The organism is Flavobacterium resistens (assembly GCF_900182645.1).
Lineage (GTDB): Bacteria > Bacteroidota > Bacteroidia > Flavobacteriales > Flavobacteriaceae > Flavobacterium > Flavobacterium resistens.
Genome location: NZ_FXTA01000004.1, coordinates 173,015 through 288,357, shown reverse-complemented (window position 1 = coordinate 288,357; position 115,343 = coordinate 173,015). Strand labels below are relative to the sequence as shown.

Here is a 115,343-nt window from a genome sequence, read left to right as displayed (position 1 = left end):
AAATCTTCAGCATCTTCGATACCAACGCTTAATCTCACTAAATCATCAGTTATACCAACCTCAGCTCTTTTATCTGCAGGAATCGATGCATGCGTCATTAAAGCCGGATGATTTGCCAAAGATTCCACTCCGCCTAAAGATTCTGCTAAAGTAAATACCTTTAGTTTCTCTAAAAATGCAATCGAATCTTCTTTTTTACCTGAAACAAAAGTAAACGAAACCATTCCGCCAAAAGCTTTCATTTGCTTTTTAGCAATTTCGTGAAAAGGATGATTTTTTAATCCTGGATAATAAACCGTTTTAATTTTAGGATGATTACTCAAAAATTCTACTACTTTTTCTCCATTTTCACAATGTCTTTGAACTCTTAACGAAAGTGTTTTAATTCCTCTTAAAACTAAAAAACTATCCATTGGTCCTAACGTTGCTCCAGTTGCAAATTGCTGAAAATGCAATTGATCTCCTAAAGCTTCATCTTTTACAATTAAAGCTCCGGCAATTACATCAGAATGTCCTCCTAAATATTTTGTCGCTGAGTGCATAACGATATCAGCTCCTAAATCTAGTGGTTTTTGTAAATAAGGTGTTGCAAAAGTATTATCTACTGCAAATAAAATTTTATGCGCTTTTGTGATTTTGGCAACTTCTTCGATATCAGCCAATTTCATCAATGGATTTGTTGGCGTTTCAACCCAAATCAGTTTTGTATTTTCATTGATTAACGATTTCAATTTCTCCAAATCAGTCATATCAACAAAATGGAATTTAATTCCAGAATCTTTATAAATTCTAGAAAACATTCTATATGTTCCTCCGTATAAATCATCCATTGCAATGATTTCATCACCGGCTTTAAATGATCTTAAAATACAATCTGTTGCTGCTAAACCAGACGAAAAAGCAAGTCCGCGAGTTCCATTCTCAATACTTGCTAAAGCGTTTTCTAAAGCTGTACGAGTTGGATTTGAAGCTCGGCTATATTCATAATCTGCCAAAGGTTTTCCTGGACTTGTTTGAATAAAAGTTGAAGTTTGATATACCGGAGGCATTACTGCACCTGTACTTGGATCATGATGTTGACCACCATGTATTACTTTAGTATTGAATTTCATATAGTTACAAATTTTAATTCTATAAATGCTGTACAAATTTACCGTTTAATTTATTCTAATCCTGAAACAAGTTCTTACCTTTGTATATAATTAACACTTTTTGACATAAAACCACTGTCTGTCAGACTTTTGTGAAATTAAAATTTCGTTTCCATAAAAAGTGTTACCTTTTATATCTGCTAACAAATAACTTTCACATATATGAAACATTCTACTTTTTTAGTCTTTTTGTTTTTGATATTTACAAGTTGTAACAAAGAGCTTTCATTTGAAAATGAGACGTTTGAAAAAAAATCTACTATTCCCTGCAAAAGCGATTGTCCTGTAATTACTATTGAAGTTCCAATTGCAAAAAATGTAAAAATTACTGCAGACAGTATCAATAAAAAAGTTTTCAAAGTCGTAAAAGAGATTGTTTATTTTGACGAAAATCCTTCAAAAGCAATCAATTACAATATCCTCACAGAATCATTTATTTCGTCTTATGAAGAAATGCATAAAAAATTTCCAACTGAGACTTTTGGCTGGGAAGGAAAAATTATAGGAAATGTCGAATTCCATTCTGAAGAAATTTTAAACATCAAAATTGATCACTATACTTTTACCGGCGGTGCACATGGCTATCAAGGTTTTAAATCCTTATTATTTGATCCAAAGACCGGAAAAACAATTTTTAACGATCAATTATTCAAAAACGAAAAAGAATTTAAGGCTTTCGCCGAAAAAAAATTCAGAGAGAAATATAAAATTCCTGCCAAAGCAAATATCAATGCAACAGGTTTAATGTTTGAAAACGACAAATTTCAATTGCCACAAAATATTTTTTATACTGAAGAAGGCCTTCTGTTATACTACAACTCTTATGAAGCCGCATCATACGCTGATGGTCCAAAAGAAATATTATTTCCGTATGATGAAGTAAATCAATATTTGAAATATCATTAAAAGGTTCTAAGTTTTCCCGAGCAAAAGTTATTGGACGTCATATTTCATTTTACGAAGAATTCTTAAAGCTTCTTTAAACGACAAATACACTTGAGGAAAGGGTTTTAATAACAATTTTGAATCGATCAGTTTTTGTTTGGCTTCATCAAAACCATTCAAATAACAAATCATAAAAGTAGAAGGAAGATTTTCCAGATCAATCAATTCTCGTTCAGACAAAACGATTCCTTTTTGCAATTTTTGAAGCAATGCCATATTTGAATTATAAATATGATAAAGCATTTTGCGATTGAATTCGGGAGGATGAAAAAGTATTTTTCGATCGATTTTATAATAACCATTATCAAAAAAACGAATGGTTTGTTCTTCTAGCGGATAGTAACTTGTTTTGTCATTTAATCCAAGCGGAACGTATTCTGTAATCGTAAAACTATCATCATCAAAAATTATCGTTACAACATCCTGAGCCGAGTAAAAAAGTTTAATTTGTTCGTTAATCAACTCAATATCTACTCTGGAAAGAAACGTTTTATCACGCGATTTTTTAGGAACTCCTGCCCAGCAAATCACAAATAATTCTTTAAAAACACGATATTTCGGTGACATATCTTTGTGCCTGAAATTCATAAAATCAATAACACCGTCAAGTGTATATTGAATACTGTTTCGGGAATTATTTTCGATACCAATAACGGTTTCAGTATTTTGATAATTCTTCTCTACTTCTTCATGATTTTCTAAAGGAATTGAATTACTTCCGCGCCTAATGAAAATACTATTTGCAACAATTGTATGAATACCTTTTTTAAAATAAGAGATTTTGTTTTTCGGCTTAATGGTAACCAATCCGATTACTTTATCTTTCGGAAGATTTGGAAATGGTACATTTTCATATTGAATCTTTGGCGGATTTTCCAAAAAAGCGTTTACGAGATTCTGAATTCGGCTGTCATCAAAAAAATCGTCGCCAACAATTTCATTATCCTGATCTTCAACACCAACAACAATATAAGAGTTGTTCGTTGGATTTGAATTTGACAATGCGCAAATGTGCTTCAGAAACTTTCCTTTTCCTTCACGCGTATGCAAATTCAGTTGCCTTTTTTTATCATAAAAACTGCTCTCGTCATTGTGAGCAAGTAAATTCTTTATCAAAAGGCGCTTATTAATCATTTACTTCAGATTATGGGACTTCTTAGAAATTTAGACTTCTTAGATTATGATTTTCAGATTCCTAAGATAATCTAAAGATCTAAATTTCTAAGAAGTCTAACGATCTAATTTTAAATATTTTTCTTGACAATGGTTGCAGAAGCCTGTGCCGTTGGAAACACAATCAAATCGGCAATATTAACATGATACTTTCTTGAAACTACAAAATGAATAATATCTGCAATATCTTCCGCCTGAAGCGCATCTAAACCTTTATATACATTTGAAGCTCTATCGGCATCACCTTTAAAACGAACTTCGCTGAATTCAGTTTCAACCATTCCCGGGTGAATTGCACCAACTCTAATTCCGTACGGATTCAAATCCATTCGCATTCCGTTGTTGATAGCATCTACAGCATGTTTTGAAGCGCAATAAACGTTCCCGTTTGGATAAACTTCTTTCCCTGCAATTGATCCGATATTGATAATATGTCCCGCTTTTCTCTCGATCATCTGCGGAATAATTGCCTTAGAAACATACAAAAGTCCTTTTACATTAATATCAATCATAGCATCCCAATCATCAATATCTCCATTTTGAATCGGATCTAAACCGTGTGCATTTCCAGCATTATTGATTAAAACATCAATTGTTGAAAAATCTTCTGGCAAAGAATTAATTTCTGAGAAAACGGCATCTTTATCCCGAACATCAAAAGATAAAGAATGTACTTCTGTAAAAGCAGAAAGCTCTTTTTCCAATTCTTCTAAACGATCTTTACGTCTGCCACAAAGAATAACTTTATAATTGTTTTTTGCCAGTATTTGTGCGGTTGCTTTTCCAATTCCGCTTGTTGCTCCAGTAATTAGGGCTGTTTTTTTCATTTTAAGTATTTGTTTTTGCCCACGGATTTTACAGATTAAACAGATTCACACTGTAATTTTTTAAACCTGTTTAATCCGTAAAATTCTGTGGGCCAATATTTTTATCTACGCAACATCGTCGCCCATACTTTCTGTCCAGATGGCAAACCAGTCTTCTTTGTCCATATCTAATTCAACTGCTTTTAATAAAGATTGAATTCTGGCAACGTTAACAGTTCCTGCAATTGGAATAACTCCTGCCGGATGTTTTAAAATCCAGGCCAACAAAAGTGTATCTGCACCTAAATGATATTTTTCCAAAAGCACTGAAAACAGTTTTTTCAAGCGGCGTGTTTTTTTGGTATCTTCTCTAAAAACAGTTCCAAGCGGATTCCATGACAACGGTCGAATTCCATGCGTTTGCATATAATCCAAACTTCCGTCAGTCATTGCTTCAAAATGTGTTGCAGAAAATTGTACCTGATTAAAACTTACTTCAGTTTTCTGGCGAATTAATTCGGTTTGAGAACTTGTAAAATTCGAAAGTCCAAAATCAATAATTTTTCCTTCCGATTTTAATTTTTCAACTGCTTCAGCAATTTCATCAGCCTGCATCAGCGGACTTGGTCTGTGCAATAAAAAAACGTCGATAAAATCTGTTTTGAGTTTCTTTAGTGATTCTTCAACAGACCAAATTATATAGTCTTTAGAATAATCATAATGTTTGATTTTTGTGTTGCGGTTTTCATTCACCAACTGAATACCGCATTTTGTAATTAATTGTACTTTTTCGCGGGAAATTTTACTTGCTTTAAATGCTTTTCCAAATTCAGCTTCGGTGGTATAGTCGCCGTAAATATCGGCATGATCAAAAGTGGTAATTTTGTTTTCGATACTAATTTGTATCAAGTTTTCCATTTCTTTAGCTGAAAGGTTTTTGTCCCAGATTCCCCAATTCATAGTGCCTGAAATAATAGGCGATAATGTTGTTTTGCTCATGGTTATATTGCGTTATTTTTGGTAATAAATATGCTTTTTAAAAACATATCCATCAAAGTTCTTAAAAATATAAAAATAGATTCACAATTCGTCCTTAAAATTAGGTGTTTGGTCGAAGTTTTAACCATTCTTTAACATCTTACTTCTCAAAAAATATTCAATTTGCACTCTCAAAAACCGGACGTAAAAATCAAGAGTTTAAAAAAGCTTTTAAAAACATTTATATGGAAGAAAATACAACGACTTTAGACATTAGAGCGATCAATGAAAAAATTGAAAGAGAAAGTGCTTTTATAGACCTTCTTACAATGGAAATGAACAAAGTTATTGTGGGCCAGAAACACATGGTCGAACGTTTATTAATTGGTCTTTTAGGACAGGGACATATTTTACTTGAAGGAGTTCCTGGTTTGGCCAAGACTTTAGCAATTAACACGCTATCTCAAGCGGTTCAAGGTTCTTTCAGCCGTATCCAGTTTACGCCCGATTTATTGCCTGCCGATGTTATCGGAACAATGATTTACAATATTAAAGCAAACGAATTCTCTATTAAAAAAGGACCAATCTTTGCTAATTTCGTACTTGCCGACGAGATCAACCGTGCTCCTGCAAAAGTACAATCTGCACTTCTTGAGGCAATGCAGGAAAAACAAGTAACTATTGGTGACACCACTTTCAAATTAGATCGTCCATTTTTGGTTCTTGCCACTCAAAACCCGGTTGAACAAGAAGGAACTTACCAACTTCCTGAAGCTCAGGTTGACCGTTTCATGTTGAAAACTGTTATCGATTATCCAAAAATTGACGAAGAGCGTTTTGTAATTCGCCAAAACTTAAAAGGATCTTACGAAAAAGTAAACCCGGTGGTTTCTGTAGATCAAATTTTACGTGCACAAGAAGCTGTTCGTGAAGTTTACATGGATGAAAAAATTGAGAAATATATCTTAGATATCATTTTTGCTACACGTTACCCAGAAAAATACAAATTAGCCGATTTAAAACCGCTTATCAGTTTTGGAGCTTCTCCTCGTGGAAGTATCAACTTGGCTAATGCTGCTAAATGTTATGCTTTCATTAAACGTCGTGGCTATGTAATTCCAGAAGATGTTCGTGCAGTTGTTCACGATGTTTTACGTCACAGAGTTGGAATCACTTACGAAGCAGAAGCAGAAAACATTACTTCTGTAGACATTATCAACAAAATCGTTAACGAGATTGAGGTACCATAAATAGTAATTAGTAAAGAGTGATTAGTAATTAGCTTTCTGCTTTTTTGCTATTCACTAACTACTATTCACTAATCACTACAGAAAATGGATACAAAAGAGCTTTTAAAAAAAGTACGGAAAATAGAAATCAAGACCAAAAGATTGAGTAATCATATCTTTTCGGGAGAATACCACTCTTCATTTAAAGGACGAGGAATGACGTTTAGCGAGGTGCGTCAATACCAATACGGAGATGATATTCGTAACATCGATTGGAACGTAACCGCACGCTACAACGAAGCTCACGTTAAAGTATTTGAAGAAGAACGCGAATTGACCATGGTTTTGATGGTTGATATTTCGGGTTCTGAAGGTTTTGGTTCAAAAACTCAGTTTAAAAAAGACATCGTAACCGAAATTGCGGCAACGATGGCTTTTTCGGCTACACAAAACAACGATAAAATTGGATTGATTTTATTTTCTGATAATGTTGAATTGTATATTCCACCAAAAAAAGGCCGTTCGCACGTTTTAAGAATCATTCGTGAATTAATCGAATTTGAACCAAAAAGCCACAAAACCGATATTTCTGAAGCTTTGAAATTTTTATCAGGAACTCAGAAAAAGAAAGCCATTGTTTTTATGATTTCAGATTTCATGTCTGAAAATTATGAGCAAACTTTAAAAATTGCTTCAAAAAAACATGACCTTACCGGAGTTCGCGTATATGATATCCGTGAGGAAAAAATTCCAAATTTAGGAATGGTAAACATGCTGGATGCAGAGACCGGAAAAACAATTTTGGTTGATACAGGTTCAAAAACAGTTCGAATGAACTATGAAAAACATTATCACGAAAGAGTAAATTATTTCAAGGAAACTTTCAGCAAATCTGGCGCTGGCGTGGTAAATACCAGAGTCGATGAAAATTATGTAACTAAATTATTAGGCTATTTCAAGTCTAGATAATTATCCCGAAACTTCGGGATTAGAAGGTTAGAATATTAGATTTTAAAATATCGTTTTTCAATTATAAAAAAATATAATCTGCTTAAATCTGTGTCATCCGTGTTCTATTTTTAAGCTTTCGTTTTAGACTAAAATCTGAAATCAAAAATCAAATGAAATTAAAATTTTACATATTTCTATTTTTGCTTACATCGGCGGTTTTTGCACAGCAAAAGCAAGTCGAAACTAGTATTGATACTACAAAAAACAAAATTGGAGCTGAATTCAAGCTTACGCTGAAAACAGTTGTAAGTTCAAAATCGAAAGTTGTTTTTCCTAAACAAAAAACTTTTGGACCTTTAGAAGTTATTCAGTCGTATCCAGTTGATACAGTAAAGAAAGACGGCAATTATGAACTGATCAAAAAATATGGACTAACACAATTTGATTCTGGAAAATATGTAATTCCGAGTGTTACGATTTTAATCGACAAAAAACCGTATTTCTCTGATTCAATCAAAGTTGAAGTTGCCAATGTAAAAGTCGATACTTTACAACAAAAAATGTACGATATCAAAGACATCAGCACTGCTGACGAAGGTCTTGGAAGTTGGTGGAAATATGTTTTAGCATTATTGATTATTCTTGGTATTGGAGCGTTTGTGTATTGGTATGTAAAAAAACGCCAACAAAAGAAAATCGAAGAAGAAGTTTATAAAACTCCTATCGAAAAAGCAACAAGCTTATTAAACAATCTAGAACAAAAAGAACTTGTTCAAAAAGGAGAAATCAAAGAATACTATAGCGAACTGACAGATATTGCCAGAAATTATATTGAAGAAGCCATTCACATTCCGGCAATGGAAAGCACGACTTCTGAATTAATTCAGGCAATAAGAACCGCTTCGACCAAAAAGAAAATGACTTTAACGCCAGAAACGGTTGAAAATTTAGAACGAGTTTTACGTCAGGCGGATTTGGTAAAATTTGCAAAATCAAAACCTTTGGATTTTGAAATTACTGAAGATAGAAATAAAATCCAAAAAGTAATTTTAACGTTGGATAATGCAATTCCGACAGAAATTCCATCAGAAGAAGATGAATTACTGAATGAAGCTCAAAGACAAAAACAGATTAAACTTCAATTAAAGAAACAAAGAAATAAACGAATTACGATTGCTGTCGCATCTGTTTTTGGTTTATTGATTGTAACGACAGCTGTTTTAATTGCTGTAAAAGGTTTCACTAATGTAAAAGACACCGTTTTAATGAACCCAACAAAACGCCTTTTGGAAAGCGAATGGGTAAAAAGTGAGTACGGAAATCCAGGAGTTTTACTTGAAACGCCTCAAGTTTTAAAACGAGTGGACCCATTAAAAGTTCTTCCGAAAGATGCTATGGCTTTAATTAAGGAAATGCAGCTTTTTGTTTATGGAGGCATGACGGACAATTTTTACATTGCGGTTTCAACGAGTAAATTCAAAACGCCAACAGAAATCGATTTGGCAAAAACATTAGAAGGTTCATTAAAAGTTATTGAAGCCCAAGGCGGACAAAATATAATTGTAAAACAAGAAGATTACCAAACAAACGAAGGTGTTCAGGGCTTAAAAGGATATGGAACGATGACAGTTATAAATCCCCTTACCAAAAGCAGTACAAAAGTGTATTACGAAATTCTTTTGTTTAAACAAGAACAAGGATTGCAGCAAATTATTATTTCGCACGAAGAAGGCGACAGCTACGGAAATACGATTACAGACCGAATTTTAAATTCTGTTGAACTTAGAAAAGCTAGTAACTAATGGGAAAGATCACTTTTTTAAATCCAGAATTCTTTTGGCTGTTTCTTTTGATTCCGATTGTGAGTGCTTGGTACTTCTGGAAACGAAACCAACAATCTGCAACTTTAAAAATGAGTTCAACTATCGGTTTTAAAAACAGCGAATCACTGTTGACAAAACTAAAACCATGCTTGTATGTTTTCAGGATTATTGCTTTATGTTCATTAATTATTGCTTTGGCAAGACCAAGAACAGTTGACATCAGCAATCAAACCAAAACAACTAAAGGAATTGATATTGTAATGGCAATCGACGTTTCCGGAAGTATGCTGGCAAAAGATTTGAAGCCAAACCGTATGGAAGCTTTAAAAAGAGTAGCCGCAGATTTTGTTGGCGAAAGACCTAATGACCGAATTGGTTTAGTTTTATATGCATCAGAAGCCTATACCAAAACACCTGTTACGAGCGATAAAGCCATTATTTTGGAAGCAATAAAGGAAATCAAATATGATACTGCTTTACAAGATGGAACTGGAATTGGAATGGGATTGGCAACTGCTGTAAACCGATTAAAAGACAGTAAAGCAAAAAGTCGCGTTATTATTTTATTGACAGACGGTGTAAATAATGCCGGATTTATTGAACCTGAAACTGCTGCAGACATTGCAAAACAATATGGCATCAAAGTTTACACTATTGGTCTGGGAACAAATGGAATGGCAGAATCTCCATATGCATATGGACCAAATGGCGGTTTCTTATTCAAAATGCAAAAAGTAGAAATTGATGAGCAATTAATGAAAAGCATTGCACGCAAAACTGATGGAACGTATTTTAGAGCAACCAGCAATGACAGATTAGCCCAAATTTATAATGCAATCAACAAATTAGAAACAACAGAAATACAGGAATTGAAGTTCTACGATTATGACGAAAAATACCGATTTTTTGTTTCATTGGCAGTCTTTTTATTATTGCTGGAAGTTGGTTTAAGAAATACGGTTTACAGAAGCTTCATTTAATTTTGGATTAAAAAAAATCTAAAATCTAAATTCAGAAATCTAAAATTTAAAATGGAATTAGACGAAAAAAAATATTTATACCTTTTATTTTTACTACCAATTTTGGTATGTATTTTTCTTTTCAATGTATATTGGAAACGAAAAAAACAACGCGAATTTGGTGATATAGAAATGGTCAAAAAACTGAGCCCTGAAAGTTCTGTTTTTAAACCAGTATTAAAATTATCGATTATCCTTTTGGCACTTGCCTGTTTGATTATTGGACTTGTAAATCCAAAAATAGGGACAAAAATGGAAACCGTTAAACGCGAAGGAATCGATATTGTTTTTGCTGTCGACGTTTCTAAAAGTATGCTGGCCGAAGATGTTGCGCCAAATCGTCTTGAAAAAAGTAAACAAATTGTTTCGCAAATTATCAATCAGTTAGGAAGTGACCGAATTGGAATTGTAGCTTACGCCGGAAGTGCTTTCCCAGTTTTACCGATTACTACTGATTATAGTGTTGCCAAAATGTTCCTGCAAAGTATGACTCCAGATATGGTTTCGTCTCAGGGAACTTCACTTGATGAGGCAATTCGTTTATCATCAACTTATTTTGATGAAAAAAGCAAAACAAGCAAGTTATTGATTTTGATTTCTGATGGAGAAGATCATTCTGAAGGCGCTTCTGCAGCTGCCGAAGAAGCCAATAAATTGGGAATGAAAATCATTACAATTGGAGTTGGAACTGAAAAAGGAGGAACAATTCCGTTAAAAGAAAATGGCATTGTTAGAAATCATCAGAAAGATCAAAACGGAGAAATTGTAATAACTAAATTAAATCAGGAAGGTTTAAAAACTATTGCAAAAGCAACAAAAGGCGGTTATGTTTATGGCGGCAATACCAAAGAAGTTTTGGATTACGTTAAAAATGCGCTGAACAATATTCAAAAAACAGAGTTTGAAGCAACGCAAATGGCCGAATTTCAATCGCAATTTCAATGGTTTCTTGGTTTCGCTTTTCTATTATTATTCTTAGATATTTTCCTTTTGGAAAGAAAAACAAACTGGATAAAAGAGCTGAATTTATTTAATGAAAAGAAATAATTGTTTCGCAAAATTCCCGAAACAAAAAAATAAAAAATTTAGAATGAAAAATTTACTTCTTTATATTTTACTAACGTTTTCCTTAGCAGTTTCTGCTCAGGAGAAAGACAAAACATTGCCAAACGGGAACGAAGAATATAAACAGAATAAATTTGTTGATGCCGAAGCGAATTATAGAATTTCACAGTCAAAATTTCCAAAAAAAGCAGCTGCTTCGTACAATTTAGGAAACACTATTTATAAGCAAAACCAAATTTCGGAAGCCAAATTCGCTTACGCGAAAGCGATAAAAAATGCTAAAACAAGACCTGAAAAACATACTGCTTATCATAATTTAGGAAATGTTTTCATGAAAGAGAAAGATTACACGCAGGCTGTTGAGGCATACAAACAAGCATTGCGAAATGATCCAACTGATGATGAAACTCGTTACAATTATGCTTTGGCCAAACAAAAACTAAAAGAAAATCCTCCTAAAAAAGATAAAGACAAAAATAAAGACAAAGACAAGGATAAGGATAAAAATAAAGACAAGGACAAAGACAAAGATAAAAACAAGGACAAGGATAAAGATAAAAAAGACGATAAAGGCGATAAAGACAAGGATAAAAAAGACGGCAAAAATGATCCGAAAAAAGATGATAAATCTGATAATAACGGACAGCCAAAACCACAACCTGGAGGAATATCAAAAGATCGTGTTCAAAATTTATTAGATGCGGTTAACAATGAAGAGAAGAAAGTTCAGGATAAAGTAAACGCCCAAAAAATAAAAGGAAGTCCTAAAAAAACAGAAAAAGACTGGTAGGATTTTTAGGCTAATCGTTTAACTGTTTATTTATTTAATCGAATAAACAGTTAAACGATTAAACAATATAAAAGCGATTAAACGGTTAAAACAAATAAACGATTAAACAATTTAATGAAAAGATTTTTAATATTATTTCTATTCACTTTTCAAGGGCTTTTAGCTCAAGTTCAGTTTGAAGCCAGAGTCAGCAAAAACACGCTTGGCCTCAACGAAAGACTTCGAATTGACTTCATCATGAATGTTGATGGAGACAACTTTGAACAGCCTAATTTTGATGGATTTAAAATCGTAGCCGGACCAAGTCAGCAAATAAGCCAGTCATGGGTTAATGGCCGAAGCTCTTTTCAAAAAATATATTCTTATATTTTACAACCTGATAGAAAAGGAAATGTAACAATTCGTCAGGCTGCAATTGAATTTAATGGACAGATTTACAAAACTTCGCCTATAAAAATTGTTGTTACAAATGCCGTTGCCCAAGAGAGAGATCCAAATGACAGACCGCAAGGACAAGGAAGTGAAACTCTTAATCTGGTTGCCGAAATTTCAAAAACAAATCCTTATCTGAACGAACCAATTACGGTTGTTTACAAATTGTATTTCAATAATATTGGGGTTACTGGTTTTAAAGAATTGGCAAAACCAAAATACAATGATTTTTGGAATCAAAACATTGATATTAAACAATTATCAATTGAAGAAGGAAGTTTTCAGGGTCAAAGATGCTATTTTGTGATTTTGAAAAAAACAATCCTGTATCCTCAAAAATCAGGCAAATTAACAATCGAACCGCTTTCATTGGATATTGGTGTACAATTGCCAACAAATCGTCGCGATATGTTTGGTCAAATGATTATTACCGATGACAATAAAGTAGTTTCGGCTGGAGCCAAAACAATAAACGTAAGACCGCTTCCTGAAACTGCAAAACCAGAAGGTTTCAGCGGTGCTGTTGGAAAATTCAACTTTATTGTTACACCATCTAAAACAAGTGTAAAAAGTGGCGAAGGTTTGGATTTAGTTGTAAGTGCTTCCGGAAGCGGAAACATGAAACTGTTTACTTTACCAAAACCAGTTGTTCCAAATGCGCTGGAAATGTATGATCCGGTTCATGATGAAAAAGTGACAACTTCTTTAACTGGTATGTCGGGAAGAATTTCAGATAAATATACTATTGTACCACAATACAAAGGAAAATATATTATTAAGCCAATGCAGTTTTCGTATTTTGATTTGAGTACAGGTTCATACAAAACAATCACTTCACAGGAAATTGCGATTGATGTTTTAGATGGCCCAATGCAGGCTGAAGCAAATAGTACAGCAAATGCGGCTAAAAATGTTATTTCAAAAACAGATCAGTTTAAATATATCAAATCAAGAACTTCTTTAGTTTCTATCGCTAAAAATGATTTTTATGGTTCTGATTTGTATTATGCCTTGTTGTTTGCACCTTTCATCATTTTGCCAATTATAATCATTGCTAAGAAGAAAAAAGAAGCAATTGATGGCGACGTTGCTGGAAACCGAATCAAAATGAATAATAAGCTGGCTAAGAAATATTTGTCTGAAGCTAAAAAACAGCTTAACAACAAAGAAGCATTTTATATCGCGCTGGAAAAAGCAATGCATAACTTCCTGAAAGCGAAACTGCATATTGAAACTTCAGAGATGAGTAAAGATAATATTCGTGAATTGTTGTTGTCAAGAAATGCAAACCCAGAATCTGTTCAAAGCTTTATTAATTTGACTGAAAACTGCGAATTTGCACGCTATGCTCCGGCATCTAGCGCTTCGATTCAACAAGATTTTGACAAAGCCGTTTTGATTATTTCAGAATTAGAAAAACAGATCGTTTAGTTTAAAGAAAATAAAATGAAAAATATAGTCTATCTCTTTTTATTCATCACACAGGTTTTCTTTGCTCAAAGCTTTGAAAAAGGAAATGCCATGTACCAAAGAGGCAATTATCAGGAAGCTATTCAGGCTTATGAAGGTGTTGTAAAAGAAAAAAAACAAGAATCGGCTGAGTTGTATTTCAATTTGGCTAATAGTTATTATAAGCTAAATAAAGTTGCTCCGGCGATATACAATTATGAAAAAGCTTTAGTTTTAAAACCTCATGATCCGGAAACACTAAACAATTTAAAATTTGCCAAAAAACTAACAATTGACGAAATTAAAGAAGTTCCGAAAGTTGGTTTCGCAAAACTAATACAGAATTTTACCGGTATTTTCGATTATAATACCTGGGCAAAAATTTCGGTTGGAATTGCATTTCTTTTCTTATTGAGTTTTATCGGCTATTACTTTTCACAACTGACGCTTACAAAAAGAATTTATTTTATTGGAATGTTTGTTCTTTTGGTTGCTTTAGGATTGAGTGTTTCAGCAGGAATGTCTGAAAAAAACCATTTTGATAATGATCGTCCAGCAATTGTTTTTGCTGAATTAAGCGAAGTACGAAGCGAACCTCAAAAAGGCGGCGCAGCAATTTTCCTATTACACGAAGGTGCAAAAGTTTATGTAACCGAAGTTTTAGGTCAATGGAAAAAAATCGAATTAACCGATGGAACTGAAGGCTGGATTGATGGTTCAACTATTAAAGAAGTAAAGTAAATTTTTAAAAATAATACAATAAAAAAATCCCAAATTCCAATTCTTAAACTGGAGTTTGGGATTTTTATTTTGTTCTTGAATTATTCAGCAAACATTAATGTGGCATAAAAAATTTAATAATAAAATAAGTTTTGCCATTAAAAATCTTATATGTATTCAAGTGTCAAATTTAAAAAGTATAGATTTTTAAAGGCGTAACACAATAATCCAATTTCACATCCGATTCAAAGACATCATCAATCTGATTTACGGCTTCAAAAAATGAAAGTCCAATTTTTATCGTTTCTGGTCGGCATTCTGCTAAGAATTTATCGTAAAAACCTTTTCCATAACCAATTCGGTTTCCATGAATATCAAAAGCTAAAAGCGGAACAAAAACAACATCAATATTTGAACTCTGAACCTGAAGACCGTTTACTGGTTCCGGAATATTGTATTCGTTTTTTTTAATTTTCGTATTATCGGTCAATAAAAAATGTGTCATTGCGCGCGTTTCAAAATCACTTTTTGAAATCACAATTTCTTTATCTTTTCCGGAAAGCAAATGCAAAACAAACTCTGTATCGACTTCTTTATGTTCGACAATTGGAAGAAAAACATGAAAGTATGTTTTATCCCAAATCGGTAGCGGGATTAAATTATTAGCAACAGCCAGACTTTTTTCTTCAATTTCTTCTTCAGAAAGTGCTGCACGCAGATTTTTGTAATGTAATCGAAGTTCTTTTTTATTCGTCGGCATTTTCAGGTTTTTTAGAGATATGGTAAATGGCATCACCTTCGTAAACAATTGGCGAATGATTGGCATTAATTATAAATCCGTCATGAGGTGCTTTTACCTTTTGCTCAAATTTCCCAAAAGGATCTGTAATAATCGCTAAAATAGTTCCTTTTGTCACAAACCTCCCGATTAAATTAAAATCATGAAGCAGACCAGAACATTTTGCACGAAGCCAAACTGAATTTTTAATATAAATTGAAGGCATCGGTGCAGCTTCAACAAGTTGTTTTGAATCAAGCATTCCAAGATAATTCAACAATCGTTTTGTTCCCAAAACACCTTCATTGGCAATATCATTATTAATGTCCAACGATTTTCCGCCTTCAAAAAGCAGCATTTTCACATTTGCTTTTTCAGAAGTATTTCTAAAAGAACCTCCAATATTTTTAGAGTACAAAGTAAATGGTGCATTAAAAACATCGGCCAAAACTTTCAATTCGGGATTATTCTCTGTAATTCTGATTTGCGGAGCATTAAATCGGCTTGCTCCTCCGGCATGAAAATCTACTGCATAATCTAAAATCGGCAAAATTTCTTCGACAATATGAAATGCGAATCGGCTAGCAAGAGAACCTTTTTTGCTTCCTGGAAAAACCCGATTTAAATCGCGTCCATCAGGAAACTCGCGCGACTTGTTTACAAAACCATACATATTGATAATTGGAATACAAATTATGGTTCCGCGCGCCGGTTTATTGATTTTTTTGCTGATAATCTGTCGTACAATTTCAACACCGTTTATTTCATCGCCGTGAATTCCTGCTGAAAACAAAACAACAGGGCCTTCAATTTTTGAACGGCGAACAATTACTGGAATATTAAGTTTTGTAGTCGTATGCAATCGTGCGATTTCAACATTAATCGTTCTGCTTTCTCCAGGCAAAATTGCTTCATCGAAGATAACTAAGGGCTTGCTATTTTTCATGTAGAATTATAAAAGCTAAATATAGAAATTATTCTTTTGATTTCGTAAATTTGAAACTAAATCGATAGTAAGCTTTTTTTGATAAATCGGAATGATTTTTGAAATTGCTTGTCATCTCTCTTCAGAAACAAAAAAGAATGCAAAAACCGTCCTTAGATCTTCAAATTCTAACCTTGCCAGACAATCCTGGCGTATATCAATATTATGATAAAGACGGAAAGATTTTATATGTTGGAAAAGCCAAAAACTTAAAAAAAAGAGTTTCCTCCTATTTCAATAAAATTCATGATACGGCTAAAACGAATGTTTTGGTCAAAAAAATTGTGACTATAAAACATATCGTCGTTCCAACAGAAACCGACGCGCTTTTACTGGAAAACAATTTAATCAAAACACTTCAGCCACGATATAATGTACTACTTCGCGATGACAAAAGTTATCCTTGGATTTGTATAAAAAAAGAACCTTTTTCGAGAATATTTTCTACAAGAAGAATGGTTAAAGACGGTTCTGAATATTTTGGACCATACACTAATTTCAAAACGGTCCATACGATTTTGGAATTAATCAAAGAATTATATCCGTTGCGAACCTGCAATTATGATTTAAGTAAATCCAATATTGATTCCGGAAAATTCAAAGTTTGTCTGGAATATCATATTGGCAATTGTAAAGGTCCATGCGAAGGTTTAGAACCTTTGGAAGAATATCAAAGACAAGTCGATGCGATTCGTGAAATTTTGAAAGGGAACTTCAAAGAAAGTTTAAAGGATTTCAAGAAATTGATGAATAGTTATGCCCAAAACTTACAATTTGAAGAAGCGCAAAAAATCAAAGAAAAAATCGAAGTTTTGGAGAACTATCAATCCAAATCTACTATCATAAATCCGAAGATTACAAATATTGACGTTTTCTCAATTGTTTCAGACGAAAGTGCTGCTTTTGTAAACTTTCTTCAGATTTCACATGGTTCTATTATTCGTTCGCATACTTTGGAAATGAAGAAAAAACTGGATGAAACCGACGAAGAATTATTAGAATTAGCAATCGTCGAACTTCGTGAACGTTTTCAATTGTTATCAAAAGAAATTATTGTTCCGTTTGAAATTGATTTGGGAGAAAACATCAAAACGACCGTTCCGCAACTTGGTGATAAAAAACAGATTTTGGATTTGTCGATTCGAAATGCTAAATTCTATCGAATCGAACAGTTGAAACAATTACAAATTGTAGATCCGGACAGACATACAAATCGAATTATGGCACAAATGCAAAAAGATTTGCGTCTTCCGGTTGAACCACGCCATATTGAATGTTTTGATAACTCGAATATTCAGGGAACAAATCCGGTTGCAGCTTGCGTTGTTTTTAAAGATGGGAAACCTAGCAAAAAAGATTACCGTCATTTTAATGTAAAAACCGTTGAAGGCCCTGATGATTTTGCTTCGATGACTGAAATTGTGGGCCGACGCTATAAAAGATTATTGGAAGAAAATGAACCTTTGCCTCAATTAATTATTATTGATGGTGGAAAAGGACAATTATCAGCTGCGTTAAAAAGTATTGATGAACTGGGCTTACGAGGAAAAATTGCCATTATTGGAATTGCAAAACGTCTTGAAGAACTTTTTTATCCCGGCGATTCGATTCCGTTATACCTGGACAAAAAATCGGAAACGTTGAAAGTGATCCAGCAATTGCGTAATGAGGCGCACCGATTTGGAATCACATTTCACCGCGACAAACGAAGCAAAGCAGCGCTGAATTCTTCGGTTGAAAGTATTCCGGGAATTGGCGAAAAAACCATGCTGACTTTGATTCAGCATTTTAAAAGTGTTAAAAGATTAAAATTAGCATCCGAAAAAGAAATTTCAGATGTAATTGGAGTTTCAAAAGCCAAAAAAATTGTCGACTTTTACAAAACCAACTAGCTGCTTTTTATGTACTTAAAAAAAGTGTTCATTTCACATACTCTGTCGAAAGGTTTTTTTTCCAATTCAATCTGGAACGTTGCAGTCGTACTTTTTATATTGTTACTTCTTCCAGAGAAATCATTTTCACAGGAGATAAAACAAGACAGCGTTAAAAGACCAAAAATTGGTTTAGTTTTAAGCGGCGGCGGCGCAAAAGGATTTGCACATATTGGTGTATTAAAGGTTTTGGAAGAAGCCGGCATCAAAATCGATTATATTGGTGGAACCAGCATGGGATCTGTAATTGGCGGACTTTATGCCACTGGTTATAATGCATCACAAATTGATTCGATTTTCAAGAAAACAAATTTTGACGAATTGATCAACGATTATATTCCGCGTTCTTCTAAAAATTTTTATGGCAAAAAAAATGACGAATTGTATGCCATTACTTTGCCTTTCAGTAATTTCAAAATTGGAATTCCAGAAGCACTTTCAAAAGGAATGTATAATTACAATCTTTTAAGCAGCTTGACCAGAAATGTTCGTCATGTTCGCGATTTCAATAAATTGCCAACTCCATTTTTGTGTATTGGAACAAATATTGAAACTGGCGAGGAAGTATTGCTTAACAAAGGTAATTTGGTGCAGGCTATGATGGCCAGTGCTGCTTTTCCTTCGTTATTTACACCGGTCGAAATTGACGGAAAACTTTTGGTCGATGGCGGCGTGGTCAACAATTATCCAATTCAGGAAGTGCGTAACCTTGGAGCCGACATCATTATTGGTGTCGATGTACAAGATGATTTACAGAATAGAAAAGGGCTAAAAAATGCAACCCGAATTTTAGTTCAGATCACCAATCTTCAGTCGATTGAGAAAATGAAAAGCAAAAGAAAAGAAACCGACGTTTACATAAAACCAGATATTCGTGATTTTGGCGTAATTTCATTTGACCGCGGCGAAGAAATAATCAGAAAAGGAGAAGAAGCTACTTTTGCTGTTTACGAAAAAATCAAAACATTAGTTACGGAAGAAACTTTTTATAAAAAACCAAAACTCAAAGTCAGCAGTGATACTTTAGAAATAGAAAAAATTAATGTCGATAAATTAGACAATTACACTAAAGAATATATTAACGGAAAACTGCGTTTTAAACCCGGAAGTACCATCACATATGATGATTTAAAAACCGGAATGAACAATTTAGATGCAACTCAAAACTTTAGTACAATTTCATATTGCCTGCAACCGGGAGATAAAAACGGTGACAATTTGGATCTTGTTTTGAAAGAAAACCCAACCCAAACGTATCTAAAACTTGGTTTACATTATGATGGACTTTACAAAAGTGCCATCTTATTAAATCTAACGCACAAAAAAACATTTCTAAAAAATGACGTTACTTCCTTAGATATTATTTTAGGAGATAATTTTAGATATGATTTTAATTATTATATCGAAAACGGATTTAATATCAGTTTTGGATTTCGCTCAAGATTAAATCAATTTAACCGAAATGTGACAACAAGCATAAGCCGACTTGAGCAATCAAATCCAAATGTAAACCTTATTAATGTTGATTTTTTTGATCTTACCAATCAGGCTTATTTTCAAACTATTTTTGTTCAGAAATTTTTGATGGGCGGTGGTTTAGAATATAAATATTTAAAAATCAATTCGCCAACACTGGCAAATGAAGGAAACATTATTGACAAAAGTAATTACATGAGTGTTTTTGGATACTTAAAATACGACTCTTTTGACAAAAAAACTTTTCCTCGTTCTGGTTTGTATTTCTCCAGCGACATACAAACTTATTTAGCTTCTTCTGATTACACCAATACTTTTAAACCGTTTTCTATGGCAAAAGCCGAAATCGCATTTGCCAAAACATTATTTAGAAGAGCAACTGTCAAAATTGGTGCCGATGCCGGATTTAATATCGGAAGCGATAGTGTTCCTTATTTCGATTATATTTTAGGAGGATATGGTTATAGCAAAATCAATAATTTTAACTACTTCTATGGTTATGATTTTCTGAGCATTGCTGGCAACAGCTACATAAAAACAGATATTACATTGGATTATGAACTTTTCAAGAAAAATCACGTAAACTTTTCTGCCAATTTTGCCAATCTGGGTGACGATATTTTCACGACAGTTGATTGGATTTCTATGCCAAAATATACTGGTTATGCTTTAGGTTATGGATTAGAAACTATTATTGGTCCAATTGAAATCAAACAATCGTGGTCGCCAGAAATGTCAAAAAGCTATACATGGTTTAGCATTGGATTTTTATTTTAAGAATTGAATCAGGAATTGTTCAATAAATTTGAGGTATTTTTTTGTTATCAAAAAATTATATCAAAAAAATCAAAATAATTAGTGTTATAAATAATATAATTTTTAATTTTACTCGTCAAAAATTACGACATTTGTTATAATGAAAACAAATTGGACAGGTTTATTAGAGTATCTTCAATTCCTTATCAAGAGAAATCCTGAATAATGGCTCTATCGAATTGAAATAATTGGTCAATTAAAAAATTGAACTAATTATTAACTCTGCAATTCACATTTTCTAATTATCTAATTCACAAATTATCTAATTGAAAAAGCCATGCCATTATATCATAAACTTGGAGATTTTCCTCAAAAGAGACACACCCAATTCGAAAAACCAAACGGGGGTTTTTATTACGAACAATTATTTGGAACAGAAGGTTTTCACGGACATTCGTCTTTGTCATACCATGTTCACAGACCAACTCAGGTAAAAGAAATTTTAAATTCTTATTCGGTTGAACCAAAAATTGCAATCGGAAAAAACATAAAATCACTTCTATTTAAAGGTTTTGAATTAAAACCTGAAAATGACTTTTTGGATAGCCGAAAAGCAATGTTAGTCAACAAAGACTGTATCATTGGTTTGGCAGCTCCAAAAAAATCGCTTCGAAATTATTTCTACAAAAATGCCGATGCCGATGAAATGCTTTTCATCCATAGAGGAAAAGGAAAATTAAGAACCATGTTAGGAAATATTCCTTTCGAATATGGTGACTATTTGATTATTCCGCGTGGTATTATTTATCAAATTGATTTTGAAACAGAAGACAATCGTCTATTTTATGTAGAATCATATTCTCCATTTTATACACCTAAACGATATAAAAACCAATCAGGTCAACATTTAGAGCATTCTCCATTTTGCGAGCGTGATTTTATTTTGCCAAATGAATTGGAAACACACGACGAAAAAGGTGATTTTTTAATTAAAATCAAAAAAGAAGGCATGCTACACGAAGTGGTTTATGCTACACACCCTTTTGACGTTGTGGGTTGGGACGGATATAATTTCCCATACGGATTTTCAATTCACAATTTCGAACCTATAACGGGACGTGTTCACCAACCGCCTCCGGTACATCAAACTTTTGAAACGGCAACTTTTGTCGTTTGTTCATTCTGCCCAAGACTTTACGATTATCATCCGAAAGCAATTCCGGCTCCATACAACCACAGCAATATTGATTCTGACGAAGTTCTATATTATGTTGATGGTGATTTTATGAGCCGTAATAATATTGAGCAAGGTCATATCACTTTACATCCAAAAGGAATTCCGCACGGTCCGGCACCGGGTGCAATGGAACGCAGTATTGGTCACAAAGAAACTCAGGAATTAGCCGTTATGGTTGATACTTTCAGACCACTTATGGTTACGGAAGAAGCTATGGGATTAGATGATGGTCAGTACTATAAATCCTGGACGGAATAGTTAAACTACTTAACCGCAAAGGTCGCAAAGATTTTACGCAAAGAACGCTATGATTACTTTGCGAACCTTGCGTAAAATCTTTGCGCCCTTTGCGGTTAGAAAAAAAATCTTAAAGCAACATTTCGGAAAATCAATTAAACGATTAACCGATTAAACAAATAAACATCATGTCAAAAGAAGTTAAATCAGTCGAATACGGATTAGAAAAAATCTTTGAAGGAGCACAAGATTTCCTTCCATTATTAGGAACAGATTATGTAGAATTCTATGTTGGAAATGCAAAACAATCTGCACATTATTATAAAACTGCTTTCGGATACCAGTCATTGGCTTATGCCGGATTAGAAACTGGTGTAAAAGACAGAGCATCCTATGTTTTGAAACAAGACAAAATCAGAATTGTTTTGACTACGCCTTTAACAGCTGATTCTCCAATCAACGAACATTTGAAAAAACATGGTGACGGAGTAAAAGTTGCAGCGCTTTGGGTTGAAGATGCCACAAAATCTTACGAAGAAACAATGAAACGTGGCGCTCGTTCTTTTATGGAACCAACTGTTGAAGAAGATGAATTTGGCCAAGTAATCCGTTCAGGAATTTACACTTACGGAGAAACCGTTCATATTTTCGTAGAAAGAAAAAACTATAATGGGGTTTTCTTACCAGGTTATAAAGAATGGAAATCAGATTACAATCCAGAACCAACGGGATTAAAATATATTGACCACATGGTTGGAAATGTTGGTTGGAACGAAATGAATACTTGGGTAAAATTCTACGAAGACGTTATGGGATTCGTGAATTTCTTATCTTTTGATGACAAACAAATTACCACAGAATATTCTGCTTTGATGAGTAAAGTAATGTCTAATGGAAACGGAAGAATTAAATTCCCAATCAATGAACCAGCAGAAGGAAAGAAAAAATCTCAAATTGAAGAATATTTAGATTTTTATGGCGGGCCTGGAATTCAGCACATCGCCATTGCTACAGATGACATCATTAAAACAGTATCACAATTAAGAGCTCGTGGTGTTGAATTTTTATCAGCTCCACCACATACATATTACCAAGCAATCCCAGAAAGATTGGGCGTTCATATGGATATGATGAAAGAAGATATTAATGAAATTGAAAAGTTAGCTATCATGGTTGATGCCGATGAAGATGGCTACTTATTACAAATTTTTACGAAGCCTGTTCAGGACAGACCAACATTGTTTTTCGAAATTATCCAAAGAATGGGTGCAAAAGGATTCGGCGCAGGGAACTTTAAAGCCCTTTTCGAGTCGATTGAAAGAGAGCAAGAATTGAGAGGAACATTATAAAAACACTGATTTTTTACATTATGCAGAAAAATTCTCGGTAAAACGTTGGTTTTTATGCAAATGTTATGTTAAACTTACCTTTTGCTATTTCTTTTTTGAACTTTCTATCTATCTTTGCACTCGCAAAACAAAAGGGGTGGTTTCCTTTTGGATTGATATAAATTTCATAATTTATAGTTTTTTGGTTAGTTAATAGCATAAAAACTCAGTCATTACTTGACTGAGTTTTTTTGTTTTGGTACATTTGGAATAGAATTTGCAATTATCCTCATAAATATTTGTAAAACAGTACTATGAAAAAATTAATCCTCACTATATTCATCCTCACAGCCTTTAGTTTTGATACACAAAAAGAAGACGCTTTCGACACAGGAGAGTTCTTTAAGTTCAGAATTCACTACGGAATTATAAACGCCGGATATGCTACACTCGAAATTAAAGACGCAACAATAAATAATAAAAAAGTTTTTCATGCCGTGGGTAAAGGTTACACAACTGGCATGTCTAAATTTTTCTTTAAAGTTGAAGATTTATACGAAAGCTATTTTGATAGAGAAACCGGAAGCCCATATCGTTATGTGAGAAAAATTGATGAAGGCGGTTATACCAAAAATCAGGAAGGTTTTTTTAATCAGGCAGAAAACAGAGTTTTGGTAAAAGATTACAAGCGAAAATCTGAAAAAACCATTGTAACTACTGATAATGTACAAGATATTGTTTCTTCATTTTACTACTTAAGAAATCATCCAAATATTGATAAATTAAAATCAGGAGAAGCCATTATAATTGACATGTTTTTTGATGACGAAATCACAAAATTTAAGTTAAAATATATAGGTCGTCAAGATATTACAACTAAATTTGGCACCGTTTCTACGATGGTTTTTAGACCATCTGTACAGAAAGGAAGGGTTTTCAAAGAAGAAGAAAGTTTAACACTCTGGATTACAGACGACGACAACAAAGTTCCTATTAGAATTAAAGCAGATCTTGCTGTTGGATCACTCAAAGCAGATCTTGATGAATATAAAGGATTAAAAAATCCATTTAAAGCAAAAAAATAATGAACCTTACTGATCATTCAGAATCAATTTTAAAAGAAATTGATCAAAAATTCCAAGCTATAAATCAAAAAACTGATGTTCAGTTAGAAGGATTGCTTTGGTCAAAACCAATTACATATTGGGATTATATTCAAACCGACGCTCTTTTAAATTTACAAATACAACGTACCACACTTCCTGATGAAATGGTTTTCATTATGTACCATCAAGTCAACGAATTAATCTTTAAAATGATTTTGTGGGAAATTGACCAAATTGCTGAAACAGAAAATATTCAGGTTGATTTTTTCAGCGAAAGACTTTCAAGAATCACACGTTATTTTGACATGCTTACCAATTCGTTCAGTATTATGGAAAACGGAATGGACGTCGATCAATATATGAAATTCAGAAATACGCTTACTCCAGCAAGTGGTTTTCAGAGCGCACAATATAGAATGATCGAATTTGCATCGACTGATGTTATCAATTTAACTGACAGAAGATACAAAGCCAACTTTGACGAAAACACCGATTTAGAAACCAGTTTCGAACATTTGTATTGGCAAGCAGCTGGAAAAGATTATCAAACTGGAGAAAAATCATACTTGCTTAACGAGTTTGAGAAAAAATACAAAGAGCAGTTTTTAAGACAAATGTCATCGTTCAAAACGAAAAATATTTGGCAAAAATTCACACAGCTTCCTATTGAAGATCAACAAAATACGGAACTAATTGCCGCAATGCGCCATTATGACAAAACGGTAAATATTACCTGGGTAATGCAGCATCTTAATACTGCAAGAAAATATATTTTGGAAAGCGGAAAAGGCAACGGAGAAGCGACCGGAGGAAGTGACTGGCAAAAATATATGCATCCAAAATACCAAAGACGCATCTTTTTTCCTAAATTGTGGACCGAAGAAGAATTGTCCAATTGGGGAAATGAATAGAATATTTTAGTTTCCCAGAAAAATTTAAAAAGTTTGAAAAGAGCAGTCGTAATTTTAATAGTCTTGTTTTCTGTTTTCTCATGTAATAAAAAAGAGGAAATAGTTGAAAACAAAATTACCAAACCTAAAACCAAAAAAATAGAATTCGGGTTTAATTACGCAGACTATAATGTAGTTAATGATACCTTTTCAAAAGGAGATTCTTTTGGATCCATTTTTCAAAGTCAGAATATTGGTGATAAAAAAGTATTCGACATAGTGGAGCAAGTTAAAGACTCTTTTAACGTTAGAACAATTCGTTATGGCAAACCTTTTACATTGCTTCGTTCAAAAAACAAAACCAACAATCTTCAGGTATTTATTTATCAGCCAGATGCACTAACGTATTATGTTATTGACTTAAGAGACAGTATTGCAAAAGCTTATAAAAAAATAAAACCTGTAACCTTAAAAAGAAAAATTATTGGTGGTGTTTTAAAAAGTTCTCTTTCAGAAACTTTAGGAAATGAAAGTGTCGAAACAGCACTTGCCAGCAGAATTACAAAAGTCTTTTCATGGTCGATTGACTTCTTCAAACTTAAAAAAGGTGATCGCTACGGATTAATTTTCACCGAAAGATTTATCAACGGAAAAACATACGACGGAGTTGAAGAACTTGAAGCTGCCTTTTTTGAATATAAAGGAAAAATCGTTTATGCATTCCCTTTTGAAAAAGATACGCTTTCAGGAAAAATCGAATATTATGACGATCAAGGAAGAACACTTAAAAATTTCTTTCTAAAAACTCCAATCAAATTCAGCCGAATCACTTCAAGATTTACAATGAACAGATTTCATCCTGTGCAGCATACCTGGAAAGCGCACAAAGGAACAGATTATGCCGCTCCAACAGGAACTCCAATTTCTACGACTGCATCTGGAGTTGTTGAAGCAACAGGATATACTGCAGGAAACGGAAACTTTGTAAAAGTAAAACACAACGGAACCTACTCTACTCAATATTTACATATGTCTAAAATCTTGGTTCGTCGCGGACAACGCGTTACACAAGGACAAACTATTGGATTAGTAGGAAGCACCGGTTTAGCTTCAGGACCACACGTTTGTTACCGTTTCTGGAAAAATGGCGTACAGGTTGATGCGCTTCGTTTGAATTTACCAACTGGAGAGTCTCTCACAGGAAATGATAAAACACGTTTTGCAAAACAAATCGAACCTTTGAAAAGAGAATTGGATAGTATAGGGAATCTTTAATTTTTACTAAAAACTCAATTCAAAAAAATAGCAAAACATGAAAAACGCTCGGCTTAAAGCAATTTATAGTGAAACTTTTTCAGGTTTAAAGCTATTTTACAGAGACACCAATCTTTCTGAAAACTTAATTTCGAATTATAAAGTCGGACAAATAATTCAAGAAAAAGGTTTTACTGACATGACTTCTCTTGGTGGAGGCCTTTCTGGAAATTTCAGATATTTAATTGCTAGTGCACATCCCAAAGATTTATCAAAATTTAATCCTGATTCCGCAAAAATTGGTCACTTTCTTTTGGACACAATTGCTTATTTTAAAGTTTTGGATATTCAGAAAATCGGAGACAAAACTCAAGTTTTTCTTTTAAATATTCCAGACAATTCGCTAACTCTTTTTAAAAATTCATCTTCAAATCTGGAAGAAGAAATTATAGAAAAAGCAAGAAAAAAATTCAGTGACAAAATAAATATTGCTTTAATTCCAGAATTACAAACCGAAAATTGGAAGGAAAGAACCAAATCTCCAATAGGAATGAATGAAATTGGAGAACTGTTTTTTGATGATTCTAAAATTAAAATGGAATCGCCAAAAAGAATTGAAATTGATACCGAAAAGAAAACTATTGAAGTAAATAAAAAACCTTGGTGGAAGGTTTGGTAATCTGATTTATGAAAAAACTGCTAAAATATTCCCTCCTCATTGCTTTTATTTCATGTCAAAATAAACCGTTTGAAATTAGTTTTGACACCTATAATGATTATAAAACAGAAACTAATTTGAGATTAACTGGTTGGTTCCCGAATATCATCAAATCGGATTCTTACAATCTAAAAAGCGGTTCTCACCTTGGCTCTTGCAACTTTGTAAAATTCAACTACTCTAATAATAAGACTTACGATTCCTTATTCTTGAACAGTACAAAAGTTCCTCTATTTTCATTTCAACAAAAAATAAAAAAATACGACGAACTAAAACCAAATTGGTTCCCAGATTATAATGAAATAAATAACACCGATTTTGAAATCATAAAAACCGATAGGTATGATATTGCAAGAAAGAAATCTACACATGAAATCTTTTGCTTCTGTGAAAATTAAACTTTTAAGAATAAAATAAAAAACATTAAAAACCAACCCCAAATAATGACTGAACATTTTATCGCTTTTAAGAATTTCCCAACACGCATCCAAGCCAAAGAACTTGAAATATTATTGGACAGAAATAATATTAAATCTGTTTTAGCCGATAATATTGCTCCAGTTGATATCACTTTTTCAGGAAGTACTTTACAAAATCAATACGAAATAAAAATTGACCCAGCTGATTTTGCAAAAGCCGAAGCTATTTTGGAAAAAGACACTGAAAACATTCTAAATGAAGTTGACAAAGATCATTACCTTCTAAGTTTTTCAGATGAAGAATTGTACGATGTTCTTTTAAAATCAGACGAATGGAATGTTTTTGATTATAAATTGGCTCAAAAACTCTTAATTGAACGAGGTAAAAATATCGATTCAGAAGTACTTGCTTCCTTAAAAAAAGAGCGTTTGCAAATTTTAGCAAAACCAGAAGAACCTCAAAAATCCTGGATTACTGTTGGTTATATATTTTCTCTTTTAGGTGGTTTCCTTGGAATCATTATTGGATATCTTCTTTGGACTTCTAAAAAAACATTACCAAACGGCGAACGTATTTATTCATATAATGAGGACGATCGAAAACACGGAAAAACTATTTTTATTCTTGGAACGATAATTTTTCCTTTAGCACTTTTAATCAAAATCCTCACTACCAATTAATTTCTTTCAAAAAAACAACATCCGTTTATGCGAACATTTATTTTATTCGTAATTCTCTTTAGTCTTGTATCTTGCGAAAAAGGAAAAGAAACTTTGCCAAAAATAGATTCTCACGCTGTAAGCTCTAAATCAAAATCACCAAAAAAACTTTCTTTTGATGAACAATTAAAAGCTATAAAAAAAGGCACGTCAAAAGATTCTGTTTTATCAAATGACATTGAATTTATCAATAATTTCATTCTTAAAAGAAAATTCAAACTAGATATTTCAAAGTACGATGCTGAAGGGAAAAAGAAAGAATGTGATCCTATTAGGCTTCAAAAAAAACTCTTTAATGAATTTTACAATGAAGGCTTTAATAATCTAGGAGATTTAAATGGTGATAAAAAAGCAGACTCAGTATTTGTTTTACATGCATTGAATTATTGCGAAGAAGGTGATTCTTATTATTTCACAGATAACAGTATTCCTAGAATTAGTACTGATTCCAATTGTTGCCACCCAACAAGTATCATAAATATTGGAGATATTAACGAAGACGGAAAAAGCGAAATTGCTGAGTACTATTCTTCCTGTGCAAGCCGATATAAAGCAATTACCATATACAGCTTAAAAACCAACAAGTGGAAAAAAATAAAATCATTCTCTTTTGTTTTAAACGAAAAATACACAATTGACAAAGATTTTAAAAAACTCTTTAAAAAGACTTCAAAAAATCATCTTAAATATTTTGTGATTAGTGACATCACTATAGACGACAAGCTAGTTACAGAATGGAAAAACATTAGAATAGATTAGAATCTAAGCCTTGATATTCAATAAAACGTTTTCGTAACTAATTGTTATATAATCGTGAACCGTTACCCTTTTAAAAGTTATTTCAGTATTTTTGTGTTTCTAAAAAAACAAACCACATAATAAAATACAAATGGCTTTAAACACAACAAACCCAACTGGGACTGAGGCGTGGAAAAATCTGCAAAACCACTATAACGCAATTCACGAAACTACGATACAAGAATTATTTCAGCAAGATAATGCACGCGCTGAAAAATTCAACTTACAATGGAATGACTTTTTAGTAGATTATTCTAAAAACAATATCAGTCAGGAAACTATTGCTCTTTTATTAGAATTGGCAAATTCTATTGGATTAAAAAACGCAATTGCTGATTATTTTGGAGGAGAATTAATCAACAAAACTGAAAATCGCGCTGTTTTGCATACGGCTCTACGTGCTCCGGAATCGGCAGTAATTAATGTTGACGGAGAAAATGTAATTCCGGAAGTTTACGAAGTAAAAAATAAAATCAAAAATTTCACAAACGAAGTAATTTCTGGAGAAAGAAAAGGTTTTACAGGAAAAGCTTTTACAGACGTTGTGAATATTGGAATTGGAGGTTCAGATCTTGGCCCAGTTATGGCGGTTGAAGCTTTGCAATTCTACAAAAATCATTTGAATTTACATTTCGTTTCTAATGTTGACGGCGATCACGTAAACGAAATAATCAAAAAATTAAATCCTGAAACGACATTATTTTTAATTGTTTCTAAAACTTTTACCACTCAGGAAACACTTTCAAATTCTGAAACTATTAAAGAATGGTTTTTGAAATCGGCTTCTCAGGAAGATATAGCAAAACATTTCGTTGCAGTTTCTACAAATATCCAGAAAGTAACAGAATTCGGAATTAATCCAGACAACGTTTTCCCGATGTGGGACTGGGTTGGAGGAAGATTTTCTCTTTGGAGCGCTGTTGGATTGAGTATTGCATTGGCAATTGGCTTTGATAATTACAACCAATTATTAGTTGGAGCTCATGATATGGATAACCATTTCAAATCAGCAGAATTTGACGAAAACATTCCGGTAATTTTAGCTTTATTAAGCGTTTGGTACAATAATTTTTATGGTGCCGAAAGTGAAGCTTTGATTCCATACACACAATATTTATCCAAATTGGCTCCGTATTTACAACAGGCAACTATGGAAAGTAATGGAAAAAGTGTTGGTCGTGACGGAAAACCTGTGAACTACCAAACTGGAACAATTATCTGGGGAGAGCCAGGAACAAACTCGCAACATGCATTTTTCCAATTAATTCACCAAGGAACAAAAAGAATTCCAACTGATTTCATCGGATTTGTAAAACCACTTTACGGAAACGAAGATCATCACGATAAATTAATGTCAAACTTTTTCGCTCAGACAGAAGCTTTAATGAATGGAAAAACTCCGGCACAAGTTCAAGCAGAATTTGACAAACAAGGACTTTCTGCAGAAAAAGCATCTTACTTATTGCCATTTAAAGTTTTCACAGGAAACAAACCAACGAACACAATTTTGATTGAAAAGTTAACACCAAAAAGTTTAGGTTCGTTGATTGCATTATATGAACACAAAATTTTCGTTCAGGGAATTATCTGGAACATTTTCAGTTTTGATCAATGGGGCGTTGAATTAGGAAAACAATTGGCAAATTCAATTCTGGATGAAATAAATTCTAAAACTGTTAAGACTCACGACAGCTCGACAACATTTTTACTAAATCACTTTTTGAAGAATAAATAAATCACAAATTTACAACAAACTGAAACGCCTTAATTTACTTAAAATTAAGGCGTTTTTTCATACAAAAAATAACATTACACCCTCTAAAAAGGTGCTATTTGAAAGTTTACTGCTACAGCGCTGTTGAAATTATTATCATTTTAACAAAATATAATAGATAAAATCTACAAAAACGTTATTTAATTTAATGAAAAAAGAAAAAATCATTTTAATGCGCAACAGAAAACGTAAAACTAATTTTTCTTAACATTTTGATAACATTATCTGATTTTATTGTTATAATTTTGCCAAAAACAATAAACTAAATAACAAATGAAGAAAATGAAAAATTGGTTACTTACTGGACTATTTTTTATGATAGTTTCAACCGTATTTTCTCAAGGAAAAGTTACTGGTACAATTACCGACGCAACGGGCGGTTCATTACCAGGAGCAAACGTAGCGATCAAAGGATCATCTACAGCTACTTCAACAGATTTTGATGGTAAATTTACCATTAATTCAACAACGGGTTCAGGAGAGATTGTTGTCTCTTTTATCGGTTATGACAACAAAACTGTAAAATTTACAGTATCAAATGGCTCAACTACAAACTTAGGTGAGATTACTTTAGCATCTAACTCAAACGAATTAAGTGAGATAGTCGTAAAAAGTACAGTAATTGACGTTGCTAAAGACAGAAAAACTCCGGTTGCTGTGTCTACAATTAAAGCAGCTGAAATTCAACAAAAACTTGGAACTCAAGAGTTTCCAGAGATCTTAAAAAACACTCCTTCAGTTTATGCAACTAAATCAGGTGGTGGTTTTGGAGACGCTAGAGTTAACATTCGTGGTTTCAACCAAAACAACATTGCGGTTATGATCAACGGTATGCCAGTTAACGACATGGAAAATGGTTCTGTTTTCTGGAGTAACTGGGCTGGTTTATCAGATGTTGCTTCTGTAATCCAAGTTCAAAGAGGTTTAGGAGCTTCTAAACTTGCTACACCTTCTGTAGGAGGTACAATCAACGTTATCACAAGAACTTCTGACAAAAAAGAAGGAGGATCTTTCTCTTCTGGATTTGGAAACGCTAGAAACTTCAAAATTCAAGGTTCATACAGTACAGGGAAATTAAGCAACGGACTTTCTGCTTCTGTATTATTATCTCAAACAATGGGAGACGGATATATCCAAGGTACTCAATTTGAAGGGTCAAACTATTTTGTTGCTTTAGGATATACAACTAAAAACAACAAACATGATGTTCAGTTAACAGTAACTGGTGCTCCACAATGGCACAACCAAAGATCTACTGCATCTACTATTGCAACTTACCAACAGTATGGAACTAAAGAAGATCCAAACACAAGATACAATGCTGATACAGGATACTTGAATGGTGAAGAATACAACATCAGAAAAAACTACTACCATAAACCAATTGCATCTCTTAACTGGGATTATGCAATCAACGAGACTACAAAACTTTCTACTGTATTGTACGCTTCTTGGGGACGTGGTGCTGGAGCTAGTGCAACTGGAGGTATTAAAGGAAAAGCATACAATGACGTATTGGCTTTCAGAAGAGCTGACGGTTTAATCGATTATGATAAAATCTACGCTTACAACTCTGGACAAACTGTTACAATTGGAGGCCTTACAGGTCCTCAAACAAGAACAAAAATTGGTGGAGTTTACCAAAACAGTTCATTCTTCAGTGGATCAAACGCTGATTGGAACGCACAGACAAATACAAATACATCAGGTATTTCTCAAACTTCATCTATCAACTCTCATGACTGGTATGGTGCTGTAATCAACTTAAACAAAAAACTATCTAATACTTTAACTTTAGATTTTGGTTTTGACGGAAGAACTTACAGAGGATATCACTATACAGTTGTAAATGATTTATTAGGTGGTGGAGAATATTTCGATAATTTTATCGCTGATTTAAAACCAAACGGAAGACACCTTACAACTACTTACCCAACAACTGTTCAATGGAACGTTTTTGATAAGAAAAACTATGAGAAAATCTCTTTCAATAGTACTGGTAACGTAAAATGGTACGGTTTATTTACTCAATTAGAGTACTCTAAAGATAACTTAAGTGCATTTATTCAAGGAGCTGTTTCTCAACAAGGATACAAAAGAGAAGATGATTTCGTATACAAATCTGGAGATCCATTAAGATCTACTCCTTACGAAAATGTATTAGGTGGAAACGTAAAAGGAGGTGCTAACTACAACATCAACGAAAAACACAATGTATTCGTTAATGCTGGTTACTACTCAAAACAACCTTTCTTTAACTCAGTTTACCCTAACAACAGATCTACAGTTAACCCTAACTTAACTAACGAGAAAATCTTAGGATTTGAAGCAGGTTACGGATTCCGTTCTAAATATTTTACTGCAAACGTAAACCTTTATAACACAAACTGGGATGACAGATACTTAAGAGGTAATGCTCTTCCAGCTAACACAGTTCCTGGTCTTGCAGCTAACACTACTTATACAGAATACGTAGGTCTTAACGAGGTTCACTCAGGATTTGAATTCGAAGGTAGTTCAAACATCACAGACAAATTAAGAATTACTGGTATGTTCTCTTATGGAATCTGGGAATATAAAGGAAACGCTACTGTAAATGCTTACTATACAGCTGACAACAGCCCAGTTCCTGGATATTCTGCAACTCAAATCTACATGGATGGAGTAAAAGTTGGTGATGCAGCTCAAATGACAGCATCTTTAGGAGCTTCTTACGAAGTTTTAACAAGATTCTTTTTAGATGCTAACTACAACTACAATGACAATTTATATGCTGGAATTAGTCCAATTAACTTTGCTTCTCCAACAAACAAAGGTTCATTACAATTACCTGCTTACGGTTTAGTTGATGCTGGTTGGTCATACAAAATGTTAGTTGGTCAAAACAAAGATAAATCTGTAAACTTCAGATTAAACATCAACAACGTATTTGATAAAACGTATATCGCTGAATCAAGAACAAACATTTTCGCTGATGACAATGTAAGTTCAACAAATCCAGCTTTAGGAACTTACGCTTCTAATAACAGATTGTACAAAGGAGTAGCTGATGCTAACCAAGTATTCTTCGGATTCGGAAGAACTTGGAACTTCCAATTACGTTACGATTTCTAAAATTTAGAATCTTAATAAATAATAAAACGGCATTGACTTTTAGTTTAATGCCGTTTTTTTTATGGCCTTTTTTTCTATATTTGTTTAAAACAAAAAACATAATTTATGGATCATTTTTTAAAAGAACTTCACTCGGGCTGGGCTTACTTAGCATTATTGCTTCTTTTAGTTGCTGTCGTGAATGCGCTAATTGGCCTCAATTCTAAAAAAGAATTTACTGCCAAAGACCGCAAAATTTCGTTATTTGCCTTAATTGGAACTCACACACAATTATTGATTGGTCTTATTCTTTACTTTGTATCTCCTTTAGGGAAAGCAGCTTTCGGGCAAATGTCTAATGCTGAACTTAGACTTACATCACTTGAACACCCTCTTATCAATATTATAGCTATCATTCTGATTACTATCGGATGGTCTAAACATAAAAAACTAATCAATAGCGAAGCAAAGTTTAAGACGTTTGCTATTTTTTATGGTTTAGGTTTATTGCTTATTTTAAGCAGAATTCCATGGAACCTTTGGTTCTAATAAAAAAGTCCTAAATTTGTAGGACTTTTTTTATAATGGCATATTATTTGTACAAACTCCCCAAGTCTGAAAAAAATAACCCATGAGAAATAAGAAAAACTATATACTCACAATGCTTACGGCAGCTTTTATAAGTTGTTTTACCTACGTTATAAGCCAAACCAAGCCAGTAATTGAGCCAAAGGCCCAAGACACCCTGACAAAACCAAATTTAATTCCACTGCCAACAGACTCCGTTTTTACGGACAAAGGATTAAAATTGAAAACCTACAAAAAAAACGCTCATGCCTCCTACTATGCAGATCGTTTTAATGGTAAAAAAACCGCTGATGGAAGCCGTTTTAATAATAGCAAATATACAGCCGCACACAAAAAACTTCCTTTCGGGACACGTGTTAAAGTAACAAACGAAGCCAATGGAAAGTTTGTAATTGTAAAAATCACCGATCGTGGTCCTTTTGTAAAAACCCGTGAAATAGATCTTTCAAAAAGAGCTTTTATGGAGATTACAAAAAGTAAAGGTGCGGGTGCTATGAAAGTAACAATTGAAACTATTATAGAATAAATAAAAAATCCTGCTTAATGCAGGATTTTTTCGTTTAAACAAATTTTCTAATGCTCCACACAATTCCGGTGTGAATGCCTTCGTGATAATTATTAAAATTCAAAGCATCTTCAACATTGCGTAATGTAAATCCCATGCTGGTTAAATATTCATTGTAACTAACAAAAATATTTGCTTCAAAATCTTTTTCTGTTTGCGTTAAAGTAGCCGAAAGCAAATTCCTGATTTCATCAACTTCGGCTTGCGAAACGTCACCTTCGGGTTTTGTGCCTTTTTTGTACTTCGCAATAAATTCTTCAGAAACAAATGTTGGCAAACCTGACAATTTATAAACCAAAACTTGCTGTGATGACACACAATGTGCAATATTCCAAATCAGATTATTACTAAATCCCTCCGGAATTTTATTTAATTGCTCTAATGAATGATTGTCTAAAACCTTCAAAAGATTTTCTCTAATGGTTTTGTGTACTTCAAAAACTGAGTTCATAATTATATTTTTTTTCTAAAATTAATCAATTTTAAGCTTTAAATGGATTTTCTTTGCATTCTAACAAAATTCACAAAAAATGAACAAAATATATTACTTAGCTTCTTGCGATACTTGTCGCAAAATCATCAAAAGCTTGCCGGAAAACAATTTGGTTTTTCAAGACATCAGACAAAATCCGATTACGGAAACGGAACTTGAAGAAATGTACAAACTCTCTGGAAGCTATGAACTTTTATTTAGCAAGAAAGCACAATTGTACAAATCAATGGATTTAAAAAACAAAAATCTAACGGAAGCTGATTTTAAAAAATATATTCTGGAACATTACACTTTTTTAAGTCGTCCGGTTTTTATAATTGACGGCAAAATTTACATTGGCAACAGCCAAAAAAATGTTGCTGAAGTTATCAAAGCATTATCGTAAGAAAATAAAAACCTTCCTGTACGAAACTGATTAACAATTTAGAACACAAAGCAGCAAACTTTTAATTATCTTTGCGCCTTTATACTCAATTATATGATACAATCTATGACAGGGTTTGGCAAAGCTTCTTTGCAATTGCCTACAAAAAAAATTACGGTTGAAGTAAAATCTCTAAACAGCAAAGGTCTTGATCTAAACGTGCGAATGCCGTCGCTTTATCGCGAAATGGAATTAGGTTTAAGAACTTTGATTTCGACCAAACTTGAAAGAGGTAAAATAGATTTCGGTATTTATATTGAAAGTACCGCTGAACAAACTTCAACTAAAGTAAATGTTCCTGTCGTAAAAAATTATATCGCGCAATTGCAAGAAGTTTATCCTGATGCTGACGTGACAGAATTGATGAAAATGGCTGTTCGTATGCCAGATACATTAAAAACAGAACGTGAGGAAATTGACGAAAATGATTGGGAACAAATTCAGGTTACAATTGACGAAGCACTCCAGAACATTTTAAGTTTTAGAAAAGACGAAGGAGCATCTCTTGAAAAGGAATTCAACTTACGAATTGGAAATATTCGTCAATATATGGATGACGCCTTAGCACTTGATCCGGAACGTGTACAAGCTATCAAAGACCGTCTGCAAACTGCTATTTCAGAATTACAAGTAAATGTCGATGAAAATCGTTTTGAACAGGAATTAATCTACTATTTAGAAAAATTAGATATTACTGAAGAAAAAGTGCGTTTAACGAATCATTTGGACTATTTCCTTGAAACTTTAAACGGAACTGAAGCTAACGGGCGCAAACTTGGTTTCATCACTCAGGAAATGGGGCGTGAAATCAATACAATGGGTTCAAAATCGAATCATGCTCAAATGCAGAAATTGGTTGTGATGATGAAAGATGAATTGGAGAAGATTAAAGAGCAAGTATTGAACGTTTTATAAGCGCTTTAAGCTTTAAGCAATACGCTATAAGCTAAAACGACATTAAAATAAAGCCTAAGGCTTACCGCCTTAAAGCTTAAAGCATAAATAAAAGCTTAAAGCGTATTGCTTAAAGCCTAAAGCATACACAATGAACAAAGGAAAATTAATTGTTTTTTCAGCACCTTCAGGATCAGGAAAAACAACTATAGTAAAACATTTACTAGGGAAAGAAGATTTAAACTTAGAATTTTCAATCTCAGCGGCTTCACGCGACCCACGCGGAGAAGAAGAACACGGAAAAGATTATTATTTTATTTCGCTGGAACAATTCAAAAAACACATTAAAGCAGAAGAATTCCTGGAATGGGAAGAAGTTTACCGAGATAATTTCTATGGAACTTTGAAAGCCGAAATCGAAAGAATCTGGGCTTTAGGAAAAAATGTGATTTTTGATATTGATGTTGCCGGCGGTCTTCGTATCAAACATAAATTTCCAGAACAAACTTTAGCTGTTTTTGTAAAACCTCCAAGTGTTGACGAACTTAAACGCCGCTTAAAACAAAGATCAACAGAGAGTGATGACAAAATCAATATGCGAATTGCTAAAGCTTCTGTTGAATTAGCAACAGCGCCTCAATTTGATACTATTATTAAAAACTACGATTTAGATACTGCTAAGGAAGAAGCTTATCAGTTGGTGAAAGACTTCGTTTCTAAAAAGTAATTAGTAAATAGTCATTAGCTTAAAAAATGAGCAATATAAAATCATATAAAGATTTATTAGTTTGGCAAAAAGGAATTAAAATCGTTTCTCTAATTTATCAGTTAGTAAAATCATTTCCTCAAGAAGAATTATACGCTTTAACAAGTCAGTTAAAAAGAGCATCCGTTTCAATTCCATCAAACATAGCGGAGGGTTATGGCCGCAATACAGATAAATCTTTTAGTCATTTTCTAAACATATCAAGAGGTTCATTATTTGAAATTGAGACGCAATTACTAATTGCAAATGACCTTGGTTTCATAACCAATCAAACTCTTTATAAAGAAATACTAAATCAAATTGAAGAAGAATCAAAAATGATTAATGCTTTTTCAAAAACGCTAAAAGACTAATCACGCTTCACTAATTACTAGTTACTATAACTATGAAAATAGGTCTTTATTTCGGAACATATAATCCCATCCATGTTGGTCATTTGATAATTGCCAATCATATGGCTGAGTTTGCAGATTTAGATCAGATTTGGATGGTCGTTACACCACATAATCCGTTAAAAAAGAAAACGACTTTATTAGACGATCAACAACGCTTGCAAATGGTTTTTCTGGCAACAGAAGATTATCCAAAGATAAAACCATCGGATATTGAGTTTAAATTGCCTCAGCCGAGTTATACCGTAATCACGCTCGCTCATTTACAGGAAAAATATCCAAATCATGAGTTTTCATTAATTATGGGTGAAGACAATCTGAAAACGTTTCATAAATGGAGAAATTATGAAGTAATTCTTGAAAATCATGATATTTATGTGTATCCAAGAATTTCTGATGAACCTGAAAACACCGAATTAAAATCACATCCGAAAATTCATGTAATTGATGCGCCTATTGTAGAAATTTCCTCGACTTTTATTAGAAACAACATTAAAGAAGGAAAAAATATTCAGCCTTTACTTCCTCCAAAAGTTTGGGAATATATTGACCACAATAATTTTTATAAAAAATAAATATGGCCTGATTTAAAAAAAATCAGGCCATATTTATTTTTATGCTTTAGCATTAATTCACTGTAACAGTTCGCTTTTTAGTTGTACCACATTCTGAACCATCTTTTTTAACCGTAACAGTTGCTACCGCTTCATAGGTCCCAGCAGCAGCATAAGTATGAGTAACGACGGCACCAGTCCCTGTACTTCCATCCCCAAATGTCCATGTCACATTTTGTAAAGTTCCAGACCCGGTATATTCAATTGAATAATTCATTAATTTAGGATTAGTGGCATCTGTAGAATTATGTATTTTTGAATTAGCAGTTTCGAAAGCACAATCTACGATAGATTCTTCTGCTTTACTACAGGAATTAGAAATAAAAAACACTAAAGCAAACACTGAAATTGTCAAAATCTTTTTCATAATTGAAAATTTTTAGTGGTTCATCTCTCAAATTTATCTTTTTACAAAACAAAATCAAAACAAAACAGCAGAATTTTCATATGTTTTATGAATAACAAAAAAAAACATAAAACACACATTATCAAACTATAACCTATTCCCAAAAAACAATTTAAGTTCTTTCTCAATAACTTCAAAAATCGACTTTACACTATTGTTTTTTGGAGCTAATAAATACACAAATTCTTCTGGCACATGAAAACTGTTCCAAACCAATTGCAATTTATTTTCTTTAATATAATTTCTCGCATTACAATTCCACGTTGCGGCTATACCCTCATTTTTAGACAAAAGTCTAAGCATTTCTGATTCTGAAGGAATAATATAATTAGGAATCATCGATGGCCTTTTTTTATTAAAAGCATGAAGCCAAAATAATTTTATGTGAGGAATACGGGCATCATGACTGTACCATTTCTGAGCATTCAGCCATTGTTCAATTTCGGCAAAATTGTCTGTTTTTAATCTTTGACGAAATTCGGTTATATCTAAACTTGACGGTGCAACCAATATCAGTTTTATTTTACCAACAATTTCGTAAACCGTATCAAATGTGTCAAATCGTTTTGTTGTAATCGCAAAATCAAGTTTTTTAGAATTTACTAAATCAAATAGCTCATCATTTTCTGCAAAAGTAAAATCGATCAAATCAAATTTTGAAATTAAAAGAGCTCCAACACAGTCAAAAAGATGTTTTGAAATTCCAATCGAAATTAATCGGTTTGCATCTTCTGCCTTTGCCCTGAAACCGGTTTCGACACTTTCGAGCCTGTCCAACGCATCTATTATCAAATTATTCAGTAACTTAGCGTATTCCGTTGGTTCTACGCCTTTTGACTTTCGAACAAATAATTTATTCCCAACATGCGCTTCAAGCATAGAAATTTGCTGACTAACGGCAGGCTGGCTCATAAATAACTCTTTTGCGGCAACCGAAAAATTTCCGTTTTTATAGACTGCCTTAAATGTTCTGTACCATTCTAAATTGACCATGACATAAATTTATTTATAACAAACATAGTTTATTTTATTTTTACTGATATCACTTAAGACGTAAATTTGTCAAAAAATTTAATCTTATGAAAAAAATAGCACTACTCGCAATAATTGCAATTACAGCCACAAGCATTTCTGCATTGGCACAAAAATCAAATAAAAAAGGTATGAAAAAAGTATTATTTGTTGTGACCAGTAATGATAAACTGGGCAACACAGGAGAAAAAACAGGATTCTGGTCAGAGGAACTAGCCGCACCTTATTATGAATTATTAGATCAGGGAGTTGAAATCACAATTGCATCTCCGCTTGGAGGACAACCACCAATTGATCCAAAAAGCTCTGATCCAGCTTCAGCAACTGAGGACACAAAACGTTTTGATGCAGATAAAGTTTTACAAGAAAAATTAAAACATACGTTAAAACTTTCGACAGTAAATCAAAAAGATTACGATGCGGTTTTTTACCCAGGAGGTCACGGTCCGCTTTGGGATTTAGTTGAAGACAGAAATTCGATCACTTTAATTGAATCATTTTACAATCATAAAAAGCCAGTTGCTTTTGTTTGTCACGCGCCTGCCGTTTTGAAAAACGTAAAAGTTGATGGTCAATATTTAGTAAAAGGAAAGAAAATAACTGGTTTTACTAATGAAGAGGAAGAAGCAGTTGGATTGACAAAAGTAGTTCCGTTTTTATTAGAAGATGCTTTAGCATCAAATGGCGGAATTTTTTCAAAAGGCCCAAACTGGCAACCATACGCGGTTGAAGATGGACTTTTAATCACAGGACAAAATCCAGCTTCGTCTAAATTGGTTGCCGGAAAATTGTTGAAAAAATTAAAATAAAAGGTACTAAGGTTCTGAGCGACTAAGATTCTAAGTTTTTTTTAATCGTAGCCACTTAAGAATTTAGTATTTAATAATAATTACAAAGAATAATAACCCGATACTAAGATTCTGAGGACACTAAGTAAAAAACTTAGTCCCTTAGAACCTTAGCATCTTAGAACCTTAAAAAAAATGCTAAACTTTGAATTATATAATCCGACGAATTTAATTTTCGGAAAAGGACAAATAGAAAAACTTTCGACTTTAGTTCCAAAAAATGCTAAAATATTATTGGCTTATGGCGGCGGAAGTATCTTTAAAAACGGAATTTACGATCAGGTAATCCAAAATCTAAAAGGTTTTGAAATTGTAGAATTTGGCGGAATCGAACCAAATCCACGATTTGAAACTTTAATGAAAGCTGTTGATGTAATAAAAACAGAAAAAATCGATTTTATTCTTGCTGTTGGCGGTGGATCTGTGATCGATGGAGTGAAATTTATTTCTGGTGCTGTTAATTTCCAAGGAAATCCGATTGATATTCTTCAAAAAAGAATTTTAATTAAAGAAAACGCAGTGCCTTTTGGAACCATTTTGACACTTCCGGCAACAGGAAGCGAAATGAATTCGGGTTATGTGGTAACTATTGAAGCAACTCAGGAAAAATTAGCTTCTGGCGGAAGCGCTTTATTCCCTCAATTCTCCATTTGTGATCCAACTGTAATTTCTTCTTTACCAAAAAGACAAATCGAAAATGGTGTTGTAGATGCGTTTACACATGTTATGGAACAATACTTGACATATCCGCATGACGCTTTTCTTCAGGACAGAATTGCAGAAGGAATTTTGCAGACTTTAATTCAAGTTGGTCCCGGAGTAGTCAAAAATCCAACAGATTATACTTTGGCTTCTAACTTTATGTGGAGCTGTACAATGGCTTTAAACGGATTAATTCAAAAAGGTGTTCCAAGCGATTGGGCAACACATATGATTGGTCACGAATTGACTGCTTTATACGAAATTGACCACGCAAGAACTTTGGCAATTATTGGTCCAAGTTTGTACACAGTAATGTTTGAAACTAAAAAAGGAAAACTAGCTCAATACGGAAGACGCATTTTCAATTTAACGGGTTCTGATGACGAAGTGGCAAAAGAAGCCATCAACAAAACCGTTGAATTTTTCCATACAATGGGAATGGATACCAAACTTTCGCAATACACAACTGAATATTCAAATACAGCCGATTTTATTGTAAATCGTTTTGATGAAAGAGGCTGGAAAGGTTTAGGCGAAAATCAATTGGTAACTTTAGAAAAAGTAAAATCAATTGTAGAATTGAGTTATTAAACTTTCAAAATTAATTAAATCAGAAAAGGCGTTCTTAAAATAACTTTAGGAACGCCTTTTCACAATACTAAAACAAAACTAACTAACTCAATTTTTATTAAACTCATTAAAATTTTAATTTATAATCACTTACAACGTAAGGTTTATTATTTTATTGTGTACAATGCAAAATATTTTTTTATTTTTTTTCTAACCACTTGAAAAACCGTGGTATTTAAAGGGGTTTTTCAAATTTCTTAAATCAGATTTTGTATTATTACTACATTATTAAGTACTTTTGTTTTAAATTATTAAAATAATGAGCGAAAATTTAAAGTTTGCAGTAATTGGTGGAGGAAGCTGGGCAACTGCAATTGCAAAAATGTTATGCGTAAATCAATCTGAGATTGCATGGTACATGCGCAACGATGCTGCAATCGAGCACATTGAAAAATACAAACACAATCCAAACTATTTAAGTTCAGTAGAGTTTGACACTAAAAAACTTAAATTAACCAACAATATCAACGAAGCAATTGAATATGCCGATTATTTAATCTTCGCTATCCCATCTGCCTTTTTAGATGCCGAAATGAAAAACATGACGGTTTCTTTGTCAGACAAAATTATTTTCTCGGCAATTAAAGGAATCGTTCCTGAAACAAGCTTAATTGTAGGAGAACATTTCCATATTCAATATGATATTCCATATTACAATATTGGCGTTATTACAGGTCCTTGTCACGCAGAGGAAGTAGCACTAGAAAGACTTTCGTATTTGACAATTGCTTGTGGTGATCCTGAAAAAGCCTGTAATGTTGCCAAGTCACTTTCTGGAAATTATATAAAAGCTAAAATTTCAGACGACATTATCGGAACTGAATATGCAGCGATGCTGAAAAACATTTATTCTATTGCTGCCGGAATTGCGCATGGTTTAGGTTATGGCGACAACTTCCAGTCGGTTTTAATGAGTAATGCGATTCGTGAAATGAAGAAATTCATCAGAAAAGTACATAAAATGAAACGTAACATCAATGATTCGGCTTATTTGGGCGATTTATTGGTTACTGGATATTCTGTTTTCTCAAGAAATAGAATGTTCGGAAATATGATTGGAAAAGGATATACTGTAAAAAGCGCTATGATGGAAATGAGCATGGTTGCCGAAGGTTATTACGCAACAAAAAGTGCTTATAAACTAAATCAGGGTTACGGTGCAAAAACGCCTATTATAAACGCTGTTTATGCTGTTTTATACGAAGGAAAAGACGCAAAATCTGTATTTAGAAAATTAACCGAGTCTTTGGATTAATTTTTTTAGAGAAACAAGAAGAAAGAAACAAGAAGAAAAACTTCATCGAAATAGAATAAAGAGAAAGAGCCAAGACTGAAATTCAGTTTGGCTCTTTTTTATTTGTAATAGAACAAGTCTTTCTTCTTGCTTCTTGCTTCTTTACTTCACCATAACCCCTTCAACAAACAAAATCGGCACTTCTTCCGTATTATTTTCGTTGATTAGGTTCGATTTAAAGATGAATTTCTTGTCGTATAAAGTATTTCCAATGAAGAAAGTCACCATGAATTCATTATTCAAAACCAAAAGGCTTTTCTCAATCATTTCGATTTTAACAACAGAAACCGAAGGAACTTCAACAAATGCATGACGCAGAATCGAAGTTTTTTTCATTTCACCATCAATAGTTCCAAATGCTTTTGAAACTACCATTACGCTGTCTAAATTAAAGTCGCTATCGTTTACTAAATAAGCGTACCATACTTTTTCCATAAAATCGTCACTCCACTCCTGCACTGCTGCAAGAAATACGTTTTCGACTTCTGGAATTATTATATCTTTTTTCATTTTTAGTGAATAGTAAAAAGTAAATAGTGATTAGAAAGAAAGCTCTTCACTAATCACTATTCACTAGTAACTTATTTTTTAAATATTTGATTTAAACTGCTCTAAGAAACGAACATCGTTTTCATAAAACATTCTGATATCGCCAATTTGGTATAAAAGCATTGCAATACGCTCTACTCCCATTCCGAAAGCAAATCCGTTGTATTCATCTGGATTGATATCGCAGTTTTTAAGAACGTTTGGATCTACCATTCCGCAACCTCCAATTTCCAACCAACCAGTTCCTTTTGTGATTCTGTAATCTGTTTCGGTTTTTAATCCCCAATAAATATCTATTTCAGCGCTTGGTTCTGTAAATGGAAAATATGATGGACGAAGACGAATCTTTGATTTTCCGAACATTTCTTTTGTAAAATAAAGTAACGTTTGCTTCAAATCGGCGAAAGAAACATCTTTGTCAATATACAAACCTTCCACTTGATGGAAAATACAATGTGAACGAGATGAAATTGCTTCATTACGGAAAACACGTCCTGGCGAAATCGTACGGATTGGCGGTTTGTGGTTTTCCATATAACGAACCTGAACAGATGATGTATGCGTACGCAACAGCACATCAGGATTTGTCTGAATGAAAAATGTGTCCTGCATATCACGCGCAGGATGATATTCTGGCAAGTTCAAAGCAGTAAAGTTATGCCAGTCGTCTTCAATTTCCGGACCTTCAGAAACATTGAATCCAATATTAGCAAAAATATCTATAATCTGATTTTTAACAATCGAAATTGGGTGACGAGATCCTACAATTACTGGCTCAGCAGCACGAGTCAAATCACCAAAAGCACCTTTAATTTCTTCTTTGCTTTCAAGCTCTTCCTGAATAACTCTAACTTTTTCTTCAGCAACAGCTTTTAAAGTATTGATTACTTGTCCAAAATCTTTTTTCTGATCATTTGGAATATTTTTAAACTCAGTAAAAAGTTCTTTTAATAACCCTTTACTTCCTAAATATTTAATTCGGAATTGCTCTAAAGATTCTTTATTTTTCTCATTAAAGGCTTTTGCTTCCTCTATATGTACTTTTATCTTATCTATCATTTTCCTTCGGTTCTTGAGAATACAAATTTAGTGTTTTTAGTTTAAAGTGTCTAGTCACAGTCACAGTTTTCAGTTTTCAAATCAATAATTCTATAAACCTACGACTATCTCTGTAGCTAAAAACTACTCGATAAGGTTTCTTTCTAAAAAATAACTTACAATAGCTTCTTTCATCAAAACCGATTGTTCGCCGGCTTTCAATGGTGGTAATTGCTCTTTTACTTTGTAATGTGGCCATCCGTCTTCATCAAAGTATTCGAATTCGTAAAATCCGTAAGGTTCCAATAATCGGCATATGGCGATGTGCATTAAGTTCAGTTTTTCATCTTTTTTGAATTCGCGGTGTATTTTCCCGAATTCCTGAACTCCAATAAGGTAAATTATGGCATCCAAATCCAGATCTTCGCCTTGCGAAAATTGATTTGAAAGTATATCAACGAGCTTTTCCCATCGCTCTTTAAGTTGTGTATCTCTAGACATTTTGATTTATGATTTTAGATTGTAGATTTTAGATTGCTGATTAAAAATCTATTCTGAGGGGGCAGAATCGCAATCTGAACTCTAAATTTGAATTGCAAAGATACATAGTTCACTACATTGCACCTAAAAAAATAAACACATACCAAAAAAGCACTATAAAAAACCTCTGAACCTTTGTTTCATTGAACCTATGAACCTCAAAAAAAATATATCTTTGCGCCTCATTAAACACCAAACCAAAATATGAGTTTTTTTGATATTATAGTAGGAGCACTTTTATGTTATAGTTTATACAAAGGCATAAAAAATGGCCTTTTTGTAGAAGTTGCTTCTTTTATTTCTTTGTTATTAGGAATTTATCTGGCGATTAAATTTTCATCATTATTAACCGGAATGATTTCAAAGCACGTTTCCTGGAATCCAACAAATATTCAAATTACTGCTTTTATCCTAACTTTTATTTTGGTTGTAATTGGTGTTTACTTTTTAGCCAAAATATTAACCGGAATAGCTGATTTCGCTATGTTGGGCTGGATGAATAAACTGGGTGGCGGATTTTTCAGAGTTTTAAAAACCATTTTGATTCTGAGTATTTTCATTGCTTTATTCGAAAAAATAAACTTCAACAATACTTTTGCCAAACAAGAAACTTTAGACAAATCTTTTTTTTACAATCCGGTGAAAAAGGTTGCGGCTTTTGTATATCCTTCAATCGAAAAATGGTACGAAAGTTTCAAAAAAGAGCAAACGAAAAAATCGGAAGAAAGCTCGAAAACTGAAAAAGAATAGTTTTAAATTTTATTCTGAATCAGTAATTGGTTTTGGAAACAAGTTCTTCAAGATAATAAGCATCATCCCAATTACATTGACACTTGAAGTGGTGAGTAAAGTAATCAAAACGTTTTCTGAAAGATTAAGATGCAGCAAATTTCCATTAAAATATAAAATCGAAATTACCGAAGCCAGCCACAAAAAAATAATAAACGAGAAGATATAAGTCAAATGTCTTCTCAGTTTTGTATCTTCTAAAAAGCGGCCAATTCTTGCATTTCCTAAACGGTCTTCAAGAATCTGATTTTGAGCTCTGGCATTTGTTAAATCTTCAGGAGTAAGCGCTGAATAACTGTCAATTGAAATTCGGTTAAGATCTAGGGCCATCTTAAATCGGTTTAAGTTTGGTTTTATAATGGTCGTAAATATCGTCATCAGAAATCACGGCGTTCGTGTCTTTTTGATACACTTTAGTCCAAGGCGTTCCTTCTGTATGTGTTAAAGCGCTCAAATAAATTCCGTCAAAACGCCCGTACAAATCCCATATTTTATCTAAGAATTTCTCATCATCCGTTGAAATTTTTTCATTTTTAACCGGATTTGGAATTCGCTCCGTAATAATATTCTTTTTGTATTGTTTGATGCTGTAATATAAAGATGGAAAAACCGGGCCAAAATCCCACGCAATAGGTTTTTCATCAATCAATCGTTCTTCTTTATTGGTCAATGCAAGATACCAACCGTACGCAATGTAAGTCAGTTTAATTATTTTCATAGGCGTCAAATTTCCCGTTTTAGAATATTTTCCTATAAAATAATTGGCCACCGTAGTAGGATTATAAGCCATTTTCTTAGAATTATTGTTTTTTCAAAGTTACTTAAAATAAGTTCCTGTCAAAACTCCGAAAAAGTTATTATCGTGTAAATGAATGATTTTACTTTAAAAACTTTACCTTTTAGCAATAAACACGCTATAAAAATCTGGTCAAAATAAATTATATTGCCTCAAATTTCCAATAACCGATTTCACCAAAATCAAAACCAATATGTTGTACCTGACAGGCATTATAATTACCTTTTTTCTGGTTGTGATTCTGGCAAGCAAAAAAGATAAAAGCGAAGCTGATAAAATTTTGGCATTTTGGCTGTTTTTTACAGGCTTTCACTTGTTTTTGTATTATCTGCATTATAAAAATGATTTTGCTTCATTTCCATATTTATTAGGTTTTGAATTGCCAATGCCTTTGCTGCAAGGGCCATTTTTGTTTTTATATACTTCGGCATTGACAAATCAGAATCAGCATAAAAAATACAATCTTTTGCACTTTTTGCCTTTTATAATGGCATGTTTAATTCTCATTCCGTTTTTTGAACTTTCTTTTGAGGAGAAATTAAAGGTTTTTCAAAACGAAGGAAAAGGATATGAAAATCTGATTCTGATTTTATACAGTGCCATTTTAATTTCGGGAATCACGTATGCTTTACTTTCGCTTCGAAAACTTTCAAAACATCGAAAAAACATTTCTGAAGCTTTTTCTTCTACTGAAAAAATCAATTTGCGCTGGCTACAATATTTAATTCTCGGCTCAAGCATTATCTGGCTCGTCGTTATTTTATTTAATGATGAATATATTTTTTCATTTGTTGTTTTTTATCTGATTTTCATTGGCTATTTCGGGATAAAGCAAGTTGGGATTTTCACGAATCAGGCCTTATCTGAAAACAAAATTCCTAATATTTCTTCTATAGAAAATATCGAAACTGAAAATTCATCTGAAAAAATAAAATACGAAAAATCAAGTTTGACCAACTCTGAATTACAACTTTTACATCAAAAATTAACTCAGATTATGACGAATGAAAAATTATATAAAAATCCAGATTTGACTTTAGCCGATTTATCTCAAAAATTAAATATTCATTCAAATGTCCTTTCTCAAGTCATCAATTCTGCCGAGGAAAAAAACTTTTACGATTACATAAATTCACAACGCGTACAAGAATTCAAAAAACTGATTATTTTACCCGAAAATCAAAAATTCACTTTGCTTTCAGTCGCTTTTGAATGCGGATTTAATTCAAAAACAGCTTTTAACCGAAACTTCAAAAAAGCAACCGGACTTTCTCCTTCTGAGTATTTGAAATAGGTTTTTTTGTTTCTTGCAGATTCCGGAGATTTAAACAGATTTTTAAATCATTTTAATCCTAAAATCTGTTGCAATATAACTTCATACCTTTGCGAGCAAATTTCACCACAAAAAAACTTAGCATCTTTAAAAAAAGAACCACCTTACAAGTTGGGGCGATTACCATTAGTTTGAACAACATCTTTGCATAAAATTTTAAAAAATTATGCAATGAAAAATAAGATGTTATATTCAGCTGTAATAGCCATTTCAATTTTCTTTTTTCTTGGATGCGAAAATGAAAATGAAATTGACGGAGTTGGGAATCTAGTTCCAAAAACGGTCGATCAGGATTCTTCATTACCTTCTATTTTTATTAACGGAACACAGCTTCACGCAGAAACTTTTGGCAATCCAAACAACCCGATGTTGGTATTTCTTCACGGCGGTCCTGGCTCTGATTATCGAAACGGACTCAATGTACAACAACTCGCCAATGAAGGTTATTATGTGATTTTTTACGATCAGCGCGGTTCTGGATTATCAAAAAGACATGACAAAAACAGTTATTCCATTCAGCTGGTTTTAGATGATCTTACAGAAGTGATTCAATATTATCGTACTTTTCCAAATCAGAAAATTTTTCTTTTTGGACATTCCTGGGGCGCAATGCTGGGAGCGGCGTATGTCAATTCCTATCCTGATAAAATCGACGGATTAATTCTTGCTGAACCAGGAGGATTAAACAAACAACTTTTGGATGATTATGGCGAAATGAGCCGTAAAATCAATATTTTTTCTGAAGTTACCAGCAATCTTTTATACGCTGATCAATTTTTGACCGGAAAAGAAAATCAACATGAAATTCTGGATTATAAATACGGAATTTCTTCGAGTTTCTCTTATGCAAAAGGCAATAAAGAAGGCATTCCCGGACCGTCGCCTTTTTGGAGAATTGGCACAACAGTTTTAGAAAGTTTCACCGATATCGCCGAAAATGATGGTTTTGATTTTACCACAAACCTCAACCAATACACTACTAAAGTTTTGTTTTTATACGGAGAATTAAATCAATCTTATGGTTTAAGGTTTGCCCAAAAAGAAGCCGCTTATTTCCCTAATTCAGAAATTTCAGAAGTAAAAGGAACCGGTCATGAAATGATTTATTTCAAATGGGAAAATGTGCATCCGATTGTCCTGAAGTATTTAAACGAATTAAAATAACTGCCATGAAAGCAATACTAGTATTTATCACTTTTCTCATTTCACTTTTCACATCTAATTTCTCACAAGCCCAAAACATTAATTGGGAAAATCTCAAAAACAATGAAAAACACATTTTAAATGCAAATGCAGGTTGGGAATATAGTTTTGTTTACGGATTTAGTTACGGCTATCATTTAAAAACCAAAATGCCAATTATTTTGGAAAGCTCAATTTCTTTAGCATCTGGCGAAGTTATTTTTGATGATTTTAAAACGAAAATTGGCGGACAAATAAATGTTTTCCAAATTAAAAATTTCCGTTTTAATGCCGCAATTCATGGAATTTACAGACGATATGAAAATCCGTTATTGACTTTGCAGAATTTTGGTGCCGATGCTTCAACGACAATTGGTTATTATAAACCAAAATGGTTTGTCGCAGGCGAATTTGGTTTTGATAAAGCCATTGTAACACATTTTAAACATTCCGACATCTATAAAGAAGTTTATCCCGATGTGAAAAATGGCTGGTTTGAACCCACAACAGGAGGAAATTTCAACTTTGGAATTCAGGGTGGTTATTCTTTTGCCCGAAGCGATTTGACTTTAAGAGCTGGAAAAGTTATTACCGAAGATTTTAAATCAGAGCCGTTGATTCCTTTTTATTTACAGATTGGTTATAATTATAAATTGGATTGATTTTTTTAAAACACATAGAAACATAGATTTTTTAATCTTCGGAAAGAATAATTTAAAAAGCCAGCTTTCACACATAGCTATGTCTATGTTTGTTTGCACAAGTGAAACGCCTTTTACACACTAAGAATACTATGTTTCTATGTGTTTAAATTTTTATACACAGAAATAAACCCGACAAGTTTTAAAAACCTGTCGGGTTTACTATTCAGTTTGTCAGGCTGAGCGAAGTTGAAGCCTCTTTTTACAATGCGAGCCTTCGAATTCGCTCAGGATGACAATAGTTTTCATAATAATATTTAGAATTTCACTTCTAACTTCTCTCCTTTTTTCAAAACAATTTCCTGCTTTTTATCCCCGAAAATCAAAGTTGTTTTTCCTCCAATTTTAGAAGAAACGATCAATTTTTGAATCGTTTTGTTGCTCCAGTTCATTTCAATTTCAAATCCGCCTCTTGCGCAAATTCCTTTTACAGCACCTTCTTCCCAAGCGTCAGGCAAAGCAGGAAGCAAACGAATCTCATTTTCATCTGACTGAACCAACATTTCGGCAACGGCTGCTGCACCACCAAAATTTCCGTCAATTTGAAATGGCGGATGCGCATCAAATAAATTTGGATACGTTCCTCCTCCTCGTCTTGGCTTTTCGGTTTTCTTTTTATCAGGATCTACGTAACGTAATAATTCGCGATACATTTTATAAGCACGATTTCCATCCCAAAGTCGCGCCCAAAGATTAATTCTCCAACCTTTTGACCAACCTGTTGTTTCGTCGCCTTTTATTTCGAGCGTTTTTCTCGAAGCTTCCGCCAAATCTGGTGTTTTTAACGGCGTAATATGATTTCCTGGAAAAAGTCCGAATAAATGCGATTGATGACGGTGTTTTGGCTCATTATCATCCCAGTCAAAATACCATTCTTGCAAATTTCCTTTTTTCCCAATTTGATATGGATGAAATTTCTCAAGCGCTTTTTCTAATTTTTCTCTAAAAGCAGCATCTGTATTCAGCACTTTTGAAGCTTTTATGGTTTTATCAAAACATTCGCGAATCATTGCCAAATCTGCAGTTCCTCCATATAAAGTAGCTCCGACAAAACCATCTGCCAACTTATATTGATTTTCTGGCGAAGTAGATGGCGATGTTATTAAATTTCCGTTTTTATCCGTCACAAGCCAGTTTAAACAAAATTCGGCTGCACCTTTCATTAACGGATAACCTTCTTTTTTCAAATAAGCTACATCTTTCGTAAAAGTATAATGTTCCCAGATATGCGTACTCAGCCATGCGCCCGCAATTGGCCAACACGCCCACATAGGTTCTTCTTTTCCAAATTGTCCAACCGGATTAGTCATTGCCCAAATATCCGAATTATGCGCCGCTGCCCAGCCTTCATTTATGCCATAAAAAGTCTTTGCAGTAACTTTTCCTGTTACCGAAAGATTTTTTATAAAACTTAAAAGAGGCAAATGCATTTCGGAAAGATTTGTATTTTCTGCCAGCCAGTAATTTTCTTCCAGATTAATATTCATGGTATAATTGCTACTCCAAGGCGGATTCAGATACGGATTCCAAAGTCCTTGTAAATTTGCCGGAACGCCAATTGTTCGAGATGAACTGATCAACAAATAACGCCCGAAATTAAAATACAGAATTTCGAGATTTTTATCTTCTTTCCCGTCGGCGTAGCGTAATAAACGCTCATCTGTTGGTAAGTCTGGCGCGGTGGTTTTTCCAAGGTCTAAATCGACACGATTGAAGAATTTTTGATAATCAGCAATGTGGTTTTCTTTAATTTTATCGAATGGTTTTGCGTACGCTTTGTTCAAATTTTGCAATGCCAATGTTATATCGTCTAAACCTTCAGTTGCAGGATTTTTATCAAAACCATTAAAACTGGTTGCAACGGAAACATAAATAATGGCTTCAGTTGCATCTTTTAAAGTTAAAGATTCCCGAGAACTTGTAATTTTTCCGTCGGTTTTTTTGATTTGAACTAAAGTCGTAAATTTTGTTCCTCTTTCTTTAATGTTTAAGTATTTTGGCAAAACAGTATATCCAGCATTTTCGTGAATTGGCGCAGAACCTGTCATTACCAATATATTACCTTTCACTTCGACATTTGATTGTAACAGACTTTTTAAATTAACATCAAAATTCAAAGCGCCTTTTTGATCGGCTGTTAATTTGATTATCATGATTTGATCTGGCGCTGACACAAAATATTCACGTGTATATTTTATGCCTGCCATTTCGTAACTTACTTTTGAAATTGCATTTGAAAGATCGAGTTCGCGATGATAATTTACAGCACTTCCTTTTTCGGAATTATTGATTTCTAATGTTCCTAAAGGCGAATACGATTCCGAGTTTTTGCCTTGAACTTTTTTATTTAATTCTTCGGCCAGTTTATAATTTTCATTTTTTAAAGCTTCTCGAATTGCCGGAATGTTTTTGTAAGCTTCCGGATTCATATTAGCATTTACAGGTTCACCCGACCAAAGCGTAATGTCATTCAGATAAATTTTATCTGAATTTGCACCACCAAAAACAGTTGCTCCCATTTTTCCGTTTCCTAAAACAAGGCTTTCTTCAAAAAATTCGGCTGGCTGTTTATACCACAAAATATGATTCGACTGCGCCGAAATGTTTATGCCGTAAAATGTAAGAAGTAAAACAAAGAATATTTTTTTTATGAGTTTTGAATTCATGATTGCATTTTGGTTAGAAGTGTAGTTTCTACAATATTAATCATTCCTGAGGAATTTTCATTTGTATTTATAGACATTTTATGTGCGTGAGGGATAGGAGCTATCCGCCACCGCGGAGCGTATAGCTCGGTCCCGTTAAGATAGCGGGATCACGCCAGAAACTTTTACTAATGACTATTCACTAATGACTATTCACTAATGACTATTCACTAATGACTATTCACTAATTACTATTCACTAATTACTATTTACTCACCTTATATATTTCGTTTGCTGTAATCATTTCCCAATTATCAGTTCTGAAAGGCGAAGCTGGAAATTTTTCTTTATTGAAAAGATTAATTTGTGTGTCGTCGTCTGCCCAGCCGTAATGAACCGCAACAGGATTTTGAACTTTGTCACTTGAAACAATTATTTTATTGTCTTTTATTATCGCTTTCGCGGAATGAAAAACTTTATCTGCGCCTGCGATTTCAAAACCTTTTAATTCATCGTTATTTGGCGTTGATAATCCGCTGCCGATGTGATCGAAAGTCAAAATAATTTCATTCCCTTTTATTTCTTGAGATTTATATGTTGGTCCGCTGAAAACCTGTTTTTTGCTGTAAACATTATTTAATGCAATTGCTGCAAGACGCAATCCAACATCTTGTTTGTTTGTTGGGTGAATATCTTTTGCATTTCCGATATCTGTGGTAACAGCCATTCCGGTATTTTTCAATTTTAAAGTTTCAGACTGTGCTTCGCGAAGTTCTGCCCAACGGCTTCCTTTTTTGCTGTTTCCTCCGGTTTCATCAAAAGTTGATAATTGAACGAAATAAAAAGGAAAATCGCCTTGTTTGAATTTTGTTCTCCAATCGGTGATCATTAACGGAAATGCTTTTTTATACTGATTTGCTCTCCAAACATTCGCTTCGCCCTGATACCATAAAACGCCTTCAATTGCATAAGGAACCAACGGATTTACCATTGCGTTATATAATAATGACGGATAGCTATTTGGCGATAAAGCAGTTTTTACAACAATTACTCTGAATTTCCATTTCCCGGCAAGCGGAATTACTTTACTTCCCACCGTTAATTTTAAATCTTCCGATTCTCCATAAATTCCGCCACCGCCACTGTTATCAACAATTCGAACAGCGATTACATTTTTTCCTTCTTTTAGAACATTTTCCGGAATTTGATATACTCTTTTAAAATCCCATTGCGTGTTTTTACCGACTTCGATTCCGTTTACATAAGTAATATCTTCGTCGTCGACTTTTGCTAAACTTAAAGTTGCTTTATTTTTAATATCTTCTGCTGAAAGTGTTATGGTTTTTCGCATCCAAACCACACCATCTAAATCACCTAAAGGCTGATTCTCCCATAAACTTGGTGTAATTAATTCGCCCCAGGAATTATCATCAAAAGAAAGTTCTTTGAAAGTATTTTCATTTGCTGTACTTACTGAAGTTCCTTGAATTTTCTCAACCCTTTCTTTCATTCGCTTTGCGTATAAAACAGAAATAGAATCGACATTCATTACTGGAACATCGGCAATCATGTTTTTGAATTCTGCACTATTTTGAAATGCTTCACGGCTTGTCCAGGTTTCGACATTGGTTCCACCCCAAGATGTATTGATAATTCCGATTGGGATTTTTAATTCGGCATATAATTTTCTGGCGAAATAAAATCCAACTGCAGTAAAATTGCCGACTGTTTCTTTGCTTGAAACTTCCCATTTTCCGGCTTTTAAATCGTCTTTCGGTTTCCCGCTTAAATCCTGCGCAACTCCAAAATGACGAATCATTGGATAGTCAGCATTATTCATTTCTTTTTCGGCATTCATGGTTTTGAAAACCTGAAATTCCATATTCGATTGTCCGCTGCAAATCCAAACTTCGCCAACTAAAACATCTTTAATCGTAATTTTATTTTTTCCGATGATAACAAGTTCAAAAGGCCCGCCCGCTTTTTCAGCATCTAAATTGATGGTCCATTTTCCGTTTTTATCGGCTTGCGTTTTTTTGATTTGTTTGTTGAAATGAATTTCTACTTTTTCATTTACATCGGCAAAACCCCAAACTGGAATTGCTTTATTGCGCTGTAATACCATTCCGTCTGAAAATAGCAAAGGCATTTTGATATTAGCATTTGCCATTATACCACATACCAAAAAAAGAAAGCTTATCAATTTCTTCATTTTCTTTATTTTAAAAATTTAACTTTAAAAATTAACCGCAAAGTTCGCAATCCCGATAGCTATCGGGATTGCGAACTTTGCAGTTAAATATATAATCAAATATATGTTATTTATTGCAGTCCTTCAATCATCGCATTTAAAGCTTGAGTATCGAAAACTGTATTATTTGATCGATCAAAAATGGCTGATCCATTATTTCCTGTATTTCCGGCATCCCAATAAAATGGCAAAATTCCGTTTGCCTTAGACTGTTTTACCACATATTTTAAAAAGTAAGCTCTTGAAGCTAGATGTAAAATCAAATCGGCACCAGTTAAAGTCGTTCTTCTGATTGCTCCAAATTCTCCCAATAAAACCGGAATTCCTTTGTCTACAAACTGCGTTTTCATAGATTTGAAAAGTTTATCTAAATCAGCTTCTTCGCCCCAAGTTGCATTTCGCGAAACATCAGTTGTTGAATGGAAACCGCTTCCCCAATAATAGAACATTTTTCCCCAATCAGCATCTTTGTCCATTAGACAAAATTGATATGGAGTGTAAAAATGCACCTCAGCCATTAAACGATTTGCCACTTTATCTGTTGGCAAAGTCAACATTAATTTGTTCGTTTTTTCAATATCTGTCGAAGGTCCCTGAACTACTAAAATACGATACGCATTTTTTCCTCCAGTTGAACGAACAGCATCGATAAAAGTTTGATGATAGGAATTTAAAACGGCCATTTGTGTGGCGTCTTCTACATTTGGTTCATTCGCGCTTGCAAATAATAAATGTTCGTCAAATCCGCGTAAAGTTGTTGCTATTTGTTCCCAGAACGCTTTTTGCTTTGCGTTATTTTCTTCTTTTTTGGCTTCGGTAACATTATTTTCCAGCCAACCACCATCCCAGTGTACATTTACCAAAACATACATATCATTGTCTACGCAATACTGAACTACTTCTTTTACTCGGTTCAGCCATTCTGCTTTTAACTCAGCCGTTTTTGCATTTGCCAAATATTGATTCCAAGAACATGGAATTCTAATCGCGTTAAAACCATTTGCTTTAACTAAATCAATCAGCTGTTTTGTAATTTTTGGATTTCCCCAAGCTGTTTCACCGCCAGTAGCTTCCATAGTATTTCCAATATTCCAGCCCAATTTTATTTTTGCTGCCAATTGTACTGCGGTACTTGACATTCCAGATGCATCAGCTGCAAGCGGACTCGTATTATAACTTGGATATTCAATTTTTGCAGGAACTACCGCTTTTTGGGAAACAGTAATTTCAACAGGTTCTGCCTGACCAGAAGTTAGTTTAATTGTTCCTGTTCTTGCCGAATTTGCTGTGTTTTCTAAAACCGTAATTTTTACAGTAGTACTCCCTGATGTTCCTCCTGCCTGACTAAATTTAATCCAGCTTGAACTTGTGCTATTCATCAGCCAAGCTGTAACATCTGTCTGAATTGTTATATCCGTCGTAGTTTCTGTACTATTGGCTTCAATAGCATTTTTATTAACTGTTAATGCATTTATGGTTAAATTTTGCGGTGTTTCTTTATCAGCACTGCAAGCCAAAACGCCAAAAAATACAATTAATGATGCGATGCTAAATATGTACTTCTGTATTGTTTTTTTCATTTTAAATAATTTAAAAAATTAAGCAACAGCGAACTGGTTTTCAGTTCGCTTCATTCATTATTCAACTTATTATAAAAAATAACAACCTTCTTATTGAATTGTTATGGCAATCTCTTTTTTGATATCTCTTGATGAGTTTCCAATTTTCAACGTATATTTTCCTGGTTCAACCGTCCATTTTTTAGCCGAAACATCATAATAGGCTAATTCTTTAACTGGAATTTGGATAGTAACCGTTTCAGAACTTCCCGATTTTACCAATACTTTTTTGAAACCTTTTAATTCTTTAGAAGCACGAGTCACTTTAGAACCTGCTTTTGAAGAATACACTTGAACAACTTCTTTTCCGTCAACTTTTCCTGTGTTTTTTACATCAACAGAAACAGAAATAATTTCGTTTGAAGTATAAGAAGTTTTATCCGTTTTACTATTTTCGATAGCAAAAGTCGTGTATGAAAGTCCGTAACCAAAAGGAAATAAAGGCGCAATATTTTTAGTATCAAACCAACGGTAACCTATCAAAAGTCCCTCAGCATAATTCACCGACTTTCCTCCCGGAAAACTGTTTGTAGCATGTGCTGGCGAATCCATAATATTTTTAGGCATTGTCCAAGGCAATTTTCCTGACGGATTTACTTTTCCTAAAATGACATCGGCTAATGCATTTCCTCCTTCAGAACCATTAAACCAACTCCAAACCACAGCAGGCGATTTTTTAGTAATTTCATCAATATCAAATGGAGCTCCGGCAACAAAAACTACAATTGTTTTTGGGTTTACTGCCAATACTTTTTTGATTAATTCTTCCTGTCCAAAAGGCAATTTCAACGTTCTTCTATCAGAAGCTTCAGTTTCGTAATCACGATTTGAACCAGCAAAAATCACCGCAACATCAGATTTTTTAGCTGCTTCAACTGCTTCCTGAACTTTTGCCGGATCTAATTCGTCAATAGTTACAGGACCGTTTAAAGTAATATCTCCTAATTTCCCTTTATTTTTTTCGTCGTAACGTTCTAAATAACCTTCGGCATAATTGATTTTTATAGATGAAGGCAATCTATTTTTTAAACCTTCAAGCGGTGTAACTTCTCTTTTTGTTTTTACTCCGGCACCAAATCCACCAAGAGAATTTTTCTTTGTTGCATTATTTCCAATTACAGCAATAGATTTAACTCCATCCAGTTTTAGTGGTAACGCGTTGTTATTATTTTTCAATAAAACAATATCTTCAGCAGCGATTTTGTAAGCATCTTGATAATGTGCTTCAGTAGCAATGCTTCCTTTTTCACGCTCTTTTCCGCCCATTGCTTTTACTTGGAACAAAACTCTTAAAATGCGTTTTACATGCAAATCAATTTCAGCTTCTGAAATTTCTCCTGCTTTCACTGCCGCGATTAATTTATCTGCCAAGAAAAATTCATTGAAAGGTTTTGGCGTTCCCATTTCAATATCCAATCCACTTTTTAGGGATTTTGCCGTTGAATGAACCGCTGCCCAATCTGAAACTACAACGCCTTTAAATCCCCATTCGTCACGAAGAATTTTATTCAGCATATAATCGTTTTCACATAAATATTCTCCTCTGAATTTATTGTAAGCGCCCATTATCGCATACGATTTTGCTTCTTTTACTGAAGCTTCAAATGCCGGAAGATAAATTTCGCGAAGTGTTCTTTCATCAATTTGAACATCTACAAAATCACGATTGGTTTCCTGATTGTTTGCTGCATAATGTTTTACGCAAGCCATTACGTCTTTTTCCTGTAAACCAACGATCAAAGGCACAGCGATTTTTTTATTCAAAAATGGATCTTCAGACATATATTCATATGTTCTTCCTCCAAGCGGCGTTCTAACCATATTAATTGCTGGAGAAAGCAACATGTCTTTATCTCTTGCGCGCAACTCTTCTCCCAAACTATTCCCGAAAGTATGCGCCATTTCAGCATTCCAAGTTGCTGCCAAACCGCCTCCTGCAGGATAATAAGTTGCAAAATCATTTGTTAATCCGGCTGGTGCCCAGCTGTCTCTGGAAATTTCCTCACGAACTCCCAATGGTCCATCCGCCATTTTTAATTCGGGAATGCCTAAACGTTCTACTGCTCCGGTACTGAACATGCTGTTTCCGTGAAGCATTCCAATTTTTTCCTCAAGTGTTAATTGAGAAACCAGTTTATCAATTTCGCCGTCAAACTCTGAACTTATTTCTTTTCCTTTATATTCTTCCGTTTGAACTGTTTCTGAAACTTCAGATTTTGAATCATTTTTACAAGAAGAAAACAACACAAAAGCCAGAGCTGCCGACAAGTATATCATTTTGTTTTTCATAGATAGTTAGATGTTTTTTGGATTCAAAGATTTTGTTCCTCACACAACTTCTTTAAACTCGGTTAATATATGTTTGTGGTTTTTACTTTATTGTTTAATTAAATTTAGAAAAATAACATCGTTTTCATTGATTTTAAAATCTCTACTAAAATTCCCTTTTGCATCAATTGTAATTTTTTCTGTTGAAATTGGTGCGCCGTTATTTTTCTCTTTTATCGAATTAACCTGCTCACGAGTTAACTGACTTGGTTTTTTCAAAGTTAAATAATCTGTGTAAGCGTCATTAACTTTGTAACCTACTTTATAAATCTCTAAAATATATTTTCCTTTTTGAAGTCCGTCAACTTCAATTTTTACTTTTCCTTTTTCTTTGGATGGCAAATCTTGAACGTAGTATATTTGGTTCCAAACTTTATCACCCGGATGTGTATTAGTAAAATCCCAAAGCAAAATTTGAACATCGCCTTTTGCATTTTTTGTTGTCCAAGAAGTTTTATCTGAATTTTGAAGTTCTGTTTCTCCTAATTTATTCAGAAAAGCATAAGAGAAATAAGCCGGTTTTTTAATTCCCTGCGTATTCAATAATCCGAAACCTCCGTGGAAAGGCGTAAATCTTGGTCCGGCTTCTTCAAAAATATCTGTAAAAACCCAATACGACATAGAGTTTACCGCATTGCCAACTTGTTTTATTTTTTGTAGAATATATGCTGCCGAATGATAACTATCGTGAATTGGATCTGCAGGCGTGTATGATGAACTCCATTCTGTATAATGCAATTCTAGATTTGGTTTAGCCGAATTGGTAATCAGTTTTCTAGAATTGATAATTTCGCCACTTACACTCCATTCGTCTTGATTCAAAACCGTTCCCGATGTTCCAAATTCATCCAAATATCCTTGTTTTACTCCGTAAGTATGTGTCGAAACAAAATCTATCGGAACATTATTTTTAGCACAAAAATCAATAGTTTCCGAAACCCAGCCTGAACCTGCTGTCGCTGGTCCACCAACTTTGTACGCAGGATTCACCGCTTTTATGCCACGAGCCGCATAATCGTATAATTTAAAATATTCTGCTTGAGTTCCTGTCCAAAAACCTGGCGATAAATTCGGTTCATTCCAAACTTCAAAATACCATGATTTTACTTCTTCATCGCCGTAACGTTCCTTAAAATGCTGAGTCAAATTTCGAACTAAATCTTCCCATTTTTTATAATCTTTCGGAGGTGTTACATTTCCTTTCCACCAAAAAATAGTTTCTTTTCCACTTGCCAAAGCATTCGGCATAAAACCTAATTCTACAAATGGTTTCATTTTCAGACTCACAATATAATCGAACAAAACATCGACGTATTGATAATTATATTCCGGATTTCCTTTTGAATCTTCGCGGTAAACGGCCATATCATCAGACAATAAACCATGAAATCTAATATATTTAAAATCGCATTCTTTTTTAACCAATGCCAATTGCTGTTGCCAATCTGCTCGAAGACCCTCGTTTGCTCTACCAGCGCCGATGCATTCTTTAAACATGGTATTTAATTTTCCTGCTTCTTTTTTGTAATCAACTTTTATGGTTCGATTTTCAGCATTATTGTTTTGTCCAATGATATGGATTGAATGAATTAAAACTAGCACTATTAAAATTCTTTTCATCTGAAAATGTTTATTTCGTTACCAAATCCGACAAGATTTTTAAAACCTGTCGGGTTTAACTTTTTACTTCTAATATTTAACTTCTAACTCAAATTACAATTTTTTAAATCTCACTGCTCCACCGCCAGCTCCACCTAATTTCAATTGTAATTTATCTGAAGCTTTTACTGTTTTTTTCGAAATTGCCACTGCTTCTGGATTGTGCGTTTGATCTGTTCCTTCGGCATCTACATAAATCTGTGCTTCGTAAGTTGCGTTTGGATCTAAGAATGATAATGAAACTTCTACATTTCTTGGTTTTTCATTGGTCAAAGTTCCTAAATACCAATTGGCGCTGTTTCTGTCTTTTCTTGCTGTTGTAATGTATTCACCAATTTTTCCTTCTAAGATTTTAGTGTCTTCCCAATCTGTCGGAACATCTTTTAAGAATTGTAAAGCAGGTTTTCCTTCGTAGTTTTCCGGAAGATCGGCCAACATTTGAATTGGTGCATAAATCGTTACATATAATGCCAATTGCTGACCAACTGTTCCTTGAATTCTTTTTCCCGGATAACCTTGTTTTACCTCAACATCAAAAATTCCAGGTGTGAAATCCATTGGACCAGAAAGCAATCTTGTAAACGGAATAATCGTCAAATGATTTGGCGGATTTCCTTCGCTCCAAGCGTTATATTCTTGTCCGCGCGCGGCTTCTCTTGAAACCATGTTCGGAAAAGTTCTTCTTTCTCCTGTATCTTTTATCGATTCATGATATAAAACCGCCAAATCATATTGAGCCGCTTTTTCTAAAATATATCTGAAATAGTTTACCCCAAACTGCCCAAAGTGCATTTGTTTCATATTTAATTTAGAACCTACGTGACCAATTTTTACCGTATGAATTCCCATTTTTTTGTATAAAGCAAAACCTTCATCAACTTCTTTTAAATAGTTAATTAAGTTGGAGCCTGTTTCGTGGTAGCCAATAAGTTCTACATTATTTTTCTTTCCATATTCTACGACTTTTTCTAAGTCAAAATTGTCTGCGCTTTTTGTGAAGCTGAACATGTGCATACGGTTTTCATACCAACCCGGAGTCCAGCCTTTGTTCCAGCCTTCAATCAATAAATGATGGAAACCTTCTTTCGCAGTAAAATCAATGTATTCTTCAGCGTGTTTGGTTGTTGCGCCTTGTTTATCGCTTTCCCAAAATGTATATTTCCCGATATGCATTCCCCACCAAATTCCTAAATATTTATAAGGTCTGAAATAACTGTTTGTGTTTTTTAATTTGTTTGGTTCATTTAAGTTTAAAACCAAATAAGAAGTAATCAATTCGCCTGGATTTTCTCCAATTTGAATGGTTCTCCAAGAAGATGTGAAAGTATCTTTTACACGAACTTTTATACCATCAGCCCACGGCACTAAATCCGATTTTAATTCGGTTCCTTTATTGTTTACCAAAGTCATACTGGCAAAATCAACCAAATTTGCTTCATGAAAACTCAAAGCCAAACCGCTTTTGCTTTCGATTGTTAGCGGAGTCAAAACCGTATCCAAAGTACTTACCGGCGCATCTTTAAAAAGATATTCGTCGCGATTTTCTCTGTTTGCTGGAATCCACCATGCTTTTCCATCTTCTTTTAAATTAAAAGTTGTTTTTTCATCCATAATGAAAATACTATCTTTTACATTTTGTTTTGGATAAACATATCGGAAGGCAACTCCGTCATCGAAAGCACGAAACTGAATTTCAAGTTTTCGTTTATTACCGCTTTTTTGCTGTAATTGAACTGAAAGCTGATTGTAATGATTTCTGATATTTTTCTTTTCTCCCCAAACTTGTTCCCAAGTTTCATCAAAAGAAGAAGTTTTAGCTCCTTTTATTTCAAAGTTTGAACTTAAGTCTTCGTTTCCTTTCAATACAAATCCCATATCAGACGGAGAAATTACTTCTGTCTTTCCGTGAGAAACTGCATATTTAGGAGCATTTTTTACTAACTCAAATTTGATTTTATTTTGTCCGTTTGGCGAAGCCAGTTCGTATGCATTTTTATTTTTCTGGCTGTATCCAATCGAAATTGAAAGTAATAAGGCAGGAAGAATCAGATGTTTTTTCATGATATTTTTCTTAATTCATTTTTAATAAATCGGACGAATTTAGGCTTCCGCCCGATTTAAAAACTCAACAAAAACTTATTTTTAATATTGTCTGTGATTTTTTTTAACACATAGAAACATAGCTTTACTAAACTTATAAAAAGGCGTTTCACTTACACAAATACACATAGTAACTATATGTTAAGAAACGAGTTTCTTTTTTGTCTACTTTTCAAGAATAAAAAACCTATGTTTCTATGTGTTAAAAAAACTCACGTAATTTATTTTACCCACTCCGTTTTAAAAGTGGTTTTTCCATTTAATGGATTTGAAGCGACATCAAAATTGTTTCCGTTTTTGGTCACTTTTATTTCTTGTACTTTATCTCCTTCTGGTAAAAATACTTTGGCTGTCGCCGAAGTGGTTTTGTCGCTGGCGTAAACTTTCAACGTCAATTTACTCCAATCCATATCTTTTGTGGATTGCGCTAAAGCGATATGTGGAATTGCAGTTCCATCTTTTACTAAAACCACTATTGGCACTTCGCCAGCTTTAATTTTATGCCATCCAGATTGGTATACTTTTTTAGTTTGATAATCGATCCATGTTCCTTCCGGAAGATAAACGTCTCTTTCTGTAACTTCTTCAAAAAGTGGTGCAACCAAAATGCTTGAACCAAATAAATATTCATTGTCTACTAACCAAGCTCCCGGATCATTTGGATATTCTACGAATAAAGCACGCATCATTGGCAAACCTTTTTGAGAACTTTCTTTCGCCTGAGCGTAGATATACGGCATTAATTCATAACGCATATTATCTACTTTTCTGAAACCTTCCAAGAAATCTTTGCTGTACAACCAAGGTTCGCGCGGAGGCTCACCGTGGCTTCTTACGTGAGAAGTGAACATTCCGAAAGGCGCCCATCTTCTGTATAAATTCTCAGGTGATTTTGTAGCAAATCCTCCAACATCATGACTCCAGAAACTGAATCCACTTAGGCCTAATGAAAGTCCGCCTCGTAATTCTGCAGACATTGCACCGTTTGAAGTTTCAGCATCTCCACCCCAGTGTAATGGATAACGCTGCGATCCTGCCCAAGTACTTCTTGCCCAAATTAAAGTATAACCTTTTTCTTTTTGCGTAATTTCGGCTACAGCCTTATTGTATCTTAAAGGATATAAATTATGTTCGTAAAAACCAGTTCTTCCAGAATGGTAAATTCCGTCTGGCGGTGCGGCTTCTCCAAAATCAACTTTGAAAACAGAAACTCCTTCGTCAAATAATTTCTTTAGTTTTCCTTGGTACCAAGTAACCGTTTCAGGATTTGAAAAATCTAAAACTGCATCTTCGTAAGGAAGATTTCCTTTTCTGTCTCTAACCGCTAAATTTTTGTCCATGATTTCAGGGAACAAAGTATTCTTTGGAGTAAAATAAGGCAATTGCCAAAGACATACATGGAAGCCGTCTTCTTTCAAATCAAACATCATTTTTGTAGCGTCTGGAAAACGAGATTTTGCAAATTCATAATTGTTTCTCCAATCTACATCAAACCAGCCCGTGTCAAAATGAATAACATCGGTTGGGATTTTGTATTTGCGTAAATCTCTTGCTACATCTCTTCCTTCTTTTTCAGAGAAATAAGTGATTCGGCTCATCCAGAATCCGAAAGACCAAAGCGGTGGCATGGCAGCTTTTCCGGTTAAATCTGTGTATTGATCTAAAACGTCTTTTGGTTCACCGATGAAGAAAAATAAATCGGCTTCGTCATCACCAATGTACATTTCGTTAGCACTTCCAAAATATCTTCCAAAATCAACTGTAATTGGAGTTGAATGATGCATGAAAACCCCGTAACCACGGCTACTCATATAAAACGGAACCGGTTTGTACATGGTTTCATTCTGAATTCCGTTTGCATCATCGGTCCATAAAACTACTTTTTGACCGCGTTTGTTGAATTGTGTGAAAGATTCTCCACAACCAAATATTTTTTCATCTGGTTCTAAGCTGAAAGCAGCGCCCATACTTCTTGAATAATCGCTGTTTCTGCGAACATACGAGAACGGAAGTGTTGGCGTATAAGTATTTTTAAAATCAGAATCGTGAAGTGTGCTTGTCAACAATTTTCCGTTCTCATCGTAGATTTTTACGTGCCATGGTTTGGTCAAAATTTCAACTCTTCCATGTTTGCTGGTGTAACTGTGACCACCTTCAATTTTAGAATATTTCCATAATTCCGGATGATTTGGCGCAACGCCGTTAATCAGCATTAAAGATTCCTTTTCAGGATGAAATTGCGGTCCGGAAGTCGTTTTGATACGGATTGTTCTGTCTGAAACAAACTGAATCTGGAAAGGCAATTCAGGCGAAACTTCGTATTCTGTTGTTGGGAATTCATTTGGTTTTTCCGTATCCGGTTTCATCATCATGTTGTTGAAAGCCTGACGCGTTTTATAATTGTATCTCAAATACTTTATAGTTCCTTTTCCGGTTGCAGGATCAAAATTTGTCAATTCATCAGCAAAATAAAAAGTGTTCAGGTAATTCTGAAAATCTTTACTGATATCTATCGGAGCATTTAAAACATCTGCATTTTGGATTTGTGCCGATGCTTTTGGCGTCAGCAGCAAACTTGCAAAAAGAGACAAGGAAGCTATTTGTATTTTTTTCATTGTGTTTTTATTTTTTTATTCTGTTGTTATTACAATTGTTGCTGATTTTAATCCATTCGCTTTAGCGGTCAATTCTAATCTTCCTGATTTTGTATCCGATTGAACAATTACCAGACATTTTCCGTTAAGAGCTGTATGTTTTGAACCTTTGTACGATTCATGACTTACCGGATCTCCGCTGCAAACGCCTACTATTTTTCCGTTTCCTTTTAAAGAGAAATTGATTTCGTTGTTAGCATTTGGCGCTAAAATTCCGTTGGCATCCAAAATATCTACGGTAACAAATGATAAATCATTTCCGTCGGCTTTGATTGTGCTTCTGTCTGCTGTCAATTTTAAATTATCAGGATTTCCGGCTGTTTTGATTTCGGTTTCCAAAACTGTTTTTCCGTTTTTACGAGAAACCGCTTTTAACGTTCCCGCCTGAAAAGGAATTCTCCACATGACGTGCAAATCATCACCTTTTTTGCTTCTGATTCCGACAGATTTTCCGTTTAAGAAAAGTTCAACCTCATCCGCTTTATTGTAGTAAGCCCAAACATCCACAGTTTGTCCGGCTTTCCAGTTCCAATGCGGGAAAATGTGCAGAACCGTTTTGTCTGTCCATTCACTTTGGTACATATAATAAACATCTTTTGGGAAACCGGCTAAATCCACAATTCCGAAATACGAACTCACCGATGGCCATTCGTATGGAGTTGGTTCTCCGATATAGTCAAAACCTGTCCAGATGTACATTCCAGAAAGATAATCGTGTTTTTTAATCACTTTCCAAGTTGCTTCATGTGTAGAACCCCAAGGCGCCTGAACCTGATCGTAAGCAGAAACTGTATTTCCAGGATTTCCATCAGTAAATTTAAGATCCCAACGAACTGGCCATTTTTTTACAACATCAGAAACATTGTCATAATAACCGCGAGTTTCTAATCCTGAGGTTGTTTCTGTTGCTATGAAAGGTGTTTTTGGGAAATTTTCTTTGTGATGTTCGTAAGTCTGATGTGCATAATTATAACCAATCAAATCCAAAATCCCGGAGGCCGCAATTGGATTAACTTGAACATTTTTCTTTTCGAATTGAAGCGTTACGTCATCAATATTCATGTTTACAGGCGGATTCATCGCTTGTGTAAGTGGTCGGGTTTTATCATATTGACGTACAATCGCGGCCAATTCTTTTGCGATTTTCACTCCACTTTCATCCCATTGCTGTGGAATTTCATTTCCGATACTCCAAATAAAAATACTTGCATGATTACGATCGCGAAGCAATTGGTCTGTTAAATCTTGTTTGTGCCATCTATCCCAATCATTTCCGTAATCGTATTTGGTTTTACTTTGTTTCCACATATCAAAAGCTTCATCCATTACAATGAAACCCATTTTATCGCACAAATCTAAAAGTTCTGGAGCAGGAGGATTATGAGAAGTTCTGATTCCGTTTACGCCCATTTCTTTCAGAATTTCTAACTGACGTTCGATTGCGCGTGTATTGATTGCCGAACCTAACGGACCTAGATCGTGGTGCATGCAAACTCCTTTTATTTTAACCTGTTTTCCGTTTAAAAGAAAACCTTTATCCAAATCAAATTTAAAATCTCTGATTCCGAAATTGGTTTTGTATTGATCTACAATTTTATCGTCAAGCGAAATTTCCGTAACTGCCGTGTACAATTCCGGTTTTTCATCTGACCATAAAATTGGACTTTCAACTTCAGCCGATTGTTTCAAAGTTTGATTTGCATTAGCAGCAATTGTTATATTTTGAGTAACCGATGTTACTTTTGTATCTTCTTTATAAATTGTCGTTGTTACAATTGCTTTTTTTGAATCTGAATTCTGATTTTGAATTGTAGTTTCAAAATTTACTGAAGCTTTTTCAGCCGTAACTTTTGGCGTTGTCACATAAGTTCCCCATTGTGCAACGTGCAGTTTATCTGTAGTTTCTAACCAGACATTTCTAAAAATTCCTGAACCCGAATACCAGCGTGAGTTTGGCTGTTTTGAATTGTCAACTTTTACAATTATTTCATTTTCTTTTTCTCCATAATTTAAATATTGAGATATTTGATATTGAAATCCAATATATCCATTTGGACGTTTTCCTAAATAATGCCCGTTTACCCAAACTTCGCTGTTTTTGTAAACGCCATCAAAAGTGATTGAAGTTACTTTTGTACTGTCTTCTGCCGCAACTTTAAATGTTTTTTTGTACCAGCCTAAACCACCGTTTAAAGAACCGCCGCCATATCCGGCCGGGCTTTTCTCATCAAATTTTCCTTCGATACTCCAATCGTGAGGAACATTTAAAGTTCTCCATTTTGTTGAAGCGCCAATAGTATCTTTATCAACGATGCTGTCATTGAGGTGAAAACTCCAATCAGAATTAAAAGAAACTTTTCGGCTGCTGAAGGCCTCTTCGTTTTTCTTGCATGAACTGAATAATGTAATTACTGCCAGCATTAATAATGTCAGGCTACCGCTTAGATATTTTCTTTCATTCTTCATTTTGATATAATTTTATAGTTTTTGAAAAACAAATATAAACATACCGATAAGTGACTGTATCAATCACCTACCGGTTAGTTTTATATATCTAAGTAATTAAGGCTTTGGCTTATAGTGAAAAACAATTAAACAAACCCCTTCACCTGTGCGACTCTTATCTCTGATAACAGCCAGACGCAATGAAGTTGCAGTAAGTTCAACAACCTTAACCGTTATCCAGTTGCTGCAGTCTCCGTAGTAATCGCCACCGTAAAGCATTTCTGGTCCGCCATTAAAAGTTAATTTGCTATTGTCAAGATCTAAACCGTAAGTTCCTTTTTTTGTCGTTTGAACATCACTTGAAATTGCCGTTTGAGTTACACTGGTATTATATCCTCCATTTAAATTAAAAGACATTTCTCCCCAGTTTTTATTTGGCATTACCCAAGAGTTACCAGCATAATCCGGAAACCAGTTCCAGTTATCCCCTTTTGGCCCAGGATAATCTAAACCTGCCCAACCCACTGGGCTTTCCATATCTAAAATCCAGGTTTTTCCGGCTACACCATTTGTAAGCATATTCCATTTTGGATCTCTAAAATACGTTTCATCATTTTTGTCTACTGTTACTGTTACAGGAGCTCCTTCTACAGAACCTCCGCGTGTGTAAGCGGTGAAATAAACAGTATATTTTCCAGCAAAAGGAAATACTACATTGTCACTGCTTTTGTTTGAATGTCCTAATTCATTCCCGCTTGCATCAACATATTTCCAATACGGAACTACTGTTGGGTCATCACTTTTTAAAACGATTTGGTTCTTGTTTGCAGGATTCTGCGTTACCGAAAACTTAAGTGTTGACGGCGTTAAAGTTACTGCAGGCAAAGTCTCACGATCTTCAACAGCCTCACATGAAAATAATAATGAGCTTATGGTTACTGCAGCGAATATTATATATAGTATACGTTTCATAATCATTGTTTTTTAATTAATTACCAACCTGGATTTTGTTTGATTGTACCATTTGAAAGTACAATTTGAGATTGTGGCAATGGGAACCAGCCCAAAGTCTCTGTTCTAAAAGTCACTGCAAACGCTGAACCTCCAGCAGTATTGTCAATTGCTTTTTTAGTCTCCGTCATTCCTTGTCTCAATAAATCAAAATAACGTTGTCCTTCAAGTGCCAATTCCAATTGACGCTCTTCCATAATAACGGCTTTGCTCGCTGTTTTACGATTTGTTGTATTTTTGAAAGCACGGTCACGAACTCTGTCTAAATCTGTTTGAGCAATCGCCGGATTTGTTTCCAAATTCAATTCTGCAGCCATAAGCAACACATCGGCAAAACGAATAATTGCATAATCCTGGTAATTATCAATTTGGAAGTTTCCTCCATTTGCTTCAACAACACTTGTTCCTGCCGCATTTGTAATTGGACAGTATTTTTTCCAAGAATATCCTGTATACTGACGTTGTTCTCTGGCTTCGGCATTGAAATTTAAACCTTCACCAACGTAATCAATAAATGAAGCAGCTTTTCTCGTATCTCCACTTGTATAAGCGTTCACTAATTTTGAATTTACGGTTGCTCCTCCCCATCCAGAAGCATATTTTCCGATGGCTCCACCACGTGGTGCAATATTTACCTGAAAACGGTTTCCTTCATGTAAATCCCAATTTCCTTTTCCTGAACCATTGAAACGAACCGCCCAAACCATTTCGGTATTATCTTCTCCTGCAAAGTTTTCAAAAGAAGCAGCAAGCCAAAGATTAGCAAAATCAGCCACTAAATTATGTCCGCTGTTATTTACCGCATCATTAATATAAGCTACAGCCTGTGCTTTAGTCACAACTCCAGCTAAATCTGGTTTGCTGTAAACGCCGGTGTAGAATAAAAATGTTCTTGCCAAATAAGCTTCAGCAGCCCATTTTGTGATACGACCAAAATTTGCATTTCCTTTTTGAGAATAATTTTCTGGTCCAAGATTATCTGCAGCAAACTTTAAATCGTTGGCAATTAAAGCATAAGTAACTTCTGGAGCTTGTCTTGGCAATGTAAATTCGCTTGACGTAATTGTATGATCCAGCGGAATAATATCACCAAACATTTTAGCTGCTGTAAAATGGAAATGTGCTCTTAAAAAACGAGCTTCTGCTTCGTATCTTGTTTTCAAAGCGGTATCTGTTCCCCAATCGATTTTATTTAAGTTTTCTAATAAAATATTAGCTCTGTAAATTCCTAAATACGCATTTGACCAAACATCTTTGTTCATGTCTTTATCAGAAACGTATAAAAAACGATCCCATTCAATATCTGCCTGACCATCGGCAATACCGTATCCTCCGAAACAATCATCAGAAGCTTGTTCACTGATTAATAAAGGCCCGCCGTAAGCTTCGCGCTGCAAAATATCGTAAACCGCTACTAATCCCTGAAAAGCATCAGCTGGAGTTTTATAAAAATTATCGGTTACTTTTTGTGTATAAGGCTCCGTTTCTAAAAATTCCTCCGAACAAGCTCCTAAAGCCAATAAGCTTGAAAGGGCAAATAATTTTATATATGTTTTCATCGTTTTCATAAATTAAAAGTTAACATTAAGACCCATCATATATGTTCTTGGCTGCGGATAATATCCAACATCGATTCCTTTAGCCCAAGATTGATTTACGTTTCCAAAACCAATTTCCGGATCCATTCCTTTATATTTTGTAAAGGTGTAAATGTTGTTTCCTGCTACATATAATCTGAATTTGCTGAAGAAATGCAGTTTGCTTGTCAGTTTCGTCAAATCGCATCCAATAGTTGCATTTTTAATTCTGAAAAAATCCGCATTTTGAACATATAAATCTGAGAATCTAGTCCAGTTTCCGTTTGGATCAGTTCCGTATGTTACTCTCGGAATTCTGTCTGAAGTTCCTTCGGTTGTCCATCTGTTTAAAGTTTCAGTCGTGTTATTTGTGTAGGCACGAGTAGCATCATGAATTCCAAAAACATTCTGGCTTCCTGAAACTCCATATGTATTAATTGAGAAATCGAATGCTTTATAAGAAAGATCCATGTTTACGCCATAAGAAAAGTCTGGATTTGGATTTCCAATTTTCGTTTTATCATTAGCATCTATTTTTCCATCTCCGTTCAAATCCACAAAACGAACGTCTCCAGGAGAAGCATTTGGTTGAACACCCGCTGAAACCTCCGCTGCATTCTGAAAAATTCCATCTGTTTTTAATCCGTAGAAATAACCCATTGGCTGACCAACTTCAACACGGTTCATCTCGTCTAAACCTTGAAACAAAACGTTTGATTCTCCGTGGATAATTCCTTCGCTGTTTGCAATTCGAAGTACTTTATTTTCATTGTGAGAAAGGTTTGCATTAATGCCAAAATTCCAATCTTTAGCAAAAGTTTTACGCCAACCCAAAGTAACTTCGAAACCTTTATTGCTCACATCACCTCCATTTATATAAGGTGCAGTTGCTCCCGCATAAGCCGGAATAGAAGCTAATACCAACCAATCTTTTGTTTTCTTGTCGTAGTAATCAAAAGTCAAATTGAAATTTGAGAATAAAACAGCATCAAAACCTAAATCTAATTGCTCTGAAGTTTCCCATTTCAAATCACGATTCGCCAACTGATCTGGGCTTGAACCTACCAATAAAGTTTCATCTCCAGTTCCAAAATGATAACTCTTATCTGTAGAATTTACTGTTGACATATAAGCAAATTTTCTAGCAAATTGGTCGTTACCGTTTTGTCCCCAGCTTCCTCTGATTTTTAAAGTATTCAAGACTTTATTTTCGGCTGGGAAAAAGCTTTCTTTATCCACATTCCATCCTGCAGAAAATGATGGGAAAATGGCATATTTGTTATTTGGTCCAAATTCTGAAGATCCGTCACGACGAACTGTTGCCGAGAACAAATACTTGTTGTTGTAATCATATAATAAACGTCCGAAGTAAGACTGAATCGCATAATCTGTACGATTTCCTCCAACAGTATTTGAAGTCTGATCTTTTGCATTATCCAAATAAGCATGAGCAAAATCATCAAAAATCAAATTTTTGCCCGTTGCCGTCATATAATCTGAAGTATTTTTCTTGGCAGAAGTACCTACTAAAACATCAAAATTATGTGCTGTGTTTATAACGAATTTGTATTGTAAAGTGTTTTCGAAAATCCATCCTTGTGATTTTGTTCCACTTTGAGTTACGCTTGAAACCGTATTATTATCATTTGAAGAAAGAGAATAAACTGGTCTAAACGAACGGAAATTGCTGTCTGTCATATCCACACCAAAACTTGTTCTGAAAGTAAAGTTTTTCAAGAATTTCAACTCGGCAAAAATATTTCCGACATAACGATTTGATTTGCTTTCGTTGAAATTATTGTAATACAATGACCCAAGAGGATTACTTACGTCAGCCGAAATAATTGAATGAGCAAAATTCCCATTTGCATCATAAGCGGCGTCAACCGGAGCTGCGTTTAAAAAGCTTCTGATTCCGTTGCTGTAAATTCCGTCATCAGCAATTCCGCTGCTTTTAATATTTGACAAAGTGAAATTTTCTCCAATTTTCAAGTGATCTTCAATAATTTCTGAAGTCGAGTTCACATTAAAAGTAATACGATTATATTGCGACTGATTGGTACTTCCGCCAATCATACCGTCCTGTCCGTAATAAGACAATCCAGTTGCAATTGTTGATTTTTTATCACCTCCCGTAATCAAAAGTGAATGATTTTGTTTCATTGCACCATCGTTAAACAAATCGTCTTGCCAATCGTGATTAGGCAAAGTGGCAACCTGAGCCTGAGTGTACAAAGGAGTATAACCAGAATTAACGCGAGCCTCGTTAATAATTGTTGTATATTCCTGAGTGTTCATCAAGTCTAATTTTTTAGCAACTTGCTGAAAACCTGTATAAGAATTTAAGGAAACATTCATTTTTCCGTCTTTTCCTTTTTTGGTTGTCACCAAAATAACACCGTTTGCAGCTCTTGCACCGTAGATTGAAGACGCAGCAGCATCTTTCAATACGTCAACCCTTTCAATAACAGAAGGATCCAAATATCCGATACCATTATCAACCACAACACCATCAACCACATATAATGGATCGCTGTTTCCAGCTGTTCCCGCTCCACGAATGTTTACTACCATGTTAGCGCCCGGCTGTCCCGAAGATGAAGTAACATTAACTCCAGAAGCTTGTCCTTGTAAAGCATTCACAACATCTAAACTTGCAACTTGCTGAATATCTTTTCCAGATACTAATGAAGTGGCTGCTGTATTTACTTTTTTCTTCTGAGTTCCGTATCCAATAACAACAATTTCTTTAAGTTCAGCTGTTTCGGCCTGCATCGTAACATTTAAAGTTCTTTGTGTTCCTACTGTAATTTTTTGTGTTTTATATCCCATAAAACTTACTACAAGCACATCTCCGGCTTTTGCCTCGATTTTGTAGTTTCCGTCAAAATCAGACGCCGTGCTGATTTTTGTTCCTTGTACCAAAATAGTAGCACCCGGAACTCCCATTCCATCCTCTGACGAGGAAACAGTTCCACTTATTGATCTTGACTGGTCCTGAGCAAAACCAGACTGCATTGTAAATACGCTAAGGAGCAGCGCCATACAAAACGGAAGCATTGTCGTTTTAATACAATTTTTGCTTTTCATAATGATTAAGAATTGGTTAAATTAAGTTAGTTGTAATATGTAATTAAAGTGTAAGTTTCAAACTGGCGGTCATTCATAATCTGAATTGTATGAACTTTTTTGTCCATCATTTTCCATCAAAATAAAGTATTTTTGAAAACTTATAGTCAAAATGAACTTATCTTATGGTAAATTTGACTACAAGTGTAAAACTTTTTTCTATATTAGCAAAATATTAAGTCTATTTTTTTTCATTTCTAATTTATAGAGACTCATTTTTGTTAATCCGATAACTAATCTGTGTAAAACAAAATAGTATATGATAAAAAAACAGTGAAGTGCAGCTTTAGCGGTTAACGGTTTAAAAAGTTATAAGTGAGTTGTACATTTTTTCGACAAATCTGCATTTTTTTGACAATCAGAAATTTGCGGTTCAAAAAATATAGAGTAATCAACAAAGGCAGTTTTCATTTTATTTGTTTAATTTGTCTTAATTAATTTCGTAAATGAGTAAAAAATTAGATACCGGAACTGCCACAAACAGTGAACAAAATGCAATGAACGCAATCACAATTGACTGTGTAATTTTTGGTTTTGACAAAGGAAGTCTTGAAGTGCTTTTAGTACAGCACGGAGAAGGAATCAGTAAAGGAAAATGGGGACTGCCCGGTGGATGGATTTATAAAAAAGAAAGTACCGACAATGCTGCTCATCGTTTATTGAATGAACTTACCGGACTTGATAATATTTACCTAGAGCAATTAAAAGCCTTTGGCGATCCAGACCGTTTCCCGCTTCGACGTGTTATTACGATTGGTTATTATGCGTTAGTGAAACGTGAGGATTATAACATTAAAGCTGGTTTTACAGCTTCTGATGCAAAATGGTACCGAATCAACAGCATTCCGGATTTAATTTATGACCATAATGAAATTCTTTCTTACAGTTTAAAACATCTTCAAAACAGAGTGCGTCAGGCGCCAATTGGATTTAATTTATTGCCGGAAAAATTTACTTTGCTGCAACTGATGCATTTATATGAAGAAATTTTAGGCATCGAAATGGACAAATCTAATTTCAGAAGAAAAATTTTGCATATGAAATTATTAGTCGCTTTAGATGAAAAACAACAAGATGTTTCGCACCGAGCAGCAAAATTGTATAAATTTGACCCTGAGATTTATAATAAATTGACCCAAAAAGGATTTAATTTCGAATTTTAGACCCGATTAATGACATTTCCTTCTCCAAGAAAACACGAAAAACCGGACAGCAGTACAGCCGTTGATGGCATTACGATTGACTGCGCAATTTTCGGATTCAACAAAGCAAATCTGGAAGTGCTTTTAGTACAGCATGCTGAAGGTGAAAGTATTGGAAAATGGGGCTTGCTTGGAGGCTATCTTAAAAAAGACGAGAGCGCTGATGAGGCCGCCCAGCGAATTGTGTATGAACTTACAACACTTGACAATATTTATTTAGAGCAGCTGAAAGCTTTTACAAATCCAAATCGTGTCAGCGAACGACGTGTTGTAACTATTGGTTACTATACTTTGGTAAATCGTGAAGACTATAACATCAAAGCAAGTCAAACGGTTATTGAAGCAAAATGGTATAAAATCAATGAGATTCCAGATTTGATTTTTGACCACAACGAAATTCTGGATTTTAGTTTGATGCAACTTCGAAACCGCGTACGTCAGGCGCCTATTGGATTTAATCTTTTGCCTGAAAAATTCACTTTGTTGCAGTTAATGCATCTTTATGAAGAAATTCTCGGAATTGAATTGGACAAATCGAATTTCAGACGAAAAATTCTTCATATGAAACTCCTTGTTGAACTTGACGAAAAGCAACAAGACGTTTCGCACAGAGCTGCAAAACTCTATAGATTTGATCCTGATATTTACAAAAAACTCACTGAAAAAGGTTTTAATTTTGAATTTTAGCGCTTCTTTTGAATCTCAGTTGCCAACTATCGGGCAACTACATTTCAGAATCCAAAACTTTGCGCTATCTTTGCGCCTTAATAACATGCTCTAAAGCAATTGCTGCAGTGCAATTTATACCCAGAAAAAGACTTAAACTCGATTAGAGAACTGATATATTAAAATGAAGAAGATACGTAACTTTTGCATTATTGCACACATTGACCACGGTAAAAGTACACTGGCAGACCGATTATTGGGCGCTACACAAACCGTTACAGCTCGTGAAGAAAAAGCACAATTGCTTGACAACATGGATCTGGAGCGCGAGCGTGGAATTACCATAAAAAGTCACGCCATACAAATGGAATATACCTACAAAGGGGAAGAATATATTTTAAATCTAATTGACACTCCTGGTCACGTTGACTTTTCATACGAAGTTTCACGATCTATTGCTGCCTGCGAAGGTGCGCTTTTGATTGTTGATGCTGCACAAAGTATTCAGGCACAAACTATTTCGAACTTATATTTGGCCTTAGAAAATGACTTGGAAATTATTCCGGTTTTGAATAAAGTCGATTTGCCAAGTGCAAATCCAGAAGAAGTTAGTGATGATATTATTGATTTGCTTGGATGTAAATTAGAAGATATTATTCACGCCTCTGGAAAAACAGGTTTTGGTGTTGAAAATATTTTGGCAGCCATTATCGAAAAAATTCCAGCTCCAAAAGGAAATCCTGATGAACCATTGCAGGCTTTGATTTTTGACTCGGTTTACAATCCGTTTCGTGGAATCGAAGTAATTTTTAGAGTTGTAAATGGTGAAATCAAAAAAGGGCAAAAAATTAAATTCATGGCTACGGACAATGAATATTTTGCTGACGAAATTGGAACTTTAAAATTAAATCAGGTTCCTAAAAATGTGGTTTCTGCGGGAGATGTTGGATATTTAATTTCAGGAATTAAAGAAGCACGCGAAGTAAAAGTTGGTGATACAATTACAGATGCAAAAGTGCCGACTACGAATATGATTACTGGTTTTGAGGATGTAAAACCAATGGTTTTTGCCGGAATTTATCCAGTTGATACTGAAGATTACGAAGATTTGCGTTCATCAATGGAGAAATTACAATTGAATGATGCTTCGTTGGTTTTTGCTCCTGAAAGTTCTGCGGCATTAGGATTTGGTTTCCGTTGCGGATTCTTAGGAATGCTTCACATGGAAATTATCCAGGAACGTTTAGAGCGTGAGTTCGACATGACTGTAATTACTACAGTTCCTAACGTTTCGTATTTAGCTTACACCAAAAAACATCCAGAAACGCCATTAGTTGTAAATAACCCTTCTGATTTACCGGAACCTTCAAAACTAGACAGAGTTGAAGAGCCGTTTATCAAAGCAACTATCATTACTAAATCTGACTTCGTTGGAAACGTAATGAGTTTATGTATCGAAAAACGTGGTTTAATTACCAACCAAACATACTTAACGACAGAACGTGTTGAATTAAATTTCGATATGCCATTGGCGGAAATTGTATTCGATTTTTACGATCGTTTAAAAACAGTTTCAAAAGGTTATGCTTCTTTTGACTACTCTCCAATCGGAATGAGAACTTCGAAATTAGTTAAATTGGACGTTCTTTTGAATGCACAAACAGTTGATGCACTTTCTGCATTGATTCACGAAGATAACGCGTATAACATCGGTAAAAAAATGACCGAGAAATTACGCGAGTTAATCCCAAGACAGCAATTTGACATTCCGATTCAGGCTGCAATTGGTGCAAAAATTATTGCTCGTGAAACGATTAAAGCACTTCGTAAAGACGTTACCGCAAAATGTTATGGTGGAGATATTTCGCGTAAGCGTAAACTTCTTGAAAAACAGAAAAAAGGTAAAAAACGTATGCGTCAGGTAGGAAACGTTGAGATTCCGCAAGAGGCGTTTATGGCTGTTTTGAAACTTAACGACTAAGTTTTTTTAGAAGAAAGAATCAAGAAACAAGATTATAGAAAAAACCCGATAACTTTCGTTATCGGGTTTTTTGTTTTTATGCTGAAGGCTGCGTAAAAGACCAACCTGCTATAATTAAGTCCCGAACGACTTCGTTTCTTTCCGCTCCATCTTCCAGTGTATAAATATCATGTCCGACAACAAAAGACTCTGTCATTTTCTTTGATCCATAAATTCCTCCAAAAATCATTGCAAAAATTCCTCCCACTACAACAAACGGATTAAGCAGCATGAAGTTATAAACCAAAAGAGAAATTGCCGCCACAATAGCAATTCCTGTTATCAACTGTGACTTCGAAGTTGATTTTTCATGAATTGTTTTACAAGAAGAACATCTTGGAATTCCGATTAAAATTTTAGAATATTTAACTGATCGGTATACGATAATATTAGTTCTGTCTGCTTCTACAAAAAGCGGTACAAAATAGCACTCGGTCATGCTTTTCATATGATCTCGTTCGCAGTAGGTACATTTAGTTTCGTGCGGTTCGAATCTTTTATAATGTTCATTAAAAGAGTAATTTTCAATCATAAATTTAGTTTTTAAATTAGTCTGAAGGTAAAATTTGGGATAAAATATATTTAATCAATAAACCCGGGCCGAAAGAAAACAATAACGGAATAAGAATTTCTAAATTCAAAATAGTACTTCTTCCTTTAAAATAGAAACCGCAGGCAAAAGGCATAATCACAGCAGCTATAGCATAACCAACCATTCCAGGAATTGGATTATCCTGATTCCCATAGTACCCACAAAAACAAGCAACCATGACAGATATTACAATTACCAAACCATCATTTCCACCAAACATACCCAAGAAAGTTGTAATCATAACCACAGCACCAAAAGCAACATTGCTTCTTTCTTCAGTTGCTTTGGCTTCTTTAGTTTCTTCATAAAGATCATCTTTATGGCTTTTGATTACTTTTGTTAAAAGTTCTTTCGCTGTAACAGGATCATAACCTAACCGAATTAAATCAATCAGTTCCTGATTCGCATCAAAAGTTCCAGCACGAAGCTTTTTTTTAATTTCTTCTTGCTTCGCATACGAAAAATCAGTCTGCATTTGGTCTGTTTTTAGTTGCGTTAAAAATACATCTTTTTTTAAATCAGCTACTAAAGGGAATAAAAATAATTAACAAGATAGTTCCTGATATTTCAAAACTGTCTCAATTTGGAACAGCTTTTTTATTCCTCAAAACCTTTAACCTTTGTAACTTTGAACCTCTGAAACTTCAAAAGAAAAAAAATGCTCGACGAAACCCCAAAACGATTTGACCGAATTGTTGCCATCCTTATCCAATTACAATCTAAAAAAATTGTAAAAGCACAGGAATTAGCAGATCGTTTTGATTGTAGTCTGAGAACGATTTACAGAGACATTCGAACACTTGAAGCGTCTGGAGTTCCTATTTACAGTGAAGCTGGAGTTGGTTATGCTTTAATGGACGGTTACAGATTACCACCGGTAATGTTCACTCGCGAAGAAGTAAGCAGTTTTATTGCTGCCGAGAAATTAATGCAAAAATTTACCGATCCGTCTTTGGGAAGCCATTATGCTTCGGCGATGTATAAATTGAAATCGGTTTTAAGAAGCACTGACAAAGATTATCTTTCGAATATCGAATCGCGAGTTGTCATGCAGACAATTGAACAACCCATGTTTAATGATAATTCTCCCAATACTTTATCGCTACTTTTTGAAGGTATTGCAGAGAAAAAGCAAATTTTGCTTTCATATAAAACGTATGAAACTGATGAAACTACACAAAGAAACATAGAACCTGTCGGCGTTTTTCACGACAATAATAATTGGTATTTTCTAGGATATTGCCATTTGCGTCAGGATTATCGTCAATTTAGAACCGACCGGATTCAGGAAATTAAAAAAACGGAATTTGACTTTACGATTGAACATGATGCTTTGGAAACGTATTTAACCAAAACAGAAAACTGTCCAACAACAAAAGTGAGAATTTTAGTAGAGAAGAAAATTGCAAGACATTTGGCAACAGAACGCAAATATCATGGTTTTGTTTCTGAAAAGGAAATAGGCGATCAAATTGAAATGACTTTTATGTCCCGAAGTGTGGAAGAAGGTTTTCCGCGCTGGTTTTTGATGTTTGGCGATTATGCCACAATCCTTGAACCAGAAAGTCTAAAAACTAGAACTTTGGAATTGCTAGAAATCAACAAACAAAGGCTTTTATAGAAAAAAACTCCTAAAGAAACTAAGTTGCATTAGGAGTTTTTTAATTTTTATTTCTGATTTTTTACAACATTATAAAAATTATAATCTGTATTTGAAGCGTCGGTTATGCCAACATTTCTGCCAATAGTTACAATTTGTCCACGGTGATAAGTTCCATGATTGATAACCTGAAGCAAATAATCAGCAATTGGCAGTTCGCATTCAAACCACGGATTAATGATTTTAACTTCTCTCGCTAAATCTTCCTCAGACAATGAATTGATCAGATGTTTCAATTTTGTAGATGAATTTAATAAGCCTGCGAAGATTTCTTCTTTTGATAATTCATTTTCTGGTTTCTTGTGTGACATATCATTTTCAGAAATAACAGAAAACCAATATTCTTCGGTAGACCAAATATGATCTAGTGTTTTTACAATGGTTGAAAAACTCGAAGGTACTTCTGCATACAACAATTCATCTGATTTCGGCGAAAGCCAATTCACAAATTGCTGGTTTACCCATAAATTATAATCTGCATAATTGGTCATTATCTTTTTTAAGCTCATAGCCATTAATTTTAGATTTATTCAATAAAGTTACAATTTTGTCTAATTATCTTTCCCAAAAAAATGGAGGTTCGATATTTAAGGCTCTTAAATAAACATAAGCCTGCCCACGGTGATGCACTTCATTATCAATAAAATATAAAATATTCTGGATGATCGGGAATTCATATTGTCCGAAAAGATTAAAGGTTTCGCTAAAATCTTCTACAGATAATTGTTCCCAATATTTGTTGATTTCTGCTGTCGCTTCATCCCATTTTTCAAGATACTGCGCTTTAAAAATCAGTTTTTCTTCTGCTTCAGTATAAGGCCCGCTTTTACGGTTTACAATTCCTTTAAGAGCCGGAGCCGCAATTGCTAAAAGTTCGTCAACTAATTTTGCGAAAGGGCGCATTCCGCCAATCGAAAATTCGAAGAAATCTTTCTCTGGAAAAATCTCAATTAAACGACGCGTCAATGCACGATGTCCTTGCCAGTGTTTCAACAAATCTTCTGAAGTAATTACTTGTGCTTCTAATGTTTTCATGATTTTAAGGTTTTAAAGTTTTGATACTTCAAAAGTAAAATGGGCTGGTGACAACAGTTTGTCAGCAGGAAAAAAAACTTTTAATTTTCTTTTTAAACTGCCTTAATCATTTTTAAAAAATCACAAAATTAAATTTAGCTCAAAAATAAAATCTCAAATCGAAAACATCTTAAATTATTGATTTTCATTAAATTAAATAAAAATCATTTGTACCTTTACGTCCCCTCAGTCAATAAAATCAGAATTATGAGAACATCTCTATTTCTATTTTTATTATTTTATTCGACTATATCTTTTTCACAGGGGATCATAGTGGACACTATCTCCTTGAGCATACCTCAACTGGTTCGGGAAGAATTAATGCAAAATGCCTGCGCTAACGAAAACAACTTCAAATTTTCATCACATCAGGGAATTGGCAAATTCACAAATACAAATCCGAATTTTCCAATTTCAGAAGGTATTATTATTCGAAATGGAATTGCAAAATATACAGATGGAAGTTATACTGGCAACAATGAAAGCAGTCAATTGAATGATGCCGGTGATAACGATCTTCAGACAATAAGCGACAGTAATGGACAAACGGTTCCGATTACAGATGTGAATTATATTCAGTTTGATTTTACTCCTTTGTCCAGCAATTTTAGCTTTGATTTTCTTTTTGCGTCTAATGAATACGGTGAATTTCAGTGTGGTTTCAGCGATGTATTCGCTTTTATTTTAACCGATTTGACAACTGGAGTTTCTACAAATCTGGCAGTAGTTCCCGGAACAGCAACGCCAGTTTCGGTCAAAAATATCAGGGACGGACAGTACAATTCTTCCTGTTTATCGGCAAATCCCAATTTATTTGGCCGTTATAATGTAAACAATCCAACAGAATCGGCTATAAATATGAGAGGAGAAACCAAAGTTTTGACGGCTTCTTCGACGGTAATTCCAAATAGAACCTACAGCATAAAACTGGCGATTGGTGATTACAACGACAGCAGTTATGATTCTGCCGTTTTCATAAAAGGAGGAAGTTTCATGACTTCTATGGATTTAGGGCCCGACAGAAACATCTGCGAAGGCGAAACAATCACGCTACGATCTGGGCTTGTGGGAAACTACAATTATGTTTGGACTTTAGACGGTACCACAATTTCTGGTCAAACAACCAATTCATTGACTGTGAATAAATCGGGAACATATGGAGTTACGGCTACACTTTCGGGCTGTATTATAAAAGATGAAGTCGTGATTAGTGATTTGGTTATTAAACCTGCCAAAAATTTAATTGCCTGTTATACTACAAATGGCATTTATAATTATGATTTAACGCAGAACAATTTGAATACTTTAGGCATTAATCCCGCAGAATATTCTCTTTTATATTTTAGTAGTTTGGCTGCGGCCAATGCTAACGGACCTGTGATTCCTCAAAATCAATTGAATTCTTTTACAAGCGTCGGTAATCAAACTATTTATATAAAAGCCGTGTCTATCAATAACAACAATACGCTTTGCAATAATTTGATTTCCTTTGAATTGCTTGTAACAGCTCCCATCAACATTACAAAACCTCCTGATTTGAGTTTTTGTAACACAAATTCCGGAAGGGTCAGAGTTGATTTGACTGTTCAGGAAAGCCAGATTCTAAGCGGTTCAAATCCATCAGAATATAAGATTACCTATCATACAAGTCAGGCAGAAGCAAACAGCGCCACAAATCCGATTTTAAATCCGGATGCTTTTAATACTTCTTTATCACAGTCACAGCAAACAATTTGGGTTAGAGTCGAAAGTCTTCAAAATTCCTTTTGTTATCGTACAGTAAATTTCAATATAATAATTTATGCACTTCCGCCAGTAAATGATATTCCTGACGTTATCGCCTGCAAGAGTTATACGCTGCCTCCAATAAATTTTGGCTTTTATTATACTGGCCCAAATGGCACAGGAACAAGAATGAATGCAGGAGATGTCATTACAAAATCGGGAGCCTATTACATTTACAGCGGACCAACCGCAAACAATTGTACCAATGAAAACACTTTTAGTGTAACTCTTGTTTATGAACTAGAATTTCCAAAAGAAGCCTGCGGAAAATACATAGTTCCGACTGTAGTTGCCGGTGGTTTTTTTACTGAACCAGGAGGAAAGGGAAATGTTATTCCGAGTGGAACATCATTTACAACAAGTCAAACTATTTACTATTATGCCGTAATTGACGGAGCAGTCTGCACTGATATAGCCGTACCTTTTATTGTGTATCCTTTGCCATTAGTAGATCAGCCCAGCAATATAATTACTTGCGATTCTTATGTACTACCTCCTTTGACAAATGGAAACTACTTTTCGCAGTCTGGTGGTTTAGGAATTCCTTTAAATGCAGGAAACAGAATAACATCTAGCCAAACTGTTTATGTCTTTTCGAATGATGGAAGATGCACAAATGAGCACTCGTTCAAAATCGATATTATAGATTCGTCACGTTTTATCCCCATAACACAATGCGGGAGTTATGAGCTGCCATCAGTTAAAATAGGTGGTTATTACGACAGCCCCGGAGGTCAGGGCAAAAATATTCCGGCTGGAACAATTATTACTACATCTCAAACCATATATTATTTTGCCTCTACAAGTACTTCTCCCAATTGTACTTATGATTTAAAATATCAAATCACCATAAAACCTTTGCCTTTGGTTGATATGCCAAATAATAGATTGGAGTGTGATCGTTATACATTGCCTTCATTGATTAATGGTAATTATTTTACGGATACAAATGGCGGCGGAACTCCATTACACGCTGGAGATGTTATTACAGAAACACAGACAATTTATGTTTTTTCGGTTGGAACTGATTGCACCAATGAACATAGTTTTGTTGTCGAAATCAGACCATTGCCTCTCGTTGACAATTTTACAGATGTAGTTACTTGTACAAATTTCAAGCTTCCTAAATTAAAAAACGGACACTATTTTTCTGCTTCAGGAGGGCCTTATGGTTCAGGAAATCTGCTTGCCGAAGGAACAATAATAAATACAACCCAAACTATTTATATTTATAACGAATGGCCTGATTTTGCAAAGTGCAGCAATGAAACTTTTTTTAAAATTAATGTAAACGGAATAGACGTTGGGACTTTTGACAATATCACTACATGCGACAATTATACGTTGCCACCTTTAAAATTAGGCAATTACTATTCACAACCCAAGGGAAAAGGCTCCGTTATTCCTGCCGGAACAATTTTAACGGCTTCACAAACTATTTATGTTTATGCCACTGTTGGGACTCGCCTAAATTGTTCAAGCGAAAAGAGCTTTACAGTAACTATTTCTTCAACACCAACATTGACTCCATTTCCAGATATTGCAGTTTGCAAAAGCTACACCTTGCCCACTTTAACTGTTGGAAATTATTATAGTGGACCAAATGCAACCGGAATCCGTTATAACCCTGGCGAACAGATAAACTCAACTCAGCAAATGTACATTTATGCTGTTGCCGCGACAAATCAAAATTGTGTTTCGCAAGATGATTTTACTATTACCATTTATCCTTTAAAAGATTTTACAATAAAAAATGGCGTAATCTGCGTCGATTATTTAACAGGGACATTACTTGAGCCAACGCAACTGAATTCAGGACTTAATCCAAATGAATACACAATTGACTGGTTTTTTAACGGCGATAAAATAAATACAGGACCCTCTTATACTGCCATTAAAGAAGGAATTTATACAGTCGTCCCCACAAAAATCGGTTCAATTATTGGTGCTGATTGCGGTTATAATGCGACCACCGTAACGGTCGAAAAATCTAGTCCGGCAATTGCAACCCTAACCGTGACTGATGCTTTTGAAGATGATATAGACATTATAGTAACCGTAACAAATGGCTTTGGAGTCTATGAATATCAATTAGACGATGGTTATTTTCAAACGAGTAGTGTTTTTTCAGATGTTGATTCCGGAAAACACGCAATTACGATAAAAGACAAAAAAGGCAACTGCGACAATCTGATTTTGTTTGCCAATGTTCTAAAATACCCTAAATTTTTCACTCCAAACAATGATGGTTATAATGACACTTGGAACATCACAGATCTTACCATTCAGCCAGATGCAGTCATCAATATTTTTGATCGTTATGGCAAGCTTTTAAAACAACTTCGTCCTGCAGATCCGGGCTGGGATGGCAATTACAACGGAAATCCGCTTCCTTCTTCTGATTATTGGTTTCAGGTTTTTTACAAAGAAGACCAAATCGACCAGGTTTTCAAATCTCATTTTAGCTTAAAACGGTAATCCGGCAAATGTAGTTACACATCGAAGCGCATCTCTACAAAAAAACTTAGTCCCTTAGCACATTAGAATCTTAGAACCTAACAATCTTAGCATCTTTAAAAAAAACCTTTGTACCTTTGCGCCTTAATAACTTTGGAACTTAGAAGAAATGATAGAAGATAAAAATCCGCAACGCACCAGTATAGCACAATTAGGCGAATTTGGCCTTATTGACCATTTAACCCGAAACTTTGATGTTACACAGGAATCTACTTTAAAAAGTATTGGCGACGATGCAGCAGTATTAGATTTTAAGGATAAAAAAGTTGTTGTTTCTACCGATTTATTGATTGAAGGCGTGCATTTCGACCTGGCTTATATGCCTTTAAAACATTTGGGTTACAAAGCAGTTGTAGTAAATGTGTCTGACATTTGTGCGATGAATGCAAAACCAACTCAAATTACGGTTTCTGTTGCTGTTTCTAATCGTTTTCCGCTGGAAGCTTTAGAAGAATTATTCGAAGGAATTACACATGCTGCAAAAGAATATAAAATTGATGTAATTGGCGGCGACACGACCTCATCTCAAAAAGGATTAATTATTAGCATTACTGCAATTGGTGAAGCAGCTGAAGATGAAATCGCTTACCGAAATGGAGCAAAACAAACTGATTTATTAGTTGTTACCGGAGATATCGGTGCGGCGTACATGGGATTGCAGGTATTAGAACGCGAAAAACAGGTTTTTCAGGTAAATCCAAACAGTCAGCCGGATTTAGATCCTTATACATATTTAGTCGAAAGACAATTAAAACCAGAAGCTCGTACAGATGTTCGTACTCTTTTACACGCTCTTGAAATAAAACCAACTTCGATGATTGATATTTCTGACGGATTATCATCAGAGATTATTCATATCTGCAAACAATCAAAAGTGGGTTGTAATTTATATGAAGACAAATTGCCATTGGATCCACAATTTATTTCGACTTGTGAAGAATTCAATATTGACAGTACAACTGTTGCGATTAACGGTGGTGAAGATTATGAGCTTTTGTTTACAATCGACATCAATGATTTTGATAAAATAAAAGGAAATCCAAATTTTTCAATTATTGGCCATATGGCAGAAGAAAATGAAGGAATTCATCTTGTTACTCGTGCAAACACAAAAATTGCGTTAAAAGCCAGAGGATGGGACGCTTTGAGCGAATAATTCTGAAAAGACTCAAATAAAAAAATTCCAAATTCCAAATGTTAGTTAAATCATTGGAATTTGGAATTTTTATTTTAGAATTTATTTTAAAAAAGACCTTTGCCTTTCGCTTCTTTCAAAAGTTCTTCATCAGATCCGGTTCTTATTTTCAGCAATTCTTTCAGATTGCTTTTTCGTTTTTCAATCGCTGCTAAAGAAATCGGAATATATTGTGACATATCCTCCGTTTGGGTGCCTTTTGATAAATGAAACAAAATCTGTTTATCAAATTCATCGATTTCAATAGAATTATGTGGAGATTGATTCACCATTTTCACTACAGATTGACTGTAATATTTTTCGTTTTTCATCACTTTATCAAACGCAAAAAGAAGTTCATCAAAAGTCAGATCATTTTTAATAATTAAGCCATTTGGATTAATTGTTCGGATAATCGTTTTTATTTTAAGCAACTCTGTATACATCGTAAGCAGAATCACTTTGCAATCTGGCATTTTTTTCAAAATCAATTTTGCCAGATCTTCGCCTGAAAAAATTTCTTTTTCTTCATAAGCAGGCATACTGATGTCTAAAAATGCAACATCAAATTTTGGTGTCGATTCATTTTCTAACAAATCATAAGCAGATCTGCAATCATAAGCCTGAGCAATATGAAACTCATATTCTTTGGGATTATAACGCGTTATGGCGTTTTTGTATCCCTCAATAATAAAGGGATGATCGTCGACAATTAAAATGTTTCGCGTGATTAAGTGCGAAATTGGAGCAGATAAATCAAATGTCATTATTATGCAGGTTAATTTTTTGATCGATTGGGACTTTAACAACAAGAAGTGTACCTTCTCCTTTGGCAGATTTTATCGTAACTGTACCCTTACATTCCGTCGCCCGATATTGAATATTGTGCAACCCAATACCGTTTTTAGTTCGTTTTGCATTAAAACCTACTCCATCATCTGCGATTGACAAAACTAAATAATTTATTTCACTTTTAAACTCAACCGTAATGGTATCCGCATCTGCATATTTATTACAGTTTTGAAGCGCCTCTTGTATAATTCTATATAAATTGATTTTGACGATATTGCTTACCAGATCCCATTTTATATTAGAATCAAATGTCGTAATTAATTTTGAATCATAAGTATTTCTCTGATCTTCAAAGAGTTTCATCAAAATCGCAACAAAATTATTAATTAATTCTGATTTTTCTCTATTTAAGTCATGCGAAATTTCGCGAATATCTTCTTCAATATGCTTAAGTTCAGTTAAATACTTTTTCCTTTTCGCGCTAGCCTGAGCTTCATCAACCTTGTCGAGACTGTCTAAACTGATTCTAACCCCAAACATTCTGCCTAAAACGCCATCATGCAATTCCTGCGCTACTTTTTTCTTTTCTTTAATTCGGGTTAGCTCGATTTCATTTTGCTGCGAAATCATCAGATTGTAAATATCTTCATTTGCAATTTGGTGTTGCTGCTTAAAAAGTAATTCTCTGTTTTTTGCCTGTTGTGTTTTATAAACATAAAAAAACAAACCCACTAAAGTACAAATACTGAATACATAAACTAAAGTCCTGTTTTTTTCCTGAAGATTTGAATTCTGATCCTTTATTTCATTGGTTTCGTATTCAATTCTGGAGAATTTCTCACCCATTTTTCGTTCTGCCTTCAACATTTTGTCATTCAACTGAATATATTCGACAGAATAAATAGAGGCGTTTTTTGGGTCAATAGTAGCTGTCTGCTTCAGTGCCTCTAATGTATTGACCAGTTTACTTGATGTTCGTGACAACGCCAAAGCTTGTTTTGAAAACTGAAGCGCCTTAAAAGTGTCTTTTTTAAAAGCAAAATATTCCGACAAATGTATTTTACAAGATACAACTCCGGAAGAAAGACCAAGGCTATCTCTAATTCTTAAAGATCTATAAAACAAATCAGGTAGTTGAGCCGATTCTCTTCGCTTAAATTTAGAGTAACCTAAATTATCCAACAGAATAGCATACAAACCAGCCCTGTCTTCAAAAAGGTTTTTTTCTCTTAAACCACGTTCAAAAAAAACTTTCGCCTGACTGTAATTCTTCATATTCATATAGATAAAACCAATATTATTCAATGAAGCTGCCCTGTATTGCAACTCTAATGGTATTGATTTATCGTCTAAAATCTGCAAAGCTTTATTTTGAAATTCCAGAGCTTTCTCAAACTCTTCTCTTTCATTGTACAAAATCCCTAAAAGATTATAGCTTTCGTAATAAAGGTCGTTTACTTTTTTTTGTTTCTTTAAACTACTTAAAGCCTTAAAAACTGCTATTTCGCTTTCAAAGAAATCACCTTCATTATATTGCAGACTCGCTTTATTTAAAAATGTTTTTGCCAAATTATACTGATCATTCATTTTCAGATAAAACTTTTCAGCTTTAAAATAGTACAAAAAGGCACTATCAGAAATGGACTGAGAATCATAATAGTCCCCCAGATAAGTATAGGCTTTTGCCATATGGACAGAATCCTTAGACCTTTGTGCTCTTTCTAAAATTAAATTCGTCGTTTTCAGATAACCTTTCCAATCGCTCATATTGTAATAACGATTGGCAATCTTAAAAAGATTCACTTTATTTAGCGAGTCGTCTTCCTGATCTAAAATTACGCGGAGTGCTTTTTGATTATAATTTTGCTTGACACTTAAAGGAAGATTATTTTCGTTTGCCAACGAAAAGTAAATAGGAAGACTATCCTTGGGAGAAGTTAAATCTTGATCTGATTTTGCATTTTTATTGCATGCAAACAAAACAAAAAATAAAAGTAATAGTATTTTACATTTTTTTTTCAATTGTTTCTTTTGAGTTTTACCAAAAATAATAAAACTATAGACACAAAAAAAGGCCGTCAATAAATTGACAGCCTTTCTGCACATCTAAACTTACGTTTAGTCTATTTTTTTATCTGATCCAAAAGCTTGATTCACACTAGAAAAGTTTGATTGGCTATTGTTTAATGTTTGATCGTTTGTTCCGTGAAAATCAAGTTTTTTTGTTCTTCCTGTCGCACCGCCGTCAATTATTGTATCAGAATCTGCTAAATAAGTTGGATTTTCTGGAGCTGCAAAAGAAGTTGCAACCATTACTAAAGAAAATAATCCGAATGTTAAAGCTGTTTTTTTCATGATCTGAGGTATTAAGTTTTTTTTGATTTTTTTGTTTTTGGGGCTGACCGCTCTCTGCGAATCGTTGGTGTAAAATTATACCCGTCAACGAAAAAAATTTACATGAAAAATGGAGTTTATGGTAGATCATGCCCAAATGATAGTCACTGGGCGTCAAATTCATGTAAACACTTAATATTTAGACCTCTATGTAATTTCCAGCGGAGAAATTTGCAATGATTAAATCTACATTTGCTTTATAAGTTTTGGAAAAAGGGACCTTTTTAGGCGAGTTTTTTATGTAACAAACTGAGTTTCCGTTATGAATTCGGGAAATGTAATTTTGATTGATGATATAACTGTTGTGAATTCGTATAAACGGATGTACTAAAATACTTTCAAAATGCTTTAAAGTTTTAAAAGCAGTAACCATTTCACCAGAACTTAAATAAATATCTGTCGAATTATTATCTGCCTGAAAATAGCAAATATCGGCTGCATTCATATAGCGATAATCACCATACGATTTTATACAAAGTATAAGTGGTTGCTCAATTATTTGAGGCACTTGAACTTCTTTAACAATAATTGGAGTTTCTTCTTCAACGCTAATTGTATTCATTTCTTCTTTTAAAGGCATTATTTGAGCCTCTAAAGGATTTTCTTTAACAACATCGACCGAAGATTCAACTTCAGCATTTTTTTGCGTTTTTGACTCTATTGTAAGCTTTTCTAGTTTTAAAAGTGTTTTTACAAGATCAACATGTGTAAGAGGTTTCAAAATATAATCAAAAACGCCATATTGAATTGCGTCAAAAGCCAGATCCTTTTTTAAGGTTGTAACAATTATTTTTGGAACAACTGACAAATAACGATACAGTTCGCCCACAAAAGCAAGTGATAAATTACCTGAAGAATTTTCAGAATCAATTTCTAAAAAAACAAAAGAAGGTTTATACTCTAAAACCAGATTTAATCCCTGCTGATAATTCGTAGCCGATCCTATAAAAGTCAATTCTGAAAAACCTTCTGCAACAATTCTGGTTTTCAAAACACTCTCAGCGTCATTGTCAATTATAATGTAGGAATATTTTTTCAATTTGGTTTTTAAGCAGTTTTTAAAATGAACCAAAGCTTTTCGCCTTCAAATTCATTTTCTAATTTTAATGTATGATGCGCAATTAAATTTACGCATTTCATTTGTGCAAACATTTCATTGTTAACACATTACACTAAAATGTTAATACAAAAAGCTGAAATGCATAAAAGTTCGATGAAATGCATTTTTCAAAATTAAAAAAATCCCAAACTCCAGCGAGGAATTTGGGATTTATATAGTGTTAATTAAGAAAATTACATTTTCATCAACCAGTTTTTCATCGAAACTTCGTTTTCAATAATTCCTTTTAATTCAGAAATTTTAACACGATCTTGTTTCATTGTATCTCTATGACGAATTGTTACTGTTTCGTCTTCAAGAGTTTGGTGATCAACTGTGATACAGAAAGGAGTTCCAAGAGCATCTTGTCTTCTGTAACGACGACCAACTGCATCTTTTTCGTCGTACGCTACATTGAAATCCCATTTCAAATCTTCAATGATTTTTCTTGAAATTTCTGGAAGCCCGTCTTTTTTAACCAACGGAAGAACTGCTGCTTTAGTTGGCGCTAAAACTGCAGGCAATTTAAGCACTGTTCTTGTAGAACCGTCCTCTAAAGTTTCTTCTTGCAACGATGTTGCAAAAACAGCTAAAAACATACGATCCAAACCAACTGAAGTTTCTACTACGTATGGCACATAGTTTTCATTCAATTCAGGATCAAAGTATTGCAGTTTTCTTCCTGAATATTCTTCGTGCGCTTTTAAGTCGAAATCTGTACGAGAGTGAATTCCTTCTAATTCTTTAAAACCAAATGGGAAGTTGAATTCAATATCTGCAGCTGCATTTGCGTAATGCGCTAATTTTTCGTGATCGTGAAAACGATAGTTTTCTTTTCCTAATCCTAAAGATAAATGCCAGTTTAAACGTGTCGTTTTCCAATGCTCGTACCATTTCATTTCTTCACCTGGACGAACAAAAAATTGCATTTCCATTTGTTCAAATTCACGCATACGGAAAATGAATTGTCTTGCAACGATTTCATTTCTGAACGCTTTTCCAGTTTGAGCAATTCCAAAAGGAACTTTCATACGACCAGATTTCTGAACATTTAAAAAGTTTACGAAAATACCTTGTGCCGTTTCTGGACGCAAGTATAAATCCATTGCATTTTCTGCAGAAGCACCAAGTTTTGTTCCAAACATCAAGTTGAATTGCTTAACCTCTGTCCAGTTTTTAGAACCAGTTTCAGGATCAGCAATTTCAAGTTCTTCAATTAATGCTTTAACATCTGCTAAATCTCCAGCACCTAAAGAACGTCCTAAACGCTCTCTGATTTCTCTTTCTTTAGCCAAATATTCAATAACGCGAGCATTTGTGGTTACAAATTCTTCTTCATTGAATGCATCTCCAAAACGTGCTTTTGCTTTTTCGATTTCTTTTTTAGCTTTCAGATTAATTTTTTCAGCATGATCTTCAACTAAAACGTCAGCTCTATATCTTTTTTTAGAATCTTTATTGTCAATCAAAGGATCATTGAAGGCATCAACGTGACCTGAAGCTTTCCAGGTTGTTGGATGCATCAATATCGCCGCGTCTAAACCGACAATATTTTCATTCATCTGAACCATTGATTTCCACCAATATTCTCTAATATTCTTTTTTAATTCGACACCATTTTGTGCGTAATCATACACTGCACTCAATCCATCGTATACTTCGCTTGACGGAAAAATAAATCCGTACTCTTTTGCGTGCGAAACCACATTCTTAAATAAATCGTCTTGTTTTGCCATAGTGATGCAAAAATATAAAAAGTACTTTTAAAAAAAAGAAAAATAATAAAGATTGGAGTTTGAATTTCGTTAGTTTTGTAACTAAATTCTTTCTATTTGTGTTTAAATCTATAATAAATCTGTTTTTCCCAAAAGTTTGTGCCGGATGCCGCCAAATTTTACAGACCAATGAAGTTGTTTTTTGTTCGAAATGCCGTCATGAAATACCTCTGACGCATTATCATCTGGATTCTAAAAATGAAGCCGTTAAAAAATTTTATGGGAAAGTTGAAATTCAGCATGCATCGGCATTAATGTATTTTATAAAAAAAGGAATCGTTCAGGAATTGATCCACAATTTGAAATACAAAGGACATGAAGAAATTGGCACTGTTTTAGGCAGCTGGTATGCCGAAGATCTAAAAGAATTAAAACTGAACAATCCTTTTGAAGTTGTTATTCCAGTACCGCTTCATCCAAAAAAATTTAAAGAAAGAGGTTATAATCAAGTGACGACTTTTGCAAAAGCACTTTCGGAAGGATTAAATCTCACTTTTGATGATCGCATTTTATTCCGAAAGAAATACTCTAAAACACAATCAAAAAAGAATCTTTTAGGAAGAACCGAAAATATTGAAAACATTTTTGATGTCAAATTTTCTGAAGAAAATCACAACAAACATTTTTTAATTGTTGATGATGTCTTGACAACAGGATCAACATTAGAAGCTTGTTCAAAAGCGCTTTTGAAAATTCCGGGAGCAAAAATCAGTATTGTTTGTATGGCAATGGCGAACTCATAAAAATAAGAAATCCAAATTCCAATTGATTAACTTTTGGAATTTGGACTTCTTATTTGAAGTTTTTGAATTTTTAATTCACAATTATTTTTTTCACTGTTCTTCTATTTCCGTCAATAACCGTTACGAGGTAAACTCCTGCAGCGCTATTTGGAAGCTGAATTGTTTGATTAAAATTTGACGAAGCTTCAAAAGTTTTTGAATAAACTATTTTTCCTAAAATATCATGCACAAAAACTTTAACTCCTGTTTCAGACTGGCTTTCAAATTGAATAGTGAAATTTCCTTTATTCGGATTTGGATAAAGACTAAAATCGATACTTTCAAAATCTGGCGTCGCCAAAGTGTATGTTTGTCCGCAAATACTAATTGAAGCCGAATTTAATGTTCCGAAGTTTCCAACGACAGCATCTCTAACTCTGAAAATCCAATTACCTTGAGTTTTTTCACCATTAAAAGCACTTAGTGCATCAACAGGCAAAACAATTTGTTCAGTCGTTACATTACAATCTAGAGCAGCGCCTGAATCATTAAACTTCATGGCTAAAGTAGATTTTGTCGATCCGCAATTTTTATTGAACAATCGAACGATTGTTCCAGCAGGACTGACGATCTGAAGTTCTATATCAGAAAATTTATCGTGTGTAATATTCACAGAAACATCTACATCTGTAACTGTTGCTTCAGATGTCGGAACAGTTATTGTTCTTGTAACAAAAGTGGTTGTATTTGGAATCGAAAACGAATTTCCAAAACTATAAGTATCGCAAGAAGAATTTGAAGTATAACCAACTGCAAAGGGTTTGCTATTAATTGCATAAAAAATATTTCCTGTTGGCTCAATCAAAATTCTGCAATTTTTTGATGAAGGAACACTTGTTGGAAGCACAATTATTTCAGAACCATCATTTGGTGTATTAGAAGCCAAAATGACAGGAAATGTTAAACCTCCATCCGTAGATAATTTAATATTAACTGTTGATGAACCTGCAAGTGTGTTTGTATTATTTACACTCCACGTTACAGTTTCAGATAATCCCTGCCACCAGCTCACATTGTCATTTGTATGAGAAGTTACTTCAAAAGGTCCTGCAGTCGAAACAACATTTACAACCATCTCATCTGTAAACGTCTGTGCCGTTCCTTGCGCTGCATTATCACGTCCTGTCAAAGTAAAATGCAATGTTCTTGCAATTGAGGAAACAGATTCCCAAGTTGTTGTAAGTTTGTTTTGAAGAACAGAATTGTAACTTGGCATATAACGCACTGTACTCGTTGTTGGAATTACAGATCGAAACAAAGGTCCGTCCGGTTTTGTGGGATAAGCAATACTTGTACTTCCTGAAGTCGTTATCGCATTATCATTTTCTTCCCAAGTATACGTAACCGAATCTCCCTCTGGATCTGAACCAGTTCCAGTCAAAACAAAGGCAGTACTAATAGGAATTGTGAAATCGTCACCTGCACTCACATTCGGCGGATTATTTATAATCGCGGTATTTACCGGACAGCTTTTATTGGCCAACGTATTTTGAATCTGTCTAATACTTGCATATGCAAAATAATCGTCAGAAGTATTCTGAATATCGTAATCACCCGTCACTCCAGCATAAGCCATAATAGTTGAGCCACTTCCTGGTTCAACATTTACGCTTGTTCTTTCTTCAGAATCATAGGAAAAAGTGTGATTTGCTCCTAATTGATGTCCAAATTCATGCGCAACAAAATCAATATCAAAAGTATCTCCTTGTGGTTTTGCATCAGATGGTGATGTATAGGCGCTTCCTTTTCCTAAAGGAACTCCTGTTGTTGGATTTGTACAAACGCATCCAATACAACCAGCGTTACCGCCACCACCAGAAGCACCAAATAAATGTCCTATATCATAATTTGCATTTCCAATAACATTTGTCAAAGTAGTCTGAACTTCTTGATTCCATGCACCATCAGCTCCTTCTTTAGCTGCAGAATATGGATCTGTTGTAGCATCTGTATAAATTACAGCGTCATTATTATCAATCAAAACTAATTTTACGGCCAAATCTTTATTGAAAACACCGTTCACACGAGTCATTGTTGCATTCATTCCTGCAAGCGCCCCAGCTTTTGTTCCTCCAAAATAAGCTGTATATTCCGCTGTACATGACAAAGCGAGACGCATTGTTTTGAAAATTTTTGCACTTGATGCCTCTTTTGCTGTTTTCCCGCTAATATTTTGATTTGAAACTACCTCATCAGTCTTACAAACAAGTCTTTTTGAAGTCGAAGTATTTTTTGCAAACAAAACATATTCGGTTTTATCATCTGGATTTTCCTCGATAAATTCAGTTGATTTGTTGGCACGAAATACCATTGTCTGAAATCCAAGTGGTGAAACACTAAAATGCACTTTTGCGGTTTTATCGTCTAAACCACTTCCTTCATATGCTCTGATTTCTGGGTATTTAGCCTGAAGTTCAGGTTCAAAATTCGAGGATTCCCAAACGATGAAACGTTCTAAAGTTCCAGAAGCATTTGGAATCGTAATTTCAGCAGTATTGTTTCTCGAACCTTTTCCTGTAGCTGAGGCCAACGTGATTTGAAGTCGCTCGGAATTTAACTTATAGTATAATTTATCAGAATCTGAAGTACTGGCTCTTTTGCTCAACACCGAATTTGCACTAACTTTTTGCCATAAATCGTTATTTTGAGCAGTCAAAATAGTACAGTTAAAAATAAAAAATAAAATAAGTAATTGTTTTTTCATATCTAGTGGCATTGATAAATCAAAAATAAGTCAATTAAATCAAATTCTTACATATAAACGACATTTAACGTTTTTTAGTCGACGAGTTGGCCGATTTTCACAAAAAGAAGTAATGTTAGTTCAAAAAAATCAATTCGGCTTGGTGCCAAATTCAAAATAGATAGTATAAATTTGCAGCATCTTAAATTATTTGTTTTGAAGCTCTTTCATTCTATAAACGATTTCCATTCAACCAAGAAAACTATTTTAACGCTTGGTACCTTTGATGGCGTGCATATTGGTCATAAAAAAATTCTCGAACGAATTACGCAGAATACTGAAAATGGCAAATATGAAAGTTTAGTGCTTACTTTTTTTCCGCATCCAAGAATGGTTCTGCAAGAAAAATCAGAAATAAAACTTTTAAATACAATTGCTGAAAAAACAAAACTTTTAGAAGCAACAGGAATTGAAAATCTTATTATTCATCCGTTTAACGAAAGTTTTTCACGACTTACAGCCGAAGAGTTTGTACATTCCATTTTAGTTGATCAATTTCAGATTCAGAAAATAATTATTGGACATGATCATCGCTTTGGAAGAAACAGAACTGCCAATATTGATGATTTAATTGCTTTTGGTGCCGAATATGGTTTTGAGGTCGAGCAAATTTCAGCTCAGGAAATTCAGGATGTTTCTGTAAGTTCTACCAAAATCAGAAAAGCTTTAGACGAAGGAAATATGGCTTTGGCCAATGATTATCTCGGATATGACTATTTTTTATCTGGAGAAGTAGTAAAAGGAAAACAATTAGGAAGAACGATTGGTTATCCGACAGCAAATATTCAAATTGAAGAAGATTACAAATTAATTCCGAAAACCGGAGTTTATGCCGTAAAAGCAATCGTTGATCAAAAAGAAGTTTTCGGAATGATGAATATTGGATTTAATCCAACTGTAAATGGTCAAAAGCAAACTATTGAAGTCAATCTTTTTGATTTTGATGAAGACATTTACGGAAAAAAAATTGAAGTTTCTTTATTGAAATATTTGCGTGAAGAACAAAAATTTGGTTCAGTTGATTTGTTGAAAGAGCAATTAAATCAGGATAAATTAAATGCTTTGGCATTTGTAAATCAACGTTAGAAAACGTCCGATAAAATACTTTTCGGCCTTTTTAAATCATCGTAGTTATTTTTTTAGTAAATTTGATATAGAACATTGTTTTCCAAACATTTACTATTAACTTCTTTAAAAATAACCACTATGAAATTACCTAAAGAAATTACCAACGGGTTTCTGATATTTCTCGGAATAGGCATTTATTTTTTGTTGATGAATGTATTAGGACTAGCAAATTTGTTTTATTTACGTACCCTAAATGTCTTTTTTATCTTTTATGGCGTGAACAGAACCATGCAAATGAACTTGCGTGAAGGAGAAACCAATTTTGTGTCGAATGCCGTTTCTGCCATGGCAACTTCAGTAGTTGGCGTGTCAATGAGCGTTTTCGGATTATTAGTTTATAGCTATGCACGAGGCGGAGATGCCTATGTAAAAACCTTATCTGAGACTTTTATGTTTGGAGGAAACCCCTCAGTTCCAACTTATTGCATTTGCCTGCTTTTTGAAGGTGTTGCTTCTTCGGTCATTGTTACTTTGATGATGATGCTCTATTGGAACAATAAATATGCTGCCGATTAACATTTCAAAATAAATCAAACATTTTAGCACCCTAAAATCATAGAATTATATATTTTAATGATTTTAGGGTGTTTCTTTTTTGAAAATAGTTGTCATATATTCATTTGCAGAATACATCATTGGTTGATTAGAACAATTTAACTACTTTTGAAGCTTCAAAAACAATGTATCAATGAGCATTACAAAACACAATTGGACCAAAGACGAGATAATCGCCATATATAACAAGCCTATGATGGATCTTCTTTATGAAGCTGCAAGTATCCACAGGCAAAAACACGATCCGAACGTTGTTCAGGTATCTACATTATTATCAATCAAAACCGGAGGCTGTCCTGAAGACTGTGGTTACTGCCCCCAAGCGGCACGTTACAACACAGGAGTTGAAGGAAACGATTTAATGAGTGTGAGTCAGGTTAAAGCTCAGGCTTTGCGTGCAAAATCAAATGGATCTTCTCGTGTTTGTATGGGAGCTGCATGGAGAAACGTAAAAGACGGCGAAGAATTCGATCAGGTTTTAGAAATGGTCCGTACTATTAACAAACTTGATATGGAAGTTTGTTGTACACTTGGAATGATTACTGAAAACCAGGCACAACGTTTAGCAGAAGCTGGTTTATATGCTTACAATCATAACTTAGATACTTCTGAAGATTACTATAAAGATGTTATTTCGACACGTGCATTTGAAGATCGTTTAGAAACCATTGAAAATGTTCGTAAAACTAATGTAACGGTTTGTAGCGGAGGAATTATTGGAATGGGAGAAAGTATTGAAGACAGAGCTGGAATGCTTGTTGCGCTTTCAACTTTAAATCCGCAACCAGAATCAGTGCCAATTAATGCTTTAGTAGCTGTTGAAGGAACACCAATGGAAGATGAAAAACCAGTAGAAATCTGGGAAATGATTCGTATGGTTGCTACAACCAGAATCGTAATGCCAGAAACTCAGGTTCGTTTATCTGCAGGAAGAACAAATATGAGTCGAGAAGGACAAGCAATGTGCTTTTTTGCTGGGGCAAATTCAATTTTTGCCGGAGATAAACTGCTTACAACACCAAACCCTGATGTACACGAAGACATGAAAATGTTTGAACTTTTAGGTTTGAATCCTCAAAAACCATTTACAAAAGTTTCTCAACCAAAAACAGTTGAAGCAGAAGATTCTCAATTTGCTCCACTTGGCGAAAAACCGAAATGGTCTAGACCAGGACACACAATTGAAAGAAACGTTGAACATTCAATTAAATCAAAAATTTAATTTTTAGAGTTCATCCATCTTAATAATTATACATAAATTGCTTATGACTCTGAGTTATAAGCAATTTTTTTATTTAGAAAGATGAAGTTAAAACAAATGCCAATTTTGTTTTTTGGCGGAGAAAATTAAAAAGCAGAAATGGATTGATTATAACAATAAAAAAGCAATAGTAAATACGCATGAGAATCTTCGAGAGAGTGCATAAATAAAAAAGCAGTTATTAAATTATAACTGCTTTTTTATTTTTATGCTCATTAAAATACAACTTTCTTAGTTGTTATATTTCCGTTTTCTAAAGTCACTTTTACCAGTAAAACCTGATTGGAAGAGCGAAAATTTAATATTTGCAATTCTGTTGCATTAATGTTTTTTTTCTCAAAAAGAAGTCTTCCCGAAAGATCAAAAACTGCTAGTTGACTTATTGCTTCTTTAGTTGATATTACTTTCATGTCGTTTGATTTTATTAAAACCGATATCTTATATTCATCATTCGCAACCTCATCAATTCCTAAAGATTTATCGGTGTATCGCAGTACGAATCGATCTGAAAAAGTTCCGATTTCAGTTTTAAATGTGTAATTGCCTGCACGCAGGTCTTGAATTTTATTTAGCTTTTTATCTTCTAAATAAATAGGTTGTACAGTAAGTGAGCCATCTACATGATGTATAGAAATCGTAAAATCACCTGCAATTGTAGTACGATATCCTAACGGAACGGTATCAGTGTTTTTAAAAGGCAGTCCACGTCCTTGAATTGCAAGTTTATGCTCTTTATTTATGCTATAAAAATCTATAAATTTATTTCCATCAAAACTGTTTCCATCATATCTTCTGTCGTATTCATCCGTGGCTCCCTGAATATATCCAACCATCAATTGTTTATAAGCTCCTTCGGTATTGGTCATATTTAACCAAATTCTATTTTTTTCAAGTGCTGATTCTTTTGACTCTTTATCGGATTTGTAAAATTGAGAATTAGTATTTCCTCCTCTTCGCATGGAATTATTAAAAACAATTGTACCAGACGCAACTGTTCCTGCAAAAAAGGACTGTCCCGCAGCTATATCACCGGAAGGCGGGGCATTATTATTACCAGAATTATTCCCTGTAGGAGCCGATGAACTGGTACCAACTCCTCCTGATAAATTATAAGTTGCATAATCGTCTGTTGCATATTGATAGGCTCCTCCCAAAACTACTGGAGTATTATGTGTCCAGAAATACAGAGTTCCTTCAAGAAGTGAATTCCCATTTATAAAATCGTCGGCATGCAAGGCTGATGGATATGGATTTCCGATCAGATAATATTTCTCTGCATTTACCGTTTCACCTGTAATATCTCCGTTATTTGGTACTCCTATAAAAGTTGTTGCAAAAGGATATCGAACTGTATTCGAAAAATTTTCTGGTCCACGTATAATATATCCTTTTCCGGTTATCATAACGCTTGTTTTTGGAACTCCTATCCATTTTGTTCCATCAAAGCTAAAATATTTATCATCTGCCGTTAGATTAGAAACATCAACTAACCGCTGATTTTTAACTGGTGATGACCAATAAACAAAATCTGCCTGACGAATAGGCTGACTGTTTCTTTTGTATTGAATAACCCCTGTATTCAAATTATTATCAGCACTTGTCTGCAACAAATTTGCTCCATCAGCAAAAGTCAAAGTTCCATAATCAACATGAACTCCATTTACTACATTTAACGTTTTTCCATGCTGAATCATAACCGCGGCATCGTTGCTGATTGTACAAGAACAAGCATTTACATCAGCACTTAAATTATAGTCTTCCTGAAAATCTACAAGGTTGTCTATTGTTGGCGCAGTTCCGTATGACCAATTTGTTCCATTCCATGTATTTGCTTGTATTGTAATTTCAGATGAATAGGTTATCGAGCAGTTATTATCGATTGCAAATTTGTATTTACCAGGAATTAATCCTGAAATAGTTATTGAATTTCCAGAGTAAGGACGAGGAGAAATAACTGTCCCATCTGATTGCAAAATATTACCTGAACCTGTCAATCCTGTCAATACAATACTTCCGGTAGGAACAGTACAATTAGGCTGCACAAAACTTGAAATAGTTGGTGTTGGTGGAATAGGATCTACATCAATTCTTGTTTCTATTGCAAATTCTTCAGGACATGTTCCATTTTTAACAACAGCTCTATAACTAGTACTTGTGGTTAATACTCCGGGTTGATAGGTAACTCCGGTATGACTAATTGGTTGCCAAACATAAGGTATTGCTTCTGCATATTCCCATCTCACAATTGTACCTACATAATTGTTGAATGTCAATAAGGGGCTTGAGCTTCCCTGGCAAATATGAGTTCCTCCATTTACAGCGCCACGTTCTGTTTTTGTTACTGTTGTTGTATTACTGGCATTTATCACTGCAGGACAGCCATTTGAAGAATATTTGACTGCAACTGTTTTACTTCCGCTAGTCAGCCATTGCAATGTAACAGTATTGTCCGTCAGTGCAATTCCACCTGTAATAATGTTGTAATCAATTCCGACAGTTCCTGAAACGTTCCATATATAATTTGTTTGCCCGGATTGAGTGGTATAAGTAACATTTGTATTGATACAAACTGAAGAAGCCGGCTGAACAGAAAAAGTTGGTACCGGAATTGCATTAACAGTAACAGTAGTTGGAATAGAACTTGTTGAAGAACATCCTCCATTTTGTACAACAGCCCTGAATTGTGTTGTTTGAGTCAACGGTCCTGAAGTATATGTGGTCGACGTATTTGAAATTGGAGTCCAAACAGAAAATGGACTTACTGAAGATTCCCAATTCAAAACAGATCCTGTATTTCCTGTCAAAGTTAAGACACCACTTGGTGAACCGCTACAAATTGTTGTGCCACCTCCAACAGTTCCCCCATTAGATGGTGAAGAAATAACAATACTTGCCGTATTATTTGAATTTATATCAGCAAAGCAAGCTCCAGATGTCAATTTAGTAATTGTAATATCTCTAGTAATAGCAGTATTAAAACCCGATAATACAAAGCTTCCCGAACCGGCAGTTGTTACTGTCATTGTAGCTATTAGCCCATTACTTATTGGATTCGCAAGATTATAAGTTACAGTATAAACTCCAACAGGCAATGATGTTTCACTAGAAGTAAGTGTAATAGTTGAATTTCCAGATGTTGTACATCCAGGAGAAGCCGATACTCCTGTAATATTATATGTTGGGCACGTATAACTTATGATCATTTGACCAGCTCCACCAGTTCCTCCTGCCTGCGGACCTCCTAATATAATACCAATTAATGAATTCATTGCCCCGCCACCGCCACCGCCCGGTGGTGATCCGTTATTACCTGGGGCATTTCCTAAAGCCACACTTTGAATACCTGCTCCTCCATTTCCTCCAGCTGTACCGCCTCCTTTGCCTCCAGCACCAGATCCTTGCAATAATCCTATGACACCTGTATTTCCTGAACCTCCATCTGTGCCTGAAGTTTTTGTAATTGAACCAAATGAGTCACTATCTAATCCTCCTCTACCTCCTGCGGGAGTTCCTCCAGAATTATTTTCAATACCTGCTTTTCCACCTGCGGCAAAAAGAATAGTTTCATATCCTGTAATAGTAGTATTTCCTCCTGCAGCTCCAATAGGTGTGAGACCAGCAACTTTTATAGCTAATGTTAATCCTGCCACCGTTGTAATTTTTCCCTTTACATAAGCACCTCCGCCTCCGCCTCCGCCACTTCTTCCATTTAAAATAGATTCTTTTGCTCCTCCTCCTGAACCTCCTGCACCCCATGCCTCAACAGTCATTGAAGTGACTCCAGCAGGAACATACAAGGAACCATCTGATAGATAAGTATGTGGTGGCTGTGCCCACAATGAGCTGCAAACGAACAACATGAGCCCAAAAAACTGCATTTTTTTTATCCAAACATGCATTTTTTGCTGTTTTAAATGAATCGAAAATTGAAAAAAAAGTAATGGTCTAAGTAGAATTTTTTTCATACACTGGCATTTTAAATTAAAAAAAGATTCAAGCGTATATAAGAATCATCTTCAGTTTTAAATACCTCAAGGATAACACAGAATACCAGTCGATAATCTGTAACCCATACCTAATTCAGGAGGGAAGGCAAAAGATTTTGCTTAGAAATTAAGGTATTTAATTAATGATACGATTTTGGCAAATAAAAAGAACTCGAAAGTCTCCTTAAGTATTCATTAGAATATGCAGTACGACGGGCTTTTATGTTGTTTATCGAATTAAAACAACAACAAGGTACGATTTTATTTACAACAATTTAAAATTTTAACTTAGAAATCAAGACTTTAACATTCCATTCTCACAATTTATTCAATTATGCAAAAAGAAATGTAAGATGTTAAATAGAGGTTTTTACATTTTATATTTCTTCAAAACGCAAAAAATCCACTCCGGATATGGAATGGATTCTTTACCAAAATAACTTTTATTCTTTTAAAAAATAACTTTCGAATTTGTTATGTTTCCGTTTTCTAAAGCAACTTTTACTAATAGAACTTGATTAGAAGACTGAAGGTTATCAATTTGTAATTCCTTTTCATTAATGTTTAATTTCTCATAGAGAAGTTTTCCCGAAACATCAAAAATATAAACTTTTTCAAGCATTTCAACTGTTGAAGTGACCTTGATTACTTTATCTTTTACTGTAATTAAAACTTTACTGTCTTTATTTTCAACATCAGTTGTACCTAAAGATTTATTAGTATAACGTAATACGAGACGGTCTGTAAAAGTTCCTGCTTCTGTTTTAAACGTATAATTACTTTCACGCAAATCATGAATTTTTCCAGTCATTTTATCTTCTAAATATATTGCCTGATCTTTCATATTACCATCTACCTGACTTATTGAGACTATAAATTCTCCTGCAATTGTGGTTCGATATCCTAAAGGAACTAAATCAATATCTGAAAACGGTAGTGCACGTCCTTGAATTACAAGATGTTTTTCATTATTTACACTATAAAAATCAAGATATTTATTTCCATCAAAAGTTACACCATCATATTTTTTTTCGAAATCATTGCTAGCTCCCTGAATATATCCAACCATTAATTGTTTGAAAGCTCCTCCTTCATTAGTCATATTTAACCAAATACGATGTTTTTCGGAAGCGTTTGCTTTTGAGTTGCTTTTAGGTTTAAAAAACTGACCATTATTATTGCCTCCATTTCGCATTAAATTATTAAAAGTAATTGTTCCGGAACCCGACATTTTTGCAAAGAAAGATTGTCCTGCTGCAATTTGGCCACTAGGAACATTTGCATTATTACCTGGAGCTTGGGTACCTGATGGAGCAGCAGCAGTTCCAACACCTCCACTCAAATTATAAGTAGCATAATCATCTGTCGCATATTGGTATGCACCGCCTAAAACTACAGGAGTATTATGTGTCCAAAAATACAGTGTTCCTTCTAAAATGCTATTGGCATTAATAAAATCGTCAGCATCCAGTGCCGAAGGATATGGATTTCCAACTAAATAATATTTACCTGCACTTACAGCTTCGCCATTTATATCACCATTATTTGGTACTCCTTGAAAAGAAGCTGTAAAAGGAGTTCGGACGGTATTTGAGTAAGTTTCAGGACCGCGAATAATATAACCTTTACCAATAGTCATTACAGTTGTTTTTGGCACTGCTACCCATTGTGAGCCATTGTAAATTAAATATTTATCGCTGGCAGTTTCTGATGAAACACCAGAAAGAGTTTGCCCTTGTACAGGTGTAGACCAATAAACATAATCGGCCTGACGAATTGGGATGCTATTACGTTTGTAAATTATACTCCCTGAATTGAGGACATTATTCACTTGGATAAGGCTTGCACTATCTTCAAATGTTAATAATGCGCCACTAGCAGATTCAACAACAACGTCATTTTCGATTGTTAAAGTATGACCCGAGTTAATGGTAACTTTTTTACCGGCATCTACTTTACAAGAACATCCGCTTAAATCAGCTGTTGATTGATAATCCGCGGCAAATTCAATTATATCTGTACTAACCGGGTTTCCGTTTGACCAACTACTACCGTTCCAAACATTCGTTACTGGCGCTTTAATTTCAACATTGACAGTTGCCATTGACGGACAATTAGCACCCTCATGAACAGTAAAATTATAAATTCCCGGAATTAAATTTGAAATTGTAAAATCTGTATCAGTCGTATTATAAGTCTGCGAAACTGTTCCTGTTTGAGTAATAGTCCAATTTACTCCCGAAAGCAAACCGTGTAATGTTATGCTTCCTTTTTGATTAGCACAGGTCGGCTGAACAATAGTTCCGACAGCAGGAGTTACAGGCAAAGGATTGACAGTTATAGTTCCGGTAGCATTAACTGTCCCACAACCACCAGTTAGTGGAATAGTATAATTATAAGTTCCAATATTTGTTGGCGTTCCACTGATGGTAATCGTATTTGAGGCCCAATTTGCTGTTATGCCAGGTGGCAAACCTGAAGGCGAACCAATACCTGTCGCACCAGTTGTTGTATGTGTGATATCTGGCATTACAGTATGACTGCAAACTGTTGGAGAAGAAGATGCAGTTCCAGCAGTGTTTAAATTTACGACTATAGTTCCAATGGCATTGTATGTTCCGCAACCTCCTGTTAAGGGTATACTATAATTGAACGTTCCTGTATTACTTGGAGTACCACTAATTGTAATAGTATTTGAAGCCCATGAGGCAGTAACCCCTGTCGGCAAACCTGACGGAGTTCCGATTCCTGTTGCTCCTGTAGTTGTATGAGTAATATTTGCCATCAAAGTATTCACACACAAGACGGGTGACGATGAAGCTGCAGTTACTGTATTTTCCGGACGAACAGCAATCGTATAAACATCAGACACGGTATAAGCTGTTGCACAAGCTGGAGAAGCAGTTACATTTAATGTTAAAGTAACCTGTTTTCCTGCGTCACCAGCCACTGCGGTGTAAGTTGGTGTCAAAGTTGTACTATTAGAAAGTGTTCCAAGTCCGTCATGTGTCCAGGAAACAGTACCATTTGCGGCATTCGCTTCTCCCGCTCCAACTGTAGCTGAATCATTAGAACAAATAATTTTAGAACCTGTAATTGATGCTGTTGGCGCTGCCTGAATATTTATTGTATAAGTAGCTGTTGCAATTTGTGGTGCACAAGTATTACTACTTGTTACAGTCATTGTCAAAATAACGGTTCTGGCTGCACCTCCTAATGTTGGAGTATAAGTTGGAGTAAGAGTCGTATCACCTGTTAAAGTTCCTGAACCTCCGCTAAAAGTCCATTTAATAGTTCCATTTGAAGCCGATGCGCCACTTACCGTTGCGGATCTATTTGAACAAATTGTTGTAGAACCACCTGCCGTTGCTGTTGGCAAACCCTCAACTACAATTACTTTGGCCGCTGATGTTGCACTGCTACAGCCGCCACTTATTACTTTTACGGTATAACTTCCAGCAGCAGTTACAAAAATGTCCGGTGTAGTTTCACCAGTTGACCACACGTTTCCTGTAGCAGAACTTGAGGTAAGTTTAACACCATCCGTTTGACAGATTGTTAATGCCCCATCTGCAGTAATTGTAGGCGTACTTGGAACTGCAGCAGTTGCATATGTTATTACCGAAGAATTCCCACTTGTTCCGCAATTATTTGTGGCACGAACTCTATAATAGTAAGTTGTTCCAGCTGTCAAACCAGTTATGTCTTTGGTTAAAACATTGCCAACATTTAAATTATTATAACTTGTTAATATACCTGTTGCGAAATTTGCACCTGTTTGGGTTGAAACATCAATAACATAGCTTGAAGCTCTTGCTGCAGTATTCCAATTTGCAGTTATCTGAGAGCAATTTGCTCCTGTTCCTGAGGCTGAAACAGGTGTAGCTGCAGCACCTGCTCCGGTATTTGTTGTTGCCCCTGTTCCAATTGAAGATGCTCCACTTGTTCCACAACTATTAATTGCTTTAATTCTATAGTAATAAGTTGTATTGGCTGATAATCCGGTAACATCTTTAGATAATACATTCCCAACATTTAAATTATTATACCCCGCCAATACGTTTGCAGTAAATCCTCCTCCATTTTGGGTTGATACCTCAATACTATAACTTGTTGCTCTTGCAGAAACATTCCAATTTACCGTAAACTGTGAACAAGTTGCCCCAGATATTGCATTAAGAGTAGGTGCCGTCGGTACCGCAACCGCCGTTGAAACTGTAGCGACGTTTATTATATTGGAATTTCCACTAGTTCCACAACTATTTGTTGCTCGGACTCTATAGTAATAATTTGTACTGGCAGACAATCCTGTAATATCTTTTGTCAAAACATTTCCAACATTTAAATTATTATAGCTACCTAAAATATTTGCTGCGAAATTTGCACCAGTTTGAGTTGAGACATCAATAATATAACTTGTAGCACCACTAACGGTTCCCCAATTTGCCGTAAATTGTGAACATGTTACTACGGTTCCTGCTGTTGCCACGGGAGCTACAGGAGCCACAGGAGTCGCATACGAAATTGTATTAGAATTAGAACTGATACAACTTCCGTTGTACGCTCTTACTCTATAATAATAAGTAGTGTTTGTACTTCCATTTACAACTTTCGATAACACATTCCCAACGTTAAGAGCACTATAGCCGCTTACTAAAGAAGAAAAATCACTAACAGTAGAAACATCTAATTCATAATAAGTTGCTCCAGACACAGCCTGCCAATTCGCTGTAATTTGTGTACAAGTCGCATTACTTCCTGCAGTCGCAACCGGTGCTGTACCAGATGAATTTACAGTAATAGTAGCTAAATTATTTTGATTAATAGGCGACACACAATTTTCTGACGCTACAGAACTTGAACCGGATGATAAAGATGTTATTGTAATTGTTCTACTCCCTACAGTTGTAAAACCCGTAGCAATAAAACTTCCCGTTCCAGTTGTAGTAACATTCATCGAGGCTGGTGTTTGTGCAGTCCCTTGAATATTATATGAAACAGAATAAAGGCCGACAGGAAGGTTTCCAGTTAATGTAATTTCTGAAGAAGTTCCAGAACAAACATTTACAGCTGTAGCCGTTGTGTTGGTCAAACTATAAGTAGGGCAGTTATAAGTTATAGTAACTTTTCCATCACCACCATCGCCACCACGGCGTGCTGCTGCTAAAAAAGAAGATCTTCCTCCGCTTCCTCCTCCTCCCGGGGCATTCCCTGCATTTCCAACACTCGAAGTAAAAGCCGTTGCAATACCTGCTCCACCTGTCCCTCCTCCGTTGGCTCCATTTCCTCCAGCACCGGAACTAATAATTGAGCCCGTATCATCTGTAAATCCGAATTCTCCATTCCCTCCGGCAGTTCCAGAAGTTCTGATTGTTCCTGTAGAATTTGCAGCAAGTCCTGCAGCTCCACCTAAAACTAAACTACCGTTATTTAGTAAACCACCTTTTCCGCCATCAGCAAGAATCGAATATCCTGTTATTCCAGATGATCCTCCTGCACCACCGTTTGCACTGGTTACACCTTTTCCGCCAATACCCACATTAACGGTCAATGTTTCTCCTGAAGTGATCGTAAGAGGAACAGTTCCGGTACTAGCAAAAGCGCCACCACCTCCACCTGAACCAGCATATGCACCGTTAAAACCAGGGTTTGATGAGCTTCCGCCGGCTCCACCGGCGCCCCATGCCTGAACGGTAATACTAGTAATACCCGCCGGACTAACAAATGTTTGTGTACCTCCAAGAGTAAATGTTGCTGTAGTTTGTGCCAAAAGGAAAACAGGAAGACAAACTAATACTGAAATAAGTAATGTTCTTTTCATACTGTAGCATTTTAAATGACAAAAATTAAATTCAGATTCAACTGAAAAATTATTCTGCAATTAATAAATACCACATTTGCAGGAACTTGATTGACAGGCCTGAATAGTGAGAAAAAAGAAGTTGTATAAAAGTAATTCTGTTCCTTAAATCTGGTATTTTAAAGTTGTAACACTCAGTATTTAAATCTGGCAGAGGGGCGTTAGAAAAACAAATTATTTTTTGTCTGCTTCCAATTGAAAAGGCATAAAATGAAGTATAAAATAATAGCGTAAATTATATGAAAACATCCTTAAACAATTTACAAATTTTTAATAAATATCTAAAAAACAGATCATTATAATTTAATTTTATTTCTAAAACACAAAAATTTAAGTGAATTCTCACGAATTATATTTTTTGATGTAATTGGTCTTTCAAATTTTGCAAATCGTCTGAATAACTAATTTTGAGTTTTTTGAGTTTTTCAACAACTTTAAAAAATTTTGAATCGGTTAAAGAAAATTGAGAAAAAAAAACGTCAGGCAAACAGTTATTTCAAGAAAAAAAAATCAAAAAAAAATCCGCTTAAAAGAATTAAACGGATTTTTTTATGGTGAAAAAACGCTTCTAAAAAATTACTTTTCTTGTTGATCGTGAACCATTTTCTAAAGTAACTTTTATAAATAAAATTTGATTTCCACAATTCAGATTCTGAATAGAAAAATGAGACGCATTAATTTTAGTTTTTTTGTACAGAACTTTTCCCGTCAAATCAAAAATTTCAATTTCTTTAATTGATTCCTGTGAAGCATTAATATTAATTTGTTTGTCTTTTACGGCAACTAAAATAATATTCGAATCACTTTTAAAATCATCAACTTTTAACTCATTGTTGACATACTTTAATTCAAATCTCTTATCAAAAGTTCCTTTCTCCGTTTTGAAAATATAAGGTGAATCTCTTAAATTATGTAATATCTTTAATTCCTTGTCTTCAAGATAAATGTTCGTCTCAGAAAAATCATCGTCAAAATGATCAATACTTAAATTGAAATTACCTTCAATTTTTGACATATATCCAAGTATAACGGAATCCGTTTTTTCAAAAGGGAAAATCCTGCCTTGAATAGCCAGGTTTTTATTTTCTGATATACTATAAAAATTCACATATCTATTTCCACTAAAAGATTCTGCATCATAACTTATATCATATGTGTTTGTTGCTCCTTCTATATATCCAATCAGGATTTGTTTGAAAAGATCTTCTTCATTTTTAAGATTCAGCCAAATTCTTCGTTTTTTAATGTCATTTTCTTCAAAATCCTTACCTTTCGCTGGTTTAAAAAAGGAGGTGTTACGTTCCTTCATTCTCATCTTGTCATTAAATTCAATTACGCCCGAATTTTGACTGGCTACAAAAAAGGCTTGTCCGGCACCAATTGTTTTATCAGGTATAATTTCATTTACACCGCTTGACAAAGCGCCACGAGTTCCTACTCCTCCAAGCAAATTATAAACAGCATAATCATCAGATGCATATTTATTATTTGTTATCGGAGTATTATGAGTCCAAAAGTATATTGTTCCTTTAATTTTTGACGAATTCTCTTTTAAAAAAACATCGGCATTCAATGTGGAAGGATAAGGATTTCCAATTAAATTAAAACTATTGGCCGGTCCTAAATTCACTTCTATTTTTCCATTATGAGGTATTCCTTTAAAAGTTGCAGGATAAGATTCGCGAGTTACTGAGGAAAAATCTCTTGGGCCTTGAATAATATAACCAATTGCAGGCTGCATAATAGTAGTTACACTTTCAACTTTCCAGTTTTTTATTGTGGGACTATAAGTTAAAAACCGATTAGATATTGTACTTGGTGAAAGATCAAACAACTTTTGATTTTCAACTGGGGACGACCAATAAACATAATCTGATTTTAAAATAGGTGATGAATTTCTTTTCAAATGAATAATTCCTGTATTGACAATATCATCATCAGACTGATATAAATTTGCTGAATCTTCTAAAACTAAAGTTCCTAAACCTGAATACGAAAATTCGATACTTAAAGTATTTCCGCTTTTCAAAGTAACTTTTTTGTCTTCATCAATAGTACAACTACAAACATTTGCTGTTGTCAAAGCAGCGTAATCGTCTTTAAAAAACAATTCTTTTCCGCCTGACGGAAAACCATTTGACCATGAAGCTCCGTTCCAGATTGTGGATTCTAAACAGAGCTTCAAGCGTGCAATTCTATGTTTGGAAATTCCGGAAACGGAATTAAAATCTCCGCCAATCAAAAGTTTATGCTCTGATGAAAAACTAATTGAAAACACTTTATTATTCAAAGTAGCACTAAAAGAATTATCTAAACCACCCGATTTTAATAATCTTACCAATCTTAAAGCAGAAACATTTTTGTATGTTCCGGAAAAAGTTCCCGCCACTAAAATACGATCATCAGGTTGCACTAAAATACTTCGCACATCTCCTTTACTAAAACCTGAACCTGAATCAAATGTATTATCTAAACTTCCATTTGGGTTGAGTCTTAGAATTCTTTTTTGTGGTACTTTATTAAAGTTCAAAAAACTACCGCCGATAATTATTTTTTGATCAGACTGCAATGCTATAGCATAGACATTTTTATCAAATCCGTCGCCGATTGTAAAGGTTGGATCAATACTTCCGTTACTATTTAGACGAACGAGATGAGGAAACAAAATGCCGTCAAAAGTTGTAAATCGCCCACCTAATAAAATCTTTCCGTCGGGCTGAATCAAAACCGATTCAATAATGGCGTCAGCACCCAATCCTGGATTAAAACTAGTGTCTCTTAAACCATCTGAAGTAAGTCTTATAATTCGACCAACATTTACATCATTATACTTCGTAAAACCTCCCGCCACAATTATTTTTCCATCTGGCTGTATAGCGAGCGCATAAACCTGACTGTTACATCCAGAGGTTATATTAAAAGAAGCATCTTCGGTTCCATCAGGCAAAATCCTTACAATGCGATTAATCAATGTTTCATTATATTTTGTAAAATTTCCTCCGAGTATAATTTTGCCATCAGGCTGCAAAACTGCAGTTTTTATTAAATTATTTGCACCTGCCTGTCCCAAATTAAATTCTGGATCAGATGAGCCATCTTCTAAAAGCTTAGCTATTCGGGAAGCGTTTGCTCCATTAAAGTTTTTGAAATTGCCAAATACCATTGTTTTCGCATTTTCTAAAGATAGTATGCTATAAACTGAATTATCAAACCCAATTCCGGATGTTAAATAACTTGTATCATATTCGCCTTCGGAATCGATTTTTGCTAATCTTCCTTGATTTAAACCATCAAAAACCGAAAATGAGCCTCCAATATACCACGCGCCTTCAGCATCATTTTCCAAGGCAAAAACCGATGCCGTTGCCGGGCCTGATCCAAAATCAATTTCATCTTTTAGGAAACCTGTGCTATCTAAAAAACAAACTCGGTTAACATTACTTCCGTTATAGTTTCCATAGAATGATCCTCCAAGCATAATATTTCCAACAGAATCTATTTTACAGGCTAAAACTGCTCCCGAATTAAATCCAGATCCCGTAAAAAAAGAGGAGTCGATAGTTCCGTCGAGCATTATTCTGATAATTCTGTTTGCACTGTTTCCGTTAAAAGTGACAAACTTTCCTCCTAAAATAATTTTCCCATCGGACTGAACTTCCATTGCATTTACATCATCATCAAAGCCTGTCCCAATATTAAAACTTGAATCAATACTTCCATTATTGTTTAAACGAACAAGTCTATTGTGCGGAGTATTGTTGAAAGAAGTAAAATTTCCAGAAAGCAATATTTTTCCGTCAGCCAAGACTTTTGTATTATTAATATTAGAAGTAGTGCCTGAACCTATTAAAAATGAAGTATCTAGAGCCCCCGTAGATAAAATTCGTGCAATACGATTTGTCGTCACATTATTATATTTTGTAAAGCTTCCGCAAATAATTATTTTACCATCAGATTGAAGCGCAATATCATATATAATACCTGTTGTGGCACCAATTGAAGTATTGAATGATGCATCATAACTTCCGTCTGTATTTAAGCGGATAAGTCGTCCTGCATTTATGCCGTTATAAGAGGTAAAACTTCCTCCAACAACTATTTTTCCATCTGGCTGAATATACGTTGCATATACTTTTCCGTTGAAACCACTTCCTGTATGAAAACTTTCGTCGATTGTACCGTCCGGTTTTAAGCGAGTGAAATACGGAGAAGATATTCCGTTAAGATTTAAATATTCCCCACCAACGATAAGATTTTGATCGGATTGTAAAGATAACGTTTGTACTGGACCGTCAAATCCATCTCCGATTGAACCGTCATCCAGAGTATTAAAAGTAACGTCAATTTTTCCTTGCTGTCCATAAAATTCAAAGTTTCCAAGAAAGACAGTCAAAGTGACTGTATAAAGTAATTTTCTAATCAAAATAAAGCCAATAAAATAATTATACGAATTTTCCTAAATTATAAATAGCTTTACATATTTACAATACCCACTTTTGGTGATATTTCAAATTAAAAAAGGTCATTTCCCGCAATGAGAAATGACCTTCTTTTTAATTGAAAATTATTTAATCTACTTATTGAAAAATTAATTTTCTAGTTGTCTTATATCCGTTTTCAAGTGTTATACCAATTAATAAAACCTGATTACTTGATTGCAGATTTGAGATCAATAATTCTGATGTTCCTGCTTTCTTTTTATCATAAAGCAATTTTCCTGCGACATCAAAAATCGAAACATCTTGAATATTTTCGTTTGATGAAACTACTTTAATCACTTTATCTTTTACAGAAACCGTAATACCTTTTTCAATATTTTCGAAATCACCCGTTCCTAAAGATTTATTAGTATATCGAAGTACCAAACGATCAGTAAAAGTTCCGATTCCTGTTGTAAAAGTATAATTGCTTGCTGTTAAATCATGAATTGTGCCTGTTTTTTTATCTTCAATATAGATTGCCTGAGTCTTCATGTTTCCATCCACATTATCTATAGCGATTGTAAAATCTCCGGCAATTGTTGTACGATAACCCAACGGCACTTCATCTACATCTGTAAATGGCAATCCACGACCTTGAATAACTAATTTGTTGCCTTCATTGATACTATAAAAATCAAGATATTTATTTCCATCAAAGGTTTTCCCATCATAAAGTCTTTCATAATCATTAGTAGCTCCTTCAATATAGCCAACTAATAATTGTTTAAAAGCACCTCCTTCATTTGTCATATTTAACCAAAGACGGTGTTTTTCAACTTCAGCAGTTTTTGCTGTTTTACCTGGCTTAAAGAACTGACCATTTGAGTTCCCGCCGACTCTCATTGAATTTTTATAAGTCACATTACCTGACATGACAGTACCTGTAAAAAAAGCTTGTCCTGCACCAATTTTACCGCTTGGTACAGTTCCACCCGGATCAGAAATAGCTGGACGTGTTCCTGTTCCTCCGCTTAAATTCCATGTCGCATAATCATCTGTTGCATATTGATATGCTCCACCTAAAACTACTGGAGTGTTATGTGTCCAGAAATAAAGGGTTCCGCTTAATAAATCCCTGTTAGCAACATCAGTAATAAATGTGGCAGCATCTAATGCCGAAGGATATGGATTTCCTAGTAAGTAATATTTTCCTCCAACCATAGCTTCACCTGTAAAAGTTCCATTTTGAGGTGTTCCAATAAAACGTGCAGTAAAGTCAGTTTTTACTGTATTTGAATAATTTTCAGGACCACGAATGATATAACCTTTTCCAGCGGTCATTATAGTCCAATTTGGTGTAAACACCCATTGAGTACCATCGTACATATATAATTTAGAAGGATCTGTTAATGATGAAACCTCTCTCAAAGTCTGATTTTTAACTGGTGTTGACCAATAGACATAATCCGCTTGACGAATTTTTGGCGCTATACGTTTATAAGTAATATCTCCGGTATTTAAAGTATTGCTCGTGTTGTTCTGTATTAAACTTGAGCTGTTTTCAAAAGTTAATGAACTTCCTGAGTTTACATGCACTCCATTTTCAACAGTCAGTGTTGTTCCTGAATTGACTGTTACACTAGAGTTATTACTTACTGTTACTGAACAATAAATTACATCTGATGAAACGATATAATTACTTGCAAAATTTACCAAGTCATTTGATGTTGGATTAGAACCATATGACCATGTAGCTCCATTCCAAGTATTTGCCTCAATTTTAACTGCAGATGAATAGGCAACTGCACAGCCATTATCTACCGCAAATGTAT

General features: G+C 34.4%; 85 protein-coding genes (2 of these 85 running past the window's edge). 46 read left to right on the top strand and 39 right to left on the bottom strand.

Going from position 1 to position 115,343, the window contains the following annotated elements:
• Positions 1–1,112, bottom strand: partial view of a cystathionine gamma-synthase gene (locus tag FN795_RS15935; protein WP_035653075.1) — the 5' portion only. It extends 31 nt beyond the left edge of the window; only the first 1,112 of its 1,143 coding nucleotides appear in the window; the start codon lies at positions 1,110–1,112; the stop codon falls past the left edge of the window.
• Between the two features lie 201 nt (positions 1,113–1,313).
• On the opposite strand from FN795_RS15935, the gene FN795_RS15930 reads away from it, so the two are divergent.
• On the top strand, positions 1,314–2,057 hold the full coding sequence (locus tag FN795_RS15930) for a DUF3298 and DUF4163 domain-containing protein (RefSeq protein WP_142451511.1): 744 nt from the start codon (positions 1,314–1,316) through the stop codon (positions 2,055–2,057).
• A 27-nt stretch (positions 2,058–2,084) separates the two neighbouring features.
• Here FN795_RS15930 and FN795_RS15925 read toward each other — a convergent pair whose 3' ends face one another.
• The 3 genes from FN795_RS15925 to FN795_RS15915 all read right to left on the bottom strand — a co-directional run bounded on the left by FN795_RS15925 (position 2,085) and on the right by FN795_RS15915 (position 5,074).
• Positions 2,085–3,230: an ATP-binding protein gene (locus FN795_RS15925; RefSeq protein ID WP_142451510.1), complete on the bottom strand. Its 1,146-nt coding sequence runs from the start codon at positions 3,228–3,230 to the stop codon at positions 2,085–2,087.
• A gap of 110 nt (positions 3,231–3,340) precedes the next feature.
• On the bottom strand, positions 3,341–4,096 hold the full coding sequence (locus tag FN795_RS15920; protein ID WP_142451509.1) for an SDR family NAD(P)-dependent oxidoreductase: 756 nt from the start codon (positions 4,094–4,096) through the stop codon (positions 3,341–3,343).
• Positions 4,097–4,201: 105 nt separating this feature from the next.
• On the bottom strand, positions 4,202–5,074 hold the full coding sequence (locus FN795_RS15915; protein WP_142451508.1) for an aldo/keto reductase: 873 nt from the start codon (positions 5,072–5,074) through the stop codon (positions 4,202–4,204).
• Positions 5,075–5,298: 224 nt separating this feature from the next.
• On the opposite strand from FN795_RS15915, the gene FN795_RS15910 reads away from it, so the two are divergent.
• From FN795_RS15910 to FN795_RS15875, 8 genes are all read left to right on the top strand, one after another.
• On the top strand, positions 5,299–6,303 hold the full coding sequence (locus FN795_RS15910; protein ID WP_142451507.1) for an AAA family ATPase: 1,005 nt from the start codon (positions 5,299–5,301) through the stop codon (positions 6,301–6,303).
• A gap of 84 nt (positions 6,304–6,387) precedes the next feature.
• Positions 6,388–7,251, top strand: coding sequence for a DUF58 domain-containing protein (locus FN795_RS15905; protein ID WP_035653065.1), 864 nt, complete (start codon positions 6,388–6,390; stop codon positions 7,249–7,251).
• Between the two features lie 152 nt (positions 7,252–7,403).
• Positions 7,404–9,035, top strand: a complete 1,632-nt coding sequence (locus FN795_RS15900) for a phenylalanine--tRNA ligase subunit alpha (RefSeq protein ID WP_142451506.1) — start codon at positions 7,404–7,406, stop codon at positions 9,033–9,035.
• Entirely contained in the window at positions 9,035–10,036 is a 1,002-nt protein-coding gene (locus FN795_RS15895; protein WP_142451505.1) for a vWA domain-containing protein, read from the top strand. Before FN795_RS15900 ends, FN795_RS15895 begins: the two co-directional genes overlap by 1 nt.
• 51 nt (positions 10,037–10,087) lie before the next feature.
• Positions 10,088–11,122, top strand: coding sequence for a vWA domain-containing protein (locus FN795_RS15890; protein WP_035653057.1), 1,035 nt, complete (start codon positions 10,088–10,090; stop codon positions 11,120–11,122).
• Between the two features lie 43 nt (positions 11,123–11,165).
• Positions 11,166–11,930, top strand: a complete 765-nt coding sequence (locus FN795_RS15885; protein ID WP_142451504.1) for a tetratricopeptide repeat protein — start codon at positions 11,166–11,168, stop codon at positions 11,928–11,930.
• Between the two features lie 114 nt (positions 11,931–12,044).
• Positions 12,045–13,793 carry a BatD family protein gene (locus FN795_RS15880; RefSeq protein WP_142451503.1) on the top strand — a complete coding sequence of 583 codons (1,749 nt, stop codon included), beginning with the start codon at positions 12,045–12,047 and terminating at the stop codon, positions 13,791–13,793.
• Between the two features lie 15 nt (positions 13,794–13,808).
• Positions 13,809–14,552, top strand: coding sequence for a tetratricopeptide repeat protein (locus FN795_RS15875; protein WP_142451502.1), 744 nt, complete (start codon positions 13,809–13,811; stop codon positions 14,550–14,552).
• A 169-nt stretch (positions 14,553–14,721) separates the two neighbouring features.
• Here FN795_RS15875 and FN795_RS15870 read toward each other — a convergent pair whose 3' ends face one another.
• Together FN795_RS15870 and FN795_RS15865 are read right to left on the bottom strand one after the other, a co-directional pair.
• A complete protein-coding gene (locus FN795_RS15870; RefSeq protein WP_142451501.1) occupies positions 14,722–15,291 on the bottom strand; it encodes a 5-formyltetrahydrofolate cyclo-ligase in 570 nt (189 codons plus the stop codon).
• Positions 15,278–16,255 (bottom strand): succinylglutamate desuccinylase/aspartoacylase family protein, encoded by a 978-nt coding sequence (locus tag FN795_RS15865; RefSeq protein ID WP_142451500.1) that lies wholly within the window; start codon positions 16,253–16,255, stop codon positions 15,278–15,280. The genes FN795_RS15870 and FN795_RS15865 overlap by 14 nt, the downstream gene beginning before the upstream one ends.
• 137 nt (positions 16,256–16,392) lie before the next feature.
• On the opposite strand from FN795_RS15865, the gene uvrC reads away from it, so the two are divergent.
• The 15 genes from uvrC (at position 16,393) to FN795_RS15790 (ending at position 35,145) form a co-directional block, all read left to right on the top strand.
• Positions 16,393–18,186 (top strand): excinuclease ABC subunit UvrC, encoded by a 1,794-nt coding sequence (gene uvrC / locus FN795_RS15860; protein WP_142451499.1) that lies wholly within the window; start codon positions 16,393–16,395, stop codon positions 18,184–18,186.
• A 9-nt stretch (positions 18,187–18,195) separates the two neighbouring features.
• Entirely contained in the window at positions 18,196–20,478 is a 2,283-nt protein-coding gene (locus FN795_RS15855; RefSeq protein ID WP_142451498.1) for a patatin-like phospholipase family protein, read from the top strand.
• Between the two features lie 316 nt (positions 20,479–20,794).
• Positions 20,795–21,952, top strand: coding sequence for a homogentisate 1,2-dioxygenase (locus tag FN795_RS15850; protein ID WP_142451497.1), 1,158 nt, complete (start codon positions 20,795–20,797; stop codon positions 21,950–21,952).
• A gap of 167 nt (positions 21,953–22,119) precedes the next feature.
• On the top strand, positions 22,120–23,280 hold the full coding sequence (hppD, locus tag FN795_RS15845; protein ID WP_142451496.1) for a 4-hydroxyphenylpyruvate dioxygenase: 1,161 nt from the start codon (positions 22,120–22,122) through the stop codon (positions 23,278–23,280).
• A 293-nt stretch (positions 23,281–23,573) separates the two neighbouring features.
• The gene (locus FN795_RS15840) at positions 23,574–24,344 is read left to right on the top strand and encodes a DUF3108 domain-containing protein (RefSeq protein ID WP_142451495.1); all 771 of its coding nucleotides are present in this window, start codon (positions 23,574–23,576) and stop codon (positions 24,342–24,344) included.
• A complete protein-coding gene (locus FN795_RS15835; protein ID WP_142451494.1) occupies positions 24,344–25,276 on the top strand; it encodes a tryptophan 2,3-dioxygenase family protein in 933 nt (310 codons plus the stop codon). The genes FN795_RS15840 and FN795_RS15835 overlap by 1 nt, the downstream gene beginning before the upstream one ends.
• A 33-nt stretch (positions 25,277–25,309) precedes the next feature.
• Complete coding sequence (locus FN795_RS15830) at positions 25,310–26,530, top strand: M23 family metallopeptidase (protein ID WP_142451493.1); 1,221 nt, start codon at positions 25,310–25,312, stop codon at positions 26,528–26,530.
• Positions 26,531–26,567: 37 nt separating this feature from the next.
• A complete protein-coding gene (locus tag FN795_RS15825; RefSeq protein ID WP_142451492.1) occupies positions 26,568–27,188 on the top strand; it encodes a hypothetical protein in 621 nt (206 codons plus the stop codon).
• An 8-nt stretch (positions 27,189–27,196) separates the two neighbouring features.
• Positions 27,197–27,625, top strand: a complete 429-nt coding sequence (locus FN795_RS15820; protein ID WP_142451491.1) for a hypothetical protein — start codon at positions 27,197–27,199, stop codon at positions 27,623–27,625.
• A 45-nt stretch (positions 27,626–27,670) separates the two neighbouring features.
• The gene (locus FN795_RS15815; RefSeq protein WP_142451490.1) at positions 27,671–28,327 is read left to right on the top strand and encodes a hypothetical protein; all 657 of its coding nucleotides are present in this window, start codon (positions 27,671–27,673) and stop codon (positions 28,325–28,327) included.
• Between the two features lie 27 nt (positions 28,328–28,354).
• On the top strand, positions 28,355–29,125 hold the full coding sequence (locus FN795_RS15810) for a hypothetical protein (RefSeq protein ID WP_142451489.1): 771 nt from the start codon (positions 28,355–28,357) through the stop codon (positions 29,123–29,125).
• A gap of 130 nt (positions 29,126–29,255) precedes the next feature.
• Positions 29,256–30,899: a glucose-6-phosphate isomerase gene (pgi, locus tag FN795_RS15805; RefSeq protein WP_142451488.1), complete on the top strand. Its 1,644-nt coding sequence runs from the start codon at positions 29,256–29,258 to the stop codon at positions 30,897–30,899.
• 312 nt (positions 30,900–31,211) lie between these two features.
• The gene (locus tag FN795_RS15800) at positions 31,212–34,052 is read left to right on the top strand and encodes a TonB-dependent receptor (protein ID WP_142451487.1); all 2,841 of its coding nucleotides are present in this window, start codon (positions 31,212–31,214) and stop codon (positions 34,050–34,052) included.
• A gap of 105 nt (positions 34,053–34,157) precedes the next feature.
• Positions 34,158–34,580 carry a hypothetical protein gene (locus FN795_RS15795; RefSeq protein ID WP_035653017.1) on the top strand — a complete coding sequence of 141 codons (423 nt, stop codon included), beginning with the start codon at positions 34,158–34,160 and terminating at the stop codon, positions 34,578–34,580.
• 82 nt (positions 34,581–34,662) lie between these two features.
• Complete coding sequence (locus FN795_RS15790; RefSeq protein WP_142451486.1) at positions 34,663–35,145, top strand: septal ring lytic transglycosylase RlpA family protein; 483 nt, start codon at positions 34,663–34,665, stop codon at positions 35,143–35,145.
• A 34-nt stretch (positions 35,146–35,179) separates the two neighbouring features.
• On the opposite strand, the gene FN795_RS15785 is transcribed toward FN795_RS15790, so the two are convergent.
• Positions 35,180–35,635 carry a DinB family protein gene (locus tag FN795_RS15785; RefSeq protein WP_142451485.1) on the bottom strand — a complete coding sequence of 152 codons (456 nt, stop codon included), beginning with the start codon at positions 35,633–35,635 and terminating at the stop codon, positions 35,180–35,182.
• 79 nt (positions 35,636–35,714) lie between these two features.
• Between FN795_RS15785 and FN795_RS15780 the strand changes: the two genes are divergently transcribed.
• From FN795_RS15780 to nadD, 5 genes are all read left to right on the top strand, one after another.
• On the top strand, positions 35,715–36,062 hold the full coding sequence (locus FN795_RS15780) for an arsenate reductase family protein (RefSeq protein ID WP_035652999.1): 348 nt from the start codon (positions 35,715–35,717) through the stop codon (positions 36,060–36,062).
• Positions 36,063–36,155: 93 nt separating this feature from the next.
• Complete coding sequence (locus FN795_RS15775) at positions 36,156–37,016, top strand: YicC/YloC family endoribonuclease (RefSeq protein WP_142451484.1); 861 nt, start codon at positions 36,156–36,158, stop codon at positions 37,014–37,016.
• 130 nt (positions 37,017–37,146) lie between these two features.
• Entirely contained in the window at positions 37,147–37,722 is a 576-nt protein-coding gene (gmk, locus tag FN795_RS15770) for a guanylate kinase (RefSeq protein ID WP_142451483.1), read from the top strand.
• Positions 37,723–37,748: 26 nt separating this feature from the next.
• Positions 37,749–38,114 carry a four helix bundle protein gene (locus FN795_RS15765; protein ID WP_142451482.1) on the top strand — a complete coding sequence of 122 codons (366 nt, stop codon included), beginning with the start codon at positions 37,749–37,751 and terminating at the stop codon, positions 38,112–38,114.
• 32 nt (positions 38,115–38,146) lie between these two features.
• Positions 38,147–38,728 (top strand): nicotinate (nicotinamide) nucleotide adenylyltransferase, encoded by a 582-nt coding sequence (nadD, locus tag FN795_RS15760; protein WP_142451481.1) that lies wholly within the window; start codon positions 38,147–38,149, stop codon positions 38,726–38,728.
• A gap of 52 nt (positions 38,729–38,780) precedes the next feature.
• On the opposite strand, the gene FN795_RS15755 is transcribed toward nadD, so the two are convergent.
• Together FN795_RS15755 and FN795_RS15750 are read right to left on the bottom strand one after the other, a co-directional pair.
• Positions 38,781–39,122 carry a PKD domain-containing protein gene (locus FN795_RS15755; RefSeq protein ID WP_244289991.1) on the bottom strand — a complete coding sequence of 114 codons (342 nt, stop codon included), beginning with the start codon at positions 39,120–39,122 and terminating at the stop codon, positions 38,781–38,783.
• 138 nt (positions 39,123–39,260) lie between these two features.
• Positions 39,261–40,166, bottom strand: a complete 906-nt coding sequence (locus tag FN795_RS15750; RefSeq protein ID WP_142451479.1) for a LysR family transcriptional regulator — start codon at positions 40,164–40,166, stop codon at positions 39,261–39,263.
• Between the two features lie 86 nt (positions 40,167–40,252).
• Here FN795_RS15750 and FN795_RS15745 point away from each other — a divergent pair, with 86 nt between their 5' ends.
• The 3 genes from FN795_RS15745 to FN795_RS15735 all read left to right on the top strand — a co-directional run bounded on the left by FN795_RS15745 (position 40,253) and on the right by FN795_RS15735 (position 43,640).
• Complete coding sequence (locus FN795_RS15745) at positions 40,253–41,014, top strand: type 1 glutamine amidotransferase domain-containing protein (RefSeq protein ID WP_167498089.1); 762 nt, start codon at positions 40,253–40,255, stop codon at positions 41,012–41,014.
• Positions 41,015–41,188: 174 nt separating this feature from the next.
• Positions 41,189–42,346, top strand: coding sequence for an iron-containing alcohol dehydrogenase (locus FN795_RS15740; RefSeq protein ID WP_142451478.1), 1,158 nt, complete (start codon positions 41,189–41,191; stop codon positions 42,344–42,346).
• Positions 42,347–42,644: 298 nt separating this feature from the next.
• A complete protein-coding gene (locus FN795_RS15735; RefSeq protein WP_142451477.1) occupies positions 42,645–43,640 on the top strand; it encodes an NAD(P)H-dependent glycerol-3-phosphate dehydrogenase in 996 nt (331 codons plus the stop codon).
• Positions 43,641–43,781: 141 nt separating this feature from the next.
• Here the strand turns inward: FN795_RS15735 and FN795_RS15730 are convergent, their stop codons facing one another.
• The 3 genes from FN795_RS15730 to FN795_RS15720 form a co-directional block, all read right to left on the bottom strand.
• A complete protein-coding gene (locus tag FN795_RS15730) occupies positions 43,782–44,189 on the bottom strand; it encodes a hypothetical protein (RefSeq protein ID WP_142451476.1) in 408 nt (135 codons plus the stop codon).
• Between the two features lie 78 nt (positions 44,190–44,267).
• Positions 44,268–45,287 carry a phenylalanine--tRNA ligase subunit alpha gene (gene pheS / locus FN795_RS15725; protein WP_142451475.1) on the bottom strand — a complete coding sequence of 340 codons (1,020 nt, stop codon included), beginning with the start codon at positions 45,285–45,287 and terminating at the stop codon, positions 44,268–44,270.
• Positions 45,288–45,410: 123 nt separating this feature from the next.
• Entirely contained in the window at positions 45,411–45,767 is a 357-nt protein-coding gene (locus FN795_RS15720; RefSeq protein ID WP_142451474.1) for a hypothetical protein, read from the bottom strand.
• Positions 45,768–46,010: 243 nt separating this feature from the next.
• On the opposite strand from FN795_RS15720, the gene FN795_RS15715 reads away from it, so the two are divergent.
• On the top strand, positions 46,011–46,556 hold the full coding sequence (locus FN795_RS15715; protein ID WP_142451473.1) for a CvpA family protein: 546 nt from the start codon (positions 46,011–46,013) through the stop codon (positions 46,554–46,556).
• 9 nt (positions 46,557–46,565) lie between these two features.
• On the opposite strand, the gene FN795_RS15710 is transcribed toward FN795_RS15715, so the two are convergent.
• Both FN795_RS15710 and FN795_RS15705 read right to left on the bottom strand, forming a co-directional pair.
• Positions 46,566–46,925: a hypothetical protein gene (locus FN795_RS15710; RefSeq protein ID WP_142451472.1), complete on the bottom strand. Its 360-nt coding sequence runs from the start codon at positions 46,923–46,925 to the stop codon at positions 46,566–46,568.
• A 1-nt stretch (position 46,926) separates the two neighbouring features.
• On the bottom strand, positions 46,927–47,385 hold the full coding sequence (locus FN795_RS15705) for a Panacea domain-containing protein (protein WP_132988675.1): 459 nt from the start codon (positions 47,383–47,385) through the stop codon (positions 46,927–46,929).
• Positions 47,386–47,584: 199 nt separating this feature from the next.
• Here FN795_RS15705 and FN795_RS15700 point away from each other — a divergent pair, with 199 nt between their 5' ends.
• From FN795_RS15700 to FN795_RS15690, 3 genes are all read left to right on the top strand, one after another.
• Positions 47,585–48,685, top strand: a complete 1,101-nt coding sequence (locus FN795_RS15700) for a helix-turn-helix domain-containing protein (RefSeq protein WP_142451471.1) — start codon at positions 47,585–47,587, stop codon at positions 48,683–48,685.
• 210 nt (positions 48,686–48,895) lie between these two features.
• The gene (locus FN795_RS15695; RefSeq protein ID WP_142451470.1) at positions 48,896–49,888 is read left to right on the top strand and encodes an alpha/beta fold hydrolase; all 993 of its coding nucleotides are present in this window, start codon (positions 48,896–48,898) and stop codon (positions 49,886–49,888) included.
• A gap of 5 nt (positions 49,889–49,893) precedes the next feature.
• Positions 49,894–50,568 carry a hypothetical protein gene (locus FN795_RS15690; RefSeq protein WP_142451469.1) on the top strand — a complete coding sequence of 225 codons (675 nt, stop codon included), beginning with the start codon at positions 49,894–49,896 and terminating at the stop codon, positions 50,566–50,568.
• A 296-nt stretch (positions 50,569–50,864) separates the two neighbouring features.
• Here the strand turns inward: FN795_RS15690 and FN795_RS15685 are convergent, their stop codons facing one another.
• The 11 genes from FN795_RS15685 to FN795_RS15635 all read right to left on the bottom strand — a co-directional run bounded on the left by FN795_RS15685 (position 50,865) and on the right by FN795_RS15635 (position 73,986).
• Positions 50,865–53,273, bottom strand: coding sequence for a glycoside hydrolase family 95 protein (locus tag FN795_RS15685; protein ID WP_142451468.1), 2,409 nt, complete (start codon positions 53,271–53,273; stop codon positions 50,865–50,867).
• A gap of 244 nt (positions 53,274–53,517) precedes the next feature.
• The gene (locus FN795_RS15680) at positions 53,518–55,464 is read right to left on the bottom strand and encodes a sialate O-acetylesterase (RefSeq protein ID WP_142451467.1); all 1,947 of its coding nucleotides are present in this window, start codon (positions 55,462–55,464) and stop codon (positions 53,518–53,520) included.
• Between the two features lie 110 nt (positions 55,465–55,574).
• The gene (locus tag FN795_RS15675; protein ID WP_142451466.1) at positions 55,575–57,083 is read right to left on the bottom strand and encodes a cellulase family glycosylhydrolase; all 1,509 of its coding nucleotides are present in this window, start codon (positions 57,081–57,083) and stop codon (positions 55,575–55,577) included.
• 90 nt (positions 57,084–57,173) lie between these two features.
• On the bottom strand, positions 57,174–59,411 hold the full coding sequence (locus FN795_RS15670) for a glycoside hydrolase family 3 C-terminal domain-containing protein (protein WP_142451465.1): 2,238 nt from the start codon (positions 59,409–59,411) through the stop codon (positions 57,174–57,176).
• 87 nt (positions 59,412–59,498) lie between these two features.
• Positions 59,499–61,070 carry a GH39 family glycosyl hydrolase gene (locus tag FN795_RS15665; RefSeq protein WP_142451464.1) on the bottom strand — a complete coding sequence of 524 codons (1,572 nt, stop codon included), beginning with the start codon at positions 61,068–61,070 and terminating at the stop codon, positions 59,499–59,501.
• A 93-nt stretch (positions 61,071–61,163) separates the two neighbouring features.
• Positions 61,164–63,170, bottom strand: a complete 2,007-nt coding sequence (locus tag FN795_RS15660; protein ID WP_142451463.1) for a glycoside hydrolase family 97 protein — start codon at positions 63,168–63,170, stop codon at positions 61,164–61,166.
• A gap of 260 nt (positions 63,171–63,430) precedes the next feature.
• Positions 63,431–65,824 (bottom strand): glycoside hydrolase family 31 protein, encoded by a 2,394-nt coding sequence (locus FN795_RS15655; RefSeq protein ID WP_142451462.1) that lies wholly within the window; start codon positions 65,822–65,824, stop codon positions 63,431–63,433.
• Positions 65,825–65,839: 15 nt separating this feature from the next.
• Entirely contained in the window at positions 65,840–68,284 is a 2,445-nt protein-coding gene (locus tag FN795_RS15650) for a glycoside hydrolase family 2 TIM barrel-domain containing protein (protein WP_394345182.1), read from the bottom strand.
• Positions 68,285–68,425: 141 nt separating this feature from the next.
• Positions 68,426–69,280, bottom strand: a complete 855-nt coding sequence (locus FN795_RS15645) for a hypothetical protein (RefSeq protein WP_142451460.1) — start codon at positions 69,278–69,280, stop codon at positions 68,426–68,428.
• Positions 69,281–69,300: 20 nt separating this feature from the next.
• Complete coding sequence (locus FN795_RS15640) at positions 69,301–70,878, bottom strand: RagB/SusD family nutrient uptake outer membrane protein (RefSeq protein ID WP_142451459.1); 1,578 nt, start codon at positions 70,876–70,878, stop codon at positions 69,301–69,303.
• Positions 70,879–70,890: 12 nt separating this feature from the next.
• Entirely contained in the window at positions 70,891–73,986 is a 3,096-nt protein-coding gene (locus tag FN795_RS15635) for a SusC/RagA family TonB-linked outer membrane protein (RefSeq protein WP_142451458.1), read from the bottom strand.
• Between the two features lie 485 nt (positions 73,987–74,471).
• On the opposite strand from FN795_RS15635, the gene FN795_RS15630 reads away from it, so the two are divergent.
• From FN795_RS15630 to lepA, 3 genes are all read left to right on the top strand, one after another.
• The gene (locus FN795_RS15630) at positions 74,472–75,188 is read left to right on the top strand and encodes an NUDIX hydrolase (protein ID WP_142451457.1); all 717 of its coding nucleotides are present in this window, start codon (positions 74,472–74,474) and stop codon (positions 75,186–75,188) included.
• A gap of 9 nt (positions 75,189–75,197) precedes the next feature.
• The gene (locus FN795_RS15625) at positions 75,198–75,914 is read left to right on the top strand and encodes an NUDIX hydrolase (protein ID WP_142451456.1); all 717 of its coding nucleotides are present in this window, start codon (positions 75,198–75,200) and stop codon (positions 75,912–75,914) included.
• Between the two features lie 163 nt (positions 75,915–76,077).
• Positions 76,078–77,874, top strand: coding sequence for a translation elongation factor 4 (gene lepA, locus FN795_RS15620; RefSeq protein ID WP_035652957.1), 1,797 nt, complete (start codon positions 76,078–76,080; stop codon positions 77,872–77,874).
• 76 nt (positions 77,875–77,950) lie between these two features.
• Here lepA and FN795_RS15615 read toward each other — a convergent pair whose 3' ends face one another.
• Together FN795_RS15615 and FN795_RS15610 are read right to left on the bottom strand one after the other, a co-directional pair.
• Positions 77,951–78,445, bottom strand: coding sequence for a hypothetical protein (locus FN795_RS15615; RefSeq protein ID WP_142451455.1), 495 nt, complete (start codon positions 78,443–78,445; stop codon positions 77,951–77,953).
• A gap of 16 nt (positions 78,446–78,461) precedes the next feature.
• Positions 78,462–78,980: a hypothetical protein gene (locus tag FN795_RS15610; RefSeq protein WP_142451454.1), complete on the bottom strand. Its 519-nt coding sequence runs from the start codon at positions 78,978–78,980 to the stop codon at positions 78,462–78,464.
• Positions 78,981–79,163: 183 nt separating this feature from the next.
• On the opposite strand from FN795_RS15610, the gene FN795_RS15605 reads away from it, so the two are divergent.
• Entirely contained in the window at positions 79,164–80,126 is a 963-nt protein-coding gene (locus FN795_RS15605) for a helix-turn-helix transcriptional regulator (protein WP_142451453.1), read from the top strand.
• A 47-nt stretch (positions 80,127–80,173) separates the two neighbouring features.
• Here FN795_RS15605 and FN795_RS15600 read toward each other — a convergent pair whose 3' ends face one another.
• Both FN795_RS15600 and FN795_RS15595 read right to left on the bottom strand, forming a co-directional pair.
• On the bottom strand, positions 80,174–80,674 hold the full coding sequence (locus FN795_RS15600) for a DinB family protein (protein WP_142451452.1): 501 nt from the start codon (positions 80,672–80,674) through the stop codon (positions 80,174–80,176).
• Between the two features lie 46 nt (positions 80,675–80,720).
• Positions 80,721–81,200 carry a DinB family protein gene (locus tag FN795_RS15595; protein ID WP_142451451.1) on the bottom strand — a complete coding sequence of 160 codons (480 nt, stop codon included), beginning with the start codon at positions 81,198–81,200 and terminating at the stop codon, positions 80,721–80,723.
• 327 nt (positions 81,201–81,527) lie between these two features.
• On the opposite strand from FN795_RS15595, the gene FN795_RS15590 reads away from it, so the two are divergent.
• Positions 81,528–85,502 (top strand): T9SS type B sorting domain-containing protein, encoded by a 3,975-nt coding sequence (locus FN795_RS15590; protein ID WP_167498088.1) that lies wholly within the window; start codon positions 81,528–81,530, stop codon positions 85,500–85,502.
• 148 nt (positions 85,503–85,650) lie between these two features.
• Positions 85,651–86,697 carry a thiamine-phosphate kinase gene (thiL, locus tag FN795_RS15585; RefSeq protein ID WP_142451449.1) on the top strand — a complete coding sequence of 349 codons (1,047 nt, stop codon included), beginning with the start codon at positions 85,651–85,653 and terminating at the stop codon, positions 86,695–86,697.
• Positions 86,698–86,783: 86 nt separating this feature from the next.
• Here the strand turns inward: thiL and FN795_RS15580 are convergent, their stop codons facing one another.
• The 5 genes from FN795_RS15580 to FN795_RS15560 form a co-directional block, all read right to left on the bottom strand.
• On the bottom strand, positions 86,784–87,482 hold the full coding sequence (locus FN795_RS15580) for a response regulator (protein WP_142451448.1): 699 nt from the start codon (positions 87,480–87,482) through the stop codon (positions 86,784–86,786).
• Positions 87,472–89,529, bottom strand: a complete 2,058-nt coding sequence (locus tag FN795_RS15575) for a tetratricopeptide repeat-containing sensor histidine kinase (protein WP_244289990.1) — start codon at positions 89,527–89,529, stop codon at positions 87,472–87,474. Before FN795_RS15575 ends, FN795_RS15580 begins: the two co-directional genes overlap by 11 nt.
• Positions 89,530–89,625: 96 nt before the next feature.
• Positions 89,626–89,862: a hypothetical protein gene (locus FN795_RS15570; protein ID WP_035652931.1), complete on the bottom strand. Its 237-nt coding sequence runs from the start codon at positions 89,860–89,862 to the stop codon at positions 89,626–89,628.
• A 178-nt stretch (positions 89,863–90,040) separates the two neighbouring features.
• Positions 90,041–90,940, bottom strand: a complete 900-nt coding sequence (locus FN795_RS15565) for a LytR/AlgR family response regulator transcription factor (RefSeq protein WP_142451446.1) — start codon at positions 90,938–90,940, stop codon at positions 90,041–90,043.
• 254 nt (positions 90,941–91,194) lie between these two features.
• Complete coding sequence (locus FN795_RS15560; protein ID WP_142451445.1) at positions 91,195–92,736, bottom strand: glycine--tRNA ligase; 1,542 nt, start codon at positions 92,734–92,736, stop codon at positions 91,195–91,197.
• A gap of 98 nt (positions 92,737–92,834) precedes the next feature.
• On the opposite strand from FN795_RS15560, the gene FN795_RS15555 reads away from it, so the two are divergent.
• Entirely contained in the window at positions 92,835–93,518 is a 684-nt protein-coding gene (locus FN795_RS15555; protein WP_142451444.1) for a ComF family protein, read from the top strand.
• Positions 93,519–93,588: 70 nt separating this feature from the next.
• On the opposite strand, the gene FN795_RS15550 is transcribed toward FN795_RS15555, so the two are convergent.
• Positions 93,589–96,261, bottom strand: a complete 2,673-nt coding sequence (locus FN795_RS15550) for a zinc-dependent metalloprotease (protein ID WP_142451443.1) — start codon at positions 96,259–96,261, stop codon at positions 93,589–93,591.
• Between the two features lie 195 nt (positions 96,262–96,456).
• Here FN795_RS15550 and FN795_RS15545 point away from each other — a divergent pair, with 195 nt between their 5' ends.
• The 3 genes from FN795_RS15545 (at position 96,457) to bioB (ending at position 99,205) form a co-directional block, all read left to right on the top strand.
• Entirely contained in the window at positions 96,457–97,386 is a 930-nt protein-coding gene (locus tag FN795_RS15545; protein WP_142451442.1) for a bifunctional riboflavin kinase/FAD synthetase, read from the top strand.
• Positions 97,387–97,506: 120 nt separating this feature from the next.
• Positions 97,507–97,944, top strand: a complete 438-nt coding sequence (locus FN795_RS15540) for a hypothetical protein (RefSeq protein ID WP_035652919.1) — start codon at positions 97,507–97,509, stop codon at positions 97,942–97,944.
• A gap of 172 nt (positions 97,945–98,116) precedes the next feature.
• Positions 98,117–99,205 carry a biotin synthase BioB gene (gene bioB / locus FN795_RS15535; RefSeq protein WP_035652916.1) on the top strand — a complete coding sequence of 363 codons (1,089 nt, stop codon included), beginning with the start codon at positions 98,117–98,119 and terminating at the stop codon, positions 99,203–99,205.
• Between the two features lie 254 nt (positions 99,206–99,459).
• Here bioB and FN795_RS15530 read toward each other — a convergent pair whose 3' ends face one another.
• The 4 genes from FN795_RS15530 to FN795_RS15515 all read right to left on the bottom strand — a co-directional run.
• Positions 99,460–103,209: a T9SS sorting signal type C domain-containing protein gene (locus FN795_RS15530; RefSeq protein WP_142451441.1), complete on the bottom strand. Its 3,750-nt coding sequence runs from the start codon at positions 103,207–103,209 to the stop codon at positions 99,460–99,462.
• Between the two features lie 472 nt (positions 103,210–103,681).
• Positions 103,682–109,051 (bottom strand): fibronectin type III domain-containing protein, encoded by a 5,370-nt coding sequence (locus tag FN795_RS15525; protein WP_142451440.1) that lies wholly within the window; start codon positions 109,049–109,051, stop codon positions 103,682–103,684.
• A gap of 607 nt (positions 109,052–109,658) precedes the next feature.
• Positions 109,659–113,513, bottom strand: coding sequence for a T9SS sorting signal type C domain-containing protein (locus FN795_RS15520; protein ID WP_154275360.1), 3,855 nt, complete (start codon positions 113,511–113,513; stop codon positions 109,659–109,661).
• Positions 113,514–113,667: 154 nt separating this feature from the next.
• Positions 113,668–115,343 carry the end of an Ig-like domain-containing protein gene (locus FN795_RS15515; RefSeq protein WP_142451438.1) on the bottom strand. It continues 5,596 nt past the right edge of the window, so the window shows 1,676 of its 7,272 coding nt (coding positions 5,597–7,272); its start codon lies off the right edge, out of view; the stop codon is at positions 113,668–113,670.

Bases quoted from the DNA above. Each gene is read 5' to 3' on its own strand.
- FN795_RS15930 (WP_142451511.1), top strand. From the start codon at position 1,314: ATGAAACATTCTACTTTTTTAGTCTTTTTGTTTTTGATATTTACAAGT.
- FN795_RS15925 (WP_142451510.1), bottom strand. From the start codon at position 3,230: ATGATTAATAAGCGCCTTTTGATAAAGAATTTACTTGCTCACAATGAC.
- FN795_RS15920 (WP_142451509.1), bottom strand. From the start codon at position 4,096: ATGAAAAAAACAGCCCTAATTACTGGAGCAACAAGCGGAATTGGAAAA.
- FN795_RS15915 (WP_142451508.1), bottom strand. From the start codon at position 5,074: ATGAGCAAAACAACATTATCGCCTATTATTTCAGGCACTATGAATTGG.
- FN795_RS15910 (WP_142451507.1), top strand. From the start codon at position 5,299: ATGGAAGAAAATACAACGACTTTAGACATTAGAGCGATCAATGAAAAA.
- FN795_RS15905 (WP_035653065.1), top strand. From the start codon at position 6,388: ATGGATACAAAAGAGCTTTTAAAAAAAGTACGGAAAATAGAAATCAAG.
- FN795_RS15900 (WP_142451506.1), top strand. From the start codon at position 7,404: ATGAAATTAAAATTTTACATATTTCTATTTTTGCTTACATCGGCGGTT.
- FN795_RS15895 (WP_142451505.1), top strand. From the start codon at position 9,035: ATGGGAAAGATCACTTTTTTAAATCCAGAATTCTTTTGGCTGTTTCTT.
- FN795_RS15890 (WP_035653057.1), top strand. From the start codon at position 10,088: ATGGAATTAGACGAAAAAAAATATTTATACCTTTTATTTTTACTACCA.
- FN795_RS15885 (WP_142451504.1), top strand. From the start codon at position 11,166: ATGAAAAATTTACTTCTTTATATTTTACTAACGTTTTCCTTAGCAGTT.
- FN795_RS15880 (WP_142451503.1), top strand. From the start codon at position 12,045: ATGAAAAGATTTTTAATATTATTTCTATTCACTTTTCAAGGGCTTTTA.
- FN795_RS15875 (WP_142451502.1), top strand. From the start codon at position 13,809: ATGAAAAATATAGTCTATCTCTTTTTATTCATCACACAGGTTTTCTTT.
- FN795_RS15870 (WP_142451501.1), bottom strand. From the start codon at position 15,291: ATGCCGACGAATAAAAAAGAACTTCGATTACATTACAAAAATCTGCGT.
- FN795_RS15865 (WP_142451500.1), bottom strand. From the start codon at position 16,255: ATGAAAAATAGCAAGCCCTTAGTTATCTTCGATGAAGCAATTTTGCCT.
- uvrC (WP_142451499.1), top strand. From the start codon at position 16,393: ATGCAAAAACCGTCCTTAGATCTTCAAATTCTAACCTTGCCAGACAAT.
- FN795_RS15855 (WP_142451498.1), top strand. From the start codon at position 18,196: ATGTACTTAAAAAAAGTGTTCATTTCACATACTCTGTCGAAAGGTTTT.
- FN795_RS15850 (WP_142451497.1), top strand. From the start codon at position 20,795: ATGCCATTATATCATAAACTTGGAGATTTTCCTCAAAAGAGACACACC.
- hppD (WP_142451496.1), top strand. From the start codon at position 22,120: ATGTCAAAAGAAGTTAAATCAGTCGAATACGGATTAGAAAAAATCTTT.
- FN795_RS15840 (WP_142451495.1), top strand. From the start codon at position 23,574: ATGAAAAAATTAATCCTCACTATATTCATCCTCACAGCCTTTAGTTTT.
- FN795_RS15835 (WP_142451494.1), top strand. From the start codon at position 24,344: ATGAACCTTACTGATCATTCAGAATCAATTTTAAAAGAAATTGATCAA.
- FN795_RS15825 (WP_142451492.1), top strand. From the start codon at position 26,568: ATGAAAAACGCTCGGCTTAAAGCAATTTATAGTGAAACTTTTTCAGGT.
- FN795_RS15820 (WP_142451491.1), top strand. From the start codon at position 27,197: ATGAAAAAACTGCTAAAATATTCCCTCCTCATTGCTTTTATTTCATGT.
- FN795_RS15815 (WP_142451490.1), top strand. From the start codon at position 27,671: ATGACTGAACATTTTATCGCTTTTAAGAATTTCCCAACACGCATCCAA.
- FN795_RS15810 (WP_142451489.1), top strand. From the start codon at position 28,355: ATGCGAACATTTATTTTATTCGTAATTCTCTTTAGTCTTGTATCTTGC.
- pgi (WP_142451488.1), top strand. From the start codon at position 29,256: ATGGCTTTAAACACAACAAACCCAACTGGGACTGAGGCGTGGAAAAAT.
- FN795_RS15800 (WP_142451487.1), top strand. From the start codon at position 31,212: ATGAAGAAAATGAAAAATTGGTTACTTACTGGACTATTTTTTATGATA.
- FN795_RS15795 (WP_035653017.1), top strand. From the start codon at position 34,158: ATGGATCATTTTTTAAAAGAACTTCACTCGGGCTGGGCTTACTTAGCA.
- FN795_RS15790 (WP_142451486.1), top strand. From the start codon at position 34,663: ATGAGAAATAAGAAAAACTATATACTCACAATGCTTACGGCAGCTTTT.
- FN795_RS15785 (WP_142451485.1), bottom strand. From the start codon at position 35,635: ATGAACTCAGTTTTTGAAGTACACAAAACCATTAGAGAAAATCTTTTG.
- FN795_RS15780 (WP_035652999.1), top strand. From the start codon at position 35,715: ATGAACAAAATATATTACTTAGCTTCTTGCGATACTTGTCGCAAAATC.
- FN795_RS15775 (WP_142451484.1), top strand. From the start codon at position 36,156: ATGATACAATCTATGACAGGGTTTGGCAAAGCTTCTTTGCAATTGCCT.
- gmk (WP_142451483.1), top strand. From the start codon at position 37,147: ATGAACAAAGGAAAATTAATTGTTTTTTCAGCACCTTCAGGATCAGGA.
- FN795_RS15765 (WP_142451482.1), top strand. From the start codon at position 37,749: ATGAGCAATATAAAATCATATAAAGATTTATTAGTTTGGCAAAAAGGA.
- nadD (WP_142451481.1), top strand. From the start codon at position 38,147: ATGAAAATAGGTCTTTATTTCGGAACATATAATCCCATCCATGTTGGT.
- FN795_RS15750 (WP_142451479.1), bottom strand. From the start codon at position 40,166: ATGGTCAATTTAGAATGGTACAGAACATTTAAGGCAGTCTATAAAAAC.
- FN795_RS15745 (WP_167498089.1), top strand. From the start codon at position 40,253: ATGAAAAAAATAGCACTACTCGCAATAATTGCAATTACAGCCACAAGC.
- FN795_RS15740 (WP_142451478.1), top strand. From the start codon at position 41,189: ATGCTAAACTTTGAATTATATAATCCGACGAATTTAATTTTCGGAAAA.
- FN795_RS15735 (WP_142451477.1), top strand. From the start codon at position 42,645: ATGAGCGAAAATTTAAAGTTTGCAGTAATTGGTGGAGGAAGCTGGGCA.
- FN795_RS15730 (WP_142451476.1), bottom strand. From the start codon at position 44,189: ATGAAAAAAGATATAATAATTCCAGAAGTCGAAAACGTATTTCTTGCA.
- pheS (WP_142451475.1), bottom strand. From the start codon at position 45,287: ATGATAGATAAGATAAAAGTACATATAGAGGAAGCAAAAGCCTTTAAT.
- FN795_RS15720 (WP_142451474.1), bottom strand. From the start codon at position 45,767: ATGTCTAGAGATACACAACTTAAAGAGCGATGGGAAAAGCTCGTTGAT.
- FN795_RS15715 (WP_142451473.1), top strand. From the start codon at position 46,011: ATGAGTTTTTTTGATATTATAGTAGGAGCACTTTTATGTTATAGTTTA.
- FN795_RS15710 (WP_142451472.1), bottom strand. From the start codon at position 46,925: ATGGCCCTAGATCTTAACCGAATTTCAATTGACAGTTATTCAGCGCTT.
- FN795_RS15705 (WP_132988675.1), bottom strand. From the start codon at position 47,385: ATGGCTTATAATCCTACTACGGTGGCCAATTATTTTATAGGAAAATAT.
- FN795_RS15700 (WP_142451471.1), top strand. From the start codon at position 47,585: ATGTTGTACCTGACAGGCATTATAATTACCTTTTTTCTGGTTGTGATT.
- FN795_RS15695 (WP_142451470.1), top strand. From the start codon at position 48,896: ATGAAAAATAAGATGTTATATTCAGCTGTAATAGCCATTTCAATTTTC.
- FN795_RS15690 (WP_142451469.1), top strand. From the start codon at position 49,894: ATGAAAGCAATACTAGTATTTATCACTTTTCTCATTTCACTTTTCACA.
- FN795_RS15685 (WP_142451468.1), bottom strand. From the start codon at position 53,273: ATGAATTCAAAACTCATAAAAAAAATATTCTTTGTTTTACTTCTTACA.
- FN795_RS15680 (WP_142451467.1), bottom strand. From the start codon at position 55,464: ATGAAGAAATTGATAAGCTTTCTTTTTTTGGTATGTGGTATAATGGCA.
- FN795_RS15675 (WP_142451466.1), bottom strand. From the start codon at position 57,083: ATGAAAAAAACAATACAGAAGTACATATTTAGCATCGCATCATTAATT.
- FN795_RS15670 (WP_142451465.1), bottom strand. From the start codon at position 59,411: ATGAAAAACAAAATGATATACTTGTCGGCAGCTCTGGCTTTTGTGTTG.
- FN795_RS15665 (WP_142451464.1), bottom strand. From the start codon at position 61,070: ATGAAAAGAATTTTAATAGTGCTAGTTTTAATTCATTCAATCCATATC.
- FN795_RS15660 (WP_142451463.1), bottom strand. From the start codon at position 63,170: ATGAAAAAACATCTGATTCTTCCTGCCTTATTACTTTCAATTTCGATT.
- FN795_RS15655 (WP_142451462.1), bottom strand. From the start codon at position 65,824: ATGAAAAAAATACAAATAGCTTCCTTGTCTCTTTTTGCAAGTTTGCTG.
- FN795_RS15650 (WP_394345182.1), bottom strand. From the start codon at position 68,284: ATGCTGGCAGTAATTACATTATTCAGTTCATGCAAGAAAAACGAAGAG.
- FN795_RS15645 (WP_142451460.1), bottom strand. From the start codon at position 69,280: ATGAAACGTATACTATATATAATATTCGCTGCAGTAACCATAAGCTCA.
- FN795_RS15640 (WP_142451459.1), bottom strand. From the start codon at position 70,878: ATGAAAACATATATAAAATTATTTGCCCTTTCAAGCTTATTGGCTTTA.
- FN795_RS15635 (WP_142451458.1), bottom strand. From the start codon at position 73,986: ATGAAAAGCAAAAATTGTATTAAAACGACAATGCTTCCGTTTTGTATG.
- FN795_RS15630 (WP_142451457.1), top strand. From the start codon at position 74,472: ATGAGTAAAAAATTAGATACCGGAACTGCCACAAACAGTGAACAAAAT.
- FN795_RS15625 (WP_142451456.1), top strand. From the start codon at position 75,198: ATGACATTTCCTTCTCCAAGAAAACACGAAAAACCGGACAGCAGTACA.
- lepA (WP_035652957.1), top strand. From the start codon at position 76,078: ATGAAGAAGATACGTAACTTTTGCATTATTGCACACATTGACCACGGT.
- FN795_RS15615 (WP_142451455.1), bottom strand. From the start codon at position 78,445: ATGATTGAAAATTACTCTTTTAATGAACATTATAAAAGATTCGAACCG.
- FN795_RS15610 (WP_142451454.1), bottom strand. From the start codon at position 78,980: ATGCAGACTGATTTTTCGTATGCGAAGCAAGAAGAAATTAAAAAAAAG.
- FN795_RS15605 (WP_142451453.1), top strand. From the start codon at position 79,164: ATGCTCGACGAAACCCCAAAACGATTTGACCGAATTGTTGCCATCCTT.
- FN795_RS15600 (WP_142451452.1), bottom strand. From the start codon at position 80,674: ATGAGCTTAAAAAAGATAATGACCAATTATGCAGATTATAATTTATGG.
- FN795_RS15595 (WP_142451451.1), bottom strand. From the start codon at position 81,200: ATGAAAACATTAGAAGCACAAGTAATTACTTCAGAAGATTTGTTGAAA.
- thiL (WP_142451449.1), top strand. From the start codon at position 85,651: ATGATAGAAGATAAAAATCCGCAACGCACCAGTATAGCACAATTAGGC.
- FN795_RS15580 (WP_142451448.1), bottom strand. From the start codon at position 87,482: ATGACATTTGATTTATCTGCTCCAATTTCGCACTTAATCACGCGAAAC.
- FN795_RS15570 (WP_035652931.1), bottom strand. From the start codon at position 89,862: ATGAAAAAAACAGCTTTAACATTCGGATTATTTTCTTTAGTAATGGTT.
- FN795_RS15560 (WP_142451445.1), bottom strand. From the start codon at position 92,736: ATGGCAAAACAAGACGATTTATTTAAGAATGTGGTTTCGCACGCAAAA.
- FN795_RS15550 (WP_142451443.1), bottom strand. From the start codon at position 96,261: ATGAAAAAACAATTACTTATTTTATTTTTTATTTTTAACTGTACTATT.
- FN795_RS15540 (WP_035652919.1), top strand. From the start codon at position 97,507: ATGAAATTACCTAAAGAAATTACCAACGGGTTTCTGATATTTCTCGGA.
- bioB (WP_035652916.1), top strand. From the start codon at position 98,117: ATGAGCATTACAAAACACAATTGGACCAAAGACGAGATAATCGCCATA.
- FN795_RS15530 (WP_142451441.1), bottom strand. From the start codon at position 103,209: ATGAAAAAAATTCTACTTAGACCATTACTTTTTTTTCAATTTTCGATT.
- FN795_RS15525 (WP_142451440.1), bottom strand. From the start codon at position 109,051: ATGAAAAGAACATTACTTATTTCAGTATTAGTTTGTCTTCCTGTTTTC.